Annotated in this window: 95 protein-coding genes and 2 pseudogenes; 53 read left to right on the top strand and 44 right to left on the bottom strand. The window is 67.0% G+C overall.

The features are described 5' to 3' along the window. Both ABZS43_RS25925 and ABZS43_RS25930 read right to left on the bottom strand, forming a co-directional pair. Window positions 1–5,251 (bottom strand): amino acid adenylation domain-containing protein (locus ABZS43_RS25925; RefSeq protein ID WP_355038562.1); only part of this gene is annotated, 5,251 nt, incomplete at its 3' end. Window positions 5,252–6,530: 1,279 nt separating this feature from the next. After that, window positions 6,531–7,736, bottom strand: coding sequence for a lipase (locus ABZS43_RS25930; protein WP_355038563.1), 1,206 nt, complete (start codon window positions 7,734–7,736; stop codon window positions 6,531–6,533). Window positions 7,737–8,085: 349 nt separating this feature from the next. Between ABZS43_RS25930 and ABZS43_RS25935 the strand changes: the two genes are divergently transcribed. Beyond that, window positions 8,086–9,036: a MaoC family dehydratase N-terminal domain-containing protein gene (locus tag ABZS43_RS25935; RefSeq protein ID WP_355038564.1), complete on the top strand. Its 951-nt coding sequence runs from the start codon at window positions 8,086–8,088 to the stop codon at window positions 9,034–9,036. 147 nt (window positions 9,037–9,183) lie between these two features. On the opposite strand, the gene ABZS43_RS25940 is transcribed toward ABZS43_RS25935, so the two are convergent. Beyond that, window positions 9,184–10,239, bottom strand: a complete 1,056-nt coding sequence (locus ABZS43_RS25940; protein WP_355038565.1) for an alpha/beta hydrolase family protein — start codon at window positions 10,237–10,239, stop codon at window positions 9,184–9,186. A gap of 201 nt (window positions 10,240–10,440) precedes the next feature. Beyond that, window positions 10,441–11,472 carry a transcriptional regulator gene (locus ABZS43_RS25945; protein WP_355038566.1) on the bottom strand — a complete coding sequence of 344 codons (1,032 nt, stop codon included), beginning with the start codon at window positions 11,470–11,472 and terminating at the stop codon, window positions 10,441–10,443. Window positions 11,473–12,052: 580 nt separating this feature from the next. On the opposite strand from ABZS43_RS25945, the gene ABZS43_RS25950 reads away from it, so the two are divergent. Next, on the top strand, window positions 12,053–13,603 hold the full coding sequence (locus ABZS43_RS25950; RefSeq protein WP_355038567.1) for an acyl-CoA carboxylase subunit beta: 1,551 nt from the start codon (window positions 12,053–12,055) through the stop codon (window positions 13,601–13,603). 78 nt (window positions 13,604–13,681) lie between these two features. On the opposite strand, the gene ABZS43_RS25955 is transcribed toward ABZS43_RS25950, so the two are convergent. Then, window positions 13,682–14,272: a hypothetical protein gene (locus ABZS43_RS25955; RefSeq protein ID WP_355038568.1), complete on the bottom strand. Its 591-nt coding sequence runs from the start codon at window positions 14,270–14,272 to the stop codon at window positions 13,682–13,684. Next, window positions 14,269–14,907 carry a TetR family transcriptional regulator gene (locus ABZS43_RS25960; protein ID WP_355038569.1) on the bottom strand — a complete coding sequence of 213 codons (639 nt, stop codon included), beginning with the start codon at window positions 14,905–14,907 and terminating at the stop codon, window positions 14,269–14,271. Before ABZS43_RS25960 ends, ABZS43_RS25955 begins: the two co-directional genes overlap by 4 nt. A 436-nt stretch (window positions 14,908–15,343) precedes the next feature. On the opposite strand from ABZS43_RS25960, the gene ABZS43_RS25965 reads away from it, so the two are divergent. The 3 genes from ABZS43_RS25965 to ABZS43_RS25975 all read left to right on the top strand — a co-directional run bounded on the left by ABZS43_RS25965 (window position 15,344) and on the right by ABZS43_RS25975 (window position 18,416). After that, a complete protein-coding gene (locus ABZS43_RS25965) occupies window positions 15,344–17,443 on the top strand; it encodes an AMP-binding protein (RefSeq protein ID WP_355038570.1) in 2,100 nt (699 codons plus the stop codon). Window positions 17,444–17,592: 149 nt separating this feature from the next. Then, window positions 17,593–17,799, top strand: coding sequence for a hypothetical protein (locus ABZS43_RS25970; RefSeq protein WP_355038571.1), 207 nt, complete (start codon window positions 17,593–17,595; stop codon window positions 17,797–17,799). Window positions 17,800–17,921: 122 nt separating this feature from the next. After that, window positions 17,922–18,416 carry a DUF3558 family protein gene (locus ABZS43_RS25975; RefSeq protein ID WP_355038572.1) on the top strand — a complete coding sequence of 165 codons (495 nt, stop codon included), beginning with the start codon at window positions 17,922–17,924 and terminating at the stop codon, window positions 18,414–18,416. 61 nt (window positions 18,417–18,477) lie between these two features. On the opposite strand, the gene ABZS43_RS25980 is transcribed toward ABZS43_RS25975, so the two are convergent. Both ABZS43_RS25980 and ABZS43_RS25985 read right to left on the bottom strand, forming a co-directional pair. Continuing rightward, on the bottom strand, window positions 18,478–19,566 hold the full coding sequence (locus ABZS43_RS25980; RefSeq protein ID WP_355038573.1) for a fused (3R)-hydroxyacyl-ACP dehydratase subunits HadA/HadB: 1,089 nt from the start codon (window positions 19,564–19,566) through the stop codon (window positions 18,478–18,480). Window positions 19,567–19,620: 54 nt separating this feature from the next. Beyond that, window positions 19,621–21,048, bottom strand: coding sequence for a lipase family protein (locus ABZS43_RS25985; RefSeq protein ID WP_355038574.1), 1,428 nt, complete (start codon window positions 21,046–21,048; stop codon window positions 19,621–19,623). A 477-nt stretch (window positions 21,049–21,525) separates the two neighbouring features. Between ABZS43_RS25985 and ABZS43_RS25990 the strand changes: the two genes are divergently transcribed. Beyond that, entirely contained in the window at window positions 21,526–21,765 is a 240-nt protein-coding gene (locus ABZS43_RS25990; RefSeq protein ID WP_355038575.1) for a hypothetical protein, read from the top strand. A 6-nt stretch (window positions 21,766–21,771) separates the two neighbouring features. On the opposite strand, the gene ABZS43_RS25995 is transcribed toward ABZS43_RS25990, so the two are convergent. After that, window positions 21,772–22,884, bottom strand: coding sequence for a lipase family protein (locus tag ABZS43_RS25995; protein ID WP_355038576.1), 1,113 nt, complete (start codon window positions 22,882–22,884; stop codon window positions 21,772–21,774). A 212-nt stretch (window positions 22,885–23,096) separates the two neighbouring features. Between ABZS43_RS25995 and ABZS43_RS26000 the strand changes: the two genes are divergently transcribed. The 3 genes from ABZS43_RS26000 (at window position 23,097) to ABZS43_RS26010 (ending at window position 25,008) form a co-directional block, all read left to right on the top strand. Next, window positions 23,097–23,579 carry a DUF2599 domain-containing protein gene (locus tag ABZS43_RS26000; RefSeq protein ID WP_355038577.1) on the top strand — a complete coding sequence of 161 codons (483 nt, stop codon included), beginning with the start codon at window positions 23,097–23,099 and terminating at the stop codon, window positions 23,577–23,579. A gap of 71 nt (window positions 23,580–23,650) precedes the next feature. Beyond that, window positions 23,651–24,310, top strand: a complete 660-nt coding sequence (locus ABZS43_RS26005; protein ID WP_355038578.1) for an SDR family oxidoreductase — start codon at window positions 23,651–23,653, stop codon at window positions 24,308–24,310. A 389-nt stretch (window positions 24,311–24,699) separates the two neighbouring features. After that, the gene (locus ABZS43_RS26010) at window positions 24,700–25,008 is read left to right on the top strand and encodes a hypothetical protein (RefSeq protein WP_355038579.1); all 309 of its coding nucleotides are present in this window, start codon (window positions 24,700–24,702) and stop codon (window positions 25,006–25,008) included. Window positions 25,009–25,340: 332 nt separating this feature from the next. Here the strand turns inward: ABZS43_RS26010 and ABZS43_RS26015 are convergent, their stop codons facing one another. Both ABZS43_RS26015 and ABZS43_RS26020 read right to left on the bottom strand, forming a co-directional pair. Further along, complete coding sequence (locus ABZS43_RS26015; RefSeq protein WP_355038580.1) at window positions 25,341–26,231, bottom strand: helix-turn-helix transcriptional regulator; 891 nt, start codon at window positions 26,229–26,231, stop codon at window positions 25,341–25,343. A gap of 88 nt (window positions 26,232–26,319) precedes the next feature. Beyond that, window positions 26,320–26,544, bottom strand: coding sequence for a DUF397 domain-containing protein (locus ABZS43_RS26020; protein ID WP_109524352.1), 225 nt, complete (start codon window positions 26,542–26,544; stop codon window positions 26,320–26,322). A 321-nt stretch (window positions 26,545–26,865) separates the two neighbouring features. On the opposite strand from ABZS43_RS26020, the gene ABZS43_RS26025 reads away from it, so the two are divergent. The 10 genes and pseudogenes from ABZS43_RS26025 to ABZS43_RS26070 all read left to right on the top strand — a co-directional run bounded on the left by ABZS43_RS26025 (window position 26,866) and on the right by ABZS43_RS26070 (window position 36,794). Continuing rightward, window positions 26,866–27,663 carry an SAM-dependent methyltransferase gene (locus ABZS43_RS26025; RefSeq protein WP_355038581.1) on the top strand — a complete coding sequence of 266 codons (798 nt, stop codon included), beginning with the start codon at window positions 26,866–26,868 and terminating at the stop codon, window positions 27,661–27,663. Between the two features lie 241 nt (window positions 27,664–27,904). After that, a complete protein-coding gene (locus tag ABZS43_RS26030; protein ID WP_355038582.1) occupies window positions 27,905–28,201 on the top strand; it encodes a hypothetical protein in 297 nt (98 codons plus the stop codon). Between the two features lie 161 nt (window positions 28,202–28,362). Then, complete coding sequence (locus ABZS43_RS26035; RefSeq protein ID WP_355038583.1) at window positions 28,363–28,542, top strand: hypothetical protein; 180 nt, start codon at window positions 28,363–28,365, stop codon at window positions 28,540–28,542. A gap of 197 nt (window positions 28,543–28,739) precedes the next feature. After that, window positions 28,740–29,999: a helix-turn-helix domain-containing protein gene (locus ABZS43_RS26040; protein WP_355038584.1), complete on the top strand. Its 1,260-nt coding sequence runs from the start codon at window positions 28,740–28,742 to the stop codon at window positions 29,997–29,999. 79 nt (window positions 30,000–30,078) lie between these two features. Beyond that, window positions 30,079–30,514, top strand: a pseudogene (locus ABZS43_RS26045) (CBS domain-containing protein). A 249-nt stretch (window positions 30,515–30,763) separates the two neighbouring features. Continuing rightward, window positions 30,764–31,972: an aminotransferase class V-fold PLP-dependent enzyme gene (locus tag ABZS43_RS26050; RefSeq protein WP_355038585.1), complete on the top strand. Its 1,209-nt coding sequence runs from the start codon at window positions 30,764–30,766 to the stop codon at window positions 31,970–31,972. Continuing rightward, a complete protein-coding gene (locus ABZS43_RS26055) occupies window positions 31,969–33,258 on the top strand; it encodes a heavy-metal-associated domain-containing protein (RefSeq protein ID WP_355038586.1) in 1,290 nt (429 codons plus the stop codon). Before ABZS43_RS26050 ends, ABZS43_RS26055 begins: the two co-directional genes overlap by 4 nt. Further along, complete coding sequence (locus ABZS43_RS26060; protein ID WP_355038587.1) at window positions 33,255–34,769, top strand: alanine racemase; 1,515 nt, start codon at window positions 33,255–33,257, stop codon at window positions 34,767–34,769. The genes ABZS43_RS26055 and ABZS43_RS26060 overlap by 4 nt, the downstream gene beginning before the upstream one ends. Continuing rightward, a complete protein-coding gene (locus ABZS43_RS26065; RefSeq protein ID WP_355038588.1) occupies window positions 34,769–36,094 on the top strand; it encodes a pyridoxal-phosphate dependent enzyme in 1,326 nt (441 codons plus the stop codon). The genes ABZS43_RS26060 and ABZS43_RS26065 overlap by 1 nt, the downstream gene beginning before the upstream one ends. A gap of 76 nt (window positions 36,095–36,170) precedes the next feature. Then, a complete protein-coding gene (locus tag ABZS43_RS26070; protein ID WP_355038589.1) occupies window positions 36,171–36,794 on the top strand; it encodes a TetR/AcrR family transcriptional regulator in 624 nt (207 codons plus the stop codon). Between the two features lie 117 nt (window positions 36,795–36,911). Here the strand turns inward: ABZS43_RS26070 and ABZS43_RS26075 are convergent, their stop codons facing one another. Continuing rightward, window positions 36,912–37,430, bottom strand: a complete 519-nt coding sequence (locus ABZS43_RS26075; RefSeq protein WP_355038590.1) for a GNAT family N-acetyltransferase — start codon at window positions 37,428–37,430, stop codon at window positions 36,912–36,914. Between the two features lie 152 nt (window positions 37,431–37,582). Here ABZS43_RS26075 and ABZS43_RS26080 point away from each other — a divergent pair, with 152 nt between their 5' ends. Further along, window positions 37,583–39,295 (top strand): acyl-CoA dehydrogenase family protein, encoded by a 1,713-nt coding sequence (locus ABZS43_RS26080; protein ID WP_355038591.1) that lies wholly within the window; start codon window positions 37,583–37,585, stop codon window positions 39,293–39,295. A gap of 77 nt (window positions 39,296–39,372) precedes the next feature. On the opposite strand, the gene ABZS43_RS26085 is transcribed toward ABZS43_RS26080, so the two are convergent. Continuing rightward, window positions 39,373–43,404, bottom strand: coding sequence for a tetratricopeptide repeat protein (locus ABZS43_RS26085; RefSeq protein ID WP_355038592.1), 4,032 nt, complete (start codon window positions 43,402–43,404; stop codon window positions 39,373–39,375). 239 nt (window positions 43,405–43,643) lie between these two features. Here ABZS43_RS26085 and ABZS43_RS26090 point away from each other — a divergent pair, with 239 nt between their 5' ends. From ABZS43_RS26090 to ABZS43_RS26105, 4 genes are all read left to right on the top strand, one after another. Continuing rightward, a complete protein-coding gene (locus ABZS43_RS26090; RefSeq protein ID WP_355038593.1) occupies window positions 43,644–44,567 on the top strand; it encodes a hypothetical protein in 924 nt (307 codons plus the stop codon). 67 nt (window positions 44,568–44,634) lie between these two features. Then, window positions 44,635–44,868, top strand: a complete 234-nt coding sequence (locus ABZS43_RS26095) for a hypothetical protein (protein ID WP_355038594.1) — start codon at window positions 44,635–44,637, stop codon at window positions 44,866–44,868. 15 nt (window positions 44,869–44,883) lie between these two features. After that, window positions 44,884–45,984 (top strand): SPFH domain-containing protein, encoded by a 1,101-nt coding sequence (locus ABZS43_RS26100; RefSeq protein WP_355038595.1) that lies wholly within the window; start codon window positions 44,884–44,886, stop codon window positions 45,982–45,984. Between the two features lie 35 nt (window positions 45,985–46,019). Beyond that, window positions 46,020–46,421 (top strand): cold shock domain-containing protein, encoded by a 402-nt coding sequence (locus ABZS43_RS26105; RefSeq protein WP_355038596.1) that lies wholly within the window; start codon window positions 46,020–46,022, stop codon window positions 46,419–46,421. A gap of 8 nt (window positions 46,422–46,429) precedes the next feature. On the opposite strand, the gene ABZS43_RS26110 is transcribed toward ABZS43_RS26105, so the two are convergent. Together ABZS43_RS26110 and ABZS43_RS26115 are read right to left on the bottom strand one after the other, a co-directional pair. Beyond that, window positions 46,430–47,818: a DUF1254 domain-containing protein gene (locus tag ABZS43_RS26110; protein WP_355038597.1), complete on the bottom strand. Its 1,389-nt coding sequence runs from the start codon at window positions 47,816–47,818 to the stop codon at window positions 46,430–46,432. A 71-nt stretch (window positions 47,819–47,889) separates the two neighbouring features. Then, on the bottom strand, window positions 47,890–48,546 hold the full coding sequence (locus ABZS43_RS26115) for a GAP family protein (protein WP_355038598.1): 657 nt from the start codon (window positions 48,544–48,546) through the stop codon (window positions 47,890–47,892). Between the two features lie 451 nt (window positions 48,547–48,997). Here ABZS43_RS26115 and ABZS43_RS26120 point away from each other — a divergent pair, with 451 nt between their 5' ends. Together ABZS43_RS26120 and ligD are read left to right on the top strand one after the other, a co-directional pair. Further along, window positions 48,998–50,083 carry an ATP-dependent DNA ligase gene (locus tag ABZS43_RS26120; protein ID WP_355038599.1) on the top strand — a complete coding sequence of 362 codons (1,086 nt, stop codon included), beginning with the start codon at window positions 48,998–49,000 and terminating at the stop codon, window positions 50,081–50,083. After that, window positions 50,080–51,078, top strand: a complete 999-nt coding sequence (ligD, locus tag ABZS43_RS26125) for a non-homologous end-joining DNA ligase (protein ID WP_355038600.1) — start codon at window positions 50,080–50,082, stop codon at window positions 51,076–51,078. Before ABZS43_RS26120 ends, ligD begins: the two co-directional genes overlap by 4 nt. Here the strand turns inward: ligD and ABZS43_RS26130 are convergent, their stop codons facing one another. The 4 genes from ABZS43_RS26130 to ABZS43_RS26145 all read right to left on the bottom strand — a co-directional run bounded on the left by ABZS43_RS26130 (window position 51,079) and on the right by ABZS43_RS26145 (window position 54,744). Then, window positions 51,079–51,798 carry a hypothetical protein gene (locus ABZS43_RS26130; RefSeq protein ID WP_355038601.1) on the bottom strand — a complete coding sequence of 240 codons (720 nt, stop codon included), beginning with the start codon at window positions 51,796–51,798 and terminating at the stop codon, window positions 51,079–51,081. A gap of 272 nt (window positions 51,799–52,070) precedes the next feature. Next, window positions 52,071–52,718 (bottom strand): helix-turn-helix domain-containing protein, encoded by a 648-nt coding sequence (locus ABZS43_RS26135; protein WP_355038650.1) that lies wholly within the window; start codon window positions 52,716–52,718, stop codon window positions 52,071–52,073. A 1-nt stretch (window position 52,719) separates the two neighbouring features. Then, complete coding sequence (locus tag ABZS43_RS26140) at window positions 52,720–53,865, bottom strand: acyl-CoA dehydrogenase family protein (protein WP_355038602.1); 1,146 nt, start codon at window positions 53,863–53,865, stop codon at window positions 52,720–52,722. A gap of 180 nt (window positions 53,866–54,045) precedes the next feature. Beyond that, entirely contained in the window at window positions 54,046–54,744 is a 699-nt protein-coding gene (locus ABZS43_RS26145; RefSeq protein WP_355038603.1) for a helix-turn-helix domain-containing protein, read from the bottom strand. A gap of 286 nt (window positions 54,745–55,030) precedes the next feature. Between ABZS43_RS26145 and ABZS43_RS26150 the strand changes: the two genes are divergently transcribed. The 3 genes from ABZS43_RS26150 to ABZS43_RS26160 all read left to right on the top strand — a co-directional run bounded on the left by ABZS43_RS26150 (window position 55,031) and on the right by ABZS43_RS26160 (window position 58,057). Continuing rightward, window positions 55,031–55,984, top strand: a complete 954-nt coding sequence (locus ABZS43_RS26150) for an alpha/beta fold hydrolase (RefSeq protein ID WP_355038604.1) — start codon at window positions 55,031–55,033, stop codon at window positions 55,982–55,984. Window positions 55,985–56,178: 194 nt separating this feature from the next. Then, window positions 56,179–57,636, top strand: a complete 1,458-nt coding sequence (locus ABZS43_RS26155) for an SDR family NAD(P)-dependent oxidoreductase (protein ID WP_355038605.1) — start codon at window positions 56,179–56,181, stop codon at window positions 57,634–57,636. 16 nt (window positions 57,637–57,652) lie between these two features. Then, entirely contained in the window at window positions 57,653–58,057 is a 405-nt protein-coding gene (locus ABZS43_RS26160; RefSeq protein ID WP_355038606.1) for a DUF2784 domain-containing protein, read from the top strand. Window positions 58,058–58,083: 26 nt separating this feature from the next. Here ABZS43_RS26160 and ABZS43_RS26165 read toward each other — a convergent pair. Next, window positions 58,084–58,527 (bottom strand): annotated as a pseudogene (locus tag ABZS43_RS26165) (alpha/beta fold hydrolase); the annotation flags it as partial. A 121-nt stretch (window positions 58,528–58,648) separates the two neighbouring features. On the opposite strand from ABZS43_RS26165, the gene ABZS43_RS26170 reads away from it, so the two are divergent. Further along, window positions 58,649–59,989 carry a CoA transferase gene (locus ABZS43_RS26170; RefSeq protein ID WP_355038607.1) on the top strand — a complete coding sequence of 447 codons (1,341 nt, stop codon included), beginning with the start codon at window positions 58,649–58,651 and terminating at the stop codon, window positions 59,987–59,989. 48 nt (window positions 59,990–60,037) lie between these two features. Here the strand turns inward: ABZS43_RS26170 and ABZS43_RS26175 are convergent, their stop codons facing one another. Continuing rightward, complete coding sequence (locus ABZS43_RS26175) at window positions 60,038–60,616, bottom strand: TetR family transcriptional regulator (RefSeq protein WP_355038608.1); 579 nt, start codon at window positions 60,614–60,616, stop codon at window positions 60,038–60,040. Window positions 60,617–60,737: 121 nt separating this feature from the next. On the opposite strand from ABZS43_RS26175, the gene ABZS43_RS26180 reads away from it, so the two are divergent. Together ABZS43_RS26180 and ABZS43_RS26185 are read left to right on the top strand one after the other, a co-directional pair. Further along, window positions 60,738–61,772, top strand: coding sequence for a nucleoside hydrolase (locus ABZS43_RS26180; protein ID WP_355038609.1), 1,035 nt, complete (start codon window positions 60,738–60,740; stop codon window positions 61,770–61,772). Continuing rightward, window positions 61,769–62,656 carry an amidohydrolase family protein gene (locus ABZS43_RS26185; RefSeq protein WP_355038610.1) on the top strand — a complete coding sequence of 296 codons (888 nt, stop codon included), beginning with the start codon at window positions 61,769–61,771 and terminating at the stop codon, window positions 62,654–62,656. Before ABZS43_RS26180 ends, ABZS43_RS26185 begins: the two co-directional genes overlap by 4 nt. Before the next feature lie 7 nt (window positions 62,657–62,663). Here ABZS43_RS26185 and recD read toward each other — a convergent pair whose 3' ends face one another. The 3 genes from recD to recC all read right to left on the bottom strand — a co-directional run bounded on the left by recD (window position 62,664) and on the right by recC (window position 71,590). Next, on the bottom strand, window positions 62,664–64,589 hold the full coding sequence (gene recD, locus ABZS43_RS26190; RefSeq protein ID WP_355038611.1) for an exodeoxyribonuclease V subunit alpha: 1,926 nt from the start codon (window positions 64,587–64,589) through the stop codon (window positions 62,664–62,666). Between the two features lie 97 nt (window positions 64,590–64,686). After that, the gene (locus ABZS43_RS26195; RefSeq protein ID WP_355038612.1) at window positions 64,687–68,067 is read right to left on the bottom strand and encodes a UvrD-helicase domain-containing protein; all 3,381 of its coding nucleotides are present in this window, start codon (window positions 68,065–68,067) and stop codon (window positions 64,687–64,689) included. A 124-nt stretch (window positions 68,068–68,191) separates the two neighbouring features. After that, window positions 68,192–71,590 carry an exodeoxyribonuclease V subunit gamma gene (recC, locus tag ABZS43_RS26200; RefSeq protein ID WP_355038613.1) on the bottom strand — a complete coding sequence of 1,133 codons (3,399 nt, stop codon included), beginning with the start codon at window positions 71,588–71,590 and terminating at the stop codon, window positions 68,192–68,194. A gap of 205 nt (window positions 71,591–71,795) precedes the next feature. Between recC and ABZS43_RS26205 the strand changes: the two genes are divergently transcribed. The 3 genes from ABZS43_RS26205 to ABZS43_RS26215 all read left to right on the top strand — a co-directional run bounded on the left by ABZS43_RS26205 (window position 71,796) and on the right by ABZS43_RS26215 (window position 74,631). Continuing rightward, window positions 71,796–71,978 (top strand): hypothetical protein, encoded by a 183-nt coding sequence (locus tag ABZS43_RS26205; protein WP_355038651.1) that lies wholly within the window; start codon window positions 71,796–71,798, stop codon window positions 71,976–71,978. Between the two features lie 96 nt (window positions 71,979–72,074). Continuing rightward, complete coding sequence (locus ABZS43_RS26210) at window positions 72,075–72,992, top strand: tat pathway signal sequence (protein WP_355038614.1); 918 nt, start codon at window positions 72,075–72,077, stop codon at window positions 72,990–72,992. 205 nt (window positions 72,993–73,197) lie between these two features. Further along, window positions 73,198–74,631: an NAD(P)/FAD-dependent oxidoreductase gene (locus tag ABZS43_RS26215; protein WP_355038615.1), complete on the top strand. Its 1,434-nt coding sequence runs from the start codon at window positions 73,198–73,200 to the stop codon at window positions 74,629–74,631. An 86-nt stretch (window positions 74,632–74,717) separates the two neighbouring features. On the opposite strand, the gene ABZS43_RS26220 is transcribed toward ABZS43_RS26215, so the two are convergent. The 7 genes from ABZS43_RS26220 to ABZS43_RS26250 all read right to left on the bottom strand — a co-directional run bounded on the left by ABZS43_RS26220 (window position 74,718) and on the right by ABZS43_RS26250 (window position 80,549). Next, on the bottom strand, window positions 74,718–75,089 hold the full coding sequence (locus ABZS43_RS26220; protein WP_355038652.1) for a hypothetical protein: 372 nt from the start codon (window positions 75,087–75,089) through the stop codon (window positions 74,718–74,720). A gap of 294 nt (window positions 75,090–75,383) precedes the next feature. After that, window positions 75,384–76,229 (bottom strand): hypothetical protein, encoded by an 846-nt coding sequence (locus ABZS43_RS26225; RefSeq protein ID WP_355038616.1) that lies wholly within the window; start codon window positions 76,227–76,229, stop codon window positions 75,384–75,386. Beyond that, window positions 76,219–76,611, bottom strand: coding sequence for a hypothetical protein (locus ABZS43_RS26230; protein ID WP_355038617.1), 393 nt, complete (start codon window positions 76,609–76,611; stop codon window positions 76,219–76,221). The genes ABZS43_RS26225 and ABZS43_RS26230 overlap by 11 nt, the downstream gene beginning before the upstream one ends. Window positions 76,612–77,504: 893 nt before the next feature. Continuing rightward, a complete protein-coding gene (locus tag ABZS43_RS26235; RefSeq protein WP_355038618.1) occupies window positions 77,505–78,209 on the bottom strand; it encodes an urease accessory protein UreD in 705 nt (234 codons plus the stop codon). Beyond that, the gene (ureG, locus tag ABZS43_RS26240) at window positions 78,199–78,903 is read right to left on the bottom strand and encodes an urease accessory protein UreG (protein ID WP_355038619.1); all 705 of its coding nucleotides are present in this window, start codon (window positions 78,901–78,903) and stop codon (window positions 78,199–78,201) included. Before ureG ends, ABZS43_RS26235 begins: the two co-directional genes overlap by 11 nt. A gap of 33 nt (window positions 78,904–78,936) precedes the next feature. Continuing rightward, window positions 78,937–79,587 carry an urease accessory UreF family protein gene (locus tag ABZS43_RS26245; protein WP_355038620.1) on the bottom strand — a complete coding sequence of 217 codons (651 nt, stop codon included), beginning with the start codon at window positions 79,585–79,587 and terminating at the stop codon, window positions 78,937–78,939. Between the two features lie 92 nt (window positions 79,588–79,679). Then, window positions 79,680–80,549 carry an SDR family NAD(P)-dependent oxidoreductase gene (locus ABZS43_RS26250; RefSeq protein WP_355038621.1) on the bottom strand — a complete coding sequence of 290 codons (870 nt, stop codon included), beginning with the start codon at window positions 80,547–80,549 and terminating at the stop codon, window positions 79,680–79,682. Window positions 80,550–80,663: 114 nt separating this feature from the next. On the opposite strand from ABZS43_RS26250, the gene ABZS43_RS26255 reads away from it, so the two are divergent. Continuing rightward, window positions 80,664–81,401, top strand: a complete 738-nt coding sequence (locus ABZS43_RS26255; protein WP_355038622.1) for a hypothetical protein — start codon at window positions 80,664–80,666, stop codon at window positions 81,399–81,401. Window positions 81,402–81,416: 15 nt separating this feature from the next. On the opposite strand, the gene ABZS43_RS26260 is transcribed toward ABZS43_RS26255, so the two are convergent. Next, window positions 81,417–82,913, bottom strand: coding sequence for an MFS transporter (locus tag ABZS43_RS26260; protein WP_355038623.1), 1,497 nt, complete (start codon window positions 82,911–82,913; stop codon window positions 81,417–81,419). 91 nt (window positions 82,914–83,004) lie between these two features. Here ABZS43_RS26260 and ABZS43_RS26265 point away from each other — a divergent pair, with 91 nt between their 5' ends. Beyond that, window positions 83,005–83,703 (top strand): helix-turn-helix domain-containing protein, encoded by a 699-nt coding sequence (locus ABZS43_RS26265; protein ID WP_355038624.1) that lies wholly within the window; start codon window positions 83,005–83,007, stop codon window positions 83,701–83,703. A gap of 30 nt (window positions 83,704–83,733) precedes the next feature. On the opposite strand, the gene ABZS43_RS26270 is transcribed toward ABZS43_RS26265, so the two are convergent. Continuing rightward, on the bottom strand, window positions 83,734–84,402 hold the full coding sequence (locus ABZS43_RS26270) for an O-methyltransferase (RefSeq protein ID WP_355038625.1): 669 nt from the start codon (window positions 84,400–84,402) through the stop codon (window positions 83,734–83,736). Between the two features lie 803 nt (window positions 84,403–85,205). On the opposite strand from ABZS43_RS26270, the gene ABZS43_RS26275 reads away from it, so the two are divergent. After that, window positions 85,206–86,732: a carboxylesterase family protein gene (locus ABZS43_RS26275; RefSeq protein WP_355038626.1), complete on the top strand. Its 1,527-nt coding sequence runs from the start codon at window positions 85,206–85,208 to the stop codon at window positions 86,730–86,732. Between the two features lie 48 nt (window positions 86,733–86,780). Here ABZS43_RS26275 and ABZS43_RS26280 read toward each other — a convergent pair whose 3' ends face one another. After that, window positions 86,781–87,197, bottom strand: a complete 417-nt coding sequence (locus tag ABZS43_RS26280) for an SRPBCC family protein (protein WP_355038627.1) — start codon at window positions 87,195–87,197, stop codon at window positions 86,781–86,783. Window positions 87,198–87,335: 138 nt separating this feature from the next. On the opposite strand from ABZS43_RS26280, the gene ABZS43_RS26285 reads away from it, so the two are divergent. After that, window positions 87,336–87,635, top strand: a complete 300-nt coding sequence (locus ABZS43_RS26285; protein WP_355038628.1) for a DUF1330 domain-containing protein — start codon at window positions 87,336–87,338, stop codon at window positions 87,633–87,635. Between the two features lie 39 nt (window positions 87,636–87,674). Here the strand turns inward: ABZS43_RS26285 and ABZS43_RS26290 are convergent, their stop codons facing one another. The 4 genes from ABZS43_RS26290 to ABZS43_RS26305 are packed head-to-tail and all read right to left on the bottom strand — an operon-like array spanning window position 87,675 to window position 90,698. Further along, window positions 87,675–88,445 carry an ESX secretion-associated protein EspG gene (locus ABZS43_RS26290; RefSeq protein ID WP_355038629.1) on the bottom strand — a complete coding sequence of 257 codons (771 nt, stop codon included), beginning with the start codon at window positions 88,443–88,445 and terminating at the stop codon, window positions 87,675–87,677. Continuing rightward, window positions 88,442–89,716, bottom strand: coding sequence for a hypothetical protein (locus ABZS43_RS26295; protein WP_355038630.1), 1,275 nt, complete (start codon window positions 89,714–89,716; stop codon window positions 88,442–88,444). The genes ABZS43_RS26290 and ABZS43_RS26295 overlap by 4 nt, the downstream gene beginning before the upstream one ends. Before the next feature lie 47 nt (window positions 89,717–89,763). Beyond that, the gene (locus tag ABZS43_RS26300) at window positions 89,764–90,138 is read right to left on the bottom strand and encodes a hypothetical protein (RefSeq protein WP_355038631.1); all 375 of its coding nucleotides are present in this window, start codon (window positions 90,136–90,138) and stop codon (window positions 89,764–89,766) included. A gap of 17 nt (window positions 90,139–90,155) precedes the next feature. Further along, window positions 90,156–90,698 carry a DUF3558 domain-containing protein gene (locus tag ABZS43_RS26305; RefSeq protein ID WP_355038632.1) on the bottom strand — a complete coding sequence of 181 codons (543 nt, stop codon included), beginning with the start codon at window positions 90,696–90,698 and terminating at the stop codon, window positions 90,156–90,158. Between the two features lie 471 nt (window positions 90,699–91,169). On the opposite strand from ABZS43_RS26305, the gene ABZS43_RS26310 reads away from it, so the two are divergent. Then, complete coding sequence (locus ABZS43_RS26310; RefSeq protein ID WP_355038633.1) at window positions 91,170–92,312, top strand: N(5)-(carboxyethyl)ornithine synthase; 1,143 nt, start codon at window positions 91,170–91,172, stop codon at window positions 92,310–92,312. Between the two features lie 30 nt (window positions 92,313–92,342). Here ABZS43_RS26310 and ABZS43_RS26315 read toward each other — a convergent pair whose 3' ends face one another. From ABZS43_RS26315 to ABZS43_RS26335, 5 genes are all read right to left on the bottom strand, one after another. Next, entirely contained in the window at window positions 92,343–94,064 is a 1,722-nt protein-coding gene (locus tag ABZS43_RS26315; RefSeq protein ID WP_355038634.1) for an urease subunit alpha, read from the bottom strand. 93 nt (window positions 94,065–94,157) lie between these two features. Then, window positions 94,158–94,469 carry an urease subunit beta gene (locus ABZS43_RS26320; protein WP_355038635.1) on the bottom strand — a complete coding sequence of 104 codons (312 nt, stop codon included), beginning with the start codon at window positions 94,467–94,469 and terminating at the stop codon, window positions 94,158–94,160. A gap of 8 nt (window positions 94,470–94,477) precedes the next feature. Then, window positions 94,478–94,780: an urease subunit gamma gene (locus ABZS43_RS26325; RefSeq protein WP_355038636.1), complete on the bottom strand. Its 303-nt coding sequence runs from the start codon at window positions 94,778–94,780 to the stop codon at window positions 94,478–94,480. Window positions 94,781–94,856: 76 nt separating this feature from the next. After that, window positions 94,857–95,246: a PaaI family thioesterase gene (locus tag ABZS43_RS26330; protein ID WP_355038653.1), complete on the bottom strand. Its 390-nt coding sequence runs from the start codon at window positions 95,244–95,246 to the stop codon at window positions 94,857–94,859. A 234-nt stretch (window positions 95,247–95,480) separates the two neighbouring features. Next, window positions 95,481–96,191, bottom strand: a complete 711-nt coding sequence (locus tag ABZS43_RS26335; protein WP_355038637.1) for a hypothetical protein — start codon at window positions 96,189–96,191, stop codon at window positions 95,481–95,483. 97 nt (window positions 96,192–96,288) lie between these two features. On the opposite strand from ABZS43_RS26335, the gene ABZS43_RS26340 reads away from it, so the two are divergent. The 13 genes from ABZS43_RS26340 to ABZS43_RS26400 all read left to right on the top strand — a co-directional run bounded on the left by ABZS43_RS26340 (window position 96,289) and on the right by ABZS43_RS26400 (window position 111,271). Continuing rightward, window positions 96,289–97,335 carry an iron ABC transporter permease gene (locus tag ABZS43_RS26340; protein WP_355038638.1) on the top strand — a complete coding sequence of 349 codons (1,047 nt, stop codon included), beginning with the start codon at window positions 96,289–96,291 and terminating at the stop codon, window positions 97,333–97,335. A gap of 155 nt (window positions 97,336–97,490) precedes the next feature. Beyond that, window positions 97,491–98,498 (top strand): iron chelate uptake ABC transporter family permease subunit, encoded by a 1,008-nt coding sequence (locus ABZS43_RS26345; protein WP_355038654.1) that lies wholly within the window; start codon window positions 97,491–97,493, stop codon window positions 98,496–98,498. Then, window positions 98,495–99,343 carry an ABC transporter ATP-binding protein gene (locus tag ABZS43_RS26350; RefSeq protein ID WP_355038639.1) on the top strand — a complete coding sequence of 283 codons (849 nt, stop codon included), beginning with the start codon at window positions 98,495–98,497 and terminating at the stop codon, window positions 99,341–99,343. Before ABZS43_RS26345 ends, ABZS43_RS26350 begins: the two co-directional genes overlap by 4 nt. A gap of 97 nt (window positions 99,344–99,440) precedes the next feature. After that, window positions 99,441–99,818, top strand: a complete 378-nt coding sequence (locus tag ABZS43_RS26355; protein ID WP_355038640.1) for a BlaI/MecI/CopY family transcriptional regulator — start codon at window positions 99,441–99,443, stop codon at window positions 99,816–99,818. A 65-nt stretch (window positions 99,819–99,883) separates the two neighbouring features. Next, window positions 99,884–100,822, top strand: a complete 939-nt coding sequence (locus tag ABZS43_RS26360; RefSeq protein WP_355038641.1) for a M56 family metallopeptidase — start codon at window positions 99,884–99,886, stop codon at window positions 100,820–100,822. 154 nt (window positions 100,823–100,976) lie between these two features. Beyond that, window positions 100,977–102,701, top strand: a complete 1,725-nt coding sequence (locus tag ABZS43_RS26365; protein ID WP_355038655.1) for a DEAD/DEAH box helicase — start codon at window positions 100,977–100,979, stop codon at window positions 102,699–102,701. A 25-nt stretch (window positions 102,702–102,726) separates the two neighbouring features. Beyond that, on the top strand, window positions 102,727–103,572 hold the full coding sequence (locus ABZS43_RS26370; protein WP_355038642.1) for a DMT family transporter: 846 nt from the start codon (window positions 102,727–102,729) through the stop codon (window positions 103,570–103,572). A gap of 84 nt (window positions 103,573–103,656) precedes the next feature. After that, the gene (locus ABZS43_RS26375) at window positions 103,657–105,093 is read left to right on the top strand and encodes a GuaB1 family IMP dehydrogenase-related protein (protein WP_355038643.1); all 1,437 of its coding nucleotides are present in this window, start codon (window positions 103,657–103,659) and stop codon (window positions 105,091–105,093) included. Window positions 105,094–105,358: 265 nt separating this feature from the next. Continuing rightward, on the top strand, window positions 105,359–106,783 hold the full coding sequence (locus ABZS43_RS26380) for a hemolysin family protein (RefSeq protein WP_355038644.1): 1,425 nt from the start codon (window positions 105,359–105,361) through the stop codon (window positions 106,781–106,783). Further along, window positions 106,776–107,840: a hemolysin family protein gene (locus tag ABZS43_RS26385; protein ID WP_355038645.1), complete on the top strand. Its 1,065-nt coding sequence runs from the start codon at window positions 106,776–106,778 to the stop codon at window positions 107,838–107,840. The genes ABZS43_RS26380 and ABZS43_RS26385 overlap by 8 nt, the downstream gene beginning before the upstream one ends. 100 nt (window positions 107,841–107,940) lie before the next feature. Beyond that, window positions 107,941–108,867 carry a 3-methyladenine DNA glycosylase gene (locus tag ABZS43_RS26390; protein WP_355038646.1) on the top strand — a complete coding sequence of 309 codons (927 nt, stop codon included), beginning with the start codon at window positions 107,941–107,943 and terminating at the stop codon, window positions 108,865–108,867. A 147-nt stretch (window positions 108,868–109,014) separates the two neighbouring features. Next, window positions 109,015–110,586: a hypothetical protein gene (locus ABZS43_RS26395; protein ID WP_355038647.1), complete on the top strand. Its 1,572-nt coding sequence runs from the start codon at window positions 109,015–109,017 to the stop codon at window positions 110,584–110,586. Between the two features lies 1 nt (window position 110,587). After that, entirely contained in the window at window positions 110,588–111,271 is a 684-nt protein-coding gene (locus ABZS43_RS26400) for a DUF305 domain-containing protein (protein WP_355038648.1), read from the top strand. A gap of 32 nt (window positions 111,272–111,303) precedes the next feature. On the opposite strand, the gene ABZS43_RS26405 is transcribed toward ABZS43_RS26400, so the two are convergent. Next, window positions 111,304–111,816 carry a hypothetical protein gene (locus ABZS43_RS26405; protein WP_355038649.1) on the bottom strand — a complete coding sequence of 171 codons (513 nt, stop codon included), beginning with the start codon at window positions 111,814–111,816 and terminating at the stop codon, window positions 111,304–111,306. Window positions 111,817–112,170: the final 354 nt, after the last annotated feature.

The raw sequence follows: 112,170 nt of genomic DNA on the forward strand, positions 1-112,170 counted from the left end.
ACGCATGCGCCATCAACAACTCCAACACCACCGCATCGAAACCAGGCGCCGCCACCGCCAAAACCCGCGACGAAGCATCCACCCCATACCGAACAGCCTGCTCCACAGCGAAATTCGCCAACCCCCCATGCGTCACCACCACACCCTTGGGAACACCCGTCGACCCCGAGGTGAACAACACATACGCCACATCGGACACCCGAGACGGACGCACCCGATCCCTATCCGACACAGGTTCCGACGAGAACCCTTCCAGCGTCCCGCGCGAGTCGGCATCATCCAGCACCACCGCCCGGACGCCATCGGGCACCACGTCGACGCATCCCGACACCGACAACACCACACCCACACCCGCATCACCCAACATCATCGACACCCGCTCCACCGGATACCGAGGATCCACCAACACAAACCCCGCACCCGCCTTCGCCACCGCCCACATCGACACCACCAACTCCACCGAACGACCCATCACCACACCCACCACATCCCCCGGACCCACACCCCACGACACCAACAACCGCGCCAACCGCGACGACCACCCATCCAACTCCCCGAACAACACCACCCTCGAACCCGAAACCACCGCAACCGCGTCGGCATCGCGTACACACAACACATCAGCCAACACCCGCGACTCCACGCCGGCGACACCCGACGCGGGAACCAGTTCGGCCTGCTCCCACGCCGACAGGATGTTCACCGCACCGACCGGCAAGCGCGGGTCGGCCACGAATTCCGCCAGGATCCGAGTCCAGCGCTCCGCGAACACTTCCATCGTTTCCCGGTCGAACAGGTCGGTCGCGTAGTTGATCCGCACCGCGACATCGCCACCGTCGGAAGTGTTCTCGGCGACGGTGACGATGAGGTCCACCTTCGCGGGCTCGGCCCCCCTGTCGAGGATCTCGACCGTCAGCTCCGACAGTTCCACCTTCGCGCGCCGCATATTCTCGAGGACGAGATACACCTGGCACAGCGGGGCGTAGGCCATCGACCCCCGGGGTTCGACGGCGTCCACGATATGTTCGTACGGCAGGTCGCTGTTGGCGAAGGCATCGACATCGTTGTCCTTGACCCGCGTCAGGAACCCCGCGAAGCTCTCCTCGGAGCGAACTTCGGTGCGCAGCGGCACGGTATTGACGAACATTCCGACGAGGGGTTCGAGCGCCCGCTCGCCACGGCCCGCGACCGGTGTGCCGATGGTGATATCCGGATCCCCCGACAGCCGGGCGAGCAGCACCGCCAATGCGGCATGGACGACGACGAATGTCGTCACATTCGAGGTGCGCGCCAATCGCTCGATCCCGGAGAAGGTTTCGGCCGGGATCGCGGCGGTGACGACATCGCCGCGCAGCGAAGGGCGGGCCGGCCGCGGACGGTCGGCGGGAATTTCCAGCAGGGGTGATCTCCCCGCCAGGCGTCGGGTCCAGTACCCCAGCTGACGAGAAGCGAGCGATTCCGGATCGTTCTCGTCCCCGAGCAGATCGCGATGCCAGATGCTGTAGTCGGCGTACTGCACGCCGAGCGGCTGCCAGTCCGGCGCTTTGCCGTCCACTCGCGCCGCGTAGGCCGCCGCGACATCGGCCGCGAGAGGTCGAAGCGACCAGCCGTCACAGCAGATGTGGTGCAGAACGACGACGAGGACGTGGCGGCCGCGATCGGGCGTCGACAGCAGCGTGACCCGGATCGGCGGACTGGTGCGCAGATCGGCGCCGGTCGACACCAGCTCACCGATCAGCTTCCTCATATCGTCCGGATCGGCGGGGCACGGGATCGGATCCAGATCGGTGAGCATCTGCTCGGCGGGCAGGACCACCTGTGTCCCTTGCCCGTTCACGGCGGGATAGATGGTGCGCAGCGTCTCGTGTCGCCGCATCACATCGGTGAGCGCCGCGCGCAACGCCTCGGTGTCGAGTCGGCCGGTCAGCTGCAATACCAGCGGGATGTTGTACGCGCCGGAGGTCGGGTCGGCTTGGTTGAGCAGCCAGATCCGGTTCTGTGCCGGCGCGAGGGGAATGGGTTCGACACGGCGGACCGCTCGCAGCGATGGCCTGGACGATCGATGCGCCCCGTCCAACTGCGCGGCGAGCCGGGCGACCGTCGGCTTACCGAACAGGTCTCGCACGGAGACCTCGCACCCCATCACTTCCGCGATGCGCACCGCGGCACTCGTCGCCGTGATCGAGTTGCCGCCCAGATCGAAGAAGCTGTCGAGCACTCCGACCTGGTCGACGCCGAGAACCTCGGCGAAGACGTCGGCGATCAAACCCTCGACGACGGTACGCGGGGCCACATACGGTGCGGCGGAATCGAATACCGGTTCGGGCAGTGCCCGCAGATCGAGTTTGCCGTTGATGGTCAGCGGCAGCGCGTCCAGCACGACGAGAGCGACCGGAATCATATACTCCGGCAGCGACGCGCCGACATGCGCGCGCAGGGTTTCGGCGTCGCAGACCGCGCCCGCCTCGGGCACGACGTAGGCGACCAGCCCGGCCGCCTCGGTGTCGGGATGGTGGACCACGACAGCGGCCGACGACACGGTGTCGTGACTCGTCAACGCGCTGCGGATCTCGTCCAGCTCGATCCTGAACCCGCGCAGCTGCACCTGGAGGTCGCCTCGGCCGCGGTATTCCAGCTCGCCGAGGTGGTTTCGCCGCACGATATCCCCGCTGCGGTAGAGCCTGCCGCCGGGCTGTCCGAACGGATCGGCGACGAACCTGCCCGCGGTCAACGCGGGCCGCTTCAGGTAGCCGCGCGCGAGTTGATCTCCGGAGACATAGATTTCGCCCCAGGCTCCCAGCGGAACCGGATGCAGTCGGTCGTCGAGGACGTAGGTCCGCAGACCTGGCAGCGCGGGTCCGATCGCGCTCGGCGCACCGGGCGCCGCGATACTCGGCGGCAAGCCGAGGTAGGTCACGAAAACCGTTGTCTCGGTGATCCCGTAACTGTTGGCGAGCACGGGCAGGCCCGGGTTCTGTTCGTACCAGTTCGCGAGCAGCGCGGGTTGCAGCGCTTCACCGCTGAGCAGGACGAGTCGCAGGCCGAGCGCCCCGTCCGGTTCCCCCGCGTCGGCGTACCGCTGCCGCGCGGCCGCGAATTGGTAGAACGCCGAGGGCGTCTGGCTGAACACCGTCACCTTCTCGCGCGCCGCGAGGCGCACGACCTCATCGGGTGACCGCGTGGTCCGACTGTCCACGACAACGATGCGTCCACCCGTCACGAGCGGGCCGAAGATCTCCCAGATCGAGTAGTCGAAGGCGTACGAATGGAAGAAGGTCCAGACGTCCTCGGCCCGGATCCCCGCCTCGGCACAGGAATTCACCAGGTAGGTGGCGGCGCTGCGATGGGTGATCGCCACGCCCTTGGGGCGCCCGGTCGATCCGGACGTGTAGATGACATAGGCGAGTTGATCGCAGCGCAGCGGTCCGGTCCGGTCGGCATCGGTGATCGGGTCGGCGACGATATCGTCCTCGGACGCGCCTGCCTCGTCGAACAACACGACGCGAGCCGGATCGCCTGGTACCTGCGAACCGGCGTCACTGCCGACAACGACGACGATCGGATCGGCATCGCCGAGAATGTATTCGAGCCGATCGGCCGGATGCGCGAGATCCAGCGGCAGGTATCCCGCACCGGATTTCAGCACCGCCAGTGTGGCGACGATCAGATCGGCGTCACGGGGCATGGCGATGGCGACAAGGGTTTCGGGTCCGGCGCCGAGTGCGATGAGCCTGCGGGCGAACCGGTTCGACCGTTGTTCCAGATCACGGTAGGTGAGCGCGACCTCACCGGAGGTAACGGCGACCGCGGACGGCGTCGCGACAGCCTGTCGGGCCAGCAGGTCGACCAGCGTCGCGGACGGTGTCGCGCCGTCACGGCCCGCGAGTTCCCCGACGACGCGGTCCCGCTCGGCCGCGTCGAGCAGATCGATATCGGTGATCGGGGTATCGCGCGGAGCCTCCAGCAGCCGGCGAAGGAATTCGATGAAACGGGACGCGTGCGCGTCGAGTTCCTCCTGGCCGTACAGGTTCCCGTTGCCGTGCAGTTCTATCAACAGTGGGGCGTCGGCCCCGGAGCGGTACAGATTCAGTTGCAGGTCGTCGAGTGCGCCCGAGGTGAGGGCGCGGTAGCGGCCCAGAGCCGACCCCATCCGAATCTCGGAATCGAAGAACAGGATGTTGACGATCGGGCCGAACGAGTTCGCGGACGCGTCCAGCGTGGTCGAATCGCGGCGCAGGTCTTCGAAACGGTAGAGCTGATGCCGCATCGCCGCGACGAGTTCGGATACCGAGGCCCGCACGATATCTTCCACGGTGGTGCTCGCCTCCACCGCGAAGCGGATCGGCACCATATTCGCCAGCATCGCTGCGGCATTGCGCAGCCGCTTGGTCACGCGGCCCGAGACCGGCATCGACAGCACGACATCGTCGGTACCCGTCATCCTGGCGAGGAACGCGGCGAACGCGGCTATCACGACCTGCGCCTCGGAGGCGTGCAGATCCTCGGCGAAACGATCGAGCGCGGCGGACAGGTGCGACGGGAGTTCCTGACCCGCGACCCTGTCGTCCTTGTTCCAGCGTGCGGTGCGCCCCGAGAGACTCGGCGGCTTCGGGAGGCCGGACACCTTGTCGAGCCAGTACGCTTTGTCCGCTTCGAACCGCCGGCTCTCACGATAGGCGCGTTCGGCTTCGGCGACCTCGTGCAGGCTCGCCGCGACGAGCGGTGTCGGCGCGCGGCCTTCCAGCAGCGCGTTGTAGTGCTCGGCGACGCGGTTCAAGGAGTTGAAAGCACCGTATCCGTCGATGACGAGGTGATGGGCACGTGCGTACCAGAAGTATCGGTCTTCGCCGACGCGGATGAGGCGTGTGACAGCGAGCTGATCCCGGCTCAGATCGAGCGCCCTGGTGTTGTAGTCGGCGCTCATCCAGTCCATCGCCGCGGCGACGGGATCGGCCTCGCCGCTGAGATCGAGTACGGGTTCGTCGTACTCCATGCTGTGGTCGACGAATTGGTAAGGGTGCCCGTCCGACTCGATGACGCGCACCGTGAGGGATTCGGTCTCGCGTCCGGCATCGTTGACGGCGCGCGTGAACGCCTCGACGTCGATGGCGCCCTCGATCTCGACGTAGTGCGCGATATTGACCGGCGGTCCGCCCGGCAGATTATCGGCCAGCCACATGCCGTACTGCGCCCTCGACAGCGGAATGAGATCCACAATCGTGCCGCCGGATACGTCGGACTTCTGATTCATTCGTGTGACCCCTTTATCATATTCGGAGGCACAGAAGCACAGCGCAATACACGTGCGTTCCGCATCCGATTTCCCCGATTACGCGGGTTCGCTTCATCGACGCGGCGCCACCCCTGACCTCGAAGCGCCGATCCCAGAACCACGCGTTATAACCTGTACGCTCACACTTGGACGCTCAACCGCGTCCCCATCGGCCTTACTACAGCGACTCCCCACCTCCATTGCCCACATATTGCCGACATCTCTGTTTTGAAACGCGCAATTTTTACGTGCGATGAAGCTATCGAGCTCGTAGACCACCGGCGAGCCAGCGGTATTCGTCAGTGTAGACGCACCCTACGACACTGCCGCGACGGGAATGTAGGTCACATCGTGTTCGTTTGCCGTGGAAGATGCGTTACAACTCACGACAGACGGTCACCGCCCACCTCGCCGACACAGTACCGCCGCTCGATCCCGGCTTTCGACATCATCCGATTCCCGAAAGCATGGAGAAACTGTTCACCGAAGTTTGCTGGGCCATGCGCTGGTCGCCATCAGTCAAACGGGACCATCCGGTTGCGTTTAGCCAGGATGGAGCCATGTATTCGGAGCGAACGCCCAATCGGATTGCACAGTCAAACGTATTGTGCGATATGTAACTCAATAGCATCTGTGAGTAAGTAGATTTTCACAAGCTGCCGCGTGGTCGAATGCTCTGCGTTATACGACGAATGGCGCAGGCCTGATCGAACTATTCGAAACAGTGGACTGGAAAACACACCGTTCCCCGGGCGGGCAGTCTGCCCTGCGCCCGGAACGCCGACCGAGAAGGTGCGATCGGGTGGCGATACCGGTCCCACGCGGTGTCCGCTGCGGGCGAAGCGACCGGCGGTCTCCGATTCGGGTCGGTTATGGCATCAATACAACGCGTGGGAGTCTTTTTCGAGGGATGCGCCCCCGCTGCACTCGCCAGCGCATACCGCGCGCGAGGCAGCCGAGCAGATTGACCGCCATTCGCTGGACCTGGCGTTGGCCGTCGAACCGGCGGCGCGGGGTCGGCTGTCAACGGCGTCGCGGCCGACGAATTCGGCCGCACTCCCGTGAACGCCCGATGCCCACCGAGCGGCGGTGCGGAGTCCGCTCGATGGGCATCTCCACCGGAGTGACCACGGTGTACGAAGGCGGTGTGCGAAACCGCCGCAGCGCACGACCGTTCCGGTGGGCGCTGCACCTGCAGGCCGGGGGTCGGGGAGTCATGGGTTCGACCCGACCGGCGCGGTGCACGTCCGGCATGGTGTCAGATCGAACCGCCACCGCCGATCAGCCACGGGTTGAACGTGCAGTCCAGCCGCGGATGCCCGACCGGATCCAGTGCCCGCAGCGCGATGGAGAGGGCGCGCGGCGAGTACATCAGTGTCAGGTGGTCGGAGATATCGGAATCGCAGCCATCCTGCAGGACGATATTGTTGACCGTCGCGCCGGGCCCCGGCTTCAGGAATGTCAGTTCGAAGGGGGTGGTGACCTCGTCGTAGCGGGTGCCGACGACCGTGTATTCGATACCGGGGACAGTATCGCCCGCGGCGTTCAGCCGATTCGTGAAATCCGAACCGATGGTCTGCTGGATTCCAGCGTGTCCGACGAAGAGTTCAACAAATCCGAGGATATCGATACCGAAGTTATTGATGGCACGCCCGAGAGCGCCGATCCCGTCGAGGCTGGTGCCGTGATGGGTCGACCCGAAGGTGATGAGCTTCCCGACCTTGCCTGCGCCGCCCTCGTATTTGGTGTACCAATTCGCCATCGAACCACCCTGGGAATGGGCGACGATATCGACTTCGGAGGCGCCGGTCGCGGCGAGGACCCGGTCCACGAAGGTGGCGACCTGTTTCGCCGAATCCTGGATATAGCTGGTACCCATCACACCGGGCAGCAGCGCACCGACTCCACCGCCCTGGATCAGATTCGACCGGCCGTAATTGAAGGTGAATACGCAGAAACCGGCGTCCTTCATCGGCTGCCCCATGAAGGCGAAGCCGTTATAGGCGTTCATCCACGTGCCGTGCAGCGCGACGACCGGCCGAGGATGGCTCTCGGTCGGCTTGCAGTTCCAGTCGTTGGTGCCGGGCGGCGCGACATCGGGGTTGCTCAGACCGTAGGCGAAGGCGGACAGCCAGGCGGTCTGCGCCGGACCGTAACCGACCGTGTCGCTGGCATATCCGCCGGACAGACCGGAACTGCTCCCGGATCCGCCGTAGCAGTCGCCCGAACCGTTGCCCGAACCCGCACCGCTGCCGGAGTTGCATGCCGAGCCGGTGCCCGCGACCGGGGCCGCCTTCCGACCCGCCGCGATGTAGTCGGCCAGGGCCTGCTCGGTGGGCGCGGGTTCCGGATCGGCATGTGCCGCGACGCCGGTGAAACCCATCGCGAGCATGGAGACGCTCGCCATGATCGCGGCGCTGGTCCGACGTGTCAGACCCCGTCGGGCGCGGGTACTTCGCTTCATCAGATGCCTTCCTACAGAACGTCGATGTTCGAGGGCCGGTGGCCGCTTCTCGGGTCGACAGGTACCGAAACTGCGCCAACGCTAGGTCCCGATCACCCTGTATCCCAGATGATCTGGCGGCATCTGGACAGGTCATGAATGACACCGACGGCAGGTAGGGAACGGGCACAAGCCACCCCGCCGAACCCGCGCTCGTCGCGACACGGATTTCTACCAAAGCGACAGCCGCATCACGGTGAGTTGTCCTCACATTAGGAGGATTCCGTTCACCCGCGGCGTTATCGGGCACAGCATGGACGAAAAGATCTCACCGCGGTAGCCATTCCACGGCCGATCGACGGGAGTCGCGATGACCGAAACGATTTCGAGCGTGCGCCGGGCGCGTGCCGCACGCGTGACGCACCCCGTCCTCTACCGTCATATCATCACCGGCCCCCACCCGGTGCGCGGCGATATGATTCACGAATTCTCCCGTGCCGTAAAACATTTCCACCCGCGATATCGGACCGGAATGCCGAGCGATTACGGCCGCCCCGTACTCGTCGCCCCGCCCGCGTTCTCCGCGACGATCCTGACTCCGGTGCTGCGCGATATCCTTCTCGAGTTCATCCCCGGCGGCGGTCCCGATCGCATTCTGCACGTGGACCAGGTCGTCGAGTTCCGGCGACCGGTCGTCGAGGGCGATCGACTGCGATGTCGCGCCGCCGTCGAATCATTCCGGCATTTCGCTGATTACCACGTACTGGCGATCAAGGCGGCACTCGTCGATCGGCAGGGCGCGGTCAAACAGACGACGACCACTTCCCTGCTGACGCGCATCGGCGGCGACGCGGCCGGGGTACCCGAGCTGCGCGGCTCGGACACACACGTCCGCGCCGCCGGATCGATCCATTCGCGGTGCACCGGAACCGATCCCGGCGCGATCGCGGTCGGCGAACCGGTCATCGGGAGTGAACTGCCACGGTGGAGCGTCGGTCTCAGCCGTGACGATCTCACCCGGTACGCGCACCTGACCGGGGCCACCGACATCACGCCGAGCACGATCGAACTCGGTCTCGTCACCACATATCTCGCCAACGCGTTCGGCATCGGCACCGGGCTCACCCGTTTACGCACCCAGGCCGCTCGCCACACCCACCATCTCACCCTGCCCTGCCCCGACCCGGCGACTCTCGAATTCCACGGGTATGTCACCGCTGTCGACGTCAAACACCGACGCGCGTCGGTGGACATCAGCGTCCGTGCGGGCGACCGAGCGCTGTTCAGCTATGCCGCCGCCGATCTCCAACTGCCGGATTAGACTGCCCGCGAGACCGATTCGGTGTACTCGCGCCGACGAGCCCGCCGATCCGGCAGGCCGCCATGCGATTCGAGGCCCCACTTCCGCGCCAGCCGCGTGGTCGGGTCACTGTGGTCGGGTCACTGTGGTCGGATCACTGTGGTCGGATCACTGCGGTCCCGGCAACCCCAATCCGACCGAGAGCACCTTCCACGCGTGCGGAAGCTGCGCCTCGAAATCGACCCAGGTGTGCATGCCCTCGTCGGAGTATTCGACCGTCGCGGGAATCCGCAATTCCCCGAGCCGTGCCACGAACCGTTCCGTACACGCCCTGGCGCCTGCCTCCAGCGCCATACCGCCGCCCGCGACGCTCAGCGCGTCGGCGATATCGGACGACTCCGCGACCGCGACGAGGTCGGCGCGCGTCGGCGCGCCCGACGCCGCGGACAGGTACACCGCGGTCCCGCGCAGACGCTCTGCGTTGAGCACGGTGTCGTGCGCGGCCCATTCGGGGGAACCCGCCGGGCCCCACAGATTGTCCGCGTTCCCGCCGCGCGAGGCCACCGTGATCGCCGTGACCGCGTGGCCGAGCGGGTCGGCTGTCGAATAGCAGCCGCTCATACCCGCGACCGCGCGATACTGCCCGGGGTGACGCTGGGCCAGCATCATGGCGGCCTGAGCTCCCATCGACACACCCGCGATCGCGCGATTGCCGTCGGATTTCAACAATGATTCGACGATGGGAGGCAATTCGCCGGTGAGGAATGTCTCCCAGCGATTGAATCCGAGCGCGGCATCGTGGCGTTCCCAGTCGCTGTACATACTTCCGGTGCCGCCACTGGTCAGCACCACGTCGACCGGTTTGTCCGCGAAGAATTCGGCGGCGCCGCCCTTGGTCAGCCAGCCCGAGGTGGATTCGCCGTCGACCCCGTCGAGTAGGTACAGCACCGGTCGCGGCTGGTCCCCCGAGCCGCGCAGTACATCGATGTCGATGACGCGCCGCATGGCCGCGGACGCGATATGCAAACGCTCGTGCCGCGGCCCGAGGGTTTCACTGCTGAGCAGCCCGGTGCGCGTCATCTTCGGATCGACGGGAGGCGGGGGCGTTACGGTGGTGACGGGATTGGTCGGCGCGGCGCGGACCTGCGCGCCGACGACGCCGACGGTGACCGCGATGGCGGCGGCCATCGCCGCGGCGGCGGTGATCGGTACTCGTGCGTTCATGAGACGCGAACGGCTCGATCCGCGTGGCGCGAATCGGATGACACCCGGTGGCAGGGCGGCACAGCGGCCCCGGCGAGCATATTGATCACGATGGCAGTCTGCGCTACCGCGAAGCGTTGCGCCACTGCGGGAATCCGTGACTGTCCTGGCATAAGATCCCAACTCCTTTCGCTTGACCTAGAATTCGGGCCTACTGCGAGATCAGGTCGGCGAACTCCGCCTCGACAGTCGATTACCCAGCCGCTGGCGGGAATCACAACCGGTAGAACACGGATCGGGATCTGTCACAGTCATCCCTGCTCCGAGACCGCATTCGTCGTCAGCGCCCGGTTCCGCGACGGCGGCCACCGGATACAGACCAGGCGGTCGCCCGTCCGCGCGGACCCGGTCGAGCAGTTCGTGCGCACGGGCGGCCAACTCGGGGATCCGCTCGGTGCGTCCTGATACGACGGTGGCGATCAGGGGCACCTCGGCCACCGCGCTCACCAGTTCCAGCACCTCGGCCGTCATGGCGGGCAGGGTCAGCGCGGACGCCGTCTCGATGGGCACCAGCACCGTGCCGCCGTCGGTGGACAGCAGGGACAGCGCGCGCGAGCCGAGCGGATCGGCCAGCGCCGCCTGGACTCTGCGCAGTTTCCTGCGGGCCGCCGGGTCAGCGCTGCCGGAACGCGGCTCGTCCGGATGCCGCGGGATCGACACGGCGACCACCTGGTAGACCGGGGCGATGGTGATACCGGTCTGCCTGGCCAGTTGCGCGACGCCGTGCCCGCCGAGCAGTGCCGACACCAGGGTTTGCGCCGCGGTCTGGTGTTCCTTGGCGACGAGTCGATGTTCCTCGACGTAGGCCGCCGAGGCCGCGACCGTCACCATCTCCAGCGCCTGCACGATGAGCCGGGTGCCCGCCACCACTTGTTCGGCGTCGTCGTGGCCGACCTCGGCGGCGAGGAATTCCAGACCGGAACGGATGCCGTCGTGGTACGCGCCGAGCACCGTCTCCAGCGCGACGCCTTCACGCGCCCACCGGACGGCGGATCCGGCGATCTCGTCCGGTTGCCTGACCGATGAGGACCGGGGACCGAGAGTTCGTACCGCCGCCGCGAGACAGTTCCGCGTGACTCTCGTCAGATCACCGGTCAGATCACCCGGCGCGGCGCCACGCGGGCGATACGCCAAATGGTCGACGAGTCTGCTCTCCAAGGTCTTGATGCCCGACCCGGCCTTCATACCCACCATGACTATCGAAGGCTAGCCACCACGGCGAGAAAATACACCCCGCACACCTCGAACTTGCTATCTCATCAGGCTTTACACCGCGCCTTGGGCGAAATCACAAGCAGATCACAAAGGTTCGCTCGAACGAGTGCCGCGACTGTCTCAGGTAATCGTCCGATGCCTGATGGCGCAATGGATTTCGCGAATTCGCGGGCAACTCGTCAGCCACCGGGGAATCGGTCGTGTCATGCCCTGGCCGAGATCCATCGACGCGGGGGTACGCAGCGCCGGCCGCGCAATTCCCGGCGCTGCGTAGAGGCCACCCTAGATGTCGGGGTCCTCGGCGCGGCCGTACTCTGTAACACTCACCAGCGACCAGCCGATCTACCGGGATCCAGCACAAGGACCAGCCGGTGCGGCGCAGGCGCGCGCCGCTACCCTTGCGAGAGCGGAGCGCACCACGCGATGAGCTGCCCCATCAGTTTGCTCGTACAGCTGTGCTGCGCGTCTCATCACGACTAGCATCGAGCGCCGCACCTGAAATCGGCCCATTACCGGCGGACGGGCAGCAACACCGAGTTCGAAGGACAACGCGAAACAAATGAGCGGTACGCGAGAAAAGCTGGAGGAACTCCGGGACATCCTGGAGCTCGCCGAGGAACCCGCTGGCGAGACCGGTATCGCGAAGCGCAAGAGCAAGGGCATACCGAGCGCTCGCGAGCGCGTCCGCATGCTTTTGGATCCCGGCTCCTTCGTGGAAATGGGCGCGCTGATGCGCCAGCCCGGCAGCAGCGGCGCCATGTACGGCGATGGGGTGGTCACCGGTCGCGGATTCATCGACGGCAGGCCCGTCGTCGTCATCGCACACGATCAGACGGTGCACGGGGGCTCGGTCGGCGAGATGTTCGGTCGCAAGGTCGCCGCCGCGATGGCATTCGCACAGGAGAACGCCTGCCCCGTGGTGGCGATCAACGATTCCGGCGGTGCCCGCATCCAGGATGCCGTGGCCTCGCTGGCCTGGTACGCGCTGATGTGCCGCCGTCAGGAGGATCTGTCCGGCTTCGTGCCGATGGTCGCGGTCATGCTCGGCAAATGCGCGGCGGGTTCGGTCTACGGTCCCGTGAATATGGATGTGCTGGTCGCGACCGAGAAGTCGTACATGTTCGTCACCGGCCCCGAGGTCATCAAGGCGGTGACCGGCCACACCGTGAGCGCGGAAGAACTCGGCGGCGCGGCGGTCCAGGCCGAGATCGGCACCATCCATCACGTCGCCCCCGACGAGCAGGCGGCCTTCGACTGGGTCCGGTCGTACCTGAGTTACCTGCCCTCGAGCTGCCTCGAGCAGCCCCCCGTCGTGAATCCGGGCCTGGAGCCCGACGTGACGGCGCACGACCTGGAACTCGATTCGATCATTCCCGACGCCGACAAGGTCGGCTACGACATGCACGAGATCCTGGTGCGGATCTTCGATGACGGCGCCTTCCATGAGATCGCCGCGGCTACCGCGAAGAACCTGATCACCGGATTCGCCCGCGTGGACGGTCGCAGCATCGGCGTCGTCGCCAACCAGCCGCAGGTGCTCGGCGGTGCGCTCGACGCGCAGTGCTCGGACAAGGCGACCCATTTCATCCGCCTCTGCGACGCCTTCGGCCTGCCCGTCGTCTTCGTGGTCGACACCCCGGGCGTGCTGCCCGGTGTCGAGGAGGAGCGCGCGGGCGTCATCAAACGCGGCGGACGTTTCTTCCGCGCGGTCATCGAGGCGACCGTGCCCATCGTGACCGTGGTGACCCGCAAGGCGTACGGCGGCGGCTACGCGGTGATGGGCTGCAAACAGCTCGGCGCCGATATCAGCCTGGCTTGGCCGACCGCACGCATCGCCGTGATGGGCGCGGAGAGCATGGTGGGGATCATCGGGCGCAGGCAGCTCGAGGCCGCCCCGGCCGACGAGCGTCCCGCGGTGCGTCAGCAGATGATCGACTTCTACAACGCCACCATGGCCACGCCGTGGATCGCGGCCGAACGCGGTTATATCGATGCGGTGATCGAGCCGTCCCAGACGCGCCTCGAGATTCGTAAGGCGCTGCGGATCCTGCGAGACAAGGGCTCGGTGCCCAAGCCGAATCCGCGCAAGCACAGCCTCTTCCCCGTCTGATTCTCCGGCTGCCCGCCGTGCTCGTTCCCTACCCTCGCGCGGCGGGCATGCCGCACTTCGCCCGCCGCGCACCGGCTTTCAGTTCGCGCCGCGGCCACCCCAGGTAAGTCCCGCTGCCGCCCATTCGGTTTCCCAGAGCCGTGCGCGCCGTCGATCCAGCCCGCAGCGCAGCACCAGATATCCACCCGCGCAGGCGATCACCGTCGCCGCGACGACCGCCGCGCAGGTGAGCACGGCGCGGCTCATGGGCCGCGCGGGCGACGGCGGCTCCACGAGGCGGCCGGTGGCGTCGAGCCGAACCGGAACGATCGCACCGACTTCGACCAGCACATTGGAGTGGTAGTCGCCGGAACGCGCCGTCCCGTCCGCGTCTCGCCACGACACCTTCACCGGGGTGATCGGAGCGTACAGCGGCGTCTTCCCGACTTCGGTCACGGTCGCGTCCACCCGATGCAGGCGCGCGGTCTCCTGCTGCACCGCACGGGTTTCCGCGTCGTAGATCGGTCTGCCGATCAGCACCGCGACCAGTGGCACGGTGACGAGTACGAGCACCGCGAGCAGTATCCCGACGCCCGATTGCCACCGATCCTCGCGCCTGCGCATCGGATTGCGATCCAAACCGACGCGGCGGCACGTCCGGCGGACGATATCGACAGACCCGGCGTTCATGGAACGAACTCCTCGTACTGGATGTCGGTGACCAGCCCGCCGAGCGTCGCGAAGAATCGGTCGACGAGCCGGGGCAGGGCGGTGGGATCCGGGCCACTCGCCCAGGCCTGCGACGCGGCGAGCAGCATGCCCGAGCCTGCGGCGACGGCCGCGGCGGGACGCAGGTCCCCGCCGGTATCGACGCCGAGGCGCGCCGCGATGATGCGCACCGACTCCCGCTGCCCCTCGGCCCTGATCCGCTGATACCCGGCGAACAGCGCGGGTTCGCTCTCGATGCGCCGGAACAGTTCCCATCTGCGGGTCAGCCGCGACGGGCGAGTGAGGTCGTATTCGGCGGCCAGCCAATCGTGGACGGCACCGTGGAAGGCGGCCAGCGGCGCCTCGGCGAGCGGGCGGCGCGACAGCGCGTCGTTGAACAGATGCACATCCTGGTCGACGTCGCCGAGCACGGCTTCTTCGATCGAACAGAAATGCCTGCTGAACGTCCGCCTGGTGACGCCGGCGCGCTCGGCGATGTCCTCCACGCCCACCGCGCCGAACCCGCGCTCGGTCAGCAGATCGAACGCCGCACGCGACATCGCCTCGCGACTGCGCCGGGTGCGCAGCCTGCGGCCGTCCAGGTCGACGTCATCCACGGTCGACATCGTCGTCGCTTCCCACACGGCCCAGTCTACGACTATTGTCCCACTGGGACATTATTTCGGCGAACACTCTGTCCCGCGACCGTCGCCGCGCGAGACAGCCCGGCGCACGAGCCAGGGGACGAATAGCGACAAGACATCACGATGAAACGAACGAATTCGCGAGGGAACAATTTGTGAGTTATCACGAATTGTCTCGAAAAATACCCGGCCCGAACCGGCTCGAGCATGGACTCGCAATCACGCACCAGACTACCCACACAAAGCCGAATGGTGGCCGAGCACAGTTGGATTCGCCCCGAATCGTGATCTTCGACAAGCCTCTCACCAGGCAAAACCGCTGATACTTGACCACAGTTGAATCCAGGGTTACAAATGAATTCTCCGCCGACCCGAGCTGTTCGAACCGGCCGACGAGAATTGCACGCCAGTGGTTACCGATGTCATCGACGTGGTCGCGGAGTTCGCGATCCCTCGCACCGCAGTATGGAATCTGTTGCTGGAGCCGCAGACCTATCCCAGGATATTTCCCGGTATCGGAGCGTGCGAACCGCTGGCGAGCGTCGACGGACACGCGATGTTGCGCTTCCGGGTCGGCACCGCCGAACTGGGCATCCGCACGCATACCGTGCGCGTCGTGATCGGACGCATCCGCGACGGCTTCGAACTGCAATGCCCCGCCGAGGGCAGTTTCGCCTCCGTGCGCGTGCACGGGGACGGGGAGCGCACCCGAGTGGTGGTCACCTTCTTCGCACCGACCCGCATGCATCCCGCGCTCGCCGATCTCTCCAACGCCGCGGTCATCGACTGGGCCCAGTGCGGTCTGCAGCGGGTCGAGGATCTGGTGCTCGGGGCGAACACCTCGGTCGTCGTCAACGGAGAGAACTCGCCGGTGCGCAAGCACGCCGAAGTCGCCAAGCAGATCGTGTCGAGCGGCGTGATGCGCACCTACCGGCTCGACCGCGGCTTCCGGCAGCTGCTCCGCCTCGCCGAATGGGGCTTCAATCTCGCGGGCGGCTACGCGGCCGCGGCGGTCTTCTCCCCGGCTCGCGCGGCGGTGGTCGACGCGCACAACACCCGATCGTTCGACGAGATGCACCGGCGGACGAACGCCCTCGCCGCCGCCATGCACGCGACCGGCCTGACCTCGGGCGATTCCGTCGGACTGCTGGCACGGAATCACATCGGCATGGTCGAGGTCATGGTCGCCGCGGGTAAACTCGGCGTCGACGTGGCCCTGCTCAATACCGGTCTGCCCACCCGGCGGATCGAGGAGGTCGTACAGCGCGACAAACTGTCCGCGCTGTTCGTCGACGCCGAATTCGACCATCTCGTGCACTACCTGCACTCCGAAATCCCGCGCTACGCCAGCGATGTCAGAGCGCCCGGCACCGGTCCGACCACGATCGACGACATGATCGGACTGGGGCACAAGGACTTTCCGAAGCCGACCCATCCCGGCAAGCTGATCGTGCTCACCTCCGGCACCTCGGGCACCCCGAAGGGCGCACGCAGGCCGCATCCCAAAGGGTTCGGCACCGTCGCCGCGCTGCTGTCCCGAATCCCCATGCGAATCAACGACACCATGCTCATCCCCGCCCCGCTCTTCCACACCTGGGGTCTGGCCGCATTGCAGCTCAGCACCGCCCTGCGCGCGACGGTGGTGCTACCGTCGCAATTCGACGCCGAGGAGTGCCTGCGGCTCATCGCCGAGCATCGCGTCACCACATTCATCGCGGTGCCGATCATGGTGCATCGCATCCTCGAACTGCCCGTGCACGTCCGCGAACGGTACGACACCTCCAGCCTGCGGGTAGTCGCCAGCTGTGGCGCGCCGCTGGCGGCGAACACCGTCCTGCGCTTCATGGACGACTACGGCGACATCCTCTACAACGTCTACGGTTCCACCGAGGTGTCGTGGGCGACGGTCGCCGATCCTGCCGATCTGCGTACGTCCCCGACCACCGCTGGCCGTCCACCGCTCGGTACCAAGGTCGCGGTGCTCGGGCCCGACCTCAAACCGCTTCCGATCGGCGCGACCGGCCATATCTTCGTGGCCAACCACATGCTCTTCGACGGCTACGTCAACTCCGCGCCGCCGAACGAGGCCGACGGTATGCTCGACACCGGCGACCTCGGCTATCTCGACGCGACGGGCCGATTGTTCATCGACGGACGCGACGACGAGATGATCATCTCCGGTGGCGAGAACGTCTTCCCGCGGCCGGTCGAAGAAGCGCTGGCCTATCTGCCGCAGGTGAGCGAAGTGGCGGTGGTCGGCGTCCCCGACCAGGAATACGGTCAGCGCCTGGCCGCCTTCGTCGTCAAACGCGAAGGGTCGGGACTGGATTCGGATATGGTCCGCAACTACATCAAACATCGCCTGAGCCGTTTCTCGGTCCCCCGCGATGTCACATTTCTCAGCTCGCTGCCGCGCGGGGAAACCGGCAAAATCCTGAAGCGGTTGCTCATCGGCCCCGGCGTCGCCGATCCGCCGATCATCGGCTCCATCGCACCCGGATCGCCCTGAGTACCGCCCCGATATCCCCAGCGCTACTGGATATTTCATGATCCTTCGGCGACACCGCTGTGAGTCCGATGAAATATGTTCGAGCGGCGACGATTCAGCGGAACCGGACCTAATGTCGATATCATGCCTGCGATCGAGCCACTCGAAATATGAATGCGTACAGCCGTCCTGGCGTCGTCGTCCGGACCCACGAAATTCTCAATTACTTCGGAAAATGCCCGGCGTGCGGATATCCCGCGCGCGCCACCGAAGCGCGGGGCACGAGTATGCGCGGCACCCTCGAAGTGACGGTCTCGGCCAGCTGCGAACTGCCGTGCGGCTGGTCCGGTCCGGTACCGCTCACGATCATGACCTGATCGGCATGCGACTCCATTTCTCCCTCGGGCCCAGCTTCTCCCTCGGGGGCAGCTTCTCCCTCGGGGGCAGCTTCTCTCTCAGGGGCAGCTTCTCTCCCAGAGGCAGCGCGATTCACCTCGCGATGGTGTTCGCGTGCGTCGCCCTCGCCGGATGCGGGGCCGCCACGACCGAAGCGAGTTCGTCCTCCACGGCCGGGCCGTCGTGGGATCCCTGCGCCGAACTCCCCGACACGCTGATCCGCGAGGTCGGGCTCGATCCGGCGACCGAGCGCAGGGATATCGCCATCGCGCCCGGTCCGAGATGGGCGGGGTGCGGATGGAGTGGCGCGACTACCGCGCTGCGTGTCTTCTCCGCCGACCGCGACGCCGCGCGGGATGTGCGCGACGCCCCTGGCGCGCACGAATTCGCCGACGTCACGGTGGCGGGACGCGACGGCGTCCAGTATCGGCCGGATTACGCCGACGCCGCCGTGGACTGCGCGCTCGCGTTCACCACGGCAGGCGGCGGCCAGGTGCGGCTGCGGCTGGACGTACGCCCCGATCCGGCCGCCGTGGCTCCCCCGGCGTGCGAACTGCTCGCGCGCACGGCGACCGTGCTGGTTCCCGCGCTGCCGTGAACGCCGCGCCGGTCGGCATCGGCTCACCGGCGAGCGGGTCGACGTCCCGCAACCCGGCGATTCAGCGCAACAGGACCTCCGCGGTGGCGCGCCCGAACAGTTTGCGCTCCTCGCACGTCGCCGTGATGGCGACGGTGGCCGATCTGCGATCGGCGTCGATGGCTTTCACACGGCCGTTGAACTCGATCGTGCTGTGCCGGGTGGATTCGACAGGGACGAAGCCCGCGAATCGCACCGCGTACTCGGTGACCGCCGCGGGATCGCCCAGCCAGGAGGTCAGATATCCGGCGCCGAGTCCCATCGTGAGCAAACCGTGCGAGATCACCGCGGGCAGTCCAGCCGCCCGCGCGACCGCGTCGCTGAAATGGATGGGGTTGGCGTCGCCGGAAACCCCCGCGTAGTTGACCAGATCACCGCGGGTCAGCGGTACGAGAAGCGGGGGCAGCGCGGTCCCGACGGCGAGGTCTTCGACGGCCGGGACGCTACGCGACCCTCGCTTCGGCGGTTGGGCGAACCACCTGGTCGTATCGCGGCCCTCCTGGCATTCGAGCAGGCCCGCCGCCCTCAGCAGATCGTCGTCGGCAGGATCGTCGGCCCGCCGGTCACCGAGTGCCTGACCGCTCAGGATCACCCCGTCGACGGCGCGGGCCAGCTCATCCGCCACCGACGCCCCGGTCTGCGCGACCACGGTCGTGTGTGCGGATTGCACCGGTTCCCCGTGCTGGTCGGTGAGGACGTTCTCGATGACCATGAAATCCTTGTCGCCGAATCGCCGGAAGGATTCGACGAAGGAGTCGCACCGCAGCCGGTCACCCGCGACCAGCGGACGACGCATCCGGATCCGCTGCTCGGTATGCAGTACCTGGCCGAGGTCGTAACCGCTGAGCACCGACTGGAACAGCATGCGCTGCACCGTGATCCAGAGGATCGCCGGGAAGGTGAGCGGGGCGATCAGGCCGTCGTAACCGAGTGCCGCCGCGGCGGCCTCGTCCCGGTGTGCCGGATGCCCGTCCCGCAGCGCACGGGCGAACTCGCGGATCTTCTCCCGCCCCACCTCGTAGTGATCGACCATCCGGTAGTGGCGTCCGACCAGGGATTCGGCCTGTTCGGACGGGGTCATCGCGGGAGTGATGGTGGAAAATGCGCTCACATCGAGTAGATCGCCCGGAGCCGGGCGAGCGCAACCATCCGGGCCGCATCGGATTCAGCACTCGTTGGGTGCGGGCACCCCTTGCAGCCGCTGATCCATCCAGATCATCGCCTCGGGAAATCCTAGACCGGCGGCGATGACATGCTCGCCGAGCACACTGCGGTAGACGGCACTCACCCCGAGGGCACACTGTTCGCGAAAGAGATTTCTGGCGCCCTCGGCCGGGATCCACCACTCCTGCTCGCCGTTGTAGATATACAGCGGGACGGGTGATTTCATCCCTTCCATCTTGGTCACCCGGTAGATCTGCGCCGCGAAGTCCGAATTCAACGGGTCGGGGAAATTCGCGGCGATATCGATCGGCAACAGCAGGAGTCCGGCGGCGCCGAAGACGCTGGCGCACAGATCTTTCACCGGCGAGGTCGCGATCCACTGCGCGAGGTTGTTCATCCGTCCGAGAATCTCGGTGCGCTCGCGCGCGATACCGAGCACCGCCCCCATGAACACCCCCGAGGCGAGGTTGGCGTTCATGCTGCGCGACAGGATCTCGTAGTCGGCAGGCACCCCGCCGAATGCCGCCCCTGCCACGACATCGATCAGTTCCGGTGCGTATTCGGGCATTACCTTCACCGCACCGTGCGTCGCGATCGCACCGCCGGAATACCCGACCATCCCGAATCGGCTGGCGCCGAAATCGTCGGGTAGCAGTCCACGCACCGCGCGGATCGAATCCAGCACCGCGTGACCGGCGACCACTGGCTCGGCGTAGGCCATCCACGGCCCCTCGTGATCCGGGACCAGCACCGCGTATCCACGCAGTAGCGCGAGCTGCATCGTCGGCGGAATGTAGTCGGTCACGCTGATCTCACTGTCCCAGCCGTGCGCCATGGTGTAGCCGGGCGTACATTCGCGGCCGAGCCCGTCGATCGGCAGATTGTTCACCAGCACCGGTCGCGCACCCGGCCCCTGCCACGCCCCGACCGGGATCACCAGTGTCGCGGTGGCGTACGACGGGCGTCCGTGTGCGTCGGTGGTACGGAATTTCAGCAGCACCGCCCGGTCGAACGGCATGAGAACCAGCGCCGACGCGGTGGCGGTGACATCGCGGACCTCGATCAACCGCCCCGGTTCCAAGCCGTCGAGATCCGCGGGCCACGCGTCGAAAATCGGATCACGCACCGGAGCCGGCAACACCGCCGATCGCAGCGTCGCCAATTCCGGTGTGATGCCCGCGATCTCGATCGTCGGTGAATTCACCTGTGGCACAGCATTGATGGGCGGCGCGGGAATGACCGCGTCGATCCATTGCTGTAGTCCGGGCAGGATCGCGCCCGAGGCATCCGGCAGTGGAGGCAGACCCGAAAGATCCGGCAGCGCGGGCAATCCGGGAATCGCGGGCGGCGGCGGTTCGGCATTCGCTCGTCCGCCCATGAGCGGAATGACGAGCAGCATCGTCAGGAAGAAGACACGCAGAAATCTCATAGCACACGCCTCTGGGTGCGATCGCGGGTTCGCTGCGCCCCGGCGTGTGCGGATTTCGACTTCGAAATGCCCCCTCGTCGTGCCGGGCGCAGAGCCTCAGGCTAACCCGCCACGCCCGGCCGAAGCCCCGTCCGTACCCGAGTTGTGCGTGTCACGACGCCGAATCGCAACAACTACGCGGCATCCCCCAAAGCCTGTGTCCCCAAAAGTTACTCGATGCGGGCCATGTCATGAACAATTCTCGTCATCGGCCCCGCCCCTCGCCGCCCTTGCGCGGAACCTGCTGATAATTCATACGTTGTGACAGGTTTCGTTGTGCGGGCGACGGACGGACGCCTGGTGCGTCTCCCAGTGCTCGCCGATCGGCGCTGTGACTTCTCAAGCGCCCCGACAGGAACATGTTCCTGAGCATGGTGTCGACCTACCGTCGAAATCAGCGGGCGAGATCTCACGCCCGGCCGGAAGGGAGACAGTGGCATGGACGGCACTGCGACAACCAAGGCGAACCAGCGGATAGTGGACGTTCCCAACCGACGCGTCACCGTCTACTTCGACGGCACGACCCCCGAAGACGCACTTGTGCTCGAGTACGCGGCGACCCACACCGAGGCGTGGGAATTCACCACGGCGGCCGTGCACGCCGGCCTGACGGTCACCGTGGACAGCATGATCCGCCCCGGCCTACGGCGGCTCCCCTGCCGGTCACTCTGGCGCTGACGAATATCACTGTCGCTCCAGCACCCGGCGCAGGAACGCCAGCACATCGGGATACGCCGCGCGGGCGGCGCCGAGATGATCCTCTGAATACACCCCGACCCGCAGGTCCGCGCCGCCCGCCAGCAGATCGGCGATCATCTTCGCGCTGAGCGGGGCGGGCACCTCCAGATCGGCGAGCCCTTGACCGACGAACAGCGGCGTCGTATAGCCGGAGGTCGGGATCTCCAGCATCGACCGCACCGCCGCGATCAGCGCCGGATCCTGTAGCGGGCGGGCGAGCATGTCGCCGATGGCGATATCGCGGACCAACGCGTCGGCCTCGGCGACGCAATTCTCTTCCGCGACGCGCACCACATCGACGCCGGTGGGCGTCAGATAACTGTCGATATCCAATTCGGGGGCGGTCGCCCGCAATCCCGCGACGATCATGGCGAAATAGGCGGTGGTGATCCGCAGCGGCAGTCGCGGCACCCAGGGACCGAGTAGCGGGGCTACCAGTTCCAGATTCGAGGGTGCGCCGGTCGACGCGGCGCCGCGAAAGTCGAGTTCGGGGGCGTCGGAGGGCGCGGTCCGCGCGGTGAACAGCGCGGTCTGGCCGCCCTGGGACTGTCCGAGCACCGCCCAGCGGGTGCCCAACTGCGGGGTTACCGAGCGGGCGGCCCGCACCCCGTCGATCACACTGCGGGCCTGCGACGGGCCGTCGAGATACGGGTGGGTGCCGGGTGTCCCCAATCCGACATAGTCGGAGATCATCACCGCGTAACCCGCCGCGAGCAGACCGGGGTAGACCGACTTCAAGTAATAGTCGCGGCTTCGCAGGGTGAAGGCGCAGTGATCGGCGATCCCCACACTGCCGTGCGCGTAGGCCACGATCGGCCAGCCGCCCGGCGGCGGCGTGCCGGCGGGCAGATAGAGCGCACCGCTGCTCAGCATCGGACCGCGCGGACCGCGCGACCAATAGATCAGGCGGTGCCCGGCGCTCGCCTCCGGTACCGACACCTCGGCCGGAAGCGGCGACACTTCGGTCACCGAGCCCGGGGCGTCGGCCGGTTCCGCCGTCACGGGGCCGGACAGCGCGACCGTCACCGCGAGCACCATCGCCGCCGTGTCCGAAACCATCCGCGTCCATTTCACCGAACGACTATCACTACCGTCGGACCGATTCGGCAAGCCACCACATTCGGTGGCTTCGCGCGCGACGGGCGCGGGTGTGCCAGGGAATGGCTACGCTCGAGTAGGCACCGTCAGGATCGAGAGGATGGACCGTGATATCGATGGCCCGGGATAGAACCGGACATCCACGAACCCGCTCGCCGCGGGCCCGCTGGGTGATGACAGCGTGTCTGGCGGTGATACTCGTCTTCGCCGGATGCGGCTCCGAGGATTCCACCACCGCGCCACCGACCGCGGCGACGCCGACACCGGAGACAGCGGTCACTCCCCCGCCCGCGGCCACCCCGTCGGCGTCCCAGGTCGTCGCGCTGCCCACGTTCGACCCGTACGCCGATCTCCCCCTCATCGATCACGTGGAGTGGACCGAGACCGAGGACGGCACGCGACTGCTGGTCTACCCGACCGTCGCGGGCAGGCGCACCACCTCTCCCGGCAATGACGAGCGCGCGTGGCAGGAAGTGCTCTCGCAATCTCCCGATGCCGAATCTCCCGGCATGCGTGATCAATTCATCTGCCACTGGGAATGGGCCAGGCTGGTGCAACCGAACAAGCCGAGCTGGAACCTCGAGCCGTGGCGACCCGCGGTCGGCTATCAGGGCACCGTCCAGGCATCGTGCAATCCCGGTGGTCCCGAGCGTTGACGGTTCGCGACACAGCGGCCGATCACCCAGCTACCCAACGCACCCACGCTGACTACAGGAAGGATCGATCGATGCGAATCGTCATCGTCGGCGGTCACGGAAAGATCGCGCTGCTGCTGGCCGAGGCCGCCGCTCGTCGGGGAGACACCGTGGACAGCGTCATCCGCGATCCTCGACACAGCGACGAGGTCATCGCCACCGGAGCCCGCCCCGTCCTGCTCGACCTGGAATCGAACACGGCCACCGAATTGGCCTCGGCCGTGCGGGGTTCGGACGCAGTGGTTTTCGCCGCGGGCGCGGGGCAGGGCAGCGGTGTAGCACGCAAGTACACCGTGGACCGCGACGGTTCGGTGTTACTCGCCGATGCGGCCGAGTCGGCGGGCACGCGCCGATTCGTGCAGATCTCCTCCATGGGCGCGGGGCAGCCGCCCGCACCGGGCAGCGACGAGGTGTGGGCCGCCTATATCGATGCGAAAACTCAGGCGGAACAAGATCTCCGCCGACGCGACCTCGACTGGACGATACTGCGGCCGGGACGACTGCTCGATACCCCCGGCACCGGATTGATCCGCCTCGCCGCGCCGCCGCTCGGCCGTGGCGATATCCCGCGCGCGGACGTCGCCGCGACCATCGCCGAGTTGGTGCACACGCCCGCGACCGCGGGCGCGACGCTCGAACTCGTCACCGGCGAGACCCCGATCGCCGATGCCGTAGCCGCCGCAGTTAGCTAAACAATAGCCAGAGGCGCTGTCGCGGAGGCGGATCACCGAAGCGGCGGTGCGCGATCCCGCCCGGAACACCTCGACTCGCACGGGGTCGCCTCGCGTCGGCGAGACGTCACAGATCACCGGAGACGACACGAACACGGCAGCGTTCCGCCGCGAATTGGCCTCATATCTCAACGAACCGTCCGGTCTGACGACGGCCGCCGTACCAGTGGCCATGAAAATTGGTTTGCGCGAATGTAATCGATCGTGCAGATGTACTTGCATCCGCAAGGTCGACGGACCTAAACTCAGTCCCGCAGAGCTTTACAGGGGACAACCAGGGGAGGCCGTGTGAGTGGACCGACGGCCGAGTCGCCAATGGTTTGCTGCCGCCACATGTCAGGGGTTTTAGGATGGACCAACCACTTACCGGCGGCCGGCTCGGGTACGCCGACGCCGCACTGGCCGACCAGCCAGCGAACGGTATGACAACTATGAGCACATCGCCGACCCGAAACGGTCACAGAAGTATCGCGTACTCGCGGGAAACCGCGGTCGCGTTCGTCATCGACGCTGTCGAATCCACCGGAGCCGCCACCCGGAACGACTTCGACATCGACCGAATCGTCTCCATCGCGCACGACATGGCCGACGATTGGGATATGAATGCGCTGCAGCCCGCCACGTTCTGGCGCATCGCATCCAGTTTCATCAAACAGTAGTGCCCCGGCGCTCCGCGTCTCCCGCGACAGCGACGATTCCGGAGTTCGCGCAGGGCAGCCGGTCGGGCGTTCCGCAATTTCTCGTACGCGTCCGATGAGTTATCCGTGCTACCGAATCGACTCGGCATACGGAGAATAGAAACGCGGGTCGAGTATTCGGCGAACCTGTCGTGTGTCCCCTGCCGCAATTCGCAGCCACGCAGGCCCCGAGAGTCGGATACCCGATTCCTCGTACCCGGCCAACGACGGCAACTCAGGATAACGACGACCCCGAGACAAGTCGGGTGCGTGCCGAAGGATTCGACACGCACCCGATATTCCTTATGCGCCCGTCAGCGCTCCGACGCGTAGTGCCGCAGCATCTCGATAGACTTTTCCGGCGGCAGTGCCTGGACGCTCAGCCGGTCCATCACCGACAGATACTGGGCGAGGTCCTGCCTGCGATCCAGATACAGGGCACTGGTGAGATGTTCCAGGTAGACGATATCCGGGAGTTCGGGTTCGGCGAAGCGCAGAATGCTGAAAGAACTACCCGCCGCGGCATGTTCACCCGCCGAATACGGAAGTACCTGAATGGTGATATTCGGGACATCCGCGAGTTTGATGAGATGTTCCATCTGCTCGCGGTGAACGACGGCGCCGCCCACGGGGCGCTGCAGTGCCGCCTCGTCGATGACCGCCCACACGATCGGCGGGTCGACGGGGCGGAACAGCAATTCCTGCCTGCGCTGGCGGACAGTGACGCGACGATCGGTATCGGCGTCGTCACTGCCGAGCGACAGGACAGCCCTGGAATATTCGGGCGTCTGCAATAGGCCGGGCACGAGATGCGCTTCGTACGTGCGAATCTTGCCCGCCGCCTGCTCCAGCCCCAGATAGGTACTGAACCAGGGCGGCAGCAAATCGCTGTAACGATGCCACCATCCTGGTTCGTTCGCTTTCCGCGCCAGATCCAGGAACGCTTCGCGTTCTTCGGGATCGACGACGCCGTACAGCGTCAGCAGGTCGCGGATGTCACGTTCTTTGAAACCGGTGCGGCCCAATTCGAGACGGCTGATCTTCGCGTGCGACCCACGGATCGAATCACCCGCGTCCTCCCGGGTGATATTCCGACTCTCCCGGAGTTTGCGTAGTTGGCCGCCGAGCGCGATCCGAAGCACAGTCGGACCACGTTCCGCGACAACCGATTGCACACGACCGTCGTCATCGGGTTCTGCGATCATGGAGTCGTCTCCGATACTCGAGGTTGCCCACCAGTGTGTCACATACGCACCCCTGTAGGACACACCGCATCGATCGCAATGTTACCTTTCAGCTAGTCAAATCGTCGAACTCTCCCGCTTTCGCGCCGCGCACGAACGCGTCGATCTCCGGCCGGGTGTAGAACAGGACGCTTCCTTCCGGGTCACGCGAATTGCGCATGGCCACCAGGCCGCCGGAGGCTTCGGCGACCTCCACGCAGTTGCCGCCGTTCGGACCGCTGAACGAGCTCTTGCGCCACGCGCTTTCGATCTTGCGCACAGATGTATCGGGCATTTTCCACTCCTCGGATGACACCGGCTGTAGTGACGAATTCTGTTTCCGGACTTACAGATGCACGCTCAAACGTTCTTGCATCTGCAACCGCGCAGGACGATAGCACGGAGTTCACCACCGCGCGCGGGGTTATCAAGACCTACCGGTCGGCTTTGTTCGACCTCCGCGCGGACACTGCGGATATCCCGTGTTCAGGTCACCGAACCAGGCCGCTTGAGCGACGCGAATCTTGTACTGTCACAGTGCACATCGGATGTACCAGCCATTCGCGACACCCTTCACGGCGTGCCGCCGAACACGCTTGCTGAGGAGCTCAACGCAATGCCCGACGACAACGCACCACTGATCCGCACCGACATTCCTCATTCGGCCCGCATCTGGAACTACTGGATGGGCGGCAAGGACTACTACGAAATCGACCGCATCGCAGGCGACGCGGGCATCGAGGTCGACCCCGACATCACCACCATGGCGGTGCAGTCGCGCCAGTTCCTGATCCGCGCGGTCACCTACCTCGCGGGCGAGGTGGGCATCCGCCAGTTCCTCGACATCGGCACCGGCCTGCCCACCATGCAGAACACCCACCAGGTGGCCCAGAGCGTGGCACCCGAATCGAAGATCGTCTACGTCGACAACGACCCGCTCGTCCTCACCCACGCCAGGGCGCTACTCACCAGCACCACCCCCGAAGGTGTTACCACCTACGTGGATTCGGACTACCACTTCCCCGAGCAGATCATCGCCGACGCTCGCAACGTGCTCAATTTCAACGAGCCGATCGGCGTCATGTTCATGGGCGTACTCGGCCACGCCAAGAGCTACGAAGACCTGCGACGCATCGTCGACACCGTCATGGCGGCGGTGCCCTCGGGCAGCTACCTGGTGTACTGGGACGGCACCGATGACAGTCCGGACTACGTGACGCTCTGCGAGAACTACACCGGAACCGGTGGGACCCCGTATGTTCCACGCCCCCAGGCTCAGATCCGCGCGGTCTTCGACGGTTTGGAGCTGGTGGAGCCCGGCGTCACCTCGATCACCCAGTGGCGCGCGGCCGCCACCGAGGTCGGCGAGATCCGTCCTATTTCGGCCTATGGCGGGGTCGCCCGCAAACCCTGAGCCGCGTTCCCGCGAATTCCGGGCAGCGCCAAGGCGATTTCCGACCGGTAGGTCGGAAATCGCCTTTTCCATACCTGTCGGTTCTTTCCAATTGCGTTGGCCGTTCTTGCAAATGTGCTTGCATCCGCAACGTACGAACGCATAAACTCGACTTCGTGAAACGGGGAGATAACGCCGAGACAACTCTCCGGCGTCACCGCGCTCATCGCCTCCCCCGAGCCATACACAAGGGGTGGTCGATATGAGCCAGGCATTTCGTACTCCCCGTTCGTCCGGAATCTCGGGCGGTGGCGTCGCTGGTGTTGGCGGTGTCGGTGGCGTCGGTGGCGGTGGCGTCAGCGTCGGTGGCGTCAGCGTCGAAGTCGTGCGGTCCCGCGCGATTCCGGAACGGGCCGTCACCGACTGTGGCACAGAGCCGGGCGGACTCACCTACCGCCGCGCCCGCGACATCCTGAACCTCCATGAGGTACACGGGCCGCAATGCCGCCAGTGGCTCGCGGCCGCGGCCTACCTCTCCGCCGGCCTCGACGACGAGTAGTTCCCAAATCGACGTGCGCGCACGAATGTTCGTGCAAATGTGCTTGCATTTGTACCATAGGTCGCCCTACACTCGAGCGCGTTAGATCAGGGGATTTCGCACCCGGAGCCCGTGCCAGCGTCGCCAATCGGATTTCGGTGCGCCAGAGTCCAGAGGCGCACATGGACCAGCCACTTCATCGTTCCCGCAGGCTCGGCATCGCCGACATCGCCGCCGTATACGGCACGGAGGCGCTGCACCGTCGCATCGCCCAATTGCGTGCCAGCGGCCAGCACTACGCCGCGGTAGCCATCGAACACGAAATCCGCAGCGGTGGAGCACAGGACGGCACCGGCGGTTAGTTCCGGCCCTCAGCGCCCGCGATCACCTCGCCTCGAACCGACCTCCGCCGCAACAGGACCGACGTTCGGGCCGGGACCGGACGGCACCACTGCGGTGATCTCATCGAACTCTCGCCAGGTTCATAACTATTTCGTATAGTGATGTAACGATTCGGGCGCAGATGTATTACGCCCGATAGCCACTGGAGCGAATACGTATGGCCTTCACCGCGCTGGATCTGTCCAATGAATCGCCCGATGCGGCGCTCGAAATCGGCGGTCAGCCCGCGTCGGTGCCGCTGCAGAACACAGACCGGGTGGCGTCGCGAATGGTCGGATACTTCGCCACCTGCATGGCCCCGTGCCGGACATTGCCGGGCGAGCAATTGCGCGGCGATGTCACCAAGATGACGAGGAGCTGCCTGGCGCTGGCCGCCGAGATGTTCGATCGGCGCACGGTACCGGACGAGGAACGTCTCAGCGAGGTGCGAGAGGCCGCCGCCCAGTGGGCGCGGGAAGCGGTACCGCTCGGCACCATCCTGCGTGCCTACCACCAGGGTCTACGCATCGCGTTCGGCCTGGTCACCGCACGAGCGAGAGCCGACGATGTGGACGAACTGCTCGTCGCCACCGATCTCATGCTCGAATTGCTCGAGGCGATCACGGTCGCCGTCTCCGATTCCTATGTCGATGAACAGCACCTGGTGGCCAGAGAACACCAGACCGCCTCTCAGACCCTTGCCTCGGCGCTACTCGCCGGGCGGCGCAGTTCGGCGCTGGCGCGCCAGGCCGGGATTCCGATCGCGGATTCCTACGAAGTGGTGGCGCTCTCGATTCCCGAACACGCCGACGAGCGCGACCCCCGGGTGGATTCCCAGGTCGCCGCGCGCCGCAAACTACGACGACTACAGTCCGAACTCGCCACCTCCCTCGAAGCCAGGGCACTGACTTTGCTCTCCACCAAGGGCGGCACCCTGTTGATTCCGGTCTGCGACGCGGGTCAGTCGCTGACCGCCGAGGTGCTGGCGAAACTGACCGACGCCACCGGGGTTCCCGTCACCGCGACCGTGGTCGTCAGCGAGACCGCTCAGATTCCCGAGGCCGCCGACCAAGCCCACGAACTACTCAATCTGGTCCGGGTCGGCGGGCGCGAACCCGGTCTGTATCAGATGGACGATCTGGCGGTCGAATATCAGCTGACCCGCGGCGGGCCCGCGATCCGCCGCATCGCGACCATCCTGGCACCGCTCGACGACCACCAGGAATTATTCGACACCATGCGCGCCTACCTCGGCAACGATATGAATCGTCAGCTCACCGCGCGACAGCTCTATGTGCATCCGAATACCGTCGATTACCGGCTGCGCCGCATCGCCCAGCTCACCACCATCGACCTGGCGACCTCGGCGGGCATATCCCAGGCCGCCATCGCGTTGCTCGCCCGCGATCTCGATCGCAGCGTGAGCAGACACCTCTGACGCACTGTTTCGAATTCGTGCTGGACCACCGCCCGGTGACGCGGGATCCTGGAACCCCGTGCCCCTGGATGGTGTGAATATGCGAATCGCGGAGATCTTACGCAGGAAGGGCGGCGACGTCACGACCGTCACGCCCGAGACAACGGTGCGCACCCTGCTCGCCACGTTGGCAGCGCACAATATCGGGGCGGTGGTGGTCTCTCCCGACGGCATCGTCATCGCGGGCATCGTCTCGGAACGCGATGTGGTGCGCAGCCTGTACGAACACGGCGCGCGGCTACTCGACACCGCGGTGTCGGAGATCATGACCGCCGATTGTGCGCGTCTGCGCGCCCGGCGACCGGGTCGACGGTTTGCGCCGGACCATGACCGACCATCGCATCCGGCATCTGCCCGTGGTCGACGACGGCAGATTGATCGGCATCGTCAGCATCGGCGATGTGGTCAAGAGCGCCATCTCCGAACTGACCACCGAGCGGCAGCGCCTCGTCGAATACGTGCAGGGCAAGTACTGAGTCGCCGCCCGCGCATCGGCGGGCGGCACGCGCCACCGTGACCGAAACCGCGGCGCGTGAAAAGTGTTGTCCACGTGAAACCTTCGATGACCTTCCGAAAAGTGCGTATCGTTGGTGACGTCCAGCGCGTCCTGTGAAGGGAGCGTCACGTTGCGGTCACCTGCGCCAGGGTCGCGTGTCACGCGGCCGGTACCGGGGGGTGCGCGGTCCCCGACTTCCACCGCCTCGTCGCCTACCCCGCCGCGTGAGATGTTCCCCGCGCTGGCCGAATCCACCGAGATCTACCTCGACAGCGCGGCCACCACACAGATGCCGCGTCCAGTCATCGAAACCATTCATCGCTACTACGCCTCGCCCACCTCGAACGCGGGGCGCGGCACCTATCCGTGGGCGACGGCTCTCGGCACCCGATTGTCCCGGATCCGCACGCGCACCGCGGCCTTCATCGGGGCCGAGCACACCGACGAAGTGGTGTTCACCTCCGGTGCGACGGCCGCGCTCAACGCCGTCGCTCTCTCATGGGGTTTCGCCGAACTCCGCGACGGCGACCAGATCCTCTACAACCCCGGCGATCACGCCTCCACTGTCTACCCCTGGTATCACCTGCGCGGACTGCTGGCACGGTTCGGACGCCATATCGAGTTGATCCCCTATCGGATGACCGAGGCGGGGGAGGCCGACACCGCCGATATTCTCGCGAAGATCACCCCGCGTACCCGACTGGTCACCACGAGTCATCTGCACCACGTCTTCGGCGGTCGCACCACCCTGGAGGAGTTGCGCGGTCGCATCGACCCCACGATCCTGTTGTGTTTCGACTGCAGCCAGAGCGGCGGTCATCTGCCGGTCGACGTGGTCGAACTGCGTGCGGATTTCGCGGTTCTCGCGGCGCACAAGATGTTCGGCGTGCCCGGCACCGGAATTCTGTACTGCCACCGACGGATCCACGACCGCCTGCTGCCGTTCCTGCCCGGCGGCAATACCGGTGTGCGATGGACCGAAGCCGGGCTCACCCCCGCGGGAATGCCTGATCTGCTGGAGGGTGGAACCCACAATATTCCCGGAATCCTGGCGCTGGGCGCGGCGCTGGAGGTATTGGAATCTCTCGATCTCGCGGTGATCGCGGCCCACAATCGTGAACTGACGCTGCGTCTCATCGATGGACTCGGGCAGGTGCCAGGACTGGATTTCCTCCCCGGCCCTGCCTACGCGCCCTGCGCGGTCGGCTACGGCATCGTCTCGTTCACACTCACCGGAATCTCCTCGGCCGACGCGGGTTTCGTGCTGAGTGAACTCGGCTTCCTGGTACGCACCGGCCTGCACTGCACCGTCCCCGACGGTGCGACGCATACCGCCGAGATCGACTCGGTGCGGGTCAGTACCCATATCTACAACACCGCCGACGAGATCGACCGGTTCATCCGGTGCGTGATGACCATCGCCGAGGAGGTTTCGTGACCGAGCGCAGCGACAACCCGCGCTACGACCGGCGGGCCGCGTCCCGCGTCCTGGCCGCACTCGCCCACCCCGGACTGTTCGAAGGACAGCCGACCGTCCCGCAACCCCGACGAATCGAATTCACTCCCACCGCGTTACGCACCGAACCGAACAGCCATCTCACCTATTCGCAGCGGTTGTACCTCGAGCGGTTCATGAGTCCGTGCCGACCCGACCAGGTCACCACCGCGACGCACCGGATCGCCTGGATCGACAGTGACGGCATCCCCAATACCGGTCATTATCGCGCCGACGGGCTCGGACCGATCGTGCCGATCGCCATGCGTGAGACGGTGCTGGAACTCTGGCGCGGGCTCACCGCGAACGCGGGGCTGAGCAACCGTATCACCGCGCTCGGCCCGCGCGAGCGCGCGATACTGGAGACGACGACCACCGATCACGATCCTATCGAGATCTTTCGGGTCGGCATCGAGGCGACAGGCAGGGCATTGGCTCAGCACGCGCTGCTGGCACGGCAGACCGGGTATCGGAGCGCGGCCGAATTCGCCCGTGGCATACACGATTCCGGAATCCTCGCGGCGGTCGCGACCGGATGGTATTGGGAGTTACAGGCCTCGACCTACCGGCGCGGGATGATTCCGGTGACATTCGCGACTCAACCCGACGGCACCGTGCGCTATACCGCCGATTCGGTGGCGACGCTGCGCGCGATGAAGGACGCGACCATCGCCGACGCCCATACGGTCATGCGGCGGGCCACCGGCGCCGAGGGGTTGAGCGTCGCCGACGCGATCGCCAAATACCACGACGACCTCGACCTCATCTCCCGCCAGTACGCGCTGCTGCCCGCTGGCACCCGCCCGGTCTGCCTGGCCGCCATGCCCCATCAGTTCGGCGACGCGCACTACAGCATTCTTCCCGTGGTGGCCGAGCGGTTCGTCTCCGTCTTCGTGGCGATGGTCCCCCGCTGCGATATCGCCGAGATCGCGGCCGAATTCGACGAGGAGACCGCCGATGCGCCCGCCGCCGCCGAGGACCGGATCTTCTATATCCCCGATATGAACTGCAAACACTGTGTGCGCACGATTACCGGATTGCTCGAGTCGATGGATATCGAGGTCGGGGAGGTCGATCTGATCACCAAGAGGGTGGTGGCCGAATTCCGCAGCCCGCGCAATCGGGCGCGTGCCTTCGACGCGATCCGCGACGGTGGCTACAACCCGGTCGCCGAGCAGCCCTCCGCCCTGCGGTCCGGCGCACCGTACTCGTCGGAAACCGCCGTATGACACCACCGCCACCGCCACCGACGCTACCGGCGAAGCTCCACCCCCTGGTTCGCGCGTTTCTCGACAGCCGCGAGACAGTCGAGGCGACCTCGGCGACCTTCGGTTCCCCTGTGCACCTGCTGTTTCCACAGGTCTACGCCGAGAATCTGGCGCGGTTGCGGGCCGTCCTCGATCGCCACGCACCGCTGCACCGGATCTGCTACGCGCACAAGGTGAATCACTCACGCGCCTTCGTTCGCGTCGCCGAGCGCGCCGGAATATCGATCGATGTCGCCTCGCGGCAGGAGTTGGCCGAGGCGGTCGACGCCGGTTTCGGCACGGCACGGATCGAAGTGACCGGTCCGAAGGGTGAGCCGTTCCTGCGCGAACTGATCGACCGCGGGGCAACCGTCAATGTCGACAATCTGTGGGAGCTGCGCCGGATCGCCGAACTCGCCGACGCCGGGGCCGGAATTCCGGTGCTGCTGCGGGTCTCGGGATTCGACGGCACGCCGGTCAGTCGATTCGGGGTGCCGCTGAGCCGAATGGACGAAGCGTTCGAACTGCTGCGCACCTACCGCGACCGGATCGCCTTCCTCGGCTTCGCCTTCCACATCGATTCGGGTGAACAGGCCGAACGCGTGCGGGCCATCGACGCCTGTCTCCGATTGGTCGAACAGGCGTGCGGCCATCGGCTGACACCGTCGGTGCTGAATATCGGTGGTGGTTTCCGGCAGGTGTTCACCGCGGACGCGGATCGATTCGACGGTTACGTGCGCGCGCTCCGTGCGGCACTGCTCGGCCGTGGCGAGTCGATGAGCTGGGCGGGTAATACCTTCGGCTATCACATCGAGGGCGGCTCGGTGCACGGCACACCGGTATTCCACAAGTACGCCAATACGATTCCGGCCGACCGACTACTCGATGATCTGCTCACCGCCCCCCTCGATCGCCATGGCGGACGTACCGTCGCCCAGGTGGCGGGGGACAATCTGCTCACCCTGTGGACCGAACCGGGCAAGGCGCTGGTCGACCACGCGGGCATAACGATCGCCAGGGTCGATTTCACCAAGGAACTGGCCGACGGCACCGTGCTGGTGAATGTCGACCTCAGCCGGGATTCGATGACCCCCGCCGACCAGGAGGTCATGGTGGATCCGATCGTTGTCCCCCGCACGGAGGACGAATTCGATTCGCGATCCGCCACAGCCGATTCCGGACCGGTCGGCGTGTATATCGCGGGTCGCCTCTGCCTGGAGCGGGATATGATCGCCAATCATAAGGTGTGGCTGGGACGCTGCCCGCAGCCCGGCGATCTGATGGTCTTCCCGAATACTGCTGCCTACCACATGGATCTGTCCGCGGCTTCGGCCTCGATGCATCCGCTGCCCGCGAAATTGGCTGTGACACATCATGAGGGAAGCTTCCGGGTGTGCCACGACGCCGACTACGAGCCCGGTGATCCGGTCATAGCCTTCTCGGCCACCTCGACCGGCGGATCCGGGGCTCCCCTGCCGACCGAGGCGCCCTGATGCGCTACGACCACATCACCGAACTGATCGGCAACACCCCGTTACTGCGGCTGGACCCGGCCGTGCACGGTCTGGAGAAGGTGGAACTGTACGCGAAACTGGAGTCGTACAACCCCTTCGGATCGGTCAAGGACCGGGTCGCGTTGGCCATGATCGGCGACGAACTCGAGGAGATCGCGGCGGCCGGACAGACCCTCATCGAGGCTTCCAGCGGTAATACGGCCAAGGCGCTGCGCGTTCTCGGTGGGTTGCACGGCGTCGGCCTGCGGGCGGTGACCAATCGGATCAAGGTCGCCGAAGTACGCGATCTGCTCCAGATCCTCGGCACCGACATCGTGGAACTTCCCGGTCTGTCCGAATGCCCGGATCCGACCACCCCCAACGACGTGTACTCGGTGATCGCGTCGACGATGTCCAAGGAACCGGGCGCGTATCACCACCCTTCGCAGTACACCAACGAGAAGAATGTCGAGGCGCACAGCCTCGGCACCGGCAGGGAGATCCACGAGGATCTGTCCGCCGACGGCAGCGTCCACGTCGACTATCTGATCGGCGGGCTCGGCACCACCGGCTCCACCCGGGGCGCCGCGACCTATCTGCGCAAACACAATCCCGCATTGCGTACCGTCGCCGTGGTCTCCGAACGATCCGATTTCATCCCCGGTATCCGCTCGGAAGCCGAGATGTGGGACGTCGGACTCTTCCAGCCCGATTTCTACGATCACATCGTCACGGTGGAATCCGGCGCGGCGGTGGACGCCACGCTGCGACTGGCCTCCGGCTACGGCGTCCTGGCCGGGCCGACCAGCGGCGCGGCCTATGCGGCGGCGCTGGAAACCCTCGGCGCGCTGGACCTTTCGGCGCAGGCGGAGGACCCGGTGGTGGCCGTCGTCATCGTCTGCGACCGCATCGAACCCTATCTCTCCTATATCAAGAAGCGCAGACCCGAACTCTTCGGCCGAACCGCTCGGCGCATACCCGCGACCGCGGCGGAGATCGCGGCGACACCCGCGCTCTCGCCCGCCGAACTGGTGCGGCTCGATGCGAGGGACCGCCCCGTGATCGTCGACACCCGAGGTGCGATGGCCTACCGAATCGGCCACGTCCCCGGCGCGCTGAATATTCGCGACGACCAACTCGACGATATGTTCGCCCAGGGTATGCCGTTCTCCCGAACGCGCCCGGTGGTTTTCGTCTGTCCGGTCGGCGAGGTGTCGCTGCGCTTCGCCGCCCTCGCCCGCAGGGCCGGTTTCGAGGCGTCCAGTCTCGACGGCGGGATCACCGCGTGGCGCGACGCCGGACTTCCGATGGAACGTGGCACGTGACATATAGCCCCCTACCGATGACGCCCGCGACGGCAGCGGTTCGGGTTCAGCCGCCGCCGCGCACTAGTGTGAAACGGTGCAGACAGGCCAGGAATCAGAGGATGCCGGTCCCCGCATCTGGGGCGGGACGACGCTCACCGAGCGGCGCGAGGCGCGTCGGGTTGCGCTGCTGGAGGCCGCGCTCGATCTGATCGGAGAGGCGGGCGCCGCGGGTGTAACCATGCGCGCGGTCTGTCGGCGGGCCAATCTCACCGATCGCTATTTCTACGAGAGTTTCACCAGCCGCGACGAACTTCTCGATGTGCTGTACCGGCAGGTAGCCGCGGAATTCCTGGAGCCGATGACGGCATTCGCGGTCGCCGACGATCCGACCAGAGACCGCGCGCTCTCGGAATTGCTGGTGGACAAGGTGCTGGAAGATCCCCGGAAATCTCGACTGTTCCTGGTCGAGCCCTACTCCAGCACCGGCCTCGGACAGACCACGATCGCCGTGATGCCCGCGTTCACCCGGCTCATCCAGGACCACCTGTTCGCGGGCATCGAGGATCCGGTGCGGCGCAGGCTGGCCGCGGTGACCATGGCGAGCGGTAACGCGGGCATGTTCTCGGCCTGGCTGAACGGATCGCTGCGGGCCAGCCGCGAACAGATCATCGATCACTGCGTCGCCACCATCACCGCCTACCGTTCCCTGTACGAGTGACGGGTACCTATCGGCGCGTCCTGATCGGGGTGGCCGACTCCGGCTCACTGTGACTCCGGCTCACTGTGACTCCGGCTCACTGTGACTACGGCTCACTGTGACTACGGCTCGCTTTGACTACGGCTCGAGTGCGCGAACGAAGGTCACGCGCGTCGCGCCTGGCCCGTCGTAATCGGGAAATATCTGCCGGGCTTCGGTGAAACCCATGCGCGCGTGGAACGCTCGCGACCCGGTATTGGCGTCGGAGGTGATGGCGCGCACGACGGTGCGTCCGTTCCTGCGCATCGTGTCGAAGAACCGGTGGTAGAGCTCGCTTCCGAGACCGCGCCCGTGCAGTGCGGGATCGACGCCGACGAAGTGGATATAGGCCTCGTCCTGTCGGGACTGGGAAAGGAATCCGATGAGGAAGGCCACCAGTCGACCGTCTCGTTCGACCACGATGCTGGTGTCGGTGAAATGCTGGAAGAACAGCCGGGGCAGCAGACCCGCACGCTGTCGAGCGCCCTCGTCACCTCCGAGCCCGCCCCACCACTCGTCGAGTACGGCCAGCACTCGGGCATGGTCGGCTTCGGTGGGCTCACGGTAGGTCATGGGCGATGTCGTCGGGGCAGTGTCGGCGGGCGGCCTGGGGTCCATATGTTCTCCTCTCACACCGTGTGCAGCCTCCCACATTCGCTGATGGCATCGCGCGCAACCGACACGACGATATTTGACGGCAGTCGCCATCACTTCTAAATTGATGGCATCCGCCATCACATGCGGACCGCTCGAGGAAAGGCTGTTCCGCCATGCCGTTGTTCAATCCGAAAACCGAGACCTTCGCGGAGTTCGACCCCAAGACCCGCGAACTGTTGACCGCGCTCGTCGGCTTCTTCGAGAACAAGGGCAAACTCGCGCTCACCGAGGACGCTCACCGCGCCGAGTGGTACGACGATTGGATGGCCTTCCTGGCCGAATCCCGCATCCTGGCCTATATGGCGACGCCGAAAGCTCACGCGGGCGGCGACGAGGACAAACGCTGGGACACCGCGTTCATCTCCAGGTTCAACGAGGTCACCGGCTTCTACGGCTCGCAGTACTGGTACGCGTGGGGCGTGTCGACCCTGGGCCTGGCCACCATCTGGCAGAGCCGCAACGGCAAGGCGCACGCGCGCGCCGCCGAGGAACTCGATCGCGGCGGCATCATCGGATTCGGACTGTCCGAGAAGGACCACGGTGCCGACATCTACGCCACCGATATGCTGCTCACCCCGGACGGGGTCGGCGGATTCACGGCCACCGGGAGCAAGTACTACATCGGCAACGGCAATGTCGCGCGGATCATCCCGACCATCGGGCGGCGCACCGATATCGACGGCCCCGACGCCTACGTGTGGTTCATCGCCGACAGCGCGCACCCGGACTACGTCCTTGTCAAGAATGTGGTGCACGGCCAGAACTACGTCAGCGCCTACGATCTGGTGAACTACCCGGTATCCGCCGACGATGTCCTGCACACCGGGCGGCGCGCTTTCGATGTCGCCCTGGCCGCGGTGAACTGCGGCAAATTCAATATCGGCATGGTGACCCTCGGCATCGTCCAGCATTGTTTCCACGAGACGATCAACCAGGCGTCGTCCAAGATCCTTTTCGGCCACCCGGTCACCGAATTCAGCCAGGTGCGCCAGATCCTGTCCGACGCCTACCTGCGCATCAACGCGATGAAGCTGTACCACGAGCGCGCGATCGACTACATGCGCAGTTCGACGCCGGAGGACCGCCGCTTCGTGATGTTCAACTCGATCGGCAAGATGAAGGTCACCAGGGAGGGTGAGCGGGTTTTCCGCGAGCTCTCCGATGTCATCTCCGCCAGGGGTTTCGAGAAGGACAGCTATTTCGCGGTGGCGCGTGGCACCATCGACTCGATGGCGCGCCTCGAGGGCACCGCGCACGTGAATATGGCGCTCACGCTGAAATTCATGCCCGGTTTCCTCTACAACGCCACCGACCTCCCGCCGGTCCCGGTGCGCCGCGACCCCGGCGACGACGAGGCGCTGTTCCGTCAGCCCGGCGCGGCCGGTCTCGGCAAGGTCAGGTTCGCCGACTGGCGGCCTGCCTTCGCCGAATTCCGGCATCTGCCGAATGTGGCGTTGTTCTCGGAACTGGCCGAGAGTTTCACGCAGTTCCCGGTGCAGGCGCCCCCGACCGAGGACCAGCTCGCCGATCTGGACTATCAACTGGCGGTGGGTGAATTGTTCACCCTGCTCCCCTACGGTCAGCTCATTCTGGAACAGGCGAAGATCACCGGCACCTCCGACGATATCGTCGACTCGATCTTCGAGATCTTCGTGCGGGATTTCTCGATGTACGCGCTCGGCGTCTTCTCGAAGTCGTCTTCGACTCGGGCGCAGCAGGATTGGGCGATGAGCGTGCTCCGCAAGCCGGTCGTCGACCCAGACCGGACCCAGCGTGTCAACGACGAGGTGTCGAGTTACGCGGGCACCTACGACATGAATCCGTGAGCGCGGCGATCGCTCCGCGCTCGTTCATCCCCCGGTAGCGGGCCGCGACGAGGCCCCGCGGATCGTCGGCACCGGTGTCACCGTTCGCCCCGCCGGTAGGCGAGGTTCTCGCGGGTGAACACCGCGTCGGGATCGGTGGGGCCGAGCGCACGGATCTGGTCGGCGAGCAACGCTTCGTACTCGGTGACCGCGGCGCGGAGGTCACCGCTTTCGGCGCGATGATGTGCGAGATTACCGCGGGCGCGCAGAGTGGTGCGGTGATCGGGTCCGAGTACCAGCAGTAGTCCCGCGCAGAGATATTCGAAATCGGCGACCGCCCCGGCGCGATCGCCGCTTTCGGCGCGCCAGTGCCCGAGATCGTTGCGGGTGGTGAGGGTGGCGGGATGGTCGGGCCCCGACAGGCGCAGCCGGACATTCAGCAGTTCTTCGAGTTCGGCGACCGCACCCACCGCATCGCCGATGCGACCGCGCAGGCGGGCCAATTGCTGACGGGTGTCCAGGGTCGCGGGATGGTCGGCGCCGAGGATACGTAGTCGGTCGGTGAGCAGGCGTTCGAAATCGGCGAGTGCCGTCTCGGGATCGCCTTTGTCGGCCCGGTGACTCGCGAGGACGGTGCGGGTGACGAGCAGGCCGGGATGGTCCGCGCCGAGTACGGCCAGCTTATCGGTGAGGAGATCCTCCAGCCGGTCTGTGACATCGTGGGCGTCGCGACTGAGCAGGCTGAAGGTCAGCAGATTGTGGCGGGAGTCGAGAACGCTCGGGTGATCGGGACCGAGCACCCGCAGCATATCGATGACAAGTACCTCCAATTCCTCGATGGCGGTGGCGAGGTCACCGTCCTCACCGCAATAGAGCGCGATATTGTTGCGGGTGATGAGAGTATTCGGGTGGTCGGGCCCGAGTACCCGCAGCTGGTCATCGAGCAGCTTCTCGAGTTCGGCGATCGCGCCGCGGCGATCGCCCCCGTGCGCCCGGCAGTAGGCGATATTGCTGCGTGTCGCGAGAGTATCCGGATGATCGGGTCCGAGCACCCGCAGCCGGTCGCGCAACAGGTGTTCGAATTCCCTTCCCGCACCGGCGAAATCACCGACACTGCTGCGCACACCGGCGAGATTGCCCCGGATGACCAGGAGCGCCGGGTGGTCGGGCCCCACCACCCGTAGTTGATCCGGGATCAGGCGTTCGAATTCGGCGATCGCCGTCGCGTGATCACCGCTGTCGGCACGGTATCCGGCCAGACTGCCTCTGGTGCCGAGGGTTTCGGGATGATCGGGGCCCAATACCCGCAGCCGATCGGCGAGCAACGCCTCGCATTCGTGCACGGCACCCGCCGGATCACCGGATTTCGCCCGTGAGTACGCGAGGTGGTCCCTGGTCATCAGGGTATCGGGGTGGTCGGGGCCGAGTACTCGGAGTTGATCGGTGAGCAGCCGCTGGAATTCCACCACCGCGCCGCGCAGATCACCGCTGCGGGCACGGCACCAGGCCAGACTGTCCCTGGTATCGAGGCTGACCGGATGTTCCGGTCCGAGCACCCGGATTCGGTCGGCCAGCAGCAACTCGTAATCGGCGATGGCGCCGGGCAGGTCGCCACTCTCGGCGCGGAAGGTCGCGAGATTGTCGCGGATGCCGAGAGTTTCGGGATGGTCGGCGCCGAATTCCGCCAGATGATCGGTGTGGAGACGTTCGAATTCCTCGATGGCGCCGGACAAATCACCGCGGTGGGCGCGATAGTAGGCGAGATTGTTGCGGGTGCGGAACGTGTCGGGATGCCCCGGTGCGAGCATGCGCCGCTGATCGGACAGTAAGCGCTCGAACTCCGCGACCGCGCCGTTCAGGTCACCGCTCTCACCGCGCAACCAGGCCAGATTGTTGCGGGTGGCCAGCGTGATCGGATGGATCGGGCCGAGCAGCCGGTGGTCGTCGGCGAGCAGAATCTCGGTCTCCGTGATCGCGCCGGCGAGATCACCGCTGACCCCGCGCCACCGGGCCAGACTGCCGCGCGCATACAGGGTATCGGGATGGTCGGGGCCGACCGCCGCCACGAAAGACGGCAGCCACGCCGCCCACAGATCTCGATTATCCGCCGCGCGAGGCGTTTCCAACCGCACCAGGAAAGCGATGGCCGCGGCGGAGTCACCGTGGGCAAGATTGTGACGCGGACCCGAACTGCGGGCGTAAGCGAGCGCCGCCGGATCGAGGGTCGACTCGATCGCGCGGCTGATGGCCCAGTGCCCGTCCGCGAGTTCCACTCCGAGACGGACGGTTTCGGCACGCAAGGCCGGAAGCAGCGCACCGTGGGTGATGCCGAGAGTTTCGTACTCGGTGCCGGGCCTGCTCCGGGTGACCAGGACGCCGAGGCCGACCGCCAGGTCGCGAAGGCGCGATGTTCCGAGTTCCGCGCCGAGCGAAACCATTGCGGCGTCGAGTAATTCGATCGGCAGGACGGGCCCGACGCCGGCCGCGACCAGCACCGCGAGCAACGGACCGAGTGCGCCGACACCATCGGCGCCCGCCGCGCGGACCGCCTCTTCGACGCGCAGCGCGACGACGCCGTCCAATCCGAGGCCGTCGGCCACGACCTGACCGCTGATATCGGAGACGATCTCCATGAGCAGTCGCGCCAGCAGCCAGCCGCCCGCCGCCGTCCCCGCATCGCCCGCCGTCGGCGTTTCGACGAGGAGTCCGTCGATCCACCGCACCCAGCCCGCCCGCTCCAGCTCGCCGTGGTCGGCACGCACGCTGCCGACGATGGCGGCGATATCGTCGGCGGCGGGTTCGACGACCCCGATGCGATGCATATGCGCCAGCGCGGGATCGTCCTCGACTCCGGCGCCCTCCCGGAAACCGATGATCACCCGCACATTCCGCAATACCGGACGCACCGTGAGCTGGGCCACGGCGCGAATCAGCAGCCGCCGGACACCTTCCTCCGGCTGGTTGAGCCCGTCCAGCACGATGGTGGTGCGCCGACCGTCCCCCGCCAACCGCGCCAGCGGCCTGCACACCTCGATATCGAAGGCATCGAGTTCGGTGGCACTGGCCTTGGCCGCTTTCCTCGTCGATTCGACCGCCGAGGCGAAGCCGGGTAATCGGGCGGACAGCTGCGCGGCCAGTTCGGCCGACACACCGGTGAAGGAACTGTTCACCGTGAGGAAGACGGCGGCGGTGATGTATTCCGGTGCGACAGGAAGGGTATCGACCAGGCTGGGCCGGATCAGCATGGCCAGCAGCGTCGATTTGCCGACACCCGGTGGGCCGACCACCGCGCGCAGCCGATGCGAGCCGGATTCCACGATATCGGTGAGGGTCTCCCGGATGGTGGCCGTCAGCAACAGCCTTCTTGTCAGGTGATCGACGAAACCCGCCGCGGGGCGGCCGGTTACGGCATCGCGCCGCCGAGCCACATTGGGTACCAGCCACAATCCGGGGTCACCGCCGTGCCCGGAGACGGCGCCGGAGGTGAAGGACAGATGCTGGGGCTGTTGCCTGGTACACGACAGCGCGATCGGCCCGACCAGATCGGACGGCAGCAGGTTCTCACCCCGCGCGGGCAGGCCGATATCGAAGGTGTCCAGCAGCGTGCGGGTGAAACATCCGGCGAACGCGGGACCGTCGCCCGCCGCGACCAGCAGTTCCATCCGCCCGGCCGACCTGGCCAGCAGATCCGTCCAGCGCCTCGCCGCGCCGAGCACACCCTGTTCCGGCTCGCACGCGTCGACCAGCACCACCAGACCGTCGAGCGCCGAGCGATTCAATCGCTCCCTGATCTCCTGGGTGAGGTGGAAGGCGGTGTGCGAATCCGGCACGGCGGGCGAATCATGGCCGAGCAGGTAGAAATCCGCGTCCCCGGTCGCGACACCGTGGCCGATGAAGCCGATCAGCAACGTCGCCTGTTGCGCGTCGGCCGCGTCGAACGCCTCGCCCACCGCGGAAATCAGTTCTGCCGCTGTCGGATTCAGCAGCGGTCCCGGCACGGACCTGGCCGGGCGCCAGCCGCCGAACGCGGACAGATTCGTCTCGAGTCCGGTCGCCAACTCGGAGACGAAACCCAACTCCCCCAGCGCGGCGCACTCCGATCCCACAATCAGTGCCAGCCGTCCACCCATGCAAGGACGATACGCGAGCACGCGGGTACGCACCGGTTACGGCATCACGGTCGGGAGCACGCGCGTCTGGTGTACCCGCGGCGAGTCCGGCGACGGCGCGGCATCCGAACCGGCCGACGGGGATGTCGTCCATGGCCCGTCGCGCCAGGTCGAACCAGGTTGCCGAGTGCGGCGACGGTAGGCTGTGCTCGTCGATGACGGGGAGTCGTCGGCGGGGACACGAACCGGGGGAGGCTGCGGTGGCGGCGATTGTGCTGGTACACGGGATCGCGCAGGAACAGTACGGTGCGGACGTGCTGGAGTCGCGGTGGCTTCCCGCACTCGCGAGCGGAGTGCGCACGGCAGGTTACGCCGATATCGCCGACGAGCTGTGGCGCGGCGCGCGACCCGGCCGTATCGAGGCGCGAATGGCGTTCTACGGCAATATCTTTCTCGAACCAGGCGCGCAGGGTGGCACCGGAACGGCCCGCGCCGAACATCTCGAACTCTCCGAGGAACTCGCCACGGCGTGGCTGCGGCGCGCGGCCGAACAATCCGACGATCCGCGGGACCGGGCAGCGGCGCGCCGCTACCTGGACAGCGCCGCACTCGGCTCGGAGGGGGCCATGGGCGCGGGCCGCGCGCTACGGCCCGCGGCCAACGCGCTGACGCGCTTGCGGTGGTTCGCGCCCTTCGGTTTCGGCCTCGCCGCCCGCTTCGTCGATCGCGCCCTCACCCAGGTGACCCGCTATCTGGAGGATTCCGAGGTACGCGACATCGCCCAGCGCCGGGTGCTCGACCTGATCGGGCCCGACACGAGAATCGTGCTGGCGCATTCGCTCGGGTCGGTCGTCGCCTACGAGGCCATGCACCGCTCCGACCACCCCGCGACCTTGGTGACCCTCGGATCGCCGCTGGCGCTGCAATCGATCATCTACCCGCGCCTGCGCCCCCAGCCGCCGTTCGTGCCCCCGTCGGCGATCCGTTGGGAGAATCTGGCCGATCGCGACGATATCGTCGCCACCCACCTCGATCTCGCTCCGTATTTCCCGCCCGCACCGGGAAGCGCCGTGGTGCCCGCCACCTATCACTCGTTGGACAACGGCGCCGGTCCGCACGACGCGACGCACTACCTCACCAAACGATCCCTCGGGCGGATCGTGGCCGAATCCCTCGGTCCGTGATCGGCCCGAATCTCGAAATCCACGTAGGCTGAGCGAGTTCGGGCGCCCAGTCGAGGAGTTCAGCGCGATGACCGATCCCGTGCAGGGATTGACGGGTACGATGACGTCGCCGATTCGGAGTGCCGGGGCGTTCGGAGAAGTCCTGGTGGCGATTCGCGGGGGGACGGAGTCGTATATCGCGCGGGCCGACGAGCCCATCGCGGCGGGGAGCAGCGTGTTGATCATCGAGGTCCATCCCGGCCGCATCGTCGATGTCGTGCCGTGGATTCCACTCGCGCCGGATCGGCCGCAAGATATCTGAGAGAAGGAGATCCACGTGCTGGGTTACCACGTACCCGACCCCGACGAGGCGATGCTGGTCAGCGGCGCCAAAGTGAAGGACAACGCGCCGTTCCGGGTGATCATCGGCAGGGGCACCTGGGTCGTGCCGCTGTTCCGCAAGGTCAGCTATCTGTCGCTGGCGATGTTCGAGTCGGAGATCAAGGAGCGCTGCGTCACCAAACAGGCGATTCAACTCGACGTGCGCGCGGTCATCGCGTTCAAGGTCGCCAATGACACCGTTTCCATCGTCAATGCCGCGCAACGATTCCTCTCCGAACAGGAAAGGGAGATGTCGGTGCTGACCGGCCGGATATTCTCCGGGCATCTGCGCTCCATAGTCGGTTCCATGACGGTCGAGGAGATCATTCGGGAACGCCAGAAGCTCGCCGACGAGGTACTCGTCGCCTCCAAGGTCGAGATGAGCAATATCGGACTGTGGGTGGACTCGTTCCAGATCCAGTCCATCGATGACGGCAATCTCGGCTACATCAATGCCCTCGCCGCCCCGCACAACGCCGCCGTTCAAAGGGACGCGCAGATCGCGCAGGCCCAGGCCGCGCAGAAGGCCGCCGAGGCCGAACAGGAATCGCTGCGCAGACAAGCCGAGTACCAACGCGAAACCTCGATCTTGAAAGCGCAATATCAGCGCGATATCGACAAGGCGAACGCGGAAGCGGCACAGGCCGGGCCGCTGGCCGAGGCGATCGCACTGCGGGAGGTGCTGACCGCGCAGGCCGAACAGGCCCGCAAGGAGGCCGAACTGCGCGAACAACAGTTGCAGTACGAGGTCGTCAAACCCGCCCTGGCGGAGGCGGAACGGGTCCGCATCCTGGCCGAGGCCGAAGCCGACCGCACCAGGATTCAGGCCGAGGCGGCGGCGTCCAACAATCGAATCGCATTGGACCAGTTGCTGATCGAGCAGTTGCCCGAAATCGTCAAGCAGGCATCGGCCGGTCTGTCGAATGCGAACCTGACGGTGCTCAACGGTCCCGACGGTGTCGGCGAATTGGTGAACGGAATGGTCGGTCAGGGATTGACCGTCTTCAACTCGCTTCAAAAGGCGCTTTCGAACAACGACGGGGATAATGCGAGCTAAAGTGGCCCGGTAGTGACGGCGGCGGCGAGGAGCAGGTGTTGGTGTCCATCGGTAAGTTGGTGTCTTTCGACAGTTCGCGGGGTTTCGGTTTCATCCGGCCGGAGGACGGTGGTCCCGACGTGTTCGTGCACGTGAACGACATCGGGTTGGACGAGGACGAGCTGCGCCAGGGTCGGGTTTTCGAATTCGACGTCACCGAGGGCGACCGCGGCCCGAAAGCGATCAACCTGAGCGCGGTCGGCGGCGCACCCGCCGGTCCGCCGCCGCGGCACAAGAAAGACAGAACCCCGGTCGGACAACTCTCGGCGGCCGAACACCAGCGGCTGATCACCGAGTTGCTGCTCGATGCCAGCCCCGCCCTCACCGCCGGTGAGATCCTCACCATCCGCGAGCGCCTGACAACGTTCGCCGAACAGCACGGCTGGCTGGATTCCTGAGCGGGGATTCATCCCCTTCTGATGACGTCTTCGAGTTTCCAACTGCGGTCGAAATAGGCTTCGAGCGGACCGTAGCAACGGAAATACGAGAACCAATGCCTGCCGGGAACGGTCTGTACCCAGTTCGTGGTTCCCGACGGCGGCGGCGCGGGACCGAAGAACAGTTCGACCGAGCCGTCGGCGTTGACCACCATATCGGTGTCGAGGGAGCCGCGATCGCCGCGCTGCTGCTGGTTGTTGATCAGACATCGGGTGGCGACGTCGTAGACGGTGACCGACCAGAACAATTTCGCCGGCGGGTCGGCGGGTACCCGCAGGGTATAGAACCCGCCGCCGTCCAGCCAGTCCCCCGCCGCGTCGGCGTAGACGCCCAGATACGCCTGTCCTTTACCCGGTGTCACGCTCTTCATCGCCTCGGAGAAGCCGACCGCCTGGTAGAACCACGCGGTCCGTTCCAGCAGCTGGTCGTAGTAGGGACCGCGCTGATCGGAATGGTCGAGGTGTAGCACCAGTTCCCACCGCCGATCAGGCCAGTACGGCGCCTCGGGTGCGCGGGTGGCGAACGAATTCGCCTGGGCCATCAACTCCCCCGCCATCGCCGCCTCGGTGAGGAGCCTGCGCAGCGGCTCGTCGGGATCGAACTCGGCGTCGCGCTCGATACCCAACCGGTGCAGCATGGCCAGGTAGAAGCGGTCTCGTTCATCGATGATTTCGCGCTGATAGATATCGTGCAACCGCATCCAGTATTCGACGCCGCGCGGTTGCGCACCGCTCCATCGACGGCCTTCCGGCGAGATGACCTGGGTCGTCGGCCCCTCACCGGTGAGGGGCCGGATGCGCACGCCGTGGACGAGTTCGTCGGCTACCACCGGGTCGAGGTCCAAGGTTCTGAATCCGACCATCACATGGACACCGGTGGCCCGGTGCACGAAGTACTCGCCGTCGGTTTCGGGTACCTCCACGTCGACCGGAACGATCAGATGCCGCCCACCGCGGCATTCGTCGGGGCCCATCTCACCGATCACGGCGATTTCTCGCTGCCAGGAATCCGAGATGCCGCCCGCGATGGGTCCGGGCGGTATCTCGACGACAACGGGTCCGGTGACGGACAGGTCGATGAAGCCGATGACATAGGGCGTCGTGGTATTCGCGGTGATCAGGCCGAGGCGATCGGCATAGGTCACATAATGAACGACGTCGTAGTCGGTGGCGCCGAATATCTCCCGATGTTGGTGCCGCCACTGGGCGAAGGAGACCAGCGGCAGCGCCCACAGATAGGTCTGGCAGGCCATCTGATAGTCGAGTTCGTCGAAGACGAGCGGAAGATCCACCCGGATCGGTAGTTCGCGGTACATCCGCACCGCCCCGAGCCGACCGGGAAGCCTGCGAACGCGCATGTCCTATCTCCTCTCCGATAGCGGGCGAGCCGAACGCTCGGAACAGGCATTCCCCTCGGTGGCTGCGTTTCTCATCGCAGTGCCGCCAATCCTCTGCCGGTGAACAGCAACCCGAGGCCGACGAAGACACAGATGGTCAGCATCCGGTCGTGGTCGACCATCCACTGTTTCGTCGCACCCAATCCGGCCCGAGCGCGATTACCCATCAGCACGTACATTCCGATCGGAATCAGGAAATCCAGCGCGGCGGCCAGCAGGAGTAGCCCGGTCGCGAATATCGATGCGACGGCGCCCGAGCCGGAGCTCGCGATCACACTGACGCCGGAGATCATGATGAGGGGGTTCGGATTGAGCACCGCGAGAACCAGTCCGGTAGCGAATGCCCGGCGGGGGCGCGATGATTCGAGTTCGGCGAGCCATCTGGGCGGGCCGGCGCCCCGGGCGGTAAGGCGTAGGAGCAGCCACGCGCCGATTGCCAGGAACAACAACCCGACCAGGAATCCCACCCAGTGCGAGACGGTCGCGGAGGTGGCGTACGGGTCGGTGGCGCCGCCGAGCAGGCCTGCCGATCCGATCTGCAGATTGACCAGCAAGAAGGCCGCGCCGAAACTGAACGCGTTGCGCACCGCGTTGCCCGACTGCAGCAGCAGGACACATCCGACGACCGCGGCGGGCGTGACGACCAGTCCGATGAACTCCGGAATCAATTGCCCGACCAGTCCGCTCATCGCCGCCACCCGCCTCGTGCACGGAACATCAGGACGTCGGTGCGCAACCACAGCGGCCACGACCTGCGGGATGCGGGGAACGCGGGACGAGGCCGCGTCGAGATCATCGGCCCGGGAATGCGCTCACCGCACGCGGCCGAAGGGGTGATCTCTGTGGTGCGAAGGTCATCGGCCGCTCCTTTCCATCGCCGCGAGGTCCGAAACGAGCCGAGCGTCGACCCGGCTGCCTATCGAATTTCGCACGCCCGCGCCTGGGGCGACCTCACCCGTTACGGGTGAGCAACCGGTGCCGCCACCGGCCGTCGCCGCCTCGGGCGCGCGGCGCGGGTGTCGAACCCGAATGCGGCGTCGGTGTCGGTCCCCGCGAATACGATCGTGCTCGACGCCGTACCGATGAGTTCTCCGCGCCGGCGACGTCTCCATGGATGACCGACGACCCGAGGAGGATCACGTGGACCTACCGGTCATGCCACCCGTTCGTCCGATGCTCGCCAAGACGGCGCCGTCCGTGCCACGTGAGCCGGGGCTGAGCTACGAGCCGAAATGGGACGGATTCCGGTGCATCGTGTTCCGCGACGGTGCCGAGGTGGAACTCGGTTCCCGCAACGATCGCCCGCTCACCCGCTACTTTCCCGAGGTCGCCGCACTGTTGAAGCAGGCGCTGCCGGATAAATGCGTGGTGGACGGGGAGATCGTGGTGGTCACCGATCAGGGCCTGGATTTCGACACGCTGCAGAACCGGCTGCATCCGGCCGCTTCCCGGGTCGAGAAGCTGTCGGTGGAGACACCGGCCAGTTTCGTCGCGTTCGATCTACTCGCCCTCGGTGACAAGGATCTGACCGGCGAGCCGTTCGCGGAACGCAGGCGGCTGCTCGAGACGATCCTCGATACCGAATTCGCGCGGGTGCACCTCACCCCACTCACCCGCGATCCCGATATCGCGCAGGACTGGTTCACCCGTTTCGAGGGTGCGGGTTTCGACGGGGTCATCGCCAAATCCGACGAACTGGCCTACCTGCAGGACAAGCGGATCATGCTGAAGATCAAACATGAACGCACAGCCGACTGCGTCGTGGCCGGATTCCGCTGGCACAAGGACGGCGAGGGCGTCGGCTCACTGCTGCTCGGCCTTTTCGACGACGAGGGCCATATGCACCACGTCGGGGTGGCGAGCAGTTTCACCGCCGCCAGGCGCAAGGAATTGGTCGAGGAGTTGAAACCACTGCGGGAGAACGCGCTGGAGAACCACCCGTGGCGGGAATGGGCCGACGCGGCGGCGCAGTCCAAGGCCGACGGCAAGATGCCGGGCGGGGTGAGCCGCTGGACCGGCGGGAAGGATCTGTCCTGGGAGGCGCTGCGCCCCGAACTCGTCGCCGAGGTGCGCTACGAGCACGTCCAGTCCGGGCGGTTGCGCCACGGCGGCAGACTGGTGCGTTTCCGCACCGATAGGACGCCGGAATCCTGTACATACGCCCAGCTCGACGAGGTCGCACCGGCCGAGTTGAGCACCATATTCGAGGAAGCGTCCACCCGATGAGCGAGTCGGTCGATATCGACGTCGACGGCAGAACCGTGACGATCAGCAATCCCGACAAGATCTACTTCACCGAACGCGGTGAGACGAAGATGGATCTGGTCCGCTACTACCGGTCGGTCGCCGAACCGTTCCTCGGCGTCGTGCGGGATCGTCCGCTGCTGCTCGAGCGCTATCCCGACGGGGCTTCGGGTAAGTCGTGGTTCCAGAAGCGGGTACCGAAATCGGCGCCGGACTGGCTGCACACGGTGGAGGTCTCCACGCCCAACGGCACCACGAGCGACGCGCTGGTCGCCCACGATCTCGCCCATATCCTCTGGGCGGTCAATCAGGGCTGCCTCGGTTTCCACGTCTGGCCCAATCACGTACACGACCTGACGATCGCCGACGAGTTGCGGATCGACCTCGATCCTTCCCCCGGCATCAGCTTCGACGACCTCAGACATGCCGCCGTCCTCACCCGGGAACTGTTCGGCGAACTCGGTATCGAATCCCGGGTGAAGACCTCCGGCTCCCGCGGACTGCACATCTACGTCGCCCTCGAGGACAAGTGGGACGGCTACCAGGTGCGCGCCGCCGCGGTGGCGCTCGCGCGCGAATTGGAGCGCAGGCATCCGGAGGAGATCACGGCGCAGTGGTGGAAGGAAGAACGTGGCACGCGCGTCTTCGTCGACTTCAATCAGAATGCCCCGCACAAGACGGTGTTCGGCGCGTGGTGTGTGCGTCCCAAGGTGGGGGCGCAGGTGTCGACCCCGATCGCCTGGTCCGAACTCGATGCCGTGGTTCCCGACGAACTGACGATCGCCACCGTCCCCGCCCGATTGGCCGAACGCGGCGATCCCTGGGCGGATCGCCGCCCGCAATCGATCGAGCCGCTACTGGAGATGTCCGAGCGCGATATGGCCGCGGGCCTGATGGACGCGCCATGGCCGCCGCAGTATCCGAAGATGCCCAATGAACCGCCGCGGGTGCAGCCGAGCCGGGCCAAGAAGGAGTAGTCACTCCGTCCAGTACACCCAGCTGCCGCTGCGTCCCGTACCTTCGCAGACCAGCGCGCGACCGTCGGCCGTGCGCCCGGTCTTCGACACCGACGGATCGCATTTCGCTCCCGTGTCGAACTGACCCGTTCCGACGTTGTACGGCCCCGCCCACTGATATCCACCAGTCGACCCGCTCACCGCGAGGCATAGCAGGGTGCCGCCATCGGCGCCGTGGCCGATGGCCCCGACCTGCGTCTCCAAGCAGTCCGTGCCCTTGCGTGCCGCGATCTGCGTGGTGGCCGCGACCGCTGCGGTCGGCACTGCCTGGGGCGTCGAGGGTGCCGTGGTCGCGACCGCCGGGGTGGTCGCGGGCAACGCGGTGGTCTGCGCCGCTATGGGCAGATCGTCCCTGCTGATTCCGTCGGTCAGCGAATGTCCGCCGAGCACGATGAATCCGGCGATGGCCGCCACTTCGGCCGCTCCGAGCAGCAGCGCGAGGCTCGCCATCCCCTTGCCCTTGGGATGACTGAACGCGATGAGTCCGAAGATGATCGCGATCGGGAACAGCGCGAGCAGCGCCGCGACGAGGGCGACCACCGCGTACGGATTGACGATCGGGCGAAAGTCACGACCGCCGTCGCGGTCCTCGGGGCGCACCTGCGGCCAGCGCTCCTCCTCCGGTTCCGACCACCGCTCACGCTCGCGCTCGCGCTCCTCCCACTGCTGCATTCGTGCCATACTCACGTCCCTTTCTGCACTGAACCATTCGCGCAGGAACGTCGAGCTGCCCGAACCCCGCCTCGATAAGGTCACAGAATAGGGGCAGAAGCGACCATTTGGCCCGAAATCTCCGATCGCCTGATATCGGTTTCCTGACTCGGCGACTGAAACCGACCGGGAGAACACCGGGAGAACTCGGAAGCGATAGCGTAGTAAAGGACCCGCAAACATCCTCGACCCGGATTCGATACCGGGTTGCCCGCCCCCGCGAGGTCAGTGCTCGGGCGACGTCAGCGACCGCCCGCGATTCTGGGCATCGTCTCGGTCACCAACATCATCAGCATGTCGACCAGCAGCGCCTGCACCTCGTCCCGGCGCAGCGTGCCGCGAACGATCCATTCCCGGCCCGCGACCTTCACGAGTCCGCCGTATGCGCGGACCAGTGCGCGCAATTGCGCACTGTGCGCCGAATCGGCCATGCCGACCATGAGCAGCATCCGCTCGGCCGCCGCGTCGTCGGCCTGGTCGAGAATCTGCTGCACCTCGGGGTCGTTGCCGACACCCTCGTGGCTGGTCACCTTCACCCAGGTATTGCCGTGTTCGGCGATCGTGTCGAGCAGCCACCGCACACTCGCGTCGACACGTTCCCGATCGGTACCGGTCGGCACGACCATGTCGTCGACCTTCGGCAAAGTCACCATGCGGTGGACCACCGCGAGATAGAGGTCGCGCTTATTGCCGAAATAGTGGTTGATCAGGCCGCGGGCGACTCCGGCGCGCTGGGCGAGTTCGGCGGTGGAGACGGCCGCGTAGGGACGCTCACCGAACATGTCGATGGCGCAGGCGAGTATCTGGGCGCGGCGCTCGTCGGGTTCGAGCCGGCGCCGCCGTGGCGCGGGCTCGGCGGCGCCGTTCGACACCGCCGTCGCGCCCCGGATGTCAGAGGGATCTGGCAATGAGATCCTTCATCACTTCGTTGCTGCCGGCCAGGATCCGCAGAACGCGGGCGCCGGTGTAGAGCTGCGAAATCGGATACTCCGTCATGTAGCCGTAGCCGCCGAACAGTTGCAGGCAGCGGTCGACAACAATACCGAGTTGGTCGGTGAGCCAGTACTTCGACATCGCGGCGGTGGGAATATCCAGCTCGCCGCGCAGGTGTTTGCCGATGCAGTCGTCGAGGAAGGTGCGGCTGACCCGCGCGAGCGTCGCGCATTCGGCCAGTTCGAATTTGGTGTTCTGCATGGCGAACAGCGGTTTGCCGAATGCCTCGCGGCCCTTGGTGTAATCGACGGTCAGCTCGACCGCCTTCTCCATCATCGCCACCGCGATGATGCCGGTGACGAGGCGCTCCTGGGCAAGCAGCTGCATCATCTGATAGAAACCCTGGCCCTCGGCCTCGCCGAGCAGGTTGGAGGCGGGCACCCGCAGGCCGTCGAAGAACAGTTCGGCGGTGTCCTGGGCTTTGCCGCCGATCTTGTTCAGGATGCGGCCGCGTGTGAAACCGGGGGTGTCGTCGGAGACTTCGGCGAAGATGAGCGAAACGCCCGCCGCGCCCTTGGTCGGGTCGGTTTTGGCGGCGATGATGATGCCGTCACAGAGCCAGCCGTTGGTGATGAAGATCTTCGAGCCGGTGATGACGTATTCGTCGCCTTCACGCACCGCCCTGGTTTTGATGTTCTGCAGGTCGGAGCCGGTACCCGGTTCGGTCATGCCGATGGAGAGCACCATTTCGCCGCTGGCCGCCTTCGGCAGCACTCGCCGCTTGAGCTCCTCGGAGCCGAAATGCTGCAGGTAGGGCGCGATGATCGTGCTGTGCACCGGAAGTCCGAGTGAACCGTCTCCCGCGAAGGCCTGTTCCTCGATGATGGCGGCCTCGTGCGCGAAGGTACCGCCGCCGCCGCCGTATTCGGCCGGGACGGACGGGCACAGCAGACCGAGTTCGCCCGCCCTGTTGTAGAGGTGACGGTCCGGGTGTCCCTGCTGGACGAACTTCTCCTCGTGCGGGACGACTTCCTTCTCGAAGAACGTCCGCGCGAGTTCGCGTACCGCCTCGACCTCGTCGTCACTCCACGCCGCACGTGCCATTTCGCCGATCCTTTGCCTCGCTACCCGATCGCGGTGTGCCCCGTCGTGATCACACGCGGAGCGGACGCCGCGGGACCGGCCTGCGCCGGATCCTCGTTCTTCAGATTCCACCACTATTGGCATGATGTCAACAAATCGGGACGGAGCTGAGCGGCGGAGCGGTGACGAAGTGCGCAGACCTCAGCCAGTGCGATGTTCGGCCCGATCGAAGGCCGCGAGAGTGGTGAGTATCGGCATATCCGGATCCACCGCGATGCCCTGCCGTCGCAGGAATCCGTCGATCAGCCCCCATACGAATTCGGTCGCCTGATCGACGAATTCGGTCGTGCGTTCCGGCGCCGGGCGACCGACGTCGCCCAACCACAGATCGGTCACCGCCACCACGACGCCGACCACGGCACGCGACAGATAGTCGATTCCGGCGGGGTCGATCGGCAGCGACTGCGCGAATTCGCGTGCCTGCGCCGCCAAACGGGTCGCGGCGGCCCTGCCCAGATCGAATTGCAGGACCGAACCGTCCGCCTGCTGGGCCACCTGCGCCTGACCGAGGAAGCGGAATACGTTGGGGTGCAGCAGGATGCTGTCGGCATAGCCGGTCAGCACCCGGCCCAGCGCGACGCGCGGCGGCTGCACGATGAGTGTCAGGTCGTATCCGGCACCGGCGGACGCCGCTTTCGCCATCCGGTCACCGATCTCGGTGTAGAGATCGGCCTTGTCGGCGAACTGCCGGTACAGGCGGGGTTTGGTGATCCCCGCCTCGCGGGCGATGCCGTCCATACTCGGCCGCGGCCCCTCCCGATCGATCACCCGGATCGCGGCGTCGACGATCTCCTCGCGGGAAATCGTCCGCGACGCGGGACGGGCGTTGAGGCGGGGCACGGCGGCGAGCTTACCGTACCGACGGTACGATCGACCGGACGCGACCTCCCTTCTTCCGGAACCGTCGCGCCGCTCGACCAGCGCGCCACGCCCAGGCCACCCGGCCGAAAATGCCGACATTCACCCACGTCAAGCGTGCCGAACGTGATCCACTTCATAATCGCCGACCGCTGGACGCGTTGCGGGCACGACCTTCGTACTGTCAGTATCGGAGAACGTACCGGCGGTACCCGCGGGTGTCCGAACACCCGCTGACGACGGCTCTATCGACCTAGGCGACACCTGTATGAATCGACCGTTCGACAATCCGGATCCGACCGGCACGCATCGCCCGAATCGCACGATGACCGTGCACGGGTCGGGGGTGGATCTCGCCGTCTACGAGTGGGGCGATCTCGGCGACGAACCCCTGGTACTCGTGCACGGACTCTCGGATACGCACCGGGTGTGGACCGATGTGGCGGTACTGCTGGCCGACGGGTTCCGGGTGATCACCTACGACGTGCGCGGCCACGGGCGATCATCGAAACCCGATGCGCCGCACGGCTATCGGCTCGATCGACTGGCCGAGGATTTCTTCACCCTCATCGACGCGGTCAGCCCGCGTCGTCCTGTGCACGTCTGCGGGCACGGCTGGGGTGCCGTGCAGATATGGGAGGCGGTCTGCGATCCGCGGGCCAATACCCGAATCGCCTCGTTCACCGCCATCGCGGGACCGAATCTCGACCACGTGGGTATCACGTTGCGCGAGTTGATCCGCAAGCCTGCCTATGCCAGGGTACTGCTCACCGACAAGAAATTCTGGCGGCACAGCGCGAATTCCGCTCAGATCGCGGCCCAGCGCATCGCCTTCCCACCGCGCGTGCGCACCTGGCTGATCGAACAGCTCGGGGGTGTCGCCACCGCCCACGCGGCGACCGCACCCACCTGGCGTGCCGACCTCGGCACCGGCGCGCGTATCGCCTGCGCCAACCTCGCGCAGCACCTGCTGTGGCCGCGGCGACGCCACACCGCGGTGCCGGTACAACTCGTGGTCGACACCACCGATGTCTTCGTCCCGCCGTTCCTCTACTACAGCAGTGCGCGCTGGGTGGACCGGCTGTGGCGCAGCTCCATCCCGGCCGATCACTGGCTGCCGGTGACCGAGCCGCTGCTCGTCGCCGAGGCCGTAGCCAATTTCGTGGAAGACCTGCTCGACGCGGACGTGCCCTATCCCGGCGCCGACGCCGCCGACCGCTAGGTATCGCCGAGGCAGTCGTCGTCTCGTGGAGCGCCGCCGCACCCGCCCGATCGCGCACGTCGCCGCGGAGACGGGGCGCTCGCCGGCCTGCGTGCCGAAGTGGGTGAACCCCGGTGGCGGGCCGGGCACGCAGGGCGAATGCGACAATGGGTGCGCACACCGCCCCCGTTCACGAAGGATCGTCCCGCATTCCGATGGCCGAAAACACCCTGTCGCCGCATCCGACCGACCCTGCCATCGATCCGGACGATCTCGCCGCCTGTCTGCGCGTCCTCGAACTGGCGGGGCAGCTGGACAAGGAACATCCGGATTCGATCGTGGTGCAGCGGGCCGTCGGTCATATGTTCAAAAAGCTCAAGCAGCGTCGGCGCAACGACGCGCGGGCCGCGGTGTCCGAGGCCGACCGGGCCGTGGTCTCGGCGACGGCCACCGGCTCGCCGAACCGGATCGATGACGAGACCGCGGGCATTCCGATCAGTTCCTCGGCCGCGGGCGCGAGCGCGGGTACCCTGCTGCGCCCCCGTCCGTGCTACATCTGCAAACAGCGCTACACCCGGGTCGACGCCTTCTACCACCAGCTCTGCCCGGAATGCGCGGCCGACAGCCACGCCAGACGGGACGCGACCACCGACCTGACCGGGCGACGGGCGCTACTCACCGGCGGTCGCGCCAAAATCGGCATGTACATCGCGTTGCGACTGCTGCGCGACGGCGCGCACACCACCATCACCACCCGTTTCCCGAACGACGCCATCCGCCGCTTCGCCGCCATGGACGACAGCGCCGACTGGCTGCACCGGCTGCGTATCGTCGGCATCGACCTGCGTGATCCGGCCCAGGTGGTCGCACTCGCCGATGACGTCGCCGCACAGGGTCCGCTCGATATCCTGATCAACAACGCCGCACAGACCGTGCGCCGTTCCGCGGGCGCCTACAGCGCGTTGGTCGACGCCGAATCGGGTCCGCTGCCCGCGGGCGCGCTGCCGGACGTGGTGACCTTCGGCAAGACCATGCAGGCCCATCCGACCGCGCTCACCGCCTCGCTCACGCCGACCCTGACCGCGGCCGACGTCGCGGAATTGGCGCTGGTCGCGGGATCGGCCACCCCCGAACGCATTTCACGCGGTGTCGCGATCGACGCGGGCGGGCTGCTGCCGGATCTCGCGCATACCAACAGCTGGGTGCAGACGGTGACAGAAGTGGATCCGACCGAACTGCTCGAGGTGCAACTGTGCAATTCGGTCGCGCCGTTTATCCTGGTCTCGCGGCTGCGACCGGCGATGGCCGCGGCGGGCGCGCGGCGCAAGTACGTCGTGAACGTCTCGGCGATGGAGGGCCAGTTCTCCCGGGCGTACAAGGGTCCCGGTCATCCGCACACCAATATGGCCAAGGCCGCGCTGAACATGTTGACCCGCACCAGCGCCCGCGAGATGTTCGAACAGGATTCGATCCTGATGACCGCGGTCGACACCGGGTGGATCACCGACGAGCGTCCGCACTACACCAAGATGCGCTTGGCCGAGGCGGGATTCCACGCTCCGCTGGACCTGGTCGACGGCGCCGCCCGCGTCTACGACCCGATCGTGCAGGGCGAGAACGGTACCGATCTGTTCGGCTGCTTCCTGAAGGACTACCGGCCATCGCCCTGGTGACGCCTATGCTGGGGTGGTGCTGTACCGGCTGTTAGCTGACGCCGCCGCGGCCGTGCATTTCGCCTTCTTGGCCTACGTCGTGGTCGGCGGATTCCTCGCGTGGCGGCTGCCGCGCACCATCTGGCCGCATCTGTTCGCGGTCGGATGGGGAGTCGGATCGGTTCTGGTCGGCTACGAATGCCCGCTGACCCACCTCGAGGATTGGTCCCGCCGCCGCGCGGGCGAGGCGGGTCTGCCGTCGAGTGGATTCATCGACCACTACCTGACCGGCGTGATCTACCCGGAGAGCGCGCTGGGCTTGGTGCGCGCACTGGTCGCGCTCTGCGTCGTGGTGTCGTGGTCCGGGTACATCCTGCTGCTGCGCCGCCGCCGCGGTACTACCGAGGGCGAGACAGACCGAGCCCGAGCCGCGCGGCGATGAGGTCGGCGACGGCGTCGCCGCGCTCGTCCGGATAGAAATGGCCACCGGGTCAGCTCGTCATCGGAGCCGAGGTGCAATCGGCCAGGATCATCGAAGGTCGGAGCGGGACGACCCGATACGAACAACATCCGCACCGGCTGACCGGCGCGCTCGAGCCGCCGCGCCGTTTCGAACGCGACCGTCGCGCCCATGCTGTGGCCGAACAGCGAGAGTCCGGTGTGCGGGCCCTGCCCCAGCAGTTGCGCCGCGATCGCGTCGGCGAGTTCCGAGAGATCGGATACCACCGATTCGCCGAGCCGATCCTGACGGCCCGGATACTGCACGCCGACCACCGCGGCACCCGCCCCGAATCGGGCGGCCAGTTCTCGATACGCGGTCACCGACGCTCCGCCTGGCGGAAAACAGACGAGATGGTGGCGCGGGGTCGGATCGGCGCGCAGCACTCGTAACCAGTCGGTACCGGTGATCATCGCGTGCACGCTCCCTCGTCTCGTCCGGTGCTCGATTCTGCCGCATTGCACCGGGGTTGCCGGGCCGGACCACCCGACTCAGGCGCTACGCGTCGACCCGGGAACTACTACTGTTCTTGTGGTGAACGATCACGCACGGCTGGTCCACGACTACGAAACCGGCATCGGTGTCCCCACTTCCGCCATGATCCCGGTCCCGGACCCCGGCGGTAATCTCGCTGCGACACTGCCGGTTTGGGCGTTGGCCGCCGGATCGATCGCCGCGTTGACGACCGCGGCCAACCGGATGCGTGACGCGCACGGCCTGGCTCCGGTAGCGCATCGGATCGATCCGATCCGGATCGCGGCGGCCTTCTCCAGCGAACGACTAGTACGGGCGAACGGCAGACAGCCTGTGATGTTCGCCGACCTCTCCGGCTTCTTTCCCACCTTCGACGGCTGGGTGCGCACCCACGCCAACTATCCGCACCATCGCCTGCGACTTCTGGCCGCGCTCGGCCTACCGGATAACGCGCCCCTCGATCTGGCGGTGGCCCAGCTGGCCATGAGCCGGGCCACCGATGTCGAGGACACCGCCGCCGCCTACGGCGCGATCGCGGTCCGGGTGCGCACGGAGGAGGAATGGGCCGCCACCCCCGAAGCGGAGGCCGCGGCCTACGGTCCGCTGGTCGCGATCGAACCGCGTCACGACCGCGCGAGCAGCCATGCGCGCTCGGATGCCACGCCGTTCCAGCCGTTGCGCGGAATTCGCGTACTCGATCTGACGAGGGTTATCGCCGGACCGGTGGCGACCAGGACCCTGGCCCTGCTCGGCGCGGAGGTACTGCGGGTGGATCCCCCGTTCCTGCCCGAGATTCCGTGGCAGTACGTCGACACCTGCCAGGGCAAGTTGTCGACTCGGCTGGATCTGCGCGATCCCGCTTTCTACGACCTGCTGGTCTCGGCGGACGTACTCGTGACCGGCTATCGCCCCGGCTCGCTGGAGAATGCCGGACTCGATCCCTCGCTGCGGCCCGGTTTGGTCCACGCCCGCGTCTGCGCCTGGGGCGAGAACAGTCCGTGGGGCGGACGGCGCGGATTCGACAGTATCGTGCAGGCCGCGACCGGTATCTCCATCACCGAGGGCGCGCCATCGGTGCCAGGCACCCTGCCCGCGCAGGCGCTCGACCATGCCTCCGGATATCTGCTCGCGGCCGGTGTCATCGACGCCCTCGCCGCCCGCACCTACGACGGGGTCGGCCGGGATGTGCGAGTGTCGTTGGCGCGCACCGCCTCCTGGCTGTTGAACGCACCCGGCCGCACCCTCAACCATCCCCCGGCGACCCCGCCGCACCCGGATTCCGTGGTCAGGCACGGCAGTTTCGTCACCGCCGCGCCCGCGCTCGTGGAGTACCCGGACTATGCCTGGCCCGCGCCCGGCTACGGCAGCAACTATCCGGCCTGGTCCGTGCGCACCCGGTAGGCGGCCGGACCTCCCGACCGCGCACAGCGAGCCCGACGGCCGCGACGACTAGCGCGGCGCGGCCCCCGCGACCGCCTGGAATGCCGCGACCAGTCGCTCGCCGCCGGGCACCGCGCCCTCCGGATCGATGATCCACAGCACCGAGAACCCCTGGGTGATCGCGAAATACAGTTCGGCGACGGCGTCGGCCTGCGCGGCGTCCAGCTCCGGATGCGTATCGCGCAGGGCCGAGGCGATATCGGCGTACGCGCCTGCCAGGCTGTCGGCCATGAACGACTGCCGCGGGGTGGCACGCGCCACGCGCAGCAGATTCTCCATACTCGCCAACATGCCCTCGCGATGCTCGGCGAAGATCGTGGGCAGCCCGTCGACCATCGCCGCGAACGTCTCGGTCATGGGGCGGCCCCGTGTCGTCCGGATCAGCGCGTCCATGGCGTCGCCGATTCCGGTACCGAGCGCCTCGGCCAACGCCTCGGTGATCAGCCGTTCCTTGGAGCCGAAGTGGTAGCCGATGGCGGCCAGGCTGACCCCCGCCGCGGCGGCGATATCACGGGCGGTGGTCTTGGCGACGCCACGTTCCATGATCGCCTTGCGCGCCCCCGCCAGCAGATCTTCTCGGTTACCCATCGCACCAGCCTACAACACGTCTAAGACGTATGTACCAGACGTATGTACCACCGCTGGCGACGCCCCCGCGCCGAGGTATCCGCGCGGTCACTAGTCTCATGCTGTGCGACAGCGGATCATCATGGACGTCGACACCGGCATCGACGACTCGCTCGCCCTGCTATACCTGCTGGCCTCCCCGGATGCCGAGATCGCCGGGATCGCGGCCACCGCGGGCAATGTCCCCGCGGCGCAGGTCGCGGCGAATAATCTCGCGTGGCTGGACGTATGCCGGGCCCCCGTCATCGAGGTCGCGCTCGGCGCGCCTGACCCGCTGGCGATCCCCCTGCGAACCACCGAGGACACACACGGTCCGCAGGGTATCGGCTACGCCGAACTTCCCGCCTCGTCACGACCGCTGTCGCAGAGATCCGCCGCCGAGATGTGGGTCGCCCTGGCCAGGGCGAATCCGGGCGAACTCATCGGCCTGTGCACCGGCCCGCTGACCAATCTCGCGCTGGCCCTTCGCATCGAGCCGGACCTGCCGACCCTGCTGCGGCGACTGGTGGTGATGGGCGGTGCGTTCAACCACCCCGGCAACACCACACCGACCAACGAATGGAACGTGCACGTCGACCCGGAGGCCGCCAAGGAGGTTTTCGACGCCTTCTCCGCCGCGCCCGCCGATCGCCGACCGATCATCTGCGCCCTCGACATCACCGAGACCATCGAGATGTTTCCCGAACACCTGCGCAGGCTCGCGGAGCGGGCCGGTTGCCCGCCCGTCGACCCGATCTCGGCGCGCGATCCCGACGGACTGCGTTCCAGCGCACCCAATCCGGTGGTGCGCCACATCGATGACGCGGTCCGGTTCTACTTCGAATTCCATCGCCACCACGATCAGGGTTACCTCGCGCATATGCACGATCCGTTCGCCGCCGCGGTGGCCATCGATCCCGGCCTCGCGGTGCTGCGGCCCGCGACGGTCGACGTGGAGTTGACCGGAACGCTCACCCGGGCGACGACGGTCGCCGACTGGGCGGGCATGTGGGGCAGGCAACCCAACGCCGACATCGTGATCGGGACCGATCCGGTGGCCTTCTTCGATCGGCTGATCGCCCGGATCGGCGATTTCGCGCGGGCGGTCCATCCGCCCGCCCGGCAGGAGGTGTCATGACCGACCGGGGCGAGGACAACGCCTATTTCGCCGATTTCCGCGCCAGGCTCGACCTGCCCGGAATCATCGACGTCCATACTCATTTCATGCCCGAGCAGGTGCTGCGCAAGGTGTGGGCGTATTTCGATTCGGTGGGTCCGATGACGGGCCGGGCGTGGCCGATCAGCTATCGCGATGACGAACCCGCGCGCCTGAAGACGTTGCGCGACTTCGGCGTCCGCGCGTTCACCGCGCTGGTGTACCCGCACAAACCCGATATGGCGGCGTGGTTGAACGAGTGGACCGCCGATTTCGCCGAACGGACGCCGGACTGCCTGCATACCGCGACCTTCTATCCGGAACACGGTGCGGACAGCTATGTCGAAGCCGCGATCGAGCGGGGCGCGCGCGTGTTCAAGGTGCATATCCAGGTCGGTGATTTCCATCCGGGCGATCCCCTGCTCAACCCCGTATGGGGCATGCTGGAGGACAGCGGCGTCCCGGCGATCGTGCACTGCGGGTCGGGACCGGCCCCCGGTACCTACACCGGACCGGAGCCCATCGCCGCTCTGCTGCGACGCTTTCCACGGCTGCGATTGATCATCGCCCATATGGGCACTCCCGAATATTCCGAATTCCTCGACCTGGCCCAGGAATACGCGGGCGTCCACTTCGATACCACCATGGTCTGGACCGATTTCAGCGAAGCGGACGCACCCTACCCGACCACCGAACGCGGGCGACTGCGCTATTTCGGCGATCGCATCCTCTTCGGCAGCGATTTCCCGAATATCCCTTACCCGTACCGGCATTCGGTCTCCGCGTTGGAGCGGCTCGATCTCGGCGACAACTGGATTCGGCAGGTCTGCTACCGGAACGCCGCACGTCTTTTCGACGTGCGCTGAACGCGGCTCACCAGGTGGCGACCGGCTCCTGCGCGCCGCGACGGGACAGTCCGCTCGCACGCAGCACCCGGCGCGCGATCGCGTCGCGAATGGATTCGTCGGTACCGATCACGCGGACGTGGCGGCGAGCCCTCGTGATCGCCGTATAGAGCAATTCCCTGGTCAGCAGGGTGGATTCCGGTTCGGGCAGCACCACCGAGACCGTGTCGTACTGGCTGCCCTGGCTGCGGTGGATGGTCATCGCGAAAACCGTGACCACGGCCGGGAATTGGGTGGGATGCACCAGATAGGGGATGCTGCCGCGTTGCAGGGCCGCCCGCAGTGAGCCGTCCGCGAGACGCACGATGACACCGGTGTCGCCGTTGTAGATGCGGGCCTCGTGGTCGTTGGCGGTGACGAGCAGCGGCTGGCCGGGATACCAGGGCGCCAGATGGGATTCGGGGCCGGCGCCGCCCGCCGCGGCCCATTCCGCGGCCATCCGGTCCCACCGTTCGACGCCGAACGGGCCCTGCCGGTGCGCGCAGAGCAGCCGATGCGATTCCAGCGCGGCGAGCGCCCCCGCCGCATCGCCCGCGAGCGCCGCGGTCGTCACCGCGCGCGCCGCGGCCACGACATCGGCACGGACGGCTCTCGTCTGTTCGGGTGCGCACAGGGAGAGTTCGGGTCCGCCCGCGCGCAACAGCTCCAGGGCCGCATCGGCGTCGCCCGCCCGGACCGCGACGGCGAGTTCGGCGATCTTGCCGCCGAAACGACGACCACGGGTCAACCGGACGATGCCGCCGCGCAGCCGTGTCCATTCCAACGCCGACAGCGCCTCGGCATCTCGATCCCGCGTCGCGGATTCCGGCGAATCCGCGCCGAGGATCCGATCCAGGATCGGATTCGGCTCTCCCACCACCGGCCCCGCGACGAGATCGGCGAGTACCGCGCCCGCGTCCACCGACGCCAACTGATCCGGATCACCGACGAGTACCACCCTGGTATCCGGGCGCAGCGCCGCGAGCAGACTGCTCATCATGGTCAGCGAGACCATCGACGTCTCATCCACGACTATCACGTCGTAGGGCAGCCGATTGAACTCGTGATAGCGGAAACGGGTGTTGCGGCCCCGCTGCCAGCCGAGCAGCCGGTGCAGGGTGGCGGCGGTGAGTTCGGGCAGCCCGAGCACGCCCGCCTGTTCGCGCACCGCCTCCTGCAGCCGGGCCGCGGCCTTGCCTGTCGGCGCGGCCAGCGCGATACGCAGCGCGGGCGCTTTGGGATTCGCCTTCTGATGCGCGTCGAGCAATGCCAGGATGCGGGCGATGGTATGCGTTTTGCCGGTGCCGGGTCCGCCGGCGACCACCGTGGTCCAGTGCGTCGCGGCCAGCGCCGCCGCGAGTCGCTGGCGATCGGTCGCGATCCCCTGCGGGCCGTCGAAGAGGCGATCCAGTTCCCGGCCGACGATATCGGGGTCGACGGCCGGATGGTGGCCCGCCCGTTCCGTGAGCACCCTGCGGATCGTCTGCTCCTGCTGGAAATACCGATCCAGGTAGAGCAGCGGGCCCGCGTCGTCACCGGCCTGGGCTGGTACCAGCCGCAGTGGTGTGAGCGGGCCGCCGGGGCCCCCGATGACGAGCGGACTCACCCGCAGCGCCGAGACCACCGCCTCGATATCGGGCCACGGCAGCGTCGCCGGATCGACACCCGTCGCGGCATCCCGGTTCTCGTCGGCGTCGACACCGATATCGCGCATCCGGTACAGCTCGAGGCAGACCGACCCGGAGCGCACCGCGCGCACCGCGAGCGCGGTGGCGAACAGCACCTCTTCCGCCGTCTCACGCCCCAGCCTGCCCAATCGGATCGCTACGTGCACATCCGCCGCCGACAGCACTCCGGCCTCGTTGAAGCTCCGCAGCAATCCGGTACCGCGCTGCGCCACCTGGATGGACGTCACCGGCGCACCCTCATCTTCCGTCTCGCCCCGAATCCCAGGACTACGCTTTCGACACCGCGCCGCATCCGTTCCTGCGAAGCACAGGCCACGGTGGCGCTCACGGCGCGTCCCCGGCGAGCAGATCCGACAGGGCGGTGATGAGCGCGGGCGGCGGATTCCAGTCGAAGACACCGCATCCGGCCGGAGTCCGCGGGCCGATCATGCCGCGCACGAACAGGTACGCGCAGCCTCCCAGATGCCGTTCCGGATCGTATCCGGGCAGCCGCCAGCGCAGATAGCGGTGCAGGGCAACGGAATACAGCAGGGCCTGGAGCGGGTAGTGCGAGCGCAGCATTTCGGCTGCCATCCGCTCGCGGGTGTAATGGTCGACAGTCAGATCACCCGCGCCGAGCCGGTTGGTCTTGTAGTCGACGATGACGAATCGCCCGTTGCCGGTGACGCGCAGCACCGCATCGATACTGCCGGTGAGATATCCCCGCAGCGGGGTGTCCTCCAGGTTTTCGACCTGGTCGGCGTAGGTGTGGAAGATATCGCCGTGGCCGAGATGTTCGCGCAGCAGCTCCGCGATCCGGCGCAGCGTCGACAGTCGCGACGCCGGTACGTCGCCGCCGGCCAGCGGCAGTTCGAATTCGAGTTCGGCGAGTTGATCTCGCCCGGGGATATCGGCGAGACAGCCGAAGCCGAGCGGGGTGCGCAGAACGGCGAGCAGCGCGGAACCCAGCAGCGCGGGATCGAAATCGGCCATCGACTCCTCGACGGCGTCGCGGCACCGGGCGTGTACCTCGGTGTCGAGATCCGCGGCGTCGGTATCGATGCGTTCGAGGACGCCGTGGACAAGCGTGCCGAATTCCGCGCCGTAGGGCAGTGTGTTCATCAGTGACGGCGCACCGGCGACCGGCTCCTCCTCCAGGATCGGCGCCTCGGCGGGTTCGTCACCGGGGCCGCGTTCGTCCTCGGGCTCGCTGTCGGTGACGAATTCGTGCGCCCCCGCGGTCAATGCCGAGTAGGAGGTGCGCCGCCACTGTTGATCCATGACGCGATCGAACCGCGCCGCGGCGAGCTCGCCGGTCGCGACCTCGGTGCGCACCCGCCGGATCTCCACGGTATCGGGGGTGTCGACCGCGGTCACCGACACGGCGTCGGCCGCGGACGCCGCCCAGGCCGACAGTCGCTGTACGGCAACGGTATCCACTGGCACGGATGCCCGGTTCGGCACCGCATCGCCGCCGTCGGGTCGACCGAAGATCATGCGGTGCAGCGGTGCGGCCGCGGTGGTGACCGCGGGCGCCCACCACGCGACGACCTGGCATTTCGCCCTGGTCAGTGCGACATAGAGCAGCCGCAGTTCCTCCCCTGCCTCCTCGGCCTCGGCGCGCTGTCTGCGTTCGGCGTATCCGGCGGCGTCCTGGCCGCCGACGTCGAGCACCCGCGCGCCGTTCTCGTCGTGGAACAGCAGGGTCGGCGGATTCGGGTTCTTCGCGCTGTCCCACGCGAAAGGCAGGTAGACGAGCGGGAATTCGAGTCCCTTACTGGCGTGCACGGTCGCGATCTGCACCGCCGCGGCATCGCGGTCGAGACGACGACTGCGATCGGCGACGCTGCCGGAGGCCGGATCGCGCACCCGGTCGCCGAGCCACCGTGTCAACGCGGTGAGCCCGAAACCCTCGGCGAGCGCGACCTGGTCCAGCAGCTGCGCGATATGACGCAGATCGGTCAACTGCCGTTCGCCGTTCTCGACGGTCAGCAATCGGTGCGCGAGATTCGCCTCCGCGGACAACTTCTCGAAAACCGCCGCGAATCCGGCGCGGGCGAAAAGCCGTGCCGCGTCGCGCAACTGGGCGCTCACGCGGCCGACCAGATCGGCTCCGCCGCTATCGATATCGGCGGCGCTCACCCCGAGTATGGGGGTGCAGGCCGCCAGCCGGACCCGATCCGATCGGTGTGGTTGCTCGAGTGCCCGCAGCAGCCAGAGCCAGTCGGTGGCACTCGGGGTGGCGAAAACACTGGTGCCGCCGGCGAGGACCGAGGCGACGCCGACCCGATCCAATGCCGCGCGCACCACCTCGATCTGGGATCGGGTGCGTACCAGGACGGCGATATCACCGGGACCGATCCGGCGATTCGTCGAGCCGTCCTCGGATGTCGCGACGCCGTGCGCTGCCCCCGTTTCGATCGTGACTGCGGCGTCGATGCGCGTCTGCGATTCGAGCAGCCGGACGATATCGGCGGCCAGATCGTCGGCGACCTTGGCCCGCAGACGCCCCACCACGGGAAACCCGGATTTGTTCAGCGGACCAGCGCCCGTGCGGGGCAGGCAGCGTATCCGCAGCGGGGTGCGGAGTCCAGCGGGGCCGGACAGGCGGCTCCATGGCCTGGTCGCGGCGATCGGATACACCGTGATGTCGCGATGGCCGAGCGCCGCGCCACCGTAGAGGTGGTCGAGCGCGGCCAGCAGTCCCGCGTCGCTGCGCCAGTTGGTGGTGAGGTCGCGGCGGCTGTCGGCGTGGGCGACGGCATCGAGATAACTGATCACCTCCGCGCCGCGAAAGGCGTAGATGGCCTGTTTCGGGTCGCCGACCAGGACCGTGGTGGTGTGACCGTGGAACGACCGGCGCAGAATGTCCCACTGGAGCGGATCGGTGTCCTGGAATTCGTCGACGAGAGCGACCCGGTAGCGGTTCCGGATTCGCGCGCACGCGCGCTCGCCGTGCACCGGGTCGGCCAGTACGTCGTGCAGCAGCACCAGCAGATCATCGAAATCGCGCAATCCGGCCAGCCGCTTGCGTCGCTCGGTCTCGACGCGCACCGCGGACGCGAACGCCGCCCGTTCGCCCGCCCGTCCCTCGCCCTGGGGTATCAGCGCGGCGTGCCGATCGTTCACCGCCGCCAGCGCGAGGATATGCGCGTCTTTGAGCGAGAACGGCGGTTCGGCACGGGCGTAGCGGTGCAGGTACAGATCGTCGGCGACGGTACGGACCAGTTCGTCGACGGTGTCGACCAGTCGGGAGCCCGGATCGTGCTCGCCCGCCAGGCCGAGTTCGTCGAGCATGCGCTGACAGAAGCTGTGGGTGGTGACAATGGTGCCCGCGTCGAAATCCGACAGCGCCACCAGCAGTCGCGCACGCCTGCGCCACACCTGCTCGGCGTCGACCTGCGCCAGATGACGAACGAGGTCGTCGGCGCACCCGCGCGCGGCCTCCGGATCGGTCAGCGCGGCGGCGACGCTCACGAACCGGTCCCTGGCTCGTTCGCGCAATTCCTGGGTCGCCGCCCGGCTGAAGGTGACGAGCAGCAGTTGCGAGATATCGATGCCGACCTCGGCGACATAGCGCACCGCGAGTCCGACGATCGCATGCGTCTTACCGGTTCCCGCGCTCGCCTCCAGTACGGTGGTTCCGGTGGGCAGCGGGCCGAACGGATCGAACGGCTCCGCGACGCCGAGCGCCCGCGACGCGAATTCCGCGTCCTGCACCGTCATGCCGATCCCCGACTTCCACCGTCTACCGCCAGCCCCCGAGCCGCGCACAGCCTACTGCGCGACGACCGCGGATCCGGGGACGCGGGCCGCGCGTCGCCGTAGCCGTTCATATCGCGGTGCCCGATCATGGGCTGCCCTGGGTCTCGGCGGCCAGCAGCGGAGCCCACAGACGGCGGGCGAGTGCGCCGAAGCGGGTGCGCTCACCGGGTTCGCCCGCGGGTGCGGGAACGGCCGAGAGGTCGTCGAGACGCGGGGCCGTTCCCCAGATGTAGCGCAGGTGCCGGTCGGTGTGATCGCCGAATTTGCCGGGACCGTTGGGGCCGCCGTTGAATTCGCGTTCCGCCGCGGCGAACGCCTCCTCGGTACTCGCGCCGCGAAAACGCCGTTCGGCATACGCGGCGGTGGCCGTCGGCGCGATCGGCAAGGGTTCGGTCAAACCCGCGTCCCGCAGCCTGACGAGTTCGCGCAGCAATTCCACGGCCGCGGGCGCCGAAGGCGCGGTGAGCGCGCAACGCCATGCGGGACGGCTGAATTGGCCGCGACCGGTGGTGACGGCCTGCCAGCAGCGATCCTCGGTCGCCGCGAGCGCGAGCACCGAGACCCAGGCGGCGATCCGGTGTTTGGGGGCCAGCCGCGAATAGGTGGTGCGCACCAGGGTTTCACCGCGCACCTCGGGCACGGTGCCGGTGAGCCTGCGACCGTTACCGAGGTCGATCGCGATATCCACCGCCCGCGCCTGGGCCTGATAGTCGGCCGCCGACGCGCGCACCAGTTTGTCCACGGTGCGCTCGACCTCGTCGAGCACGGCCCCGCCGAGCGCGAACGGTGGAATGACACCGCGACGCCATTCAGCGGCACGCAGCCCAGCGGGGTCCGCGCCGGTGAGTCGCGCGGCCAGCATGCGTTCGCCCAGCTCCCATTTGGCGAGTCCGTCCAATTCGATCGGAAGCCGGTCGGCGATATCCTCCTCGTGTTCGGGTACCCGCAGGCCGAGCCGCTGCCAGAGGAAGGCGCGAATCGGATGTTCGACGAACGACATCAGGTCGGCGAGGGCCACATCGCCGGGTTCCGGCGCCGGCAACGGCTCCGGTAGGAACGCCGGGCGCGGGCGCGCCGGTCGACCGGCCGCCTCCGCGCCCGCCAGTGCGGCCGTGTCGAAACTGAAGGGACGTTCGGCGCGGAAGTTGCGACGATCGAAACTCTGCAACGGATGGCGGACCACCACTTCGGACATATTGTCGCCGACATAGCCGCGCAGCACGTCCAGCAGTTCCGCCACCGGGATCGCCGGTGGCCGGTACGCGCCGCTGACCGGATCCGCGCCGGTATGCAACAGCAGCAGCTTCTCCCCCGCCGCCATGATCGCGTCCAGCAGCAGTTGACGGTCCTCGCTGCGGGAATCCCTTTCCCCGGCAAGCGGATCGCGGGCGAGGACGTCATCGCCGTCCACCCCGCCCGCGCGCGGGAACAGGTCGTCGTCCAGCCCGAGCAGTACCACCACCCGGTGCGGCACCGACCGCATCGGCACCATGGTGCAGACGGTAAGTTCGCCGGTGCGGAAATTCGCACGGGTCGGCCTGGCCGCGAGCCGCCCGGCCAGCAGCACGCCGATATCCGCGAGCCGCAGCGACGCGTCGCCCGCGTGTTCGGTCGCGGCGGCGAGTTCACGCCGGGCCTCCGCCCTGACCCACGCCTGACTCTCGGGCACATCGGTGAGCAGATCGAGCGCGCGACCCAGGACGACGGCCCACTCGTGGGCGGGTCTCGGCCCGCGCAGGTCGCGCAGGCAGACCGCGAGCCGGTCGATGAATTCCGCGAAACGTCCGGCCAGGTCGACGTCATTGCTGTCGACATCGCCGAGCGGGAGCGCCAGATCCAGCCAGTCTTCGGTGGTTTCGTCGGCGGTGACTCCCAACAGGATCCGGTCAACCGCGCCGTTGAGGGTGTTCTGCCCGAAATCGGCCAGCCCGAACGCCTGACGTTGCCGCTGACCGATCCCCCACCGCGCACCGGATTCGGCCGCCCACTCCCGCAGCCGCTCGATGCCGTCGTCATCGAATCCGCAACGCCTGCGGACGGTTTCGGAGGACGCCAGATCCAGCACCTGGGTCACCGTCACCCGGCCGTCGGCGAGTTCGAGCAGTACCGCGATCACCGAGAGCAGCGGATTGGTGACACCGCGCCCGCGATCGGCGAGCCGCACGCGCAGCAGCTGCGCCGGATGCGCCGGATCGCCGGCGGATTCGGCCGATCGCGACCCGAAGGCGGCCCGCACCAGCGGTGCGTAGACCTCCACCTCGGGACACATGATGAGGACATCGCGCGGTTCGAGAGTCGGATCGGCGGCGAACAGTCCGAGCAGCGCTTCCCGCAGCACCTCGACCTGCCGGGTCGGACCGTGGCACGCGTGAATCCGCAGGCTGTCGTCCCCGGCGTGGCCGGGCCGGGGCGGCCACCGGTCGTCGCGGATATCGGTCTGCACCGCGCTCAGCAGAGTCGGCAAGCCTCCGGGCGCCGCGGAATCGGTGGCACCGGAATCAGATTCGGCGGCCCGCCCCGAAGACGGCTCGGCGTCGCCCACGTAATCATCGCTGTCCGCGACCGCCGAGAGCCGCTGCTGCAATTCGCGCACGTCGCGGGCGAGGCCGGCCAGCAACGGATGACGCACGGGGGTCGCGGTGATGTCCCGCGCGCGTGTCTTCGCGGCGGGCAGCCCGTCCAGGGCCGACCACATGGCCCGGCTCGGGTGGGTCAGCCACACGTGCACATCCCGCGACCCCGCGACGGCGTCGAGCACCGCGAGCTGATCCGCGGGCAACCGGGTTACACCGAACAGCGAAATCCGTTGCGGCAGTTCGACGATCTCGGGTTCGGCCCGCACTCGGGCGCACGCGGGCGCGAGGCGTTCGGCCGGACTCGGCGCGCCGATCTCGGCGCGCAGCCGCCGCCACAACTCCGGTTGCCACCGCAGATCCTCCGGCACCGGACGGCCCGCGCCGTCGGTATCGGCCCCCTCCACCCCCGCCGCCCACTCGGTGATCAACGCCGGACGCTGGGCCGCGTAACTGTCGAAGAGCCCGCACAGGTGCGCGGCGGTGGAGTAACGCCTGCCGAGGCGATGATCTCGGCCCGAGGGGTCCGTCGCGCCCAGATGCCGCGCCAATACCGCGGCCCACGGCTCGGCCACGGCCGCGTCGATGACCCGGAGCATCGCCCACACCACCCGCTCCTGCGCCCACGGATCATCCTGCGGCCGTATGCCGCCCGCTGCCGCGAGTACCGCCGCGACCAGCGCGGACGGCGACGGGAACGCGATATTCGCCGCGACGCCGTCCCGCGCGCCATCGCGCGCGGACACGCCGAGCACACCGGACAGACGCTGGGTCAGCCACCGTTCCACGCCCTTGGCCGGCACCGCGACCACCTCGGCCGCGAACGGATCCGCGAGCGGCGTCGCCAGCAGCGCGGCGAGCCCGTCCGCCAGGGCGTCGGCGCGCTCGGCCCGGTGGATGTGCAGCGGCATTGGTTGTTTATACGCCAGCGACCTTCGCGCAACCGAGCCGCCCCATCCCGCGCGAAAGTGACATGGGCCACAGGAGAACGCGCTACACGGCCGTGTCACGTCGTCGGTCCGCGCCCGGTATGCGACAGTGCTGCCCCGGGGAGGGCGACAGAGCTGGATCGAAAGGCTGGTTTCGCGTTTCATGGATACGAGGGTGATTCCCTTGGTGCCACGTGGTGGTTTCACGGTCCGCCGGATCGGTGACCGATGGGAATTGGTCAACTCCGGTTTCTACGGCAGGACCGTCGTCCTACACACCTGGCCGCGCGAGAACCACGCGGAAGCCTTCGCGCACTGCTACCGTCTCAACGGTCGCACCGTCGAGGAGTTGCTCGCCGCGTTCCGCTGAACCACGCGGAGCGAAACCGGCTGCGGTGCAATGCGCAACGATCTTCGGTAGCACAGCGGACGCTCTACCTCGAAGACGTGCGCCAGGCGCGCCGATGTGCCATCGTGGTCCCTCGTGCGTTACCCCTCGGCCGCCACCCGGACACCGTCCCGTGTGGCCGCATCCGCCTGTGTCCTCGCCTCCGCCGCGATTCTGCTGTCGAGCGCCCCCGCGTTGGTTCCCGCTTCTGGTCTAACCAGAGCCGAGGCGGTGCCGCTCGCGCCCGCACGCGGGTGCCTGCCGGGATTCGACTGCGATATGAGTCAGCGCATCGATGCGGTGGACAATTATCTGCGCACCCGTCCCGGCGTCACCGGATATGTCCTGCGCGACCGGGTCGGCGGCGGGATCTACGCGAACGAGAACGCCGAGCAGTCGGTGTGGACGGCCTCCACCATCAAATTGGCGATCGCGGTCGATCTGCTCAATCGCGCCAGGGTCGGCGCTATCGCGCTCGGCCCGGAGGATCGCGGCCTCATGGAGTCCATGCTGGCGACCTCCAACGATCAGGCCACCGACGTCCTGTGGAACAAGTACGCGGGCATCGACCGGATGGCGTTCAACAACGCCTTCCGCGCCAATGGCATGTCCTCGCTGGTCCCGCAGCCGACCAATACCGCGCTCTACCCGGACTGGTCGTTCCAGAAATGCACCGCGGCCGACCTCGACCGGCTGATGGTCTACGCGCTCGATCACCTGCACCCCGACGACAGGGCCTACCTGGTCGATCGCATGCGATCGGTGGACTACAACCAGCACTGGGGCGTCTGGGGCGCTGGCGCGCAGATGCGTCCCGGCCTGAAGAACGGCTGGTCCGCCGAACAGGGCGGCTGGGTTGTCAACTCGGTCGGCTTCGCCGGACCGGGCGAACGCTACACACTCGCCATCATGAGTTCGCTCGGCCCAGACGGCGGCTACACCGAGGGCGCCGACACCGACACCAAGGTCGCGCAGATGCTGCTCGCGGGACGCTGAATCCCTCGGGGGAATCCCCGTAATCCGGCCGTACGTGCGCCGCACCGCGCACGGCCGGATTCGCGGTCTTCGGTGCGGCGGTCGGGGAGCCGAAGATCACGAACCGGGATCTCGTCGTGCCGGTCCGAATCGAGCCGACTACCGTTGGTCGGGTCAGGAAACCGTCCGCCGGGGACGAACCCCAGGTCTGTCTAGGAGCACGACGATGAGCACACAGGATGTCGAGACCCATCGTCACCGGGTGGTGGTGATCGGATCGGGATTCGGTGGCCTGTTCGGCACCAAGCATCTCAAGCGCGCCGACGTCGACGTCACCCTGATCTCCAAGACTTCCACTCACCTCTTCCAGCCGCTGCTCTACCAGGTCGCCACCGGAATCCTCTCGGTCGGCGAGATCGCGCCCGCCACCAGGCTGGTGCTGCGCAAACAGAAGAACGCTCGGGTACTGCTCGGCGATGTCATCGATATCGACCTCGAATCCAAGACCGTCACGTCGCGGATGCTGAATCAGAACACCGTCACCGGCTTCGACAGCCTCATCGTCGCCACCGGCGCGCAGCAGTCGTACTTCGGCAACGACAAGTTCGCCACCTATGCGCCCGGCATGAAGACCATCGATGACGCGCTCGAGTTGCGGGCGCGCATCCTCGGCTCCTTCGAAGGCGCCGAACTGGCCACCACCCAGGAAATGCGGGACCGCCTGCTCACCTTCGTGGTGATCGGCGCGGGTCCGACCGGCGTCGAATTGGCCGGTCAGATCGCCGAACTCTCCGACCGCACGCTGGAAGGCACCTTCCACAACATCGATCCACGCGACGCGCGCGTCATCCTCATCGAGGGCGCGGGCGCGGTACTCGCGCCGATGGGGCCCAAACTCGGCAGCAAAGCGCAGCGGCGCCTGGAGAAGATGGGCGTCGAGATCCAGCTCAACGCCATGGTGACCGATATCGACGCGCACGGCGTCACGGTGAAGGATGCCGACGGCACGATCCGCCGCATCGAATCCTCGTGCAAGGTGTGGTCGGCGGGGGTACAGGCCAGCCCACTCGGCAAGATGCTCGCCGAGCGTTCCGACGGCACGACGACCGATCGCGCTGGACGCGTCATCGTCGAGCCCGACCTCACCATCAAGGGCCACCCGAACGTCTTCGTCGTCGGCGATCTGATGTCGGTGCCGAATGTGCCCGGCCAGGCCCAAGGCGCGATCCAGGGCGCCACCTACGCGGCCAAGCAGATCAAGGCCGGACTGAAAGGCCAAGCGCCGCAAGATCGTAAGCCATTCAGCTATTTCAACAAGGGCAGTATGGCCACGGTGTCGCGCTTCAGCGCCGTATGCCAGATCGGCAAGCTGGAATTCGGCGGATTCATCGCCTGGCTGGCCTGGTTGGCACTGCACCTGTACTACCTCGTCGGTTACCGCAGTCGCATCATCACCGTCATCCAGTGGTTCGTGACATTCCTCGGCCGCAGCCGAGGCCAGATGGCCGCCACCGAGCAGTGGGTCTTCGCCCGGCTCGCGGTCGAAGCGGTCCAAGCCGATCAGGAGGACGCCGACGAACTCGCGGCCGCGCTCGGCGCGCCGCCCGCGGAGAACGGGCGGACCGCCGCGGAGAAGGCCGCCGACCGCCGCGCGGGGTGATCCGTCCGTACCGACTCGCACGGACGACCCGCGACGCGATCACCGTTGTCGGGTCGTCCGAGTCCGGCCTGTGACGCGCGGACTGATCACACTTCCAACTCCTCCTCGATACCCCTCAGACGGTGGCGTGCCAGCGCGAGATTCGCCCGGTTGCGGTCCAGCGCGAGGTAGAGGAACAGTCCCTTGGATTTCCGGCCGGTCATCGGGCGGATGATGTGGTACTGGCCGGACAGCGTGATCAGCATGTCCTCGATGTCCTCGTTCAGCCCGAGCTGCTCGATGGTGCGCATCTTCGCCCGCATCACCTCGGTGTTGCCCGCGCTGGCGACCTGGAGGTCGAGGGCCTTGGAACTGCCAAGCGTCCCCAGCGCCATACCGCTGTTGTAGTCGACGACCGCGGCGCCGAGCGCGCCGTCGATCACCATCATGTTCTCGAGTGACAGATCCATATTGGACATGCCGATTCCTTTCTCACCATCGGTGTTCGTCATTTCTTTGCGGGAATCGCGCGACCCGACCGTGAGATGGTCCGCGATCGTTCGTGCCACCGGGCGCGACTCGAGGTGGACCCTGCCGACATCGGCCTCGGGTCCGGCCAGCACGGTCAGCGAGGTCCAACCGGCGGCGTAGACGACCACGTGCCCTCCCGTGCCGCGCACCACGACCTCGTGGAATCCGTCGCCGTGCGCGGTGGTCGCCAGCCGGTAACGTCAGCCTTCCCATCAGATCGCCGAGCAGTGTTCTCCGCGGGGTCACGCGAGCTCCTCCAGCGCCGCCACGATGCGGGTCAGCACGTCGCGGTCGACCGGTTCCCACCGGTCGTGAGCGGATTCCGGTATCGCCGAACGCATTCGGCGTCGCGGCAGCGGAGTCGCCACAACCCTTCCCCGCGCGACCTGCCCGGCGATCACCCGCGCGGTATCGAACTGCTCGTCGTTCGGCGACGCGGCGACCTCGGCATCGGTCGCCGCCCGAGGCACGGGTACCTCGATCAGTCCGGCCGCCGTCAGTTCTCGTACCGCGACCAGACAGCCGTAGGTGGTGCGGCGGAGTTCGCGGGCGATACCCACCACGCTGCGACGCGAATCCGCGGCGGCGAGCACTTCGGCGTGACCGCAGGACAGCACCCGGCGACGTCGGCGGGGTCCCCGGACCGGCACAACGGGTGCCCGATCCACCAGCTCCGCGGGCCACGGCCCGGATTTCGGATCGCCTCTGCGCGCGCATTCGCGCACCAGTTCTCGCACCGGGATGCGGCATACCGGAGCCAGCCAATGCGGGGGCGCGGGCCGGAACTCGGGAACGACAGGCGAGGCGAGAAGGAAGTAGGCGGCGTCGTACACCGACAACACCGCCAGCGCCTCCAGCCGGGGGCGGCCGATCAGTTCGGCCGCTTCACCGGCACCGGCACGATGCCAGTCCTCGGCGGAGACAACCCCCGAGTCCACGACCAGCCGGTCCAACCCGGTGGTTCGTCTGCAATCGACGAAGGCGATCGCGCCGCCCGCGAAGTAGAACGCGCCGTCGCCCGCGCGAAGTATTCCGGTCCGTCCTTCCCGTTCCAACCGCCGCAACTCGCCCGCGAGCTCAACGCCCATGACCGACCTCGGCGAAATCGGCGAGGATGCCTCGGAGGTGGAACCGCGCCATCGCCAGATTCCCGGTATCGCCGTCGAAGACGACGTGGACGAACAATCGGCCGTCGAAATCGCCGGGCACCGGATTCAGCAGGTGGTATCCGAGGGTGCCGCAGACGATGAGTTCGGTGATGTCGTCACCTTCGCGAGCAGTCGTCAACGCCGGACAGCCGACCACCGCGCGTATCACATCCGTGGTCGCTGCCGCGTCCTCGTGTTGGTCCACCAATTCGTGCCTGCCCGCCGCGGCGATCGCCAGACCGCTCGCGCCATCCACCAGCGTCACGCTGCCGGCACCCGGAATCTCCATGATGCGTTGCAGGAAGCCGTCTATTCCGATCACCGCGCTCCGGCCCTGTCCTGTAAAGGTTTTCAGGGTTCGAGACGCTACACAATGCCCACGACGCGTGTAAAGGAATCTACGGAGAATTCCTGACGCACAAAGCATTTTCCCAGCAACCGGACCAAGAAAACCTTCCGGTATCGATATCTCTCGACAACGCAGCGGTCCACGCCATTGAATACCGAACGGTTTTAATACCTTTCGGTATCCGATCCGGTCGCAATACCCCCGGCGTACGACTCGGCCACACCGGCCGGGCGGCGACCGTACCCGCGAGCCGATCCGCCACCCCTGGTATCAAGCAATGGTCGAGGGTTGAGCGAAGGTCGTGGAACCGCACGAGTATCGGGCTCACGGCCACGTGAGCTCCGATGGCCACGACAACTTCGGAGGCGGAGGTGCGAAAACGATCCATACACCGCGACCGAACTCGACGAAATCCCATGTTCGGCACAGAGCACGCAATATTGCGTTCGCACGGCCGCAGTCGACAGCCACATAGGCCGCACTCCCGCCCCACAGCCCGATCACCCGCGGTGGCATGCCATCGACACCCGATTCGGTTACCGGAAGACGAAACTCCGCACGACCGGATTCGTCATCGACCGATTCCGGCACGGCGCGCTCCTACACCGCCTGGCCAGCGCGAATCAGCGGCACTTTCGACCTCGCCAGAATTCACGCGCCGAACGCATATTCATCGGAACGAAAAGGCAGACCCGGGTGCCGAGAATGTTGCTCCGCGTGCGGCGATTCCCATTCCGCAAATGCTGATCCAGAATATTTCGCGGTGGAATCGGAATACAGAACACCGTGCCACACGATATTCGCCGATACCTTCCGAAACGCGCCGCACAGGCCGGTATCGGTGATCCGCGACGCGAGATCGGACCTCAGCGAGGAACGACGGCGGCGCGACGCGGTTCGGCGGCGGGAGTACCGGACCGATCCGCGGCGAGAATTCTGCCCACCCTCGTGAACAGCGTGCCCCCCGCCGCCAATGGCAGCCGTGAGGTGACAAGCCCATCGGTGAACGCGGGCCGATCGTCGGGGTAGACGAGTTCACTGTCGAGCGCGCGCGGGGCGGCGATCGCATCGTCGGAGACGCCGCCCTCCCCCAGTTCGAGACGGTGACGCAGGAGCGGGGTTTCGGCCACATCGGCGATCAGGTCGCCGCGCCAGTGTCCCGCCTCCTCGCCCGAGCGGCCGATCTGGACGCGCTCGCGGAATCGGATCGCGGCGTCGGCGGCCAGGCGCACCGTGGTGCGGGTGTGGTGGTCGGCGCCGCCCGCGACGATCATCGGTTCCGCGTCGACATCGAGGCTGCCGCCCGCGCCCACCTCGTAATGCCAGTGCGACGAGGAGAATGTCGTCGCGGGGCCGGGCAGGGCGATGCTCGCGGCCACCGAGCGCACCACCAGACGCGCGCCGGGCCCGACCAGAATCGTGATGTCGAGTTCGTCGCCACCGAGCGGTGTGGCGGCCGTGCCGATCAGATGCACCGTGTCGCGCGCGGTGCGGCGAGCCGACAGCCCGCCGTTCGCGTCGATCCGCGGTAACGCGCCGAGGCACGCGACGATTCGTAACTCAGTGCGCAACGGCTGATTCGGCCGACTCGTTCGCGACACGCAACTGTTCGCGGACCCAGGCGAGTACCGGGGTGGCGGCCGGGTCGGCGGTGAGGGAGATCAGCGCGGTCGGCCTGCCCTCGCGCACTTTCGCGGCATCGCGTTCCATGACGCCCAGGTCGGCGCCGACCAGCGGGGCGAGGTCGGTCTTGTTGACGACGAGCAGATCCGAGAACGTGACACCCGGCCCGCCCTTGCGCGGTACCTTGTCGCCGCCCGCGACATCGATGACGAAGATCTGGACGTCGATCAGGCCGGAGGAGAACGTGGCGGTGAGATTGTCGCCGCCGGATTCCACCAGGATCAGGTCCAGCGGCGGGTTCGCGGCGATGAGATCGTCGATGGCGTCGAGATTGGCGGTGATGTCGTCGCGGATGGCGGTATGCGGGCAGCCGCCGGTCTGCACCGCGGTGATCCGCTCGTCCGGCAGCACCGCGTGCTTGCGCAGGAAGTCGGCGTCTTCGGTGGTGTAGATGTCATTGGTCAGCACAGCCAGCGACAGTTCCGCACGCAACTGCCTGCACAGGGCCGCCACCAGCGCGGTCTTACCCGATCCGACCGGACCGCCGATGCCGATGCGCAGCGCCTCGCCGGGGACGCGCTCCCGTTTCGGCCGATCGTGCGAATGATCGTGCGGTTCACCGTCGATCAGGTGCGGTGGCATGTGACGATTCCCTTCTTCGGTGCGCGGGTCGGATCAGCTGGCGAACAGCGGCATATCACGGTGCGTGTGCCGTTCGGTGAGTACATCCTGCAGTGGGTCCGACAGCGCGGCGAGTTCGGTGACGGCCTCGGCGGCGGTCCGGTCGCACAGCCCGGCCAGCCGCACCGTGCATGCCGCGACGGCGGCCGGGTCCAAGGCGAGCAGCCGTTGCGCGGCGCTGGCCGCGCCGGTCAGCGTGGTGTAGACGACGACCCCCGCGATCTCCGTCGGCGTGACGCCACAGGCCGCGCCCACCGCGCCGAACACCGTCGACAGATGCGGTCGAAGGCCGAGTTCCGCCCAATCGTGGCCGGGCCACAACTGTTTGGCCAAACGCAGCAGGCCCCTGCCCTGGGCTCTGGACGCGGCCCGCGCCGCGGGGGACGGTGTCCTGGCATCGGCCTCCGCTTCGGCCCGCGCCACGTCCAGCTCGCCCGAACACACCGCGGCGGCGAGTGAGGCCGCGACCAGACCCGAGGTGCGCACGCGCCGCCGCAGATACAGTTCGACGGTCGCGATATCGCGGACCACACCGCTGGATACTGCTTCCTCCACGCTCCCGGAGTGCACATGCCCGCCGATCGGCAGACGCGAATCGGCCAGGGCGAACAACATCGCCCGGCTCGTCGCATCGCTCTCCCGCATCCGATGATCCTAAGCCTCGGCGTGTCGCCACGCTGTGCCGGACAGCTCTGCCCATCATCGAATCGGCGAACGAGTCGCGTCGGATCGGGTGATCAGCGACGGAAGGTCAGCTCCATGAATCGCTGGGCCTGGGTGCGGGTCAGATCGGTCCACGCCCGCACCGGAGCCGACCACCACGGGGCGATATCCCGCGGCTTCGCGGCGACGGCGTGACAGACCAGATCCGACGCCTCGCCGACGGTGAGTCCCGGCACCCGGCTGAAATCCGTCGGCGCGCTCATCCTGGTGTGGACCAGCGGCATATAGATCGAGGTGGTCGTGACCCCGTCGGCGGCGATCTCGGCGGCGACACTGCGCAGCCAGACGTCGAAAGCGGATTTCGATGCTCCGTACGCGGCCCAGCGCGGGGCGGGCGGCATCAGCACTCCCCACGTCGACATATTCACGATATGTCCGCGTCGGCGCGCACGCATCGCGGGCAGCAGCACCAGTAACAGCCGCACCGGCCCGAGGTAGTTGACGTCGATCGTGCGGGTGAAATCGTGGAACCGGTCATAGGATTCGTCGATCGGGCGACGAATCGACTTGCCCGCGTTGTTGATCAGGACATCGACATGGCCGTGATCGGACAGCACCGCGCGGCCGAGTTCGGCCACCGCGTCCATATCGGTCATATCGGTCGGATACACGTGTGCCACACCGCCGTCGGCCCTGATCTCGCGGGCGAGAGCCTCGAGTTCCGCACCGGAGCGCGCCACCAGCAGCACCTCCGCGCCCGCCGCCGCCAGCTTGCGCGCACTCTCCTTGCCGATGCCGTGCGAGGCTCCGGTCACCAGAACGATCCGCCCCGCGACCGCAGCGCTCAGGGATTTCGCATCCGGTCGGGAGGTCGGGTAGAGCAGCTTACTGGCGACCCGTTCGGCGAGCGGGCGCCCGGCGGGTGTGGTCCGCGTCTCGTTCACACCATCAAATGTAGGGGTTCACGCGCCCCGCACCGCCGCGGTCCGGTATTTCTACGCACCGCGGCGGGTAGAACGGCGGTGGCCGCAGGCGCCGATTCGAGCGACGATGGTCCGATGTCGACACAGGGGGGATCCTCCGACCCCGCTTCTCTCGGTCAGTGGATCGCGCGGGCCATCGCCGTTGTGATCCTCATTCCACTGCGGCTGGCGTGGGAGGGCGTGAAACTGATCGGCCGCGTCACGGTCGCGGCGCTGGTGTACTTCCTCGAACATCTCCTCGAGCCGGTATGCCGGCTGGTGTGGCACTGGGTGATCCGACCCGCCTGGTACTTCGTGAAGAACATCCTCTGGGATCTGGTCATCAACCACATGCTGTGGGGCATGGTCCTGACCCCCGTGCTGGCGCTGCTGCTCGACTACATCCTGCGTCCGCTGCGGCGCGCGGTGGAGGAATGGCTGTGGCGGCGCGTGCTGCGGCCCGCCGCGGGATGGCTGTGGCGGCGGGTATTGCGCCCGGCGATCGAATTCCTCGCCGGAGTCTGCCTGTTCCTCCTCGATCGGCTCGTCTACCGTCCGTCGCGCGCGTTGTGGCGCTGGGTGCTGCACCCGTTGTGGCGCGCGTTGCGGGCCACCCTGCTCTTCGGCTGGAGGATCGCCACCATCGTGGTCGGAGTCCTGGTGGTCATTCCGTGTGCCTTCGTCTACCGCACGGTCCTGCGACCGGTGTTCGCCGCGCTCACCGCCGCCTGGCACGTCCTCGTCACCCGGCCCGTCCGGTGGACCTACCGCACTGTCATCGCACCGATGAATCGGTGGGCCTCCGACATCGTGTCCACGGTCTTCGGCCGCTGATTACCGCCCGGCGCGTCAGTGCGCGGACGCACTCGCCGGGCGATCGGATCTTCCCGTCGCCACCAGGACGACGGCAGCCATCGCCACGAGCAGAACCGCGCCCACCGTCGTCGCGACATGCATTCCGTGCACGAAGGATTCGCGCGCCGAGTCGATCAGCGCCTGGTCGCCCGAATGCTGGATCGTCTCACCGAGGGTCGGCGAGTAGTCGCCGCCCGAGCGGAAGATCAGCGCCGCGAGGGAACCGAGCAGTGCCAGACCGAGGGCGTTGCCGAGTTCGAAGCTGGTTTCGGAGATGCCGACCGCCGAACCCGCGCGCTCGGCAGGAACCGAGGACACCGCCACATCGGAGACCAAGGTGAAGGCAAGGCCGTATCCGACACCGGCGATGGTCGATCCCGCGAGGTACCAGGCGATACCACCGTCGACGCCGACGCCGAGCACCATCAGGTTGCCCATGGCGCTGGCGAGTAAGGCGAGGGCGAAGGTCGCGCGAGTCCCGATGCGGTGCCCCACCCTGGCGCCGCTCACCGAGCAGACGAACACCGCGGCGGCCATCGGGACGCCGAGCAGCGCGGCCTGCAATGGGTCGCGTCCGGTCACCGATTGCAGGTAGACGCTGGTGAGGTAACTCAGCGCGGCCAGCGACATCATGCCGACCAGGCTGGAGCCGATGGCGACGGAGAACTGGGCGCGCCGGAACAGTCGCAGGTCGAGCAGCGGTTCGGCGAGGTGACGCTGCCGCCGCACGAACAGGGCGAGGATGACGACGCCGATCACCACGATGACAATGCCCTGCGGGTCGACTCCCTCCGCCGCGGCGTGTTTGATCGCATACACCAGCGGCAGGATGCCGCCGATGGACAGCGCGACGCTCGGTAGATCGAGCGGTCCGAGCACGCCCGGCCGGTGTTCGGAGAGCAGGAACGGGCCGAAGGCCAGCAGAATCAGCAGCACCGGAATGTTGATGAGGAATACCGCACCCCACCAGAAATGGTGCAGCAGCAGCCCGCCGATGATCGGGCCGACCGCCGAACCGCCCGCGAAGAACGCCGTCCACACTCCGATCGCCGCGGCGCGTTCGCGCGCGTCGGGGAACAGGCCGGAGATGAGTGACAGGCTCGACGGCAACAGTGTCGCGCCGCCGACGCCCATGAGCGCACGCGCGGCGATGAGCACCGCGGCGCTCGGCGCGAAGGCCGCGACGACGGAGGCGATCCCGAAAACAGTGGCGCCGGCGAGCAGGATATTGCGCCGCCCGATCCGGTCGCCCAGGTTGCCCATCGTGATGAGCAGGCCCGCGATCATGAAGCCGTAGATGTCGAGGATCCACAGCTGCTGCGCCGCGGACGGATCCAGGTCGACGGTCAATGTCGGCATGGCGAGGAACAGCACCGAGATATCCATCGACACCAGCAGCACCGGAAGTAACAGCACCGCGAGACCGAGCCAGGCGCGGCGGGTACCGGCCCCGGTCGGCGCCGGAGACCGCACTGCCTCCACCTGTGTCATGGACGTCCACCCTTTCCCTGTCGCGTACGCCGTACGCATGTTCCGGGTACAGTGTACGCATGCGGACCCCGAAGTGGAAGTGAGTCATGGGATGACCGAGCACAAGCTCACCCGAGGCGCGATCATCGATACCGCCATCGGGCTGGCCGACACCGAAGGTCTCGACGCGCTGTCCATGCGGCGTATCGCCGACCGTCTCGGCGTCGGCACGATGTCGCTGTACCGACATGTGGCGAACAAGGACGAACTACTCGCCGCCATGACCGACGAGGTCTCGCGGCTCAACCCCTATCCCGATCCAACGGGCCGATCGTGGACCTGGCGCGATCGAGTGCGCATCGCCGCGGAAATCGACTGGGCGCTGTATCAGCACCACCCGTGGATACTGCTCGCCTTCGCGACACCCCGTTACAGCTTCGGCCCCGCCGGACTGGCCTGCCTGGCCTGGCTTGTCGAAGGATTCCGCGAACTCGACATCACACCGCGCGAAGCGATGCAGATGTCGTTCTCGGTCTGGAATTACATCTCCGGCGCGACGCTACCCCAGATCAGCCAAGAATTGTTGACCCGCAAAGGGATCGAGTCCGATACCAACAACGGTCTGCGCGCACTGCTCGAAGGCCGCCCGATGTGGACGCCGCCGCCCGCGCTGGCCGACCTCGAAGGCGCGGGCGTCAGCGAGCTCACCTCCGAAGAACTGCTCTACGCCGGATTGGCAACGCTCTGCGACGGATTCGAGGCGCGCGTGCGACAGCGGACCCCGCTGTTCGTGCCCGACAACGACCCGTGACCCGGGGGCCCGCCGTCACCCGGTGGGCGACTATTCGTCGCCGACCACGGCATAGACGAATCCGTCCCAGCCTTTCGACCCCACCGTCTGGAGAACAGTCGCATCCAATCGTGGTTCCGCGGCGAGGTATTCGACCAACTCGCGGCTCGCGCGCACAGCGGGATCGGTCGACTCCGCCTCGGCCACCTTTCCGCCGCGCACCACATTGTCGACGATGATGACCGAACCCGGGCGGGTCAACCGCAGCGCCCACCGCACATAGTTCGCGTTGTTCGGTTTGTCGGCGTCGATGAAAACCAGGTCGAACGGTTCTGGCTGCTCGTCGGCCAGAACGGGCAGATTGTCCAGCGCCGCGCCCACCCGGATCTCTACCCGGTCACCGACGCCTGCCTTGTCCAGGTTCTCCCGCGCCACCTTCGCATGCCGCGGTTCGTACTCGAAGGTGATCACGCGGCCCTGCTCCCCCACGGCCCCGGCCAGCCAGATGGTGCTGAATCCGCCGAGCGTGCCGATCTCGAGAACCCGCCGCGCCCCGGTCGACCGCGCGAGCAGATGCAAGAACTTGCCCTGCGCCGCCGAGACATCGATCGCGGGCAGCCCGGCATCCGCGTTCGCCACCAGGGCCGCCTCGGTCGCAGGATCCCGCACCACGCTGTTCACGATGTAGTCGTCTACGTCCGCCCAGTCCGGTGTCGTCATATTTCGCAGTCTGCCACGCGAGTGAAGGCCGATGGTGGCTCAGAATCAGCGGGCGCGCAACCATGGCGGGAGAGGTGCGTCCCTATCGATGCCGCCGTTGGCAAGTATCGAACGGATACGTCGACGGACCGGATATGTCGATGGACTCATACATAGATAAATGCGCATATCTACGTATGGTGATGTTATAGACCGGCAATTGGTCCCGCACCAGAGCGGTGAATTCCGGCGATCGCTGTAGAAGATGTGGGTGCGTCCGGAACAGGCAACGAAGGATGATGATTCGATGCCGACCCCGCTCTCGTGTATGGATCCGCTCGACCGGCGGCGCACCGATCCCCATTTCGCTGCCGAGACAGCCGCTGCCCGCGCACTCGGTGCGGACATCGGGTACCTACCGGGCAGCGCACGAATTGCCCGGCTGGTACCCGACGTTCGCACCGCTGACCCTCACAAGTCGCTGGCAGGCCAACTCGCCGGGCCGGGTACCGGAGACCGCTACGCTGTCGGCGCTGGCCGCCGCGCTCGGTGCCGAACAGCGTTGTTGTGCACCAACCGGCTTCGCCGGCAATGACGATCTTCCGCGCGTCGCCATCACCACGGCAAGCAATGCGCGGATCGGTGCGATCGCCGCGAGCCACTTCGAAACACCTGACCACCTCTTCCACGCACTCTTCAGGTCGACGACATCCCGAACCTGCGATCAGCCGTCGTGCGGCGAGATGCGAAGTGGCCCTAAATGGTTTGCGCCGGATCTCGCGCGCGGGGATGCTCGGCGGCACAGCCATAGAGAGGAAAACGAAATGGCCGCATCCAGCAAGCCGTCCGAGTCCGAGCCGCAGGTCCGCACGACGGCCGGTGTGCTGCGCGGTAACCGGGAGGCGGGCCTGGCGGTCTTTCGCGGCATCCCGTTCGCCGAGCCGCCGGTCGGCGACCTGCGCTTCGCCGCGCCGCAGCCGGTGCGCGGCTGGGATGGGGTGCGACCCGCCGTCGCCTACGGCCCGCCCCCTCCGCAGTCCGCCGTCCTCGCGGTGTCTCAGGACACGGCCGGAGACGACTGGCTGACGGTCAATGTCTGGACGCCGGAACCGGATCCGGCCTCCGAGCTCCCGGTGATGGTGTGGATTCCCGGCGGTGGTTACGCCATGGGCAACTCCGGCCTGCCGGACTACGACGCCGGGCACCTGGCCGCGACCGGCACCGTGGTCGTGACCCTCAACTACCGTCTCGGCATCGAGGGGTTCGCCCAGATCGAGGGCGCCCCAGCCAACCGTGGACTGCTCGACCAGGTCGCGGCGCTGGAGTGGGTGCGGGACAACATCCGGGCGTTCGGCGGCGCCCCTGACCGGGTGACGGTCTTCGGACAGTCGGCGGGTGCCGGATCGATCGCCGCGCTACTCGCGATGCCGCGCGCCGCCGGGCTCCTCCGCCGGGCGATCGCACAGAGTGTGCCGGGGACGTTCTTCTCTCCTGAGCTGGCCGCCGACCTCACCGCGGCCTTCGCCGCCGAGCTGGGGGTGGCGCCCACGGTGTCCGGGCTGTCGGCGGTGCCCCCGGACCTCTTACCCGCCGCTGGCGACGCGGTCTCAGCCGAGATGGACCGGTGGCGGGAGCGCTGGGGGCAGATCACCCACCGGCCGATTCCGTACGCGCCGGTTGTCGACGGTGACGTGCTGCCCACGCCCCCATGGCAGGCGCTGGCCGAGGGCGCGGCCAGGGACGTCGAACTTCTCGTCGGGCACACGCGCGACGAGCACCGGTTGTTCAGCCTGATCGACGGTGTGCTCGGCCAGGTCACGCGTGAGCAGACCGAGACCGCGCTGCGCGTTCTCGCGCCCGGGCCGCAGGGTGCGCGCCGGTACCGGGAGTCGTTCCCCGCCGCAGTCGATGAGGAGTTGTACGAGCTGGTCAACGCCGACTGGTTGTTCCGCATGCCGAGCGTGCGGCTCGCCGACGCGCAGATCGCCGGGGGCGGCCGGGCCCACCTCTACGAGCTGACCTGGACTGCCCCGGGGATGGGCGGCGCTCTCGGCGCCTGCCATGGGCTGGACGTGCCGCTCGTCTTCGGCAACCTGAGCAGTGGGCAGACCGCCATGCTGATCGGCGACCCGCCCTCGCAGGAGGCGGCGGAGCTGTCGGCGCGAATCCGCGGGTCGTGGACAGCATTCGCCGCGCACGGCCGCCCGGGCTGGCCCGCGTACGACGCCGATCACCGCCTCGCCCAGATCTTCGACACGCCGTCGAGGGTCGCCGCCTACCCGGAGGAGGCCTCGCGGCTGCTGTGGCGAGATTTCACCTTCCCGGCGCTGCCGCTGCTCGCGCGGTGGTGAAGGTCGCGGCTCCCGCCGGATCGGCTGCTCGAGAGCCGGACACTCCGGCTAGCCGACGTCGGTGGCCGCGGCCTCGATCGCCCTCTTCATCTCCGCGATACCCAATTCGGTGCGGATCCGGATTTCGGGTGCAAAGGTGTCGGGCAGGATGTCGGTAGTCCAAATGAGCCGACCCTGATTCCCCTCGTCACGGACCTCGAACGACGCGTGATGATAGTCCAATGCCGGCCGGGCTCCCTCGACCACGGAGTAGGCCAACCTGCGGGCCCGGTCATCGATCGAAACGATCAGCTCCCGGATGACATGCCCGTCGGGGAACGTCAGAAACCGCTGCACTCCGTCGATGCGGGTATCGACGACCCGGCCGGGTAGCAGCCGCTCATGAACCGCGCCTACGTCGCGCACGACATCCCAAATGTGTTGTGGCGAAGCATCGATCATGACTTCGTGCCGAATAGAGGCCATGATGCCAACCTACCGCGCGATACCTCCCCACAGATGTCGGCGGCCGCGGGTCGAGTGCACATGCCGAGATCCCGTGGCGCGGATCATGCGACGATCACCGCGCGCGGGCCATTCCGAGATCTCGATACAGTGCTCGATATGACGGTGTATGTACTCGCCCAGCTGAAGTTCACCGATCGCGTCGCGTACGACCGCTATCAGGCGCGCTTCTTCGATGTCTTCACGCGCTACTCCGGGACATTGCTCGCCGCCGACGAGGCGCCCCGGGTACTCGAAGGCGCGACCGATCGCGAGAAAGTGGTTCTCATGTCCTTCCCCGACGAGGCGGCGGTCACCGCGTGGGCCGAATCAGCGGAGTACCGGGAGATCTCGAAGGATCGCCACGCCGGCGCCGATACGGTGACACTGCTGGTCCACGGTCTCGGTCACCGCGAATAGCCGATCCGCGCGACGGACAGCGTTTCGTGAGGCGGTGAATCACCGGTAGCTGGGGTCGTGTTCTTCGCGATGACTCGTCACGGTGAAACGGAGGACGCGCTCCAGATCGATCTGCAATCCCATCCGGTCGACCGGGACCGCTTGTAGTGTGCCGCCGTTGCGGACCAGATAGCGCCCGTCCGGATAGTCCATCACGTGGAATCCGCGCGATGGCGCGGGGCGGTTGTCCCACGCCGCCCCGGCGTAGGCCGCGACGTGCACCACCAGGTCGCGCGGTCGTTCGAAGAACCGCCTCGCCCGAGTGAGCGCGGAGCGTTCGGCGCCGTCGTGGTCGATCCGGTATACGCCCTCGTCTTCGGCCTCCAGATCGTGACGGGAAATCTCCAGTCCCGGCCCACGCCCGCGCGGCGCGTTCGGCAGCAATGCGACGATTCGGTGCGGCAATCGATCGGCGGGGAACATGGTCATCCGCACATCGCCGCCTCGATACGGCGACCCGGTCGGTTCCTGTACCAGCAGCACCGCGTGCTGGTAGTGCACCGCCGCGTGTACCCGCAGCCTGTCGCCGTTCACCGCCCCCGCGACCTCGACCCTCGCCTCCGGCTCCGCCAGCACGCGCAGGGCTCCGTACAGTTCGTCATCGAAAATTCGATGCAGCCCGGAGGCTTCCGTCTTCCACGCCTCGTCGTACTCCGCGACCGTCTCGAAGGTCGAGCGGTACTGCAGCGGATAGGGCAATACATCCCGTTCCGCGGCACGCCACAACACCTTGAAGGCCAGTGGAGAAAAGGCCCACTTCTGCAGGCTCATTCGCCGATCACCGGCGGCACAGTCTTCGCGCGGCTCGCCTCGTCCAATCCCGTCAGTTCCTCACCGTTCTGCTGATTGATCAAATAATCCTTCGTCCGGCGCTCTTTGTCATCCTCGTCTTTGCCACGCGGCGACATCCCACCGATCCCCGAAGCCCCGCTGGCGCCCGGACGGCCGGTGCTCGAACGCGCCCCGCTGTTCGCCGAGGCAGCGCTTCCCGCCCCACCCGGCGTGCCCGCGACGCCGCGCCCCGGCGCCGACGCGGTCGGCGAACCGGACCCACCCGGCGTCCCCGAGATCTCCGGACTGCCCGAACCGGGCGTTGCCGAATTCGCGCGCGGACTGTCACCCGTTCGATTCGGATTCGGGTCCGTCGCCGAGGTGGGAGCAGCCGCAGCCTGCGTGGTCGGCGCGGTCGACGCAGACGGGTCGGTCGCGGTCGGATCCGCCGCACTCTGCTGTTCCGTGACGGCGGGATCAGCCGTACCGGGGACCCGCTCCCCCGGGTTAGTCCCCTCCCCCGGCGTCGCCTGGTCGGCCGCTGGAGGCCGGGTGGCCGAGGTCGGCTGCTGTCCCGGCTGATCGGTCACGGGCTGCGAAGGAGTGGGCTGATCTCCCGAGGTGTGTATCGGGTTATACGGTTTGGGCACCAGCGGGACCTGGGTGTCGGCTTCTCGCACCGCCGGATAGAAGACGTTCTTCACGACGTTCACATTGGCCTGGTGGTACTGATCCTCGCGATGCTGGTTCAACTTCCATGTGGGTCCGGGCACCCAACTCGCCACATCGCTGGACCAAGTGTGCTCAGGAGTCTCCTGCACGGCGGGTTTCGTGATATCGATTGCCGATCGCACGATCTTCACCTTCTCGGCGATCAACTGTACCGAGCCGAGGAGGTCGCCGGATTTGGCGACATACTCGGTGATACCTTTCGCGGCAGCCGACCCGGCATCCCCGGTCCACTTGTCCGCGATCGCTTTCTCGATCTCAGCCTTGAAGTTCGGCAGCCCCCGGTCGAGCTTATTCCGGATGGACTCCCACGTCGCGTGCGTGATACCGACATCTTCTGGCTTCATCTCTTGTACGCGGCTGTACAGGTCGGGCATACCGTCCGGATCTACGAACGCGCTCTGCGGCACCTGCGGATCCTGGAATTGGACGGTGTCCACGGCCTCCACGATCTCGCGGACTCGATTTCGAGCCTGTGTGGCCTCGATACTTTCATCCCTGGCGATATCCGGCGGGCCGGACGTACCTTGCTCCTGCAGCACAGCCGCGATCGCAATCAGGAACGGTAAACCCATTGTCAGTCCCCCGATCAGTTCAAGAGCTGGTCTTGCTTGTCTTTGGCCTCTTGCTGTTGAGTTTCGTATCGGGCAACCGAGACCTCGATCGTCTCGCGAATCAAACCCACGACCTCGATATGCTCCTTCAAAGCCGTATCGACATCGCCCGCACCACCGATGGCCTTGGCTCCCAACATCTGTGCCAATAGTTCCGAGCAGTCGAATCTTCCGAATCCCGTGACAGTTCGGACTTGCTTCAATTGCTCGCGCAGTCCCTCGTAGAGGTCGATCTGCCGGTTGCAGGCATCTCGGCACTCCGTCGCGACGGAAGCGTCCAGATACAGCCGCCCTGCCTTCGCCTCATCGGCGAGGTATCGCCACGCGGTGACGTCATCGTTCATGGACATCGGCTAGAACCTCTCGATCACCGTGGGAACAGTGGCACAAGCGCATTGGCCGCAGCGTTCGCGCGATCACAGGGTGCGACACCGGCCCCCGCAACGGTGTTGAACACCGTGATCAGCACCGCGCCCTGGGCGGCAGGAAACAGGAGATCGCAATCTTCCCCGTCGGTGTCGTCGGCACGGTGGTAGGTGACACCGTTACGTCCGGCCACCGAGATATCCGAGAAGTTCGTGTTCTCGGACTTTTTCCTGAAGTCCTCCACTGTATTCGTCGTCGACCAGACGCCCAGTGAGTAATGCCACCCCGACTGACGGTCGTGCCAGGAACATACCTTCCATCCGGGCTGTTGCACCCCCGAGATACCGGGCTCTTCGGTCGCCGCCACAACACCAACCGTCCGCAGGACCGAATCGGGGATCTGCGTGCACGGATCCCACAGTGCGGCAGACGTATCCGTCGCCGGACTCGGCCCCGCCTTCCCGCCCGTCTCCGTCCCACATCCCGAGGCCAGCAACACCACTCCGCCCAGCACCGCCATCGCTGCCGTCGTCCGTCGTCCCACCGATGCCTCCCGTCCGGGCCCAACAGTTGACCCACAGTCTAGGACGCGCCTCGACCACGGCCGGTTCCCTTGGCCACGCGGCGATTACACCGATGCTTCCGGCCTGCGCCGACGAGCCACCCCGGTCCAGACTTCGCGACTCTGTATCGGCGACCTACTCTTCGGATAATGCTGCCGAATTACCGACGGTCGCAGCGGCATTCGGAGGCATACGGCATTCGCCGCTGCCTCTGGCGTGATCGGGCGCACGCGGATGTACTGCCGCGACCGGGAAACCGGAGAACGTCCCGCGTTCGACTGACCGAATCGAGATGACGACTTCCGGCATCGCGGCAAGCGAAGACACGCCGCAATCGCGCGCGATGCAGGGCAGGTTCTTGCACTGAATCGTCGGATGGTCGACGAGTGCACGGGGCTACCGCTCGGCGAACTGGTGTTCGAGCAGCTCAACAACACGCGTAGGCTCAGTTGGTGCAGCAACTGACCGTCGGTGTCGTAGCAACCTCCCGCAAGGCCGATGAGCACCGGCTGGCGATCCACCCGGCACATCTGGACCGGATCGACCCGGGGCTTCGCGGCCGCATCTTCCTCGAGCACGGCTACGGCGACCGGTTCGGCTATTCCGACGAGCGCCTCGCGCCGCTGGTCGGCGGTCATCGCACTCGCGAACAGCTGTTCGGGGAGTGCGATGTGCTGTTGCTACCCAAACCGCTGCCCGAGGATCTCGAGAACCTACGCCCCGGGCAGGTCGTCTGGGGGTGGCCGCACTGCGTGCAGGACGAGCGGATGACGCAGCTGGCGATCGACAACGACCTGACCCTGATCGCCTGGGAGGCGATGAACCACTGGACGAAGGAAGGCAACTTCAGCGTCCACGTCTTCCACAAGAACAACGAGCTCGCAGGCTACTGCTCGGTTATGCACGCGCTCCAATTGCGGGGGCGCACCGGGGACTACGGGCGACGGATGCGGGCGGCCGTGATCAGCTTCGGCGCCACCGCCCGTGGCGCCGTGCGCGCGCTCTCCGCACTCGGAATCAGCGATGTGACGGTCCTGACGCAGCGCAGCGTCTCAGCGGTGGCCTCGCCGTTCGCGTCGGTGCGGATGCAGCATTTCGCGCGTGACCCGGCCAATCCCACGCGGACTCTCGCGCTGAAGGCGCCGGAACCGGGGCCGCTGGCGGAGATGCTCGCGAATTACGATGTCGTCGTCAACTGCATCCTCCAGGACCCCGAGGAGCCGCTGATATTCGTCATGAACGAGGATCTGGCGCTGTTTGCGCGCGGGACGCTGTTCATCGACGTCTCCTGCGACGAGGGCATGGGCTTCGAATGGGCCCGTCCGACCTCGTTCGCCGACCCGATGTTCACCGTCGGCGAGGATCTGCACTACTACGGCGTCGACCACAGCCCCTCGTTTCTGTGGGACTCCGCGACCTGGGAGAACTCCGAGGCGCTGCTGGAGTTCCTGCCGATCGTGATGGGCGGCCCCGACGCCTGGGACGGCAACGAGACGGTCCGGCGCGCGATCGAGATCCGCGAGGGCCGGGTCGAGAACCCGCGGATCCTCTCCTTCCAGGGCCGTGCCGCGGCCTATCCGTACGCGATCGTCTGACCGCGACGATCGCTCGCCGGAATCCGACGCTCAGAACAGAAAGTAGCGTTGCGCCATCGGGAGCTCGGTCGCGGGCTGTTCGGTCCAGACCTCGCCGTCGATGCGCACGGTGAAGGTGTCGGGATCGACCTCGATCCGCGGCATCGCGTCGTTGCGGGGCATATCCGCCTTGGTGATCGCGCGAACATTCTTGACCGGCACCAGTTTCCGCCGCACGTCCAGCCGATCGGCGAGACGGTCCGCGATGGCCTGTTCGGCGACGAAGTGCAGGGAGGTGGCGGCGGCCACGGGGGCCGCCGCGCCGAACATCGGGCGGGGCAGGACAGGCTGGGGGGTGGGAATGGAGGCGTTGGCGTCGCCCATCGCGGCCCAGGCGATCATGCCCCCCTTGAGGACCGCGTGCGGACGCACGCCGAAGAAGGCCGGATCCCACAGCACGAGGTCGGCGAGTTTACCCACTTCGACCGAGCCGATCTCGTGGTCGAGTCCGTGCGCGACGGCCGGGCAGATGGTGTATTTCGCGACGTAGCGCTGCACGCGGGCGTTATCGGCCGCGCCGTCGCCCGGCAGCGCGCCACGGCGGCGTTTCATGACGTGAGCCGTCTGCCAGGTGCGCATGACGACCTCGCCGATGCGGCCCATCGCCTGCGAATCGCTGCCGATCATGGAGATGGCGCCCAGATCGTGCAGCAGATCCTCTGCCGCGATGGTGGAGGGGCGGATTCGGCTTTCGGCGAAGGCCAGATCCTCCGGAATGGACGCGCTGAGGTGGTGGCACACCATCAGCATGTCGAGATGTTCGTCGAGGGTGTTCACGGTGTGCGGCCTGGTCGGGTTGGTCGAACTCGGCAGCACATTGAGGTGGGAGGCGACGGTGATGATGTCGGGCGCGTGGCCGCCGCCCGCGCCCTCGGTGTGGTAGGCGTGGATGCCGCGGCCGGCGATCGCGGCGAGGGTGTCCTCGACGAAACCGGCCTCGTTCAAGGTGTCGGAATGCAACGCCACCTGCACTCCGGACGCGTCGGCGACGCGCAGGCACGCGTCGATCGCGGCCGGTGTCGAACCCCAGTCCTCGTGCAGTTTGAAACCCGAGGCGCCCGCGCGCAATTGCTCCCACATGGCTTCTTCGCTGACCGTATTGCCCTTGCCGAGCAGCACGATATTCAGCGGCCAGTGGTCGGTGGCTTCCAGCATGCGGGCCAGATGCCAGGCGCCCGGTGTCACGGTGGTCGCCTTGGAACCCTCGGCGGGGCCGGTGCCGCCGCCGACGAGGGTGGTGATGCCGCCGCCGAGCGCTTCGTCCATGAGCTGCGGGCAGATGAAGTGGACGTGGCAGTCGATCGCGCCCGCGGTGACGATGCGACCGTTACCGGCGATGATTTCGGTGGAGGGGCCGACGACCAGGTCCGGGTGTACCCCGGACATGGTGTCGGGATTGCCCGCCTTGCCGATTCCACAGATGCGGCCGTCGCGAATGCCGAGATCGGCCTTGATGATTCCCCAGTGATCCAGGATCACGACGCCGGTGATCACGGTGTCGGCCGCGCCCTCGGCGCGGGTCGCGCGGGACTGGCCCATGGATTCGCGCAGCACTTTGCCGCCACCGAAGACGGCCTCGTCTCCCGCGAGTCCAGGTCCGCCGCTGAGGTCTTCGGTGATCTCGATCAACAGATCGGTGTCGGCCAACCGAATTCGGTCACCCGTGGTCGGCCCGAACAGCTCGGCGTACCGAGCCCGACTCAGCTCACTCATGGCCCTACCTTCCGAGATGCCGTGCCGCGCGGGCTGTGCCGCGCGCAGAACCGCCCGAGTGACATCTGCCCTACGAACACATCACGCGCACCGCTAGGCATCGAGACGGCCGGGCGGTGTCGGGCCGATGCCGTGGACCTCACGCGCGCCGCCCAGCGGCACCAGCGAAATATGCTGCGCGAGACCGGGTTCGAATCGCACGGCGGTACCGGCGGGAATATCCAGCCGGAGCCCGTGCGCGGCGGCGCGGTCGAAATCCAACGCGGCGTTCGCCTGCGGGAAATGCACGTGACTGCCGACCTGCACCGGCCGGTCGCCGGTATTGACCACCTCGAGTTCGACGCGCGGCGCACCCGCGTTCAATTCGATACTCCCCTCGGCGCAGAGGTATTCGCCCGGAATCATATGCGCCCCTAGCCGATCGGATGGTGAACGGTGACGAGTTTGGTACCGTCCGGAAAGGTGGCCTCGACTTGCACATCGTGGATCATCTCCGGCACGCCCTCCATCACATCCGAGCGGGTGAGCACCGTGCGCCCGGAGGACATCAACTCCGCGACCGAACGTCCGTCGCGCGCACCCTCCAGGACGTGGTCGGTGATCAGCGCGACCGCCTCGGGGTGATTCAGTTTGAGCCCGCGCGCCTGCCTGCGCCTGGCCAGCTCGGCCGCGTAACTCAGCAGCAGCCGCTCCTGCTCGTGCGGCGACAGTCGCATCGGGCTCCTCACCGGTTCGGACGAAAGGGGTGGACGGCCATTTTGGCACGCCCGTTCCGGGGATGCGGGGTGAGCGTCAGTCCGACTCGGCCAGGTTCTGTAACCGGACCTGTCCGCGCGCGACAACGCGCTGCTGCTCGTCGGTGATGACGACCTGCCACAGCTGCTGGGTGCGGCCCCGATGCACCGGGGTGGCCTCGCCGTAGAGCGTGCCCTCACGCACCGCCCGCAGGAAGTCGGTGTTGTTGTTCACCCCGACCACCGTGCCGCGCTCGCCGAACCACACTCCGCCCGCGATACTCGCCAGCGTCTCGATGACGGTGCAGTAGACGCCGCCGTTCACAATGCCCGCGGGCTGGTGCAGATGGGGTTTGACGATCCACTCGCCACGCACCCTGTCGGGGCTGATCTCGGTGTAGCGGAGCCCGACCAGGTCGGCGAAGGTGCCTTCGCTGGCGGTGGTCATGAACTCCGGGGTGACGTCCGCGAGGGAGCGAATGCCCGGGGACTCCTGTTGCGTCATATATCCACCTTGACATCCCCCGGCAGTCCGCCGCACCCGGGGCCCACTTGCCCGATACCGGGAAACAGAGCGGCGGGCCTCCACCGGAGTAGAAGCCCGCCGCGGCAGCGGATCGGGGGTCACCGCAGCCCTCGGGACTCACGCTCGATCCGAACGCCGAATTCAGTATAGGTAGGCTTACCTAACTACACAAGAACTCCGGCGCACCGGGATGCCTCGGTCCTCGAGGGCGACCATCAGGCCCTGCCCACGACGCGCGCCCGCCAGCGAATCGGTGCGCGCCAGATCCGGCACGTACGTCGCCGCGCCCGCGATGGATTCGCCGACCAGCGACCAGAACCGGCGGGCATTCAGTCCGGCGCACCTGGCCAGCCCGTACTGGATCAGCGACAGCGATGCCACGCATCGATGCGCCAGCCACACCGACATCGCCTGTTCGCACGGCAACACGACGACACCGGGCTCGCCGGCCCGGCGATCACCGTCGATCACCCGAATTGTCGTGTCCGACAGCCCCGCCCAGTCGATACCGCCGTCATTGTCGTTATGCACCCACAGGTTCTCCAACCCCGGATCCCAGGCCGCGCCCTCGGCCACGAGCAGCGCCGCCACGCGGCCGACGACCGCGTGGATCAAGGCCGTCGCGACCACATCCGCCGCGATGTCCGCACTGATCATCTCCGCGGCGTGACGCCGGAACATGAGCTCGATCCGCCCTTCGCGCAATCCATCCGAGAGCTTCCACCATCGGCGCTTACCCTGTTCGGCCATCGCCGCGACGGCATAGACGCGAGGATGCTCCGGTTGGAGTGCGCGCAGCCGATCGCAGGATTGCCCGAACACCTGATGAGTGCGTCGGGCATCGCACGCTGCCATGGGCTCGATCATCGAACCTCCTCGGGTCGACCACGTCGTAGTGTCCTCTCAAAAGATAGGTTAGGCTTACCAGACCTAGCAACCTCGAGGGCAGGATACGTTTGTCGCCGTGACACCCATAGGCACCGTGCGGCGACGTCGCCTGATCGGACTTCTCGCTCTCACAGCACTGCTCGGGCTCGCCGTGATCGCGAGCGTCGCGATCGGCACGCGACTGCTGCCGCCGTCCACCGTGTACGACGCCGTGCGAGCCGGGCTGAGCTGCCCCGACGGCCCCTTCAGCTGCCGCGCCGGCTCCACCGAGGCGGAAATCGTACGCGGACTTCGCCTTCCACGAACGGCGTTGGCCCTGGTCTGCGGCATAGCGCTCGGTGTCACCGGCGCGCTGATCCAGGGCTACACCCGTAATCCGCTCTCCGACGCCGGTCTGCTCGGGCTGAACTCCGGCGCGGCGCTTCTCGCGGCATCGAGCATGCACCTGTTCGCCTTCACCGCCCCCGAGCAATACATCTGGTTCGCCTTCGCGGGCGCGCTGATCGCCGGGGTCGTGGTGTTCTCGGCTTCTTCCATCGGCGGCGGCACAGCGAGCCCGCTGAGCCTGGTATTGGCAGGCGCCGCGGTCGCCGCGTTCCTCCAGGCGATGACCAACGCGGTGGTGTCCTTGGATGTGACGGCGCTGGACGCCTACCGATTCTGGGTGGTCGGCAGCGTCGCGGGGCGGGACGCCGCAGTGTTCTGGCAGGTTCTGCCTTTCCTCGCGGCCGGGCTGATACTCGCGGTCGCCGCGGGGCCCGGCTTGAATCTGCTGAGCCTCGGTGACGAAGTGGCGCGTGGACTCGGTGTCGGCATCGGCCGCAGCCGTGCGCTCGGACTTGCCGCCGTGGTCCTGCTGTGCGGCGGCGCCACCGCGGCGATCGGGCCGATCGCATTCCTCGGACTGGCGGTGCCGCACTTCGCGCGCATCGTCACCGGACCGGATTACCGATGGCTTATTCCGTATTCCGGAATGCTCGGCGCGCTGTTGTTGCTGAGCGCCGATATCGTCGGACGGGTGGTCGCACGGCCGGGTGAACTCGAGGTCGGTGTCATGCTCGCGGTGGTGGGAGCACCGTTCTTCATCGCCTTCGTCCGCCGCCGAAAGCTGGTGAGCCTGTGATCGCACCCGACACCACCGTGCCCGACACCAGCGCGCCCGACACCGCCGCGCCCGACACCACCGTGCCCGCGACCGAGCGGAGCGACACCGTGTCATTGCGAAAGATCCGACCCGCCTTGCGGATCGGACCGGTGTCGCTCGTCGCGCGTCCGACCATGGTGCTCATCACCGTGACGCTGGCCGTACTGCTGTTCGGACTCTTCTGTTCCGACATCGCGACCGGCGATTCGCATATCCCGCTCGGCCGGGTGCTCGACGTGCTGACCGGCGGCGGCACCCGCTCGCAACGGTTCATCATTCTGGAATCCCGGCTGCCGCGCGCACTCACCGCGGTCGTCGTCGGCGCCGCCCTCGGACTCTCGGGCGCGATCGCCCAATCGATCATGCACAACCCGCTCGCCAGTCCCGACATACTCGGAATCACCTCCGGCGCGAGCTTCGGCGCGGTCACCATCATCGGCGCGAGCAGCGCCACCGGCCTCACCGCGACGGTCGGCGTACCACTGGCCGCGGTGCTGGGCGGATCGCTCACGGCCCTCGCCATCTACGTGCTGGCCTGGGGTCGCTCCGCATCGGGCGAGATCGGCGCCACGGGCCTGCGATTGGTACTGATCGGCGTCGGCGTGAACGCGCTGCTGGTGGCCGGGATCAACTGGACGCTCACCCGCGCCTCGCTCCTCGACGCGTCTCGCGCGCAACTGTGGCTCACCGGTTCGCTGAACAGCGCGGACCGCGACAATCTCGTCCCGGCGGCCATCGCGCTGGCGGTGGTGCTCACGGTGGCGGCGATGTCGGCGCGCACGCTGGCCGCGCTGCGGCTGGGCACCGACAGCACCCGGGCACTCGGCGTGCGCATCCAGTCCCAGCAGGGTCTGCTACTCGGCGCGTCCGTGGTCGCGGCATCGATGGCGACCGCGGCGGCGGGACCGATCGGATTCGTGGCGCTGGCGGGCCCGCAGATCGCGCGCAGGCTGCTGCGCACTCCCGGCGAACCGATGATCGGTTCGGCGCTGTGCGGCGCCATCCTGGTCGTCGGCTCGGATGTCGCCGCCCACACGATGTTCCCGGTAGATCTTCCGGTGGGCATCGTGACCGCCGCCGTCGGCGGTCCGTTCCTGCTCTACCTGCTCGTGCGTATGAACCGGAAGGCGACCCTGTCATGACCACCGCACCCGAGTCCGAAGCATCCTCAGCATCAGCATCCCGGCTCGCCGCAGCCGACATCACGCTCGGCTACGGTGACCGCGTCATCATCGACGGCCTCACCCTCGACATCGCCTCCGGCATCGTCACGACCGTGATCGGCCCGAACGGCTGCGGCAAATCCACCCTGCTGCGGTCGCTCGGACGGCTGCTGCGCCCGCGACAGGGCCGGGTGGTCCTGGACGGCAAAGCGATATCCACGATGAAGACCAAGGATGTGGCGCGGGTGATCGGCATGCTGCCGCAGACGCCGGTCGCGCCGGAGGGGTTGACGGTCGCCGATCTGGTCGCGCGCGGCAGGCATCCGCACCAGACCTGGTTCCGGCAGTGGTCGGCGGGCGACGAGTCCGAGGTGATGACCGCGCTCGAGCAGACCGGCATCGCCGACCTCGCCGATCGGTCCCTCGATGAACTCTCCGGCGGCCAGCGCCAGCGCGCCTGGATATCGATGGCGCTGGCGCAGGGCACCGATATCCTGCTGCTCGACGAGCCGACCACCTACCTGGATCTCGCGCATTCGCTGGAAGTCCTCGATCTGGTCGACCGGTTGCACGACGAGATGGGGCGCACCGTGGTGATGGTGCTGCACGACCTGAATATGGCCATCCGCTACAGCGATCGGTTGATCGTCATGCGTGCCGGACGTGTCGTCGCGCAGGGCCCGCCCTCGGACATCATCGACGCCGAACTACTGCGGGAGGTCTTCGGACTTCGAGCGTCGGTTCTGGAGGATCCGGTCTCGGGTCGGCCCATGATCGTTCCGATCGGTACCAGGCATGTGAGGGAGTCGAGCCGCGTCCGGTGACCCGCCGGCCCCGATTATGACCAATACCACACAGCTACCGGGGAGTTACGACAAGGTGTAGTACGCAATTGCGTCGTTGAGTCCGTAAACTTGTGGGATGGCAGGGCTTGGTGAACTCGAGAAGGCGGTCATGGACCAGTTGTGGTCCAGCGATGAACCGCAGACGGTCCGGCAGGTGCACGAGGCATTGGCCGCACGCCGTGAGCTCGCGTACACCACCGTGATGACGGTGTTGCAGCGACTCGCGAAGAAGAATCTGGTGGTCCAGCGGCGCGACGACCGCGCGCACAGGTACGCCCCCGTGCACACCCGCGACGAATTGGTCGCCAGTCTCATGTTCGACGCGTTGCAGCAGGCCGACGCCGCGGGCAGCCGCGCCGCGGCACTGGTGCATTTCGTGGAACAGGTCGGTCCCGACGAGGCCGACGCACTGCGGGAGGCGCTGGCTAAACTCGAAGCATCCGAAGGTTCCTGATACGGTCGGCTCGACGTTCACAACGCCGTGAACGTCTTGGCCCAACAACGCAGTGAGCTGAGTCGATGAACGCAACCGCGCCGGTCTTCGCCGGTCTCGCTTTGCTTCTCGCGGGGCCTGCTCCAGCGTTGCTCAGTCGAGCGAAATGGCCGTACCGGACACCGCGCGCGGCCTTGGTCCTGTGGCAGGCCATCGCGCTCGCCGCCGTGCTCAGCGCATTCGGCTCCGGTTTGGCGATCGCGGCGCAACTACTGGTTCCCGGTCCCGACGGCCGCCCGACCACCTCACCGACGCGAGAGATCGACGCGCTCGGACTGCCGCTGTGGCTCGCCTACGTCTTCGTCTTCGCTCTCACCCTGCTGGTGGGCGGTCGGCTGATCTTCTCGGCCATCCGGGTCGGCGTCCACACCCGCCGCAGGCGCGCCCATCACCGAATGCTGGTCGACCTGCTCGACCAGAGCGGACCGCACCGGCGCGCGGCCGATATCCGGGTGCTCGCCGCGACCGAGCCGATCGCCTACTGCCTGCCCGGTCTGCGTCAGCGCGTCGTGCTGAGTGAGGGCACTCTCACGAATCTGGCCGACGCCGAGGTCACCGCGATCGTGAGCCATGAACGCTCGCACCTGCGGGCACGCCATGATCTCGTCCTCGAGGCTTTCACCGCGGTACACGAGGCATTTCCCGTGGTCGTGCGCAGCCGGGCCGCGCTCGGCTCTGTGAAATTACTCATCGAATTGCTCGCCGACGATTCGGCGGTGAAGGTCACCGGGCCCGCACCGCTTGCCCGCGCGCTGGTCGCCTGCGCCAAGTCGATCGCGCCACAGGGTGCGCTCGCAGCGGGCGGACCGACTACGCTTATCCGTATCCAACGACTCGGCGGCCGGATCGGCGATCTTCGCATCGCCACGGCCGCGTATCTGGGTTCGGTGGCCATCCTGGTGGTTCCCACTCAGGCCGTCGCGGTACCCTGGCTGGTCGAACTCAGTCGGCTTTTCCACGGCTGACTCCTCGGCCTGGCTACCCGGCCTGGCTACCCGGCCTGGCTACCCGGCCGAACGATTTTCGCGACACGAGTGCCCAGAGTGGCGCACCGTGCGGTGGGCACGGTGTCCACCACTCCAGACCAGCGCCCACGAGCGCGCTGCACACGAAAGGCACCTGTTGACCTCCTCGCCCCCTGCCGCCTCGGCATCCGCCGTGACCTTCGCGGACCTGGGCCTACCCGCCGTGGTCGTGCAAGCGCTGCGCCGCAACGGCATCGAGGCCCCGTTCCCGATCCAGGCCGCGACAGTGCCGGACGCACTGGCGGGCAAGGACGTCCTCGGACGCGGCCCGACCGGTTCCGGTAAGACCCTCGCCTTCGGCCTTCCGATGCTGACCACCCTCGCGGGTGGATCGAGCGCTCCCGGCCGCCCCCGCGGCCTCGTGCTCGTTCCGACGCGCGAACTGGCCGCACAGATCGAGAAAGCCCTCGACGAACCCGCGCTCGCCCTCGGACTGCGGGTCGCCTCGGTGGTCGGCGGCGCGCCGATCAGACGCCAGGCGGACCGTCTCGCGCGCGGGGTGGACCTGCTGATCGCGACCCCGGGGCGACTGGAGGATCTGATCGCCCAGCGTTGCGCGGATCTGTCGGATGTGCGGATCACCGCGCTCGACGAAGCCGACCACATGGCCGATATGGGCTTCCTGCCCCAGGTCACCAAACTGCTCGACCGGACTCCGAAAGACGGTCAGCGCCTGCTGTTCTCGGCCACCCTCGACGGCGAGGTCGACAAACTGGTCAAGCGCTACATGCGCTCGCCCGTCACGCATTCCACCGCGCCGGCCTCGGCGTCGGTCTCGACCATGTCGCACCACCTTCTCTTCGTGCGCGACAAATTCGACAAGCGCTCCGTCGCCGCGGAAATCGCCGCGCGCGAGGGGCTGACGATCATGTTCGTGCGCACCAAGCACGGCGCGGACCGTCTCGCCAAGCAGTTGCGCGGCGTCGGCATCGCCGCGGGCGCGTTGCACGGCGGAAAGGCCCAGAACAACCGCACCAGGACTTTGGCGGCCTTCGCCGACGGCACCACCCCCGTGCTCGTCACCACCGATGTCGCCGCCCGCGGTATTCACGTCGACGGTATCTCGCTCGTGGTGCACGTGGATCCGCCCGCCGAATCGAAGGCGTATCTGCATCGGGCCGGGCGCACCGCCCGCGCGGGCGAGGACGGTGTGGTCGTCACGCTGGTCTCCGCCGAGGAGCGCTCCGACGTCGAGAAGATGACTCGCAAGGCCGGAGTCGACGTCGTCGGCGTCGATATCAGACCGGGCGATCGGAAACTGGTCGAGATCACCGGTGCGCGCCAACCCTCCGGCGTCGCGGTGCCCACGCAGGCGCCGCCGCCCCAGCCCGCCCGCAAAGCCGCCGCCCCCAAGCGGCGGCGCGGTGGTCCCGCCACTGCCGATATCGCTGATCCGGCCAACGGCTGGACTCCCGAGGGCACACCGGACGCCAACGGCCGCGGCGGGCGTCGTTCGGCCCCCGGCAGGTCCGGTGGACACAGCGCGGGTGCGGGTTCCCGGCGCGGCGCGGACTCGTCGAGTTCCGCGCGGGCGGGCGGGCGTGACAACGGTTCGGCCGGGCGCGCGAAGACGTCCGCGGGTCGCGCCGATACGCGCGTCGCCCGTGTCAACGGCGTTCGCGCGGACGGTTCCGCACCGTCGTCGGGCCGCGCCGCCGCCACGGCGACCGCCGGACGCGGTTCGGGCAAATCGGTAGGACATGCCGCCGCGGCGGCTCCTACGGCACGCGCCACCCGCTCCGACACGCCCGGACAGGGACGGCGACGCGCCGGACGACCGCAGGGCTCCACCACCCAGGGCAATCGTCGAGCCAACTAGCTCGGGACGGGGCAGACTGAGCGGCGTGTCGAATCATCCGCTCGGCGCTGTCCTCTGCGCGCTGCTCGCCGCCGCGCTGTTCGCGGTGGCGGCGGTGACGCAACATCGGGCCGCGGCAACGGTGCCGGAGGGCGCCGCGCTGGTCGGATCGCTGATGCGCGATCCGCGATGGTGGGCAGGCATCGTCGGGGATGTAGGCGGGTACGCGGCGCAGGTGGCCGCGCTGGCGCTCGGATCGGTACTGCTGGTGCAGCCGCTGCTGGTCAGCGCACTCGTCTTCGCGTTGCCGCTCTCGGCCCGGCTCAACGGACGCCGGATCACCGGACGTACATGGGCGACCGCGCTCGCGTTGACGGCCGCGTTGGCGATCTTCCTGCTCGTCGGTGATCCGACAGCGGGCAATTCCATCGCACCGCTGCGTGATTGGACCGTTTCCCTGATCGTGTTGCTCTGCGCGATCGGGGGCGCGATCGCGATCGGCGCGGAGAGTCCGGATCCGGCGCGAAGAGCGTTGTTGTTCGGCGCGGCGGGCGGGGCGCTGTTCGGCCTGGCCGCCGCGCTCACCATCGGTGTCACCGACCTCGCCGACCGCGGCCCGGGGGCGGTGCTGTCCAGTTGGCAACTGTGGGGTCTCGTCTGCGCCGGGCTCGCAGGCATCTACCTGCAGCAGCGGGCCTACCAGGTAGGTCCGCTCACCGCCTCGCTCCCCGCGGTCACCATCGCCGAACCGATCGTCGCGGCCGTCCTCGGCGCGACGGTGCTCGATGAACGCCTCCGTACCAACGCTTTCGGGCTGATCGTCGTCGCCGTCTCGGTAGTCGTCATGTGCGCCACCACGATTCGGCTCTCTCGTATGCAGGCCGAAACCTGACCGGGAGCACGGATGTGATCTATGTCCCGTATCGAATGCCGAAGAATTGCGCGGCGGCAACGGCGGCCGGTTAATATCGGTCAAGTGCAGTTTCTCCCCGGCCATCAGCCGCCGTACGACCTGACCTACGACGACATCTTCCTGGTCCCCAACCGGACCGATGTCGCGTCTCGGTTCGACGTGGATCTGTCGACCACCGATGGGTCGGGCACCACCATCCCGATCGTCGTGGCCAATATGACCGCTGTCGCGGGCCGCAGAATGGCGGAGACCGTCGCCCGTCGCGGTGGCCTCGTCGTCTTACCGCAGGATCTACCGAACAGCGCCGCGTCCGACACCATCGCCTTCGTGAAGAGCCGCTCGCTCACCGCCGACACCCCGGTCACCCTGGATCCGGAACGTTCGGTATCCGAAGCCGTCGCGTTGATGCACAAGCGCGCGCACGGTGCTGTGGTCATCGTCGAGGCGGGTAAGCCCGTCGGTGTCGTCACCGAGGCGGCGTGCACCGACGTGGACCGGTTCGCCCGGCTGCGCGATGTCGCGATCACCGATTTCGTCCAGGCCCCCGCCTCCACCTCACCGCGCGATATCTTCGATCTGCTCGAAGCCGCGCATTCCGAACTCGCGGTCCTCACCGGCGACGACGGCACGCTGACGGGTGTCATGACGCGCACCGGCGCCATTCGCGCGGGGATCTACCAGCCCAATGTCGATGATCGGCGGCAACTGCGGGTCGCGGCGGCGGTCGGCATCAACGGCGACGTGGCCGCCAAAGCGAAATCCCTGGTCGACGCGGGCGCCGACCTCCTCGTCATCGATACCGCGCACGGCCACCAGGCCAAGATGTTCGAGACCTTGCGCGCGGTCGCCGATCTCGGGCTCGGCGTGCCGCTGGCGGCGGGCAACGTGGTGTCCGCGCAGGGCACCCGCGATCTGGTCGAGGCGGGCGCGACCATCGTCAAGGTCGGTGTCGGGCCGGGCGCCATGTGCACCACCCGCATGATGACCGGCGTCGGCCGTCCGCAGTTCTCGGCGGTCGCCGAATGCTCGAGCGCCGCGAAAGAACTCGGCGTGAGCGTCTGGGCCGACGGCGGCGTCCGGCATCCGCGCGACGTGGCGCTCGCGCTGGCCGCGGGCGCGGCGAACGTGATGATCGGCTCCTGGTTCGCGGGCACCTACGAATCCCCCGGCGACCTGCGCGTCGACCGCGACGGCAATGCCTACAAGGAGAGTTTCGGCATGGCCTCCAAGCGTGCCGTCGCCGCCCGCACCGCCTCCGACAGCGGTTTCGACCGTGCCCGCAAGGCGCTGTTCGAAGAAGGTATCTCCAGTTCCCGCATGCGGCTGGATCCCGAGCGGCCCGGTGTCGAGGATCTCATCGACCACATCTGCTCCGGCGTGCGCAGTGCCTGCACCTACGCGGGGGCGCGCAGCCTGGACGAATTCCATGACAGGGCGGTGCTCGGCGTCCAGTCGGCGGCCGGTTTCGCGGAGGGACGTCCGCTGCCGAGCGGTTGGTAGCGGCGACACGCGGCGACGGCACAACCACCGGCCCACACGTCACGACGGGTGGGCCGGTAGCATGGTGATTGCCGGTTTCGCCGGCGATGGAACTTCCGTATGCCGAAAGGAACAAGTTGTCACCCGCGTCCGAGGGCGCCGCACAGGAGGGCTCCTCTACCGAGCCGGGTGACGAACCCGGCGCTCTCCATCCCGCAGCAGTCCCATTCGATTCAGCTCACACCCGCGTGCACTCTCCGATCGCGTTCGGCGGGCGGTGTTGATCGTGTCCGTCGCGCTCACTGTGCTCAGTCTGATCGGGTTCATCGCCCTCACCGCGGGCACCGCGCTGTTCGTCGCCGCGGAATTCGCACTCACCGCCTTGGAACGCAGCACCGTCGAGGCGCACGCCCGCGATGGTGACGCCCCCGCCCGCATGGTCCGTCAGGCGCATCGCACACTCTCGTTCCAATTGTCCGGCGCCCAGCTCGGCATCACCATCACCACGCTCATCACCGGCTATATCGCCGAACCCGTCCTGGCCAGACTGCTGTCGCCGCTGCTGAGCGCGACCGGCTTGAGCGAGGGCGCCTCGCACGGCATTTCGCTGGCTTCGGCCCTGGTACTGGCGACATCGCTGTCGATGATCTACGGCGAGTTGGTGCCGAAGAATATCGCCATCGCGAAACCGCTGGCGACCGCGCGGATGACCGCTGGCCCGATGATCGTCTTCTCGACGGTGTTCAAGTGGATGATCCACTTCCTGAACAACTCCGCGAACTGGGTGGTGCGTCATCTCGGTGTCGAACCCGCCGAGGAGTTGCGGTCGGCGCGCTCCCCGCAGGAGCTGGGTTCACTGGTTCGCACCTCCGCGCTGCGCGGCGCACTCGACCAGCGCACCGCCCAGGTGATGGATCGTTCCCTGCAATTCGGTGAACGCAGCGCCGAAGAGTTGATGACGCCCCGCGTCAAAATCGAATCGCTGGACAAATCCGACACCATCGCCGATCTCATCGCCGCGGCGAGCCGCACCGGCTACTCCCGGTTCCCGGTGATCGACGGCGATCTCGACAACACCCTCGGCGTGGTGCACGTCAAACAGGCCTTCACCCATCCGGCGAGCGAGCGCCGCACCATCGCGCTGCACACGCTGGCGCGCCCGGTGCCGATCGTGCCCGCCAGCCTCGACGGTGACGAAGTGCTCGAGCGCGTGCGCGCCGACGGTATGCAGATCGCCCTCGTCGTCGACGAATACGGCGGCACCGCTGGCTTCGTCACCATGGAGGATCTGATCGAGGAGATCCTCGGCGACGTGCGCGACGAGCACGACGAGGAGGAGCGCGATGTCCGGCGCGTCGGCAACGGCTGGGACTGCTCCGGGTTGCTGCGCATCGACGAGGTCTCCCGCGCGACCGGGTACGACGCCCCCGAGGGCGAATACGAAACGCTCGGCGGCCTGGTACTGACCCGTCTCGGCCGCATTCCGGAAACCGGTGACGAAGTAGTGCTGCCTAATTCTCCTGCGCACCACCGGCATCCCTACGAAACCGATCACGGTGGCTGGATCGCCAGGGTCGAACGCATGGACGGCAGGCGTATCGACCGGGTGCGCCTGATTCCGGTCACCGCGGAGGTGTTGCGTGCGCGTACCGCGACGAACGAGAACGCTGAACCCGACCACGTGAACCACACGGAGCACAGCCATGGGTGACCTGTTCGCGGTTCTGCTCACCGTCGTCCTGCTCGCGGGTAACGCCTTCTTCGTCGCCGCCGAATTCGCGTTGATATCGGCGCGCCGCGACCGTCTGGAAGCCCTCGCGGCCCAGGGCAAGCGCAACGCGAACACGGTCATTCGCGCGGGCGAGAACCTGTCCATGATGTTGGCGGCTGCCCAACTCGGCATCACCATCTGCTCGATTCTGCTCGGCCGGGTCGGCGAACCGGCCGTCGCGCATCTGCTCGAGGTGCCGTTCGACCTGGCCGGCCTGCCGGATCAGCTCCTGCATCCGGTGGCTTTCGCCGTCGCCCTGACCATCGTGGTCGTTCTGCACATCCTCTTCGGCGAGATGATCCCGAAGAATATCGCCCTCGCCGGGCCGGAACGCAGTGCGCTGCTGCTGGTTCCGATCCATCTGATGTGGTTGCGGCTGGCCCGCCCGCTGATCGCGATCTACAACCTGGCGGCCAATCTGTCACTGCGGTTGCTGCGCGTCGAGCCCAAGGACGAGCTGAACGCGACCGTATCGAGTGTGGAACTGGCCGAGATGATCGGTGAATCCCGTTCGGAGGGACTGCTGGACGAGGAGGAGCACCGACGGCTCACCCAGGCGCTCGGCACCTCGGACCGCACCGTCGCCGATGTGATGGTGCCACTCGGCAGTACGAGATCGGTTCCGCTGCGCGGCAATGGCACCACGCTCGGTGATATCGAGTCCGCGGTCGCCGAAACCGGCTTCTCCCGATTCCCCGTGCAGACCACCGACGGTTCGCTCGTCGGCTATCTGCACGTGAAGGATGTGCTGGACAAGGTCGCCGACGAGAACGCGGGCCCGAATACCCCCATCCCGCGCACCGATATCCGGCCGTTGCCCACCGTCAGCACGGGCACCACCCTCTACGAGGCGCTGGCTCGGCTGCGACGCACCAACAGCCATCTGGGACGGGTGGTGGACAGCCGGGGCAATACCGTCGGCATCGTCGCGCTCGAGGATCTGGTGGAGGAATTCGTCGGCACCGTCAGGGACTTCACGCACCGGGTGGCGGAATGAACCCTGGCGAAGGGTACGGGCGGACGACGACGAGGTCGGCTCGCAGTGCTGTCGTCCCCGTTTCGCCGCCCCGGTGGGGCTGCTCGGGTAGGTGAGAACGGTGGAGGTGTTGTCTCGAACCGAGTGGCGTGCGCGGGCCGACGCGCACGCCGCCCGGGTCGATGATCTGGTCGGGCCCTACGTGCGACGGCGGGCAGTGGGCTCGACGCATCCGGTGATCGATTTCCTGTTCACCTACTACGGTCACAAACCGGCCCAGTTGCGGCGCTGGCATCCGGGTTTCGGTGTCGCGCTCGCCGAGGCGAAGGAATACGAGGGCGCGCGCGGGTACACGCGCCTGTCCTGTGACGCGCTCGCCGGGGCGAGGGACGACGGGGGCGCCGATTCCCGCCGGTTCGCCCACACCGCCGACCCCGCCTACCTCGCGCGGCGCGCCGACACCATCGGATTCATCGCGAACCTTTTGCGCGCCACCGCATCCCGTCCCGTCCATGTGGCCTGTTTCGGCCTGCACGAATGGGCGATGGTGTACCGCACCGAAGATGTTCGCCATCAGCAGGTGCCGCTGCGTCTGGGTCACCAAGGAACGGACGCGGTCGTCGAGTCGATGTCATTGCGCTGCACCCACTTCGACGCCTTCCGGTTCTTCACGCCGGATGCCGCGGGCCGGAACGCGGTCCATCTCACCCGTGAGGATCAGGTCGCTCGCGAACAACCCGGCTGCCTGCACGCGAATATGGATTTGTACAAGTGGGGTTTCAAGCTGGTTCCCCTGATCCCCTCGGACCTGCTGCTCGAATGTTTCGAACTCGCCTGCGCGGCACGCGAACTCGATATGAAGGCCAGCCCGTACGATCTCGCGGAATTCGGATACGAACCCGTTCGGATCGAGACTACAGCCGGTCGCGCGGAGTATGCCCGAGCTCAATCGGCATTGGCCGATCGGGCCGCGGTCCTGCGTCACCGCCTGCTCGAGTGCTGCGAATCGCTGCTCACCTCGCAATCGCGGGCGGTGCGCGCGGGCTGATCACCCCGGGCGCCGAACTACTCGGCCCCGCGTAATTTCATCGAATCCCACCCCGGAATTACCGGCCGTTACCTACTATTCAGTCAGCTGCAGGAACTGTCCCAGTCAGCTGAATACCAGTAGGACTATGTTCGAGGGGCCGCGACTATGCGCTCACTGACCACACAGCGCCGCGTCAGACCGCTGGCCCCGCTCATCGCGAGCGTCATCGCCGCGATGATGCTGCCCAGCAGCGCGTCGGCGGATCTGCAATTCGTCAGCGGCGACGCGGTGCGGGAATTTCTCGATGTGGGTCGCACCGCGGTCCCCCGCGCGGACTGCGGCGCCGGATCGATGCCGGAACCCGGCCTCCAGGGTGATGTTCCGGCCGCGGACCGCGACAACGGGCGCAGCACCCGGGGGTATCGATGCAATATGTCGATGGTCGGCAACTACGCGGGTCGCGGCGCGGGCATCACATCGACGAGTTTCGAGCATTGCGCGTACATGGGATCGTTCTTCCCCGGCGATCTGATCAGCGAAGGTCGCGGCGTTCAGGTGCTCGACGTCTCCGATCCCGCCGATCCCCGGCCCACCGTGACACTCACCGAGCCCGCGATGCTGGCGGGCACGTGGGAGAGCCTGAAGGTGCACGCCGATCGCGAACTACTCGTCGGCACCGGGGTACCGACCGGCGTCGGAGTGGGGTACCTGTCGATCTACGACATCTCCGACTGCGCTCATCCGCGTCTGCTCAATGCGGATGCGGGGACCAATCTCGCGATGCCGCTGCCGATCACGACCCACGAGGCGGGCTTCTCCCCCGACGGGAATACCTACTGGGCCTCCGGCCTTGTGCCCGGTTTCATCAGCGCCGTGGATATCTCCGATCCGGTGCATCCACGGGTGATCTGGCAGGGCCTGACCGGAATCGAATCGCACGGTATGGGATTCAGTCCGGATGGTACCCGCATGTACATCTCGGCGCTGAGCGGATTCACCGTGCTCGATGTCGGCGCCGTCCAGCGCCGTGAACCGGCTCCCCAGGTGCGCCACCTCGGACGGGTTTTCTGGACCGACGGCACAGCCACCCAGCACAGCGTGGCGGTGACCTACGACGGCGAACCCTATCTCTACACCGTGGACGAGGGCGGCTCCGGCGGCGTGAAACTGATCGACGTCTCCGACGACACGGCCCCAACGGTCGTCGCCAAGATCAAACTCGAGATCAATCTGCCACAGAACCAGGACACGGGTCTCGGATCCGCCATGGGCGGAGGCGTTTTCGCCTACGAGTCGCACTACTGCGCGGCCGACCGCCCCGACGATCCGACCGCGCTCGCCTGCGGGTGGATCTCCTCCGGTATTCGCGTTTTCGACGTGCGAGATCCGCGGAGTATTCATGAGATCGCCTATTTCAACCCGCCCGCCCGCACCGGGCGCTTCGCGGAGATGTGGAATTCACCGCACGCGCTGTCATCGGTCATCGGCTTCCCCGCCCTCAGCACGACAGCTCTGGCGCGGGCGGTTCTCGACGGAGAATTCGACCCGTCTGCCGCGCTCACCTCGCGCTCGGGGGATTTCCTCGGCGATACGTCCACCGACTGGTGCTTCTCCCCACCGGAATGGCGGGGCGATCAACTCTACGTCGCGTGTTCCGACAACGGCTTCATGGTCCTGCGACTGGACAACGGCGTGTACCACCCGCCAGCCGATCAACGCTCCACCGTCGGATCCTGATATGCCCGGCACCCGCCTGTTCGGGATCGCGGCGGCCGTCGCGCTCGCCTTCACCCTCGTGGTGCTCGGCGCGGCGCTGCGACCGATCCTGTTTCCCGAAAAGCACGCGGAGAAACCGATTCTCACCGAGCTCGAGATCGGCTTCGCCCAGGATATGACCGCCCACCACCAGCAAGCACTACAGATGGCGCTACGGCTGGATTCGGGTGCGGACCCCAGCGTTCGTCGCCTCGCCCAACAAATGGCCGACACCCAGCGCACCGAAGTCGGCACCATGCTCGGCTGGCTCCGACTCGCGAACGCCAGCCCACTGTCACCGCGGCCGATGCAATGGATGCACCGCGAAACCTCCGCGTCCCATCACCATTCAGCCGATGCCGCCGCCACGACGAACACCGTGCCCGAATCGGTCGACGTGGACTCGCTCACCGCCATGCCAGGAATGGCGACCACCGCCGAACTCGAATCCCTCGCCGCCGCTCGCGGACGCGACGCCGAAATCCTGTTCCTCCAGTTGATGATTCGCCACCACGGGGGTGGACTGCGGATGGCCGCCGCCGCCGACAGCATGCTGACGCACGGCGCGGTGAAGGAGGCGGCGCGGGCGATGGCGCAGGCACAGAGCCAGGAGATCGGCGTGATGGGCCTCATGCTCACCCAGCTCGGCGGTCGACTCCCGGCCTGATCTACCGCCGAGTCCCGATGGCGAATGCGGGTCTAGGAATTGTCGACGAAGCGGTACCACGGAATGTGGTACGGCTCGTAGCCGATGCCGCGCTCGGCAGGCGGTCCGATATAGGGCGGCGGGGTGTCGGGGAAATATCCGAAACCCTCGGAATTCTTCTCATCCCCTTCGAAATAGAAGAGGCAGCCGCCGTCGCGGCGGTCGATATAGCGGATGCTGTACACGCCGAGTCGGGTGCGGTGGCCGGGATTGACGCATTCCACGGCCTGATCCTCGAGAATGCCACGCGACAGTTTCCAGGCGCCCCGCTCCGGAATCTCGTACCAGACCAGCGCCGCGAGTACCCCGATAAGCAACGGGGCGGTCAGACTCAGCTGGACAGCGTGATAGCGGATCAGGCCGATGAGCCCGAACAATGCCGCGAACACTCCCGCCACGGCGAGCGCGCCCCACAGCACCACCTTGGTCGTCTGGGTGCCCCTGGTCGCGATCACCCAGACCAAGGCCAGGCACAGCACCGCGACGACGCCGATAACAATAAACATCCACCATACGAACCAGAACGGGGCACGATGCCGCGCCCGCTCACCGACGCTCATACACAGAAGATAACGGGGCCGGGCCACCCGCGCGCGCTGTAGCTCGGCTTTCGCAGCGCCGCACCGTCATTCGCCCGACGAAAAACCCCGGCCACCGCCGAGAACGCCGGTGGCCGGGGGGTTCCCTTGTCGATCCGCGCTACTCAGAGGGGAGGGAACCCCGCCGAGCCGGTCGCGATCCAATTCCACAACGCCGCAGCGCGGTTAGCCTCGGTCAATCACGCCGGATGAGCTGATAGCGGCTTTGAAATGGCGAAAGGTGCTCTGAACTGCGATAATTCGGCTTGCTTAGGGACGAAT

The organism is Nocardia sp. NPDC005366, assembly GCF_040606855.1.
GTDB lineage: Bacteria > Actinomycetota > Actinomycetes > Mycobacteriales > Mycobacteriaceae > Nocardia.

Coding starts and splice junctions, on each gene's coding strand:
- ABZS43_RS26400 (WP_355038648.1), top strand. CDS start 110,588: ATGCCCGGCACCCGCCTGTTCGGGATCGCGGCGGCCGTCGCGCTCGCC.
- ABZS43_RS26285 (WP_355038628.1), top strand. CDS start 87,336: ATGACGGTGTATGTACTCGCCCAGCTGAAGTTCACCGATCGCGTCGCG.
- ABZS43_RS26405 (WP_355038649.1), bottom strand. CDS start 111,816: ATGTTTATTGTTATCGGCGTCGTCGCGGTGCTGTGCCTGGCCTTGGTC.
- ABZS43_RS26260 (WP_355038623.1), bottom strand. CDS start 82,913: ATGACACAGGTGGAGGCAGTGCGGTCTCCGGCGCCGACCGGGGCCGGT.
- ABZS43_RS26095 (WP_355038594.1), top strand. CDS start 44,635: ATGACCGATCCCGTGCAGGGATTGACGGGTACGATGACGTCGCCGATT.
- ABZS43_RS26140 (WP_355038602.1), bottom strand. CDS start 53,865: ATGGCACGTGCGGCGTGGAGTGACGACGAGGTCGAGGCGGTACGCGAA.
- ABZS43_RS26155 (WP_355038605.1), top strand. CDS start 56,179: ATGGCCGAAAACACCCTGTCGCCGCATCCGACCGACCCTGCCATCGAT.
- ABZS43_RS26315 (WP_355038634.1), bottom strand. CDS start 94,064: ATGAGTGAGCTGAGTCGGGCTCGGTACGCCGAGCTGTTCGGGCCGACC.
- ABZS43_RS26115 (WP_355038598.1), bottom strand. CDS start 48,546: ATGAGCGGACTGGTCGGGCAATTGATTCCGGAGTTCATCGGACTGGTC.
- ABZS43_RS25970 (WP_355038571.1), top strand. CDS start 17,593: ATGAATGCGTACAGCCGTCCTGGCGTCGTCGTCCGGACCCACGAAATT.
- ABZS43_RS26000 (WP_355038577.1), top strand. CDS start 23,097: ATGACAGCGTGTCTGGCGGTGATACTCGTCTTCGCCGGATGCGGCTCC.
- ABZS43_RS26245 (WP_355038620.1), bottom strand. CDS start 79,587: ATGCGGGAGAGCGATGCGACGAGCCGGGCGATGTTGTTCGCCCTGGCC.
- ABZS43_RS25945 (WP_355038566.1), bottom strand. CDS start 11,472: ATGGTGGGTATGAAGGCCGGGTCGGGCATCAAGACCTTGGAGAGCAGA.
- ABZS43_RS26185 (WP_355038610.1), top strand. CDS start 61,769: ATGACCGACCGGGGCGAGGACAACGCCTATTTCGCCGATTTCCGCGCC.
- ABZS43_RS26110 (WP_355038597.1), bottom strand. CDS start 47,818: ATGCGCGTTCGCAGGCTTCCCGGTCGGCTCGGGGCGGTGCGGATGTAC.
- ureG (WP_355038619.1), bottom strand. CDS start 78,903: ATGCCACCGCACCTGATCGACGGTGAACCGCACGATCATTCGCACGAT.
- ABZS43_RS26300 (WP_355038631.1), bottom strand. CDS start 90,138: ATGTCCATGAACGATGACGTCACCGCGTGGCGATACCTCGCCGATGAG.
- ABZS43_RS26010 (WP_355038579.1), top strand. CDS start 24,700: ATGGACCAACCACTTACCGGCGGCCGGCTCGGGTACGCCGACGCCGCA.
- ABZS43_RS26060 (WP_355038587.1), top strand. CDS start 33,255: ATGACACCACCGCCACCGCCACCGACGCTACCGGCGAAGCTCCACCCC.
- ABZS43_RS26175 (WP_355038608.1), bottom strand. CDS start 60,616: ATGGGTAACCGAGAAGATCTGCTGGCGGGGGCGCGCAAGGCGATCATG.
- ABZS43_RS26080 (WP_355038591.1), top strand. CDS start 37,583: ATGCCGTTGTTCAATCCGAAAACCGAGACCTTCGCGGAGTTCGACCCC.
- ABZS43_RS26040 (WP_355038584.1), top strand. CDS start 28,740: ATGGCCTTCACCGCGCTGGATCTGTCCAATGAATCGCCCGATGCGGCG.
- ABZS43_RS26255 (WP_355038622.1), top strand. CDS start 80,664: ATGTCGACACAGGGGGGATCCTCCGACCCCGCTTCTCTCGGTCAGTGG.
- ABZS43_RS26195 (WP_355038612.1), bottom strand. CDS start 68,067: ATGACGGTGCAGGACGCGGAATTCGCGTCGCGGGCGCTCGGCGTCGCG.
- ABZS43_RS26005 (WP_355038578.1), top strand. CDS start 23,651: ATGCGAATCGTCATCGTCGGCGGTCACGGAAAGATCGCGCTGCTGCTG.
- ABZS43_RS26280 (WP_355038627.1), bottom strand. CDS start 87,197: ATGGCCTCTATTCGGCACGAAGTCATGATCGATGCTTCGCCACAACAC.
- ABZS43_RS25955 (WP_355038568.1), bottom strand. CDS start 14,272: ATGAACGCCGGGTCTGTCGATATCGTCCGCCGGACGTGCCGCCGCGTC.
- ABZS43_RS26320 (WP_355038635.1), bottom strand. CDS start 94,469: ATGATTCCGGGCGAATACCTCTGCGCCGAGGGGAGTATCGAATTGAAC.
- ABZS43_RS26220 (WP_355038652.1), bottom strand. CDS start 75,089: ATGTCCAATATGGATCTGTCACTCGAGAACATGATGGTGATCGACGGC.
- ABZS43_RS25985 (WP_355038574.1), bottom strand. CDS start 21,048: ATGAGATTTCTGCGTGTCTTCTTCCTGACGATGCTGCTCGTCATTCCG.
- ABZS43_RS26330 (WP_355038653.1), bottom strand. CDS start 95,246: ATGACCACCGCCAGCGAAGGCACCTTCGCCGACCTGGTCGGGCTCCGC.
- ABZS43_RS26355 (WP_355038640.1), top strand. CDS start 99,441: ATGGCAGGGCTTGGTGAACTCGAGAAGGCGGTCATGGACCAGTTGTGG.
- ABZS43_RS26035 (WP_355038583.1), top strand. CDS start 28,363: ATGGACCAGCCACTTCATCGTTCCCGCAGGCTCGGCATCGCCGACATC.
- ABZS43_RS26360 (WP_355038641.1), top strand. CDS start 99,884: ATGAACGCAACCGCGCCGGTCTTCGCCGGTCTCGCTTTGCTTCTCGCG.
- ABZS43_RS26335 (WP_355038637.1), bottom strand. CDS start 96,191: ATGATCGAGCCCATGGCAGCGTGCGATGCCCGACGCACTCATCAGGTG.
- ABZS43_RS26325 (WP_355038636.1), bottom strand. CDS start 94,780: ATGCGACTGTCGCCGCACGAGCAGGAGCGGCTGCTGCTGAGTTACGCG.
- recC (WP_355038613.1), bottom strand. CDS start 71,590: ATGCCGCTGCACATCCACCGGGCCGAGCGCGCCGACGCCCTGGCGGAC.
- ABZS43_RS25940 (WP_355038565.1), bottom strand. CDS start 10,239: ATGAACGCACGAGTACCGATCACCGCCGCCGCGGCGATGGCCGCCGCC.
- ABZS43_RS26050 (WP_355038585.1), top strand. CDS start 30,764: ATGTTCCCCGCGCTGGCCGAATCCACCGAGATCTACCTCGACAGCGCG.
- ABZS43_RS26290 (WP_355038629.1), bottom strand. CDS start 88,445: ATGAGCCTGCAGAAGTGGGCCTTTTCTCCACTGGCCTTCAAGGTGTTG.
- ABZS43_RS26225 (WP_355038616.1), bottom strand. CDS start 76,229: ATGGGCGTTGAGCTCGCGGGCGAGTTGCGGCGGTTGGAACGGGAAGGA.
- ABZS43_RS25935 (WP_355038564.1), top strand. CDS start 8,086: ATGACCGAAACGATTTCGAGCGTGCGCCGGGCGCGTGCCGCACGCGTG.
- ABZS43_RS26395 (WP_355038647.1), top strand. CDS start 109,015: ATGCGCTCACTGACCACACAGCGCCGCGTCAGACCGCTGGCCCCGCTC.
- ABZS43_RS26270 (WP_355038625.1), bottom strand. CDS start 84,402: ATGACGACACCGGACTGGGCGGACGTAGACGACTACATCGTGAACAGC.
- ABZS43_RS26385 (WP_355038645.1), top strand. CDS start 106,776: ATGGGTGACCTGTTCGCGGTTCTGCTCACCGTCGTCCTGCTCGCGGGT.
- ABZS43_RS26215 (WP_355038615.1), top strand. CDS start 73,198: ATGAGCACACAGGATGTCGAGACCCATCGTCACCGGGTGGTGGTGATC.
- ABZS43_RS26150 (WP_355038604.1), top strand. CDS start 55,031: ATGAATCGACCGTTCGACAATCCGGATCCGACCGGCACGCATCGCCCG.
- ABZS43_RS25990 (WP_355038575.1), top strand. CDS start 21,526: ATGGACGGCACTGCGACAACCAAGGCGAACCAGCGGATAGTGGACGTT.
- ABZS43_RS26345 (WP_355038654.1), top strand. CDS start 97,491: ATGGTGCTCATCACCGTGACGCTGGCCGTACTGCTGTTCGGACTCTTC.
- ABZS43_RS26065 (WP_355038588.1), top strand. CDS start 34,769: ATGCGCTACGACCACATCACCGAACTGATCGGCAACACCCCGTTACTG.
- ABZS43_RS26015 (WP_355038580.1), bottom strand. CDS start 26,231: ATGATCGCAGAACCCGATGACGACGGTCGTGTGCAATCGGTTGTCGCG.
- ABZS43_RS26025 (WP_355038581.1), top strand. CDS start 26,866: ATGCCCGACGACAACGCACCACTGATCCGCACCGACATTCCTCATTCG.
- ABZS43_RS26030 (WP_355038582.1), top strand. CDS start 27,905: ATGAGCCAGGCATTTCGTACTCCCCGTTCGTCCGGAATCTCGGGCGGT.
- ABZS43_RS26075 (WP_355038590.1), bottom strand. CDS start 37,430: ATGGACCCCAGGCCGCCCGCCGACACTGCCCCGACGACATCGCCCATG.
- ABZS43_RS25930 (WP_355038563.1), bottom strand. CDS start 7,736: ATGAAGCGAAGTACCCGCGCCCGACGGGGTCTGACACGTCGGACCAGC.
- ABZS43_RS26180 (WP_355038609.1), top strand. CDS start 60,738: ATGGACGTCGACACCGGCATCGACGACTCGCTCGCCCTGCTATACCTG.
- ligD (WP_355038600.1), top strand. CDS start 50,080: ATGAGCGAGTCGGTCGATATCGACGTCGACGGCAGAACCGTGACGATC.
- ABZS43_RS26085 (WP_355038592.1), bottom strand. CDS start 43,404: ATGGGTGGACGGCTGGCACTGATTGTGGGATCGGAGTGCGCCGCGCTG.
- ABZS43_RS26020 (WP_109524352.1), bottom strand. CDS start 26,544: ATGCCCGATACATCTGTGCGCAAGATCGAAAGCGCGTGGCGCAAGAGC.
- ABZS43_RS25995 (WP_355038576.1), bottom strand. CDS start 22,884: ATGGTTTCGGACACGGCGGCGATGGTGCTCGCGGTGACGGTCGCGCTG.
- ABZS43_RS26350 (WP_355038639.1), top strand. CDS start 98,495: ATGACCACCGCACCCGAGTCCGAAGCATCCTCAGCATCAGCATCCCGG.
- ABZS43_RS26265 (WP_355038624.1), top strand. CDS start 83,005: ATGACCGAGCACAAGCTCACCCGAGGCGCGATCATCGATACCGCCATC.
- ABZS43_RS26130 (WP_355038601.1), bottom strand. CDS start 51,798: ATGGCACGAATGCAGCAGTGGGAGGAGCGCGAGCGCGAGCGTGAGCGG.
- ABZS43_RS25950 (WP_355038567.1), top strand. CDS start 12,053: ATGAGCGGTACGCGAGAAAAGCTGGAGGAACTCCGGGACATCCTGGAG.
- ABZS43_RS25975 (WP_355038572.1), top strand. CDS start 17,922: ATGGTGTTCGCGTGCGTCGCCCTCGCCGGATGCGGGGCCGCCACGACC.
- ABZS43_RS26275 (WP_355038626.1), top strand. CDS start 85,206: ATGGCCGCATCCAGCAAGCCGTCCGAGTCCGAGCCGCAGGTCCGCACG.